Origin of the sequence: Corallococcus sp. EGB (assembly GCF_019968905.1) — a bacterium.
Classification (GTDB): Bacteria; Myxococcota; Myxococcia; order Myxococcales; family Myxococcaceae; genus Corallococcus.
Genome location: NZ_CP079946.1, coordinates 7,838,634 through 7,953,271, shown reverse-complemented (window position 1 = coordinate 7,953,271; position 114,638 = coordinate 7,838,634). Strand labels below are relative to the sequence as shown.

Below are 114,638 nucleotides of genomic sequence, written 5' to 3'. Positions count from 1 at the left end.
GCTTCTACGTGGACCCCAACTCCAACCCGGCGGTGTGGGCGCGCAACAACAGCGGTGACGGCCGGGCGTCGCGCGTCAACGCGTCCATCGCGTCGAAGCCGATGGCGCGCTGGTTCGGCAACTGGAACGGCGACATCGCCCAGGCGGTGTCCAGCTTCGTGGCCGCGGCGGACGCGGCGGACAAGCTGCCCGTGCTGGTGGCCTACAACATCCCCGGCCGCGACTGCGGCAGCCACTCCGGCGGTGGCGCGGGCAGCGCGGAGGCCTACCGAGCATGGATTGCCGCCTTCGCTGCGGCCATCGGCAACCGGCCGGCGGTGGTCATCGTGGAGCCGGACGCCGTCGCGCAGTTGGACTGCCTCCCCAGCGACGCGGAGCGCACCACGCGCCTGGGGCTGATCCGCTACGCCTCCGAGCAGCTGCGCGACCGTGCCCCCAACACCTGGACGTACCTGGACGGTGGCAACGCGCGTTGGATTGGCGCGGACACCATGGCGCAGCGCCTGGAGTCCGCGGGCGTGCGCAACGTGCGCGGCTTCGCCCTCAACGTCTCCAACTTCTACCCCACGGCAGAAACGAACACATACGGCAACGCGGTGAACGCCGCGCTGAGCAGCCGTTACGGTTACACGCGGCAGTTCGTCGTGGACACCAGCCGCAACGGCAACGGCTCCAACGGCGAGTGGTGCAACCCCGCTGGCCGCAAGCTGGGCGTCCCGTCGCAGACGGGAGGCGGCGCGGAGATGCTCCTGTGGGTGAAGACGCCGGGGGACTCGGATGGCCAATGCGGCATCGCCCCGAGCACGCCCGCCGGACAGTTCAGCCCGGACCTGGCGAACCGCCTCATCGACGGCATCTGAGCCTGGCGTCCCCACGAAAGGGCCGACGACATGACTTGGAATGCCCGGCGGTCGCGGCCGTGGTGCTGGGCGTGATGGTGGCGGGTGGCACGGCGGCCTACGGATCGGAGGACGCGGTGGCGCCGGTGCTGCTGGCCCGGGCGGAGTCGGAGGCCACCGCGGGCGGAGGCATCTTCATCACGGCCGCTGAACTCGCCCGCGTGCGGATGTGGTCCACCGCCACGACGGAGCCCTGCGCGGAGAACGCGCGCATCCTGATGGGCCGCGCGGACTCGGCGCTGACGGCGATGCACAGGCCGTTCCGGATGACGAATGTCTCCACCGTCACCTACCACGGGTGCTCGCCGGACACCGATGGCGTGGACCACTCGCTGGCGGGCACGACGAGCAGGTTCATGGACGACGGGGACCGGATGCGCACGCTGGCGCTCCTGTACGCCATCAGCGGGGACACGGAGTACGCGATGCACGCAGTGCTGTTCCTGACGACGTGGGCGTCGCGGCTCACGCCGGTCAACCTGCATGACCTGCCCGTGGACTACGCGGCGGCGACACTGGATGGCCAGACGTAGGGCTATTGCTCCGACCGCCCGTGGAACTTCGCGCTGGACGGCGTGCTCCATGCATACGGCCGCATCAACGCCAGCGAGGCGTACGTGCTGCTCAAGCGCAACGGCTACGCGCTGCCGGGCGCGGACGATGCCGCCGTGCGCGAATGGCTCCGCAAGTCGGCGGAGGCGGTCAACTCCAATTTCCAGGCCTGGACGCGCTGGGCGGACGCGCACCCCACCTCCAGCGCATTCGCTCGCTACTTGTTCCGACAACCACCTCACCTGGGGCCTGGCGGGCCTCATGGCCGCGCCCGTGGCTGCCTGACAGCGCGCTCGCGGGCTACGTGCTGAACGGTCCGTCGTGGACGGACCGGCGCAACGACGCCTACGCGAACCCGTCCTTCATCAAGGACGTCATCCACCGCGCCATCGAGTCCGGCATGGGCACCGCCAACGAGGGCTGGGGCTACGCGGAGAAGGTCCATTGCGTCCCGCCCATCGGCAACTCGCTGTTCCATCTGTGGGCCATGTCGCTCGTCGCGCGCAACGCGGGGTGAACGACGCGCGTCCGGGCTTCTGGGGCTCCGCGGGCGCGGGAGGCGGCAGCATCCACAAGGCATACGCGCTCTCCGTGGCCTTCATCCTGGGCGAGCGCGCCTCACCCCATGCCTCCGAGGGCCCGCCCAAGGACTGCCGCTGGCTGTACGAGCTGGGCTTCACGCAGTGGCCAGAGGCGCGGCTGAAAAGCGTCCTCCAGTGGGCACGCGCAACCAAGACATCGTCCAGAGCATCGGTCCCGCCACGCTGGTGGTGGGCGAGCCTCGCCAGGCAGAAATCCAGGTGCTCATCGGCACATCCTGCGCGGAAGAACAGGGCGCATGCTCTTCAGGACGAGTACCCGCGGAGCTTCGTGGGCGAGCCGGGCACGACTGCTTGTCGCCGCTCACGCAGCAGGAAGTCCCAGTCGATGGGCCAAGAGGCGCCAAAGGCGCACGGCCCACTGGACTGGCAGGGCATGAGGTGGACCGCCCTCTGGATTCACTGTCATGCGGTTTTGTCCGCGAGGGCTGGTTGAGGGAGGCACAGGCGGGAAGGCCTCCTTCGGAGGTGGAGGGCCCGAACCCGTTGGACGGTCGAGCAGGTCTCCCAGGGCCGGACCCTGCTCGTCCATATCCGCGCGCTCACAGCCAGGCTTGTTGGGAGCGACCCCGCCGACTGAAGACAACCGCGCCCCGCTGTCTGGACTCACGCGAAAGGCCTCTGAATGGAGGAGGGGGGCAACCCCGAGCGCCTCGGTGTTCTCGGCAGCTGGCACCGGGCAGCCGAGTCCCGGTCCCTCAGCCAGAGGGCATGCCGTCGGGGCATCGGCTTGCGCAAGGCATCCGAAACCTGGCTCCTCCACACGGGGGCATGGGGTCAGCGTATCGTTCCGCACGATGACTGGTGCGCTGGTGTTCAGGAAGGGAGCCTGGCCGCAACTGGCATCAGGCGATGAAGGCGCCTGGGGCGCGGGAGCGAATGCATTCAGCAAGCGCTCATCGCAAGCCCTCATCAACGCCGGCAACTCGTGCTGGAGCGCCCGCGTGTCACGCTCCCTCAGGGCATCCGTCGCGCAAATGACCCACTGGCGCAGTGCTTCCCCTTCCAGGAAGGGCAGCAGTCGGGCCACGCCCCCCAGGAAGGCCCGATGCAGGGATTGAACGAGGAGCACATACCCGGGACGCCCCGCCACCCGGGCCGCCAGCCGCAGCAACTCGAATTCCACCTGGGCGCAGCGTTCTCCCGATTCCCACTTCGCCGCGTCCCAGAGCCTGAAGCAGAGCCTCCCCAGCGCGTCCAGGTCGCGCTCGGGGGCCTTCGCACAGCAGTCGACCAGCAGTTCCACCATCACCTGTCGCCGGAGGCTGAAGTAGCCCTCCAGGAGCCACCGGGCCTCCGGCGAGCGCGCGTCATGCAGCGCCAGCCCCAGGTTCTCCAGTGTCAGCGACTCATCCAGTGCCACCGCGCGCGTCTTGCGGCCGGAGCGCTGCACCACCAGGCCCCGCGCCGCCAGCCGCCGCAGCGCCTCGCGCATGGTTCCCCGACACACCTTCATGCGACGCGCCAGCTCCGCTTCCGAGGGGAACTGCCCGCAGGGCGGCAATCGTCCCAGAGCGATATCGCGCTCCAACTCCGCCTCCACATACGCCACGAGCCCGCCCCATCCCATCCCCGTCTCCCTTCCTCGTCCCAGCATTGCCATCCAACCACAGGGGTCTGACATGGATGGATGCGCAGGTCCGCCGTCCGCGTCGCTCATGTGGCTGGCGCGGCCCCGGGCCCCGGGTTGTGAAAACCTGTCCGACTGTCGGACTTGTTCGTGGGTTCGGGCCGCATGCACCGAAAACCTGTCCGACTGTCGGACTTGTTCGTGGGGCTTGGCCTGGCGTGGCGAAAACCTGTCCGACTGTCGGACTCGGTCGCGGACCTGACCTCAGGTTGCGAAAGGCTGTCCGACAGTCGGACTCGTTCGCGGCATCGAGCCTCATGGAGAAAACCTGTCCGACAGTCGGACAGGTTTTCGGAAAACGTGCCCGGCGGGTGGCCCCTTCCTGGGGTTCCCCCTTCGGGCGTCCGCGCAAGCTCGTTGGCCTGGCCCACTGCTGCTCCTGGCGTGACACGTGTCTTCATTGGGGACTTCGGGTCGTGGGGACCGCCGCCGAACTTCGGGTGGCTTGTTTGGCTGTTGGAAATGCGAACGCCTTCCCCTGCCACATGGCTGGGGAAGGCGTTGATGTGACGGCGGGGCTTTGTGTGGGGGCCTAGCTGGACTCGCCCACGCTGAGGCGCCGGCTGGCGCCTCCGTTGCCGTTGCCCAGGGGCTGGGTGCGCTCCAGGTTGGCTTGGGCCAGGGCCTCGCGCTGCTCGTCCGTCTTCGCGGTGCCGTCCTTCTGGACCGTCATCACGCCGCCGCTGCCGTGCTGTTCCTGGGCCTGGGCGATGCTCTTCTTCAGGTCGCTGGCCTTCACCCAGTAGGCGCCGTTGACAGGGTCACGCACGCGGTAGAGGTCGTCGTCCGTGCTCTCGCTCTTGCCGGGGTTCACGCCGTCAATGGTGAGCCAGTGCAGTTCGCCGCTGTCCGGGCCCTGCTCGCTCTCCGCCAGCGTCGTGTTGAGCAGGGCGTTGGAGTCCACCAGCGCCAGGGCCATCTGCCCGTGCTTCAGCGCGCCGCTCAGCGCGTCCGTGTTGCACTCGTTGAAGCCGTTGGTGACCTTGATGCCCATGGAGCCCAGCATCGCGCCCATCTCGTCCGGGGTCGCGCCGTCATCCAGGTTCACGTCCACGCGCTCCCTCACGGACGTGCTCATCGTGTCCGCCTTGTTGCGCACCTTCTCGCGGGCCTCCTGCTGCGACAGCGGGGCCGCCTCTTCGGCGCTGGATTGCTCCAGGTAGGTGAGAGCGGCTTCCGCGCAGCCCTTCTTGCTCGTCTGCGCGACGGTGGTCTGCGGCGCGTTCCAGCCCTGCTCCTTCTGGGCCTGCGTCGCCTCGTTGGTGGGGATGGCGCTGGCGGCCGGGGCCGTGCCCGGGGGCGGAGGGGCGGCCAGGGACGGCATGCCCATCTTCTGGGCGCGCTCCTCCTCGAAGGAGTCCAGGTAGCGGCCTTCCGCGGCGTTGAGCGGCTTGGCGTCCGGCGCGTCCGGCAGGGGCTCCTTCACGGACTGGGCGGCCGCCGCCCTCTCCGCGCGGGCCTGCTCCGCGGCTTGGCGGATGCGGGCCATGACCGAATCAAGCTTGGAGCCAATACCGAGGGCCATGAGGCGTCTCCTGTCGCGTCTGGGTCTTTTTCCTCCCCATTATCCGCACAGGACTTTGGAGGTTGCGTCTGGATCACCGCTTTTGACGGGAGCGCTTGATTTCCAACGCAACCAGGCAGACGTCCAGGCCGAAGAACCATGGAATCCTGGATTGAGGGGTACACTGGACCCATGGCGAACCGGCATGACAGGGATGACGGGCCTTCCGCGCCCGGCTCCGCGCCGCGCGTTTCGACGTCGCGGGAATCCTACGGTACGGGCAGAGGTAGCGCGCCCGCGACGGGCCGGGGTGGGGCGGAGGCGTCGGCGCCGTCGAGAGGGGCAGGGGGCGAGCCGCAGCGGCTCTCCTCTCGGCAGGTGGGCCGGTTTGTTCCGCTGAAGGTGTTGGGGCAGGGGGGGATGGGGGTGGTGTACGCCGCCTATGATCCGGACCTGGACCGCAAGGTGGCGCTGAAGCTCCTGCGGGTGAAGGGCGGCCACGAGGACCTGGAGCAGGGGCGGGCGCGGCTGCTGCGCGAGGCGCAGGCCATGGCGCGCATCTCCCACCCCAACGTCATCCCCGTCTTCGAGGTGGGGCAGTGGGATTCGCAGATCTACGTGGCGATGGCGCTCGTGGACGGCGGCACGCTGCGCGACTGGACGAAGGCGAAGCCCCGGACGTGGCAGGAGTTGTTGGACAAGTACCTGGCGGCGGGCCGGGGCCTCGAGGCGGCGCACGCGGCGGGGCTGGTGCACCGGGACTTCAAGCCGGCCAACGTGCTGGTGGGCAAGGACGGGCGCGTCTACGTCACGGACTTCGGGCTGGCGCGCCCCATGGGCGAGGTGGAGGACGACGAGGATGGCGAGCGCACGCGGCCGGTGGGGGAGGACTCGCCGCTGAACTCGCAGCTCACGCAGGCGGGCCTGGTGATGGGCACGCCCGCGTACATGTCGCCGGAGCAGTTCCGGGGGGAGCTGCTGGACTCGCGGTCGGACCAGTTCAGCTTCTGCGCGGCGCTGTACCGCGCGCTGTACGGCATCCGCCCGTTCGATCCGGACGAGCTGTCGCGGGTGGCGTCGCAGCTGCGGCCCCGCAGCGTGGAGGATGATGGCCCTGGCGTGACGGAGGCCGCGGCGGTGCAGGTGCTGCCTCCGTCGCCCATCCTGGAGCCGCCGCGCGACTCGAAGGTGCCGGCGTGGGTGCGCCGCGCGCTGATGAAGGGGCTGTCGCTGGAGCCTCGCGACCGTTTCCGCTCCATGGCGGAGCTGTTGACGGTGCTGGGGCAGCGGGAGCGGCGGGCCTTGCTCCAGCGCCGCGCGGGCGCCGCGGTTGCGGCCACGGTGGTGCTGGGCGCGGCGGGTGGAGTGGCGTGGTCCCGCTCGCACGTGTGCGACGGGGCGGCGGACCTGGTGGCGGAGCGCTGGGGCGCGGACGCGCGCGAGAAGGTGACGCAGGCGTTCCTCGCGACGAAGAGCCCGGTGGCGCAGGACATGGCGCGCCGGGTGGGCGAGGTGCTGGACGGCTACGGCGCGGAGTGGGCGAAGCAGCACACGGCGGCGTGCGAGGACACGCGCGTGCGCGAGGTGCAGACGGAGACGCTGTTGTCCCAGCGCTTCGTGTGCCTGGAGCGGCGGCGCAAGGACCTGGGCGCGCTGGTGGCCACGCTCCAGACGGCGGACGCGGCGCTGGTGGACAAGTCGCTCGACGCGGCCTGGGCGCTGCCCTCGCCGGGGGACTGCGCGGACGTGGAGTCGCTGACGGAGCTGCAGCCCCGGCCCGCGGACCCCGCGAAGCGCGCGGAGCTGGACGAACTGGAGACGACGCTGGCGGAGGTGAAGGCGCACGTGGACCTGAGCCGGATGCCCAAGGCGCTGGAGCTGGCGAAGGGGGCGGAGGCTCGCGTCATGGCCACGGGCTACCTGCCGTTGATGGCGGAGCTGCGCTTCCACCTGGGCTGGGCGCAGGCGGTGCTGGGCGACAAGGCCGCGGGTGGCGCGGTGCTGGAGCAGGCCGTCTACGACGCGGAGGCCGGCCGGGCGGACCGGCTCGCGGTGGCGGTGATGAACAAGCTGCTCTTCGTGGACGGGGAGCAGGAGCAGTTCGCGCTCGCGCAGCGCTGGGGCCGCCTGGGCGAGGCGACGCTGAAGCGCGTGGGCGGCGACGCGGTGCTGGAGAGCGACCTGAAGGTGAACGGGGCCAACCTCGCGCTGATGCAGGAGCATCCGGACGAGGCGCTGAGGCTGCTGGAGCAGGCGTCGGAGCTGCTGGCGAAGACGCTGCCGGAGGGGCACCCGAAACGAGCGCGGGTCGCATTCACGCTGGGGCGCACGCTGCTGGAGACGGGCAAGAGCGCGCAGGCGGTGACGGTGCTGAAGGACTCACTCGCCCAGACGGAGAAGGCGATGGGGCCCGTGCACCTGGACACGGCGCGCCGGCACCAGGCGCTGTCCATGGCGCTGCGAGAACAGCGGGACTTCACCGCGGCGCTGGAGCATGCGCGGGTGTCGGTGACGCTGCACCGCACGCTCCTGGGGAACCAGAGCGTGAAGCTTGCGGAGGCGCTGGACGAGGAGGGCATGTGCCTGCTCGCGCTCAAGCGCTACCCGGACGCGCTGCGGGACTACGAGGAAGCGCTGAAGGTGAAGCAGGAGAAGCTGGGGCCAGACGACGAGCTGGTCTACTACTCGCTGGACGGCGTGGGGCAGGCGCTGCTGGGCCTGGGCCGCACGCGAGACGCCATCGGTCCGCTGAAGCAGGCGCTGTCGTTCAAGGACGCGCAGGAGGACTCGTTGGGCGAGTCCGGCTTCGCGCTGGCCCAGGCGCTGTGGAAGGAGGGCGAGGTGGGGGAGGCTCGCGACGCGGCTTCGCAGGCGCTCGCGCGCTTCAGGTCTTCCGGCCGTACCGCGCAGTCGAAGGAGGTGGAGGCGTGGCTCTCCGCCCGTCCCGCGCCTGCGGTGAAGGTGGTGCCCGTGTCCGCCGGGCGCGGTGGCAATCGCCGGCGGTAGGCCTCAGCACTCCGGCAGGCCGACGCTGAGGTTCGCGACCTCCAGGACGTTGACCGCGAGGCCGCCGCGCGCGGTCTCCTTGTACTTGTCCTTCATGTCGCGGCCGGTGTCGCGCATCGTCTTGATGACCTTGTCCAGGCTCACGAAGTGCTTCCCGTCGCCGGACAGCGCCATGCGCACGGCGTTGATGGCCTTCACGGACGCCATCGCGTTGCGCTCGATGCAGGGCACCTGCACCAGGCCGCCAATCGGGTCGCAGGTAAGCCCCAGGTTGTGCTCCATGGCGATCTCCGCCGCGTTCTCCACCTGCAGCGGCGTGCCGCCCAGCACCTCCGCCAGAGCCCCCGCCGCCATCGAGCACGCGCTGCCCACCTCGCCCTGGCAGCCCACCTCCGCGCCGCTGATGGACGCGTTCTCCTTGTAGAGCGCGCCAATGGCCCCCGCCGTGAGGAGGAAGCGCACCACGCCGTCCGCGTTCGCCCCAGGCACGAAGCGCCAGTAGTAGTGCAGCACCGCCGGGATGATGCCCGCCGCGCCGTTGGTGGGCGCGGTGACGACGCGCCCGCCCGCCGCGTTCTCCTCGTTCACCGCGAGCGCATACAGGTTCACCCAGTCCAGCACCGTCAACGGATTGGTGAGCCCCGCCTCCGGCCGGCTGACGAGCCGCTGGTACATCGCCGCCGCGCGCCGCTCCACCTTCAGGCCGCCGGGCAGGATGCCCGACGTGGTGCACCCGCGCGTCACGCACGCCTGCATCACCGCCCAGATGCGCAGGAGCCCCGCGCGGATGTCCTCCTCGCTCCGCCACGTCAACTCGTTGCGCAGCATCACCGAGCTGATGGACAGCCGCTCCCGCTCGCAGTGCTCCAGCAGCTCCGCCGCGGACTTGAAGGGCAGGGGCACCGGGGCGACTTCCGCGCGCAGCGGATCCGCACCCGCCACTGCGTGCTCGTCCACCACGAAGCCGCCGCCCACCGAGTAGTAGATGCGGCAGGCCAGCGCCTCCCCGCCCTCGCCGAACGCGGTGAAGCGCATGCCGTTGGGGTGGTAGGGCAGCACCTTGCGCTTGTGCATCACCAGGTGCTCGCCGTCCCGGAAGGGGAGCACCAGCCGCTGGAGCAGCGACACGCGCCCCTCCGCGCGCCAGTGCGCGACGATGGACGGCACCAGCTCCACGTCCACGTCCTCGGGCGTGTCGCCGCGCAGGCCCAGCAGCACCGCCTTGTCGCTGCCGTGCCCCTTGCCTGTCGCGCCCAGCGAGCCGAACAGCTCCACCTTGAGCCGCGTCACGCGCTCCAGGAGCCCCGCGTCCGACAGCCCCACCACGAACGTGCGGGCCGCGCGCATGGGGCCCACCGTGTGCGAGCTGGAGGGTCCAATCCCAATCTTGAAGAGGTCGAAGACGCTGACAGGCATGGCGATTCCCACCATGCCACGTTCAACGCGCGACGCCTGTGACACCCTGCTCACGACGCGCTGCATGCATCCACTTCAAGTCATGCCGCCTGAAAGACAGCACGTCGCGCGTGCGCCCGCTCCTCCGGGTGTGGAGGAAGTTGTCATGCCAAGCATGACGCGGACGGGCTAACCGGCGGCGGGCTGCGGGCCCGTGGCGGGCTGGGGCGGGGTGGCGGGCGTCTTCGGCCGGAAGGCGAGCAGGCGCAGGCCGTTGAAGACGACGAGCAGCGTGCTGCCTTCATGCAGCACCACGGCCTGGCTGATGCGCGTGAGGCCCAGCACGGCGGCCACGACGAGCACCGCGCTCACGCCCAGCGCGATGACCAGGTTCTGCTTCATCACGGCCATGGCGCGCCTGGACAGCTCCAGCGCGAAGGGCAGCTTCGCCAGGTCGTCGCTCATCAGCACCACGTCCGCTGTCTCCAGCGCCGCGTCGCTGCCGGCGCCGCCCATGGCCACGCCCACCGCGGCGGCGGCGAGCGCGGGCGCGTCGTTGACGCCGTCGCCCACCATGGCCACCGCGTGGGTGCGGCCCAGCTCCTTCACCGCCGTCACCTTGTCCACGGGCATCAGCGGCGCCCTCGCTTCATCCAGGCCCACCTGCCGCGCGATGGAGCGGGCCACGAGCGCGTTGTCGCCGGACAGCATCACCGTGCGCTCGATGCCGCCCGCCTTCAGCGCCTGCACCACCTGGCGGGCGCCGCCGCGCAGCGTGTCCGCCACGCCCAGCACGCCCAGGTAGCGGCCCGCGCGGCGCACCACCATCGTCGTCTGGCCCGCCTCCTCCAGCCGCGCCACCTCGGCGGCGACTTCCGGGGGAAGGGCCTCTCCCGCGAAGAGGGCCGTGCTGCCCACCTCCACCGCGTCGTCGCCCACCTTCGCGCGGATGCCCTGGCCGTGGATGGCCTCCAGGTCACGGCCCTCGGGTACGGCGATGCGCGCCTCGGCGGCGCCGTCCACCACCGCCCTGGCCAGCGGGTGCGCGGACAGCGCCTCCACGCCCGCGGCGGTGCCCAGCAGTTCCTCGCGCGTCGCGCCCGGAGCGGCCCACGTGGTGAGCAGCCGGGGCCGGCCCACGGTGAGCGTGCCCGTCTTGTCGAAGGCGACGGCGCGGATGCCGCTCAAGAGCTCCAGGTAGATGCCGCCCTTGATGAGCACACCGCCTCGCGCGGCGGACGCCACCGCGGACAGCACGGCGGACGGCGTGGAGATGGCGAGCGCGCACGGCGACGCGGCCACCAGCAGCCCCACCGCGCGCAGCACCGCCTCCTTCACGGGCGTGCCCATCATCAGCAGCACCACCGGGAACACCACCGCCGCCGCCATCACGAGCGGCGCCACGGTGCGCTCCAGCCGCTGGGCGAAGCGCTGCCGGCGGCCCTTCTGCGCCTCCGCCTGCGCCACCATGTCCACCACGCGCGCCAGCACGGACTCCGACGACAGGCGCGTCACCTGCACCTCCAGCGCCGCCTCGCAGTTGATGGTGCCGGAGAACACCTCGTCGCCCGGCTTGCGCGCCACCGGCATGGACTCGCCGGTGATGGCCGCCTGGTCCAGGGAGCTCTTGCCCTCGAGGATGACGCCGTCCAGCGGGACGCGGTCGCCCGGGCGCACGACGATGCGCTCGCCGCGCGTCACGCCCGCCACCGGCACCTCCACCACCTCCGCGCCCCGGCGCACGCGCGCCACCTCCGGGCGCAGCTGGCCCAGCGCCTCGATGGAGCGGCGCGCCTTGTCCATGGCCCGGTGCTCCAGCGCGTGGCCCGCGCTGAAGAGGAAGAGCAGGAACGCGCCCTCGAACCACGCGCCGAGCACCGCCGCGCCCAGCGCCGCCACCACCATCATCGTCTCGATGTCGATCCTCAGCTGCGCGATGGACCGCACCGAGCCCCGGATGGCGAAGAAGCCGCCGCTCGCCATGGACAGCGCCCAGAGCACCGTGGCCACCAGGGGCGGCGCCAGCGCGAAGTGCTCCACCGCGAAGCCCGCCGCCAGCAGCACGCCGGAGGCGACCACCAGGGGCAGCTCCAGGAGCGGCGCCAGACCGCCGCCGTGCGCGTGGTGCGAACAGGCGTGGCCCGCCATGGGCACCTCCAGCCCGTACCCGAGCGCCTTCACCCGGGCCTCCACGTCCGACAGCCTCAGCTCCTGCTTGTCGTACTCGAGGACCAGGCGCTCGCTGGCGTACGCGACGCTGGCGGTGAGCACGCCCTTCATCTTGGAGACCGCGTGCTCGATGACCTGGGCCGCGTCCGCGGAGTCCATGCCGCGCACGAACCAGGTGTGCTGCAGGTAGCGCGCGGCCACCTGCGCCCCCGTCTTCTGCGCGAGCGTCACCAGCTTCGAGACGCTCACCAGCGACGGCTGGTAGTGGATGCACACCTCCGCGTGGCCCGCGTCGCGGCGCAGGTGCACGTCGGTGATGCCGTGCTGCGCCTCCAGGGCCGCCTCCAGCCGCTCGAAGCGGCCCTGGTCGTCCGTCTCTCCCGGCAGCGTGCCCTCCAAATCCAACTGGAGCGCCGCGCCGCCTCCTTCCGCCGGACGGTGGGCCGGCGGACGGATGACGCGCTGGGAGTGGGCATGCCCGTGGTGGTCATGCCCGTGGTCGTGGCCATGGGAGCAGGAGGGGCCGTGCGCGTGGGGCTCGCCGTGCGCATGCGCGCGCCCGTGGTGGTCATGGCCCTGATGGTCATGACCGTGGTCGTGGTCGCAGCCCGGGCCGTGGACGTGGCGCTGCACGGCGTTGCCGCCGGCCTGCGCCTCCTTGAGGCCCTTGATGTTCAACGTGCCGAACCGCGCCCCGCTCTTCTTCTGCTCCGACATGGCTTGGGTCTTCCTTCCGCCCTAGTGGCGGTGTCCGCGGCGAGTGGGCGGGGGCGTGGCGGCCTGGGGCTCTTCGTCCTCGTCCCCGTCGTGGTGGTCGCCGTCCTCGTGCTCCTCGGGGACGGGCTGGTCGAAGCGCTGACCCGCGACCTCCAGCGTGAAGCGCTTGCACGCGGGCGGGATGTCGAACTCCAGCACCGCGGGCAGGCGGCCCTCGTAGACCTTCAGGACCTTGCCCTGCTCGTCGTAGACGGTGCCGCCGGCGGCGACCGTCATGGTCTCGTCCACCAGCACGGCGACCAGCTCCGCCATCTCCTCCATGCGGTCCGCGATGCGGTGGCACCACAGGTGGCCCACGCCCGGATAGGTGGTGTGGGAGATCTCCTCCATCTGCTCCTCATCCACCTGCTCGCCCACGCCCATGAAGACGAAGTTGATGCGCGGCAGGCGGCCGGAGGCGATCTCCTTGGCCACCTGCGTGGCGTAGGCCGTCACGTCATGGGCGTCGTTGATCTGCGAGTCCGTGATGATGACCGCCAGGCCCCGCCTGGCGCCTTCGCCCACCTGCTGCTTGATGTGCGCCACGAAGTCGCGCAGCACCGGCAGCATCACCGTGGCCTTGCCGTAGGACTTCGGCCCGGGGAAGCGGTAGCCCTTGGCCTGCGGGCCCGTGAGGTCGCCCACCATCTCCAGCTGGGTGCCGTCGCCGCAGGCCCAGTAGGTGACGCGCACCTTGCCGTCCCGGTCCTTGTTGGCCAGGTACTCCAGCATCCACTGCATCTGCGGCTCGACCTGGTTCTTCACCGGGGCGAGCTTCGCCAGGATGCCGCGCGGCCCGTACGCGTTCTCCATGCTCGCGGAGCCGTCCATGTAGAGGGCCACGTCCAGGCCCTCCACGGTGGGGTCGTGCAACAGCGTCGCGACGACCTTGTTGCCCATCCGGTGGACGTCGGAGAAGGGGCGGTTGATGACTTCGTGGCCGGCCATCAGCGGTGGTCCTCGTCTTCATCGTGGTGCTCTTCGTCCGGCAGCGGCTGGGTGTAGCGCTGACCGTTCACCTCCAGCGTGAAGCTCCGGGCCTCCTCCGGCACGTCGAACTCCAGCACCGCGGGCAGGCGGCCCTCGTACGTCTTCAGCACCTTGCCCTTGTCGTCGTAGATGGTGCCGCCGGCGGCGACCGTCATCGTCTCGTCCACCAGCACGGCGACCAGCTCCGCGACCTGGGTGATCTCCTTCGCGATGCGGTGGCACCACAGGTGGCCCACGCCCGGGTACTCCGCGTGGGCGATGTGCTCCAGCTGCTCCTCGTCGATGTCGTCCCCCACGCCCACCAGCACGAAGTTGATGCGCGGCAGGCGGCCGGCGGCGATGCGCTTCGCGATCTCCTCGGAGTACCTCTCCACCGCCTCGGCGTCGTGGAGACGGCCATCGGTGACGATGATGGCGCAGCCCCGCTTCGCGCCCACCTTCACCTGCTCCTCCAGGTACTTCACGTAGTCGCGCAGCGCGGGCTCCAGGTACGTGTAGCCGCCCAGCTGCTTCGCGCCGGGGAACCGGTACTGCTTCACGTCGGTGCCCTTGAGCTCGCCCACGGGCTCCACCTGGCGGCCGTTGCTGCCACAGGCCCAGTAGGCCACGCGCAGGAGTCCGTTGCGGTCCTTGGTGGCCAGGTACTCCAGCATCCACCGCACCTGCGGCTCCACCTGGTTGGAGGACTCCTTCATGGGGGCGCCGCGCAGCCACTCCAGGAAGGAGCGCTGCGGCGTCGTGTAGGCGTACTCCTCCCGCATGCTGCCGGAAGCGTCCATGTAGATGGCCATGTCCAGGCCCTCCACCGTGGGGTCGTGCAGCAGCACCGCGCGCACGTGGTCCCCTTCGCGGTGCAGGTCCGAAAACGGCTCGATCGGCTTCTCGTGTCCCATGGTCTGCCTTTCTGGGGGTGAAAACGCTATCGCCCGGTACGCGAGCACCGCAAACGGGCGGGGTCAGTCCTCGAAGTCGCTCATCCAGTCCGGCTTCTTGCCATGCGGGGCGGGCGCCTTCTCCTGCTGCCTGGGGGCCGGACGGGCGGGCGCGGCCGGGGCGAAGTCCGACTGCCACGAGGCCGCGGAGGAAGGCGCCGCGGGAGGCGGCCGTGGCGCGGGCTTCGCTTGCAGGTGCGTGAGGCGCGGCTTCGCGCCGCCCGGCTTGCCGTGCGAGTCGATGAAGTCCTGCATCCAATCGCTGGAGCGCACCGGCGGCGTGGGCAGGCGCGGCGGAAGGGACGCGGGAGGCGTGGGCGCGCGGGGCACCCCCACGCGCGGGCCCGGCGACAGCGTGCCCGCGAGCACGTGCGTGCGCAGCGCGCGCTCCGTCTGCGTGGGCCAGCCGGGCAGGAGCGGCAGCACGCGGCGCGCGAGCTCCAGGAACTCCGGCGTCGGCGCCTCGCGGGGCACGCGCACGGTCCCGTCCTGGAGCCAGCCGGCGAGCTTCCCCACCAGGCCCCCCTTCGTGGGGCGCGGCGTGGCGAGGTCGCCCTTCACCTCGTAGCCACGCAGCTCCAGGTCCGCGATGGCCATCGCGCGGCTGGGAACGGGCAGCTCCAGCGTGGCCAGCTCGCGCGGGCCCTGGTGCGCGCGCGCGTCGTCCTGGAGCTGGCCGAGCACCGCGTGCAGCACGCTGGCGACCTGCGCGCCATTGGCCGAGTGGTGGGCCTGCAACTCCGCGGGCACCGCCGGATAGGCGAGGACGAGCCCGCGCCCCTGCGCGAGCTGATCCGCGCGGTCGCCCGGCAGCAGCGCGTGGTACGCGCGGGGCGCATCGCGGCTCTCCGCGTCCTTCACGTAGTGGAAGGCGTCCTGCGCGCCGTGCGCGAAGCCCGCGAGCACATCCCCCCGGGTGACGGTGAGCTGCCCGTTCACGCGCATGACGGCGTTGCCCGGCCACGGGCCCGTGAGCGTGCCGTAGAGATAGACGGGGTCGTTGAAGCCGTCCACGTCGCTGGGGTGCTCCACCACCTCCGGCGCGAAGAAGAACAGCTCCGTCGCGGCCAGGCGGCGCGGGGGACGGCCGGAGGCGACCTCGTGGTGCGCGAGCTGCGCCTGCACGGAGGCGGGGAGCCGCGCGCGCTCGCTGCCCGGGATGAGCTGGAGCTGGCCCACGACGTCGGTGCAGACGAACCACTCGGACTCGCCCAGGTACGCGGGCTCCAGCCGGAACGCGTCCAGGGCGTGGACGACCTCCGAGGCATCGCACGGCGCGGGCTCGACCGGGCTGGTGGCGTGGGGAACGAAGTAGCGGGGCAGGCTCACGGAGGCCGCGACAGGCTGGCGCAAGCCGCTGGGGCAATCAAGTGTCGGGGCGGCGTCCCCGGGGCCGCGCGGCGGCGTGGATTCCATCGTTCGCTCCACCCCCCTTAAAGGGCGCGGGCGTGGAGCGAAAATGGGGGCCGTGCGTCAGGCGGGCTCGATGAAGTTGAGCCGGTAGCCGTCCGGATCCGTGACGACGATTTCGCGGGTGTACCAGGGCTGGAGGGTGGGGCCCTCCAGGTGCGCGCCCAGCGCCGCCGCCTTCGCGGCCACCGCGTCCACGCCGTCCGAGCCCGCGCGGAAGCCCACCAGCACGCCCATGCCCTTTCGTCCCTCCAGCTTCAGCCCTGGAGGAGGGCTCACGAGGTACACATCCGACTCGCCGCCCCACTGGAGGCGGAGGATGGGCGGCTCCGCCGCGATGCGTTCGAAGCCGAGGCCTTCATAGAAGCGCACGGAGGCCTCCGCATCCGTCACCAGCAGCTTCACGAACGACCGCATCGTCTGGGGCTTGTCCATGGGCGCGGCAGTCTGCCCGGAGCGATGCACGGGCGCCATGCACACGAGGGCCATTCTCGGGTCCGGAGCGCATCCTCCTCCCCGGTTGGAAGGGACGGGGCGGCCCTTCTGGCGGCGGTGGCGCCAACTCCTCCGGGTAGCGCTCGGCCGTCTGCCTGCTGCGCGGTGCCCTGTCGCCTGCCCGGAATGCACGGACTCCCTACCTTGGGGGCATGAAGGCTGCGCGCAAGGGGGTTCCCGTCTACGTGCCGCCCCGGACGGTGTGGTCGGTCGGGGCCCAGGTGGTGCTGCTCGTGCTGCTGGGCGCGGCCCTTCGAAGGCTGGGGCCCGTGCTCACGCTGCTGGCGGCGGCGCTGCTGGTGGGGCTGGCGGTGGAGCCCGTCGTGCGCCGGCTGCAGGCCTGGGGGCTGCGCCGGGGCCTGGGCGTGGCGCTCGTCGCGCTGGCGCTGCTGGGCATCATCGGCCTGCTCATCCTCACCGTGGTTCCGATGCTCGTGGATCAGCTCCAGCACCTGGTGGAGGCGGCGCCGGGCTTCCTGGATGAGCTGACGCAGGCCCCCTGGGTGCGCAGGCTGGACGCCCGCTTCGGCGTGCTGGCGCATCCGCAGAACGCGTTCACCGTGGAGCCGGGGGGGCTGGCGAAGCCGCTCATCAGCGTGCTGTCGTCCACGGTGGAGCTGTTGGGCGCGGGCGTCACGGGGCTGGCGCTGGCCGCGTTTGGCCTGCTCTTCGGACAGGACCTCTACGCGAGCATCCTGGGCTGGGTGCGCCCCCGCAACCGCCCCCGCGTGCGCCGCATCGTGAGCCGGATGCGCGAGGCGGTGGGGAACTACCTCGTCGGCACGCTGCTCATCGTCACCGTGGGCGGCGCCTGCACGGCCGGCTTGTCGCTGGCGCTGGGCGTGCCGTACTTCCTGCCGCTCGGCCTGATGGCGATGGTGCTGGGGCTCATCCCGTACATCGGCAGCGTCGTCACCGTGGTGCTGGTGACCGCCACCACGCTGGCGTCGGTGGGGTCCAAGCGCGCCATCCTCGCGCTGGTGCTGCTCGTGCTCTATCAGCAACTCGAGGCCCACCTGCTCGGGCCCCTGGTGCAGCGGCGCGCCATCCGGATGAACCCGCTGCTCATCTCGATGGTGGCGCTCGCGGGCGGCGCCGTCGCGGGGCTCCTGGGCGTCATCCTCGCGGTGCCGACAGCGGCGGCGGCGCAGGTGCTGCTCACGGAGGTGCAGCGCGAGCGACGCAAGGCCTGGAGGCGTGAGAAGCACCTGACGGTTCCACCCGCCAGAGCGGGGAACGCGGACGAGGCACTGTTGGCGGGTCCACGGGAGCCGCCGGGACCTGAAGCACGGCGTGCGCCCGCGGCCGACTCCGGGCATCCTGGGTCACCGCACTGAAGCCGTCCCTTCCCAGAGCCCGCCATGACTTCCGACGAAAGTGTTTCCGCTACCTTCAAGCGCGCGGCGGCGGAGCGCGCGGTGGACTTCATCCAGCCGGGCATGGTGGTGGGGCTGGGCACGGGCAGCACGGCCGCGTACGCGGTGCGGCGGCTGGGCGCGCTGCTCGCCGCGGGGACGTTGAAGGACGTGGTGGGCATCCCCACGTCCCGCGCCACCGAGGCCCTGGCCGCGTCCCTGGGCGTGCCGCTCACCACGCTGGACGTGCACCCGGTGGTGGACCTCACCATCGACGGCGCGGACGAGGTGGCGCCGGACCTGTCGCTCATCAAGGGCGGCGGCGGGGCGCTCTTGCGCGAGAAGGTGGTGGCGCAGGCCAGCCGCCGCGAAATCATCGTGGTGGACGCGCCCAAGCTGTCACCCCGGCTGGGCACGAAGTGGCCGGTGCCGGTGGAGGTGCTGCCCTTCGGCTGGCGCTCGCAGGCCCTGTTCCTGGAGTCGCTGGGCGCGCGCGTGGTGGCGCGGCTCGCGCTGGATGGGACGCCGTACCACACGGATCAGGGCAACGTGGTGCTGGACTGTGACTTCGGTCCCATCAGCGACCCCGCGGGGCTGGCCGCGAAGCTGGAGGCCCGGGCCGGGGTGATGGCGCACGGCCTGTTCCTGAACCTGACCACCGACCTGGTGGTGGCCGGGCCCGACGGCATCACCCACCGTGTCCGGAGCCCGTGAGGCGCAGGGTGTCCTCGACGGTGTCCACGTCCTCCTCGCCGCCGGGCAGCGCAACCTCCACGACGCGCGAAGGGTCGCGAGCGATGAGCCCGCGCGCGCCGCCCGTGGGAGGCAGGGACTCCAACTCGGGGAAGAGGGCGCGGGCGAAGAGGGCGGGGACGCCCCGGGTGTCCGCGTAGGCGGATGCGACGATGGGCGCGCGCGTGCGCTCGAAGGTGGCGATGAGCGAGCGCAGGTGGGCCGCGTCCACGCGGACCTGGTCGCAGAGCATCAGGAGGGCGCCGTCCACGTCCGGAGGAAGTGCCCGCAGGCCCGCGCGCAGCGACGAGCCCTGGCCCAGCGCCCAGTCCGGGTTGTCCACGCGCCGCACGGGCAGCCCGTCCAGCTCCGAGGCGACTTCCTCGCGCCGCGCACCGAGCACGACGGTCACCGCCGGGCTCGCGGCCAGGGCCCGCTCCGCCGCGCGCCGCACCAGCGACGCGCCCTCATGCCGGAGCAGTTGCTTGGGCTGGCCCAGCCGCGTTGAGCCTCCCGCGGCGAGCAGGATGACGGCGATGGTCATCACGCCGACCTGCGCTCCGGCGGGGCCGCGTCCGCGTGGATGGGCGCCTGCCGCTCCCGCAGCCGTCCCCCGCCGCGGCCGGCGAGCACCGACTGCACCTCCGCGATGATGGACAGCGCAATCTCCTCCGCGCCCTCCGCGCCCAGGTCCAACCCCATGGGCGCGTGCAGCTTCTCCAGCTGCGAGGCGGTGGGCGGCTGCGCCAGCTCCCGCAGGATGCGCTCCGTCCGGGAGCGGGGCCCGAGCACGCCCAGGTATCGCACCGGCAGCGGCACCAGCCGCTCCAGCAGCTCCCGGTCTTGCGGCAGGCTGTGCGTCATCACCAGCACCAGGCTGCGCGCGGACAGCGGCACCTTCTGCGACACCTCGCTGGCCCGCGACGCGACATGCGCGTGGGCCAGCGGGAACCTGCGGCGCAAGAGCTCCACGGGCCGGTCCGCCACCACCGTCAGGTGCCAGCCCAGTCCCTGCGCGCGAGCCACCACGGGCGCGACGTCGAAGCCGCTGCCGAACACCACCACCGGCGGCGCCGGCTCCACCACCTCCACCAGCACCTCCGCGCCACCGCACGCGCCGCTCCAAGACACGCCGCGCACCAGCGCCTCCGTCGCCGCCTCGCGCACCGGCTCCCGCAGCGCGCCCGTGAGGTTCCCCGCGGACACGCCGTCCTCGCGCAGCATCAGCCGAGTTCCCACCGCGTCCTCGGGGCCCCGGTACACCGTGGCCACCACCGCGCGCAGCGACTGCTTGCGCGCCTCCGCCGCGAAGCCCAGCGCGTCACCCGGCCCCGGCTCCCAGCGCTCCAGCAGGATGTCCACCACGCCGTTGCACCCGAGCGCGAAGGACAGCCCGCCCTCGTCCTCCGCGGCGTCACCGGTGGTGTCGTAGCGCAGCACGCGCGGCCCTCCCGACGTCCAGAAGAACGCCTTGCGCACGAGGTCGCCCTCGAGGCACCCGCCGCTCACCCCGCCCGCGAGCCATCCGTCCGGGCCCATCACCATGCGGGCGCCCGGGCGCCGATACGACGAGCCGGACACGGCCACCACCGTCGCCAGCACCACCGGGCCGGAGGCGCGCCCGCATGCCCGCAGCAGGTCTTCGAGTTCCTTCATCGCCTTCCCATCTAACCATCCGCGCTCCTCACCCGGGCTGATTCCGCGCCGGGCGGGTGTGCACCGTCCGACGCCCGGCGCACGCAGGGCAGCCATCCGGCCGTGCGCCCGCCATCCGCATGACGCTGGCGGACAAGGCCCTCCGCCACGAACTTGAGCGGAGGACTTCTGATGGAGGCTCGGTGGAATTCACAGCGCGACGGCATGACGCCCGGCATCGCTTCCCCTTCGCTCGCGGCACCTCGAGGGCCTGGCGCCCCAGCAAGGGGAGGGCGGCGTCATGAAGATGCCCGAAGTGCTGGAGCACCTGCCCGCCGTCGGAGCCCTGCTCGGACGCAAACCGGGCGGGCAGGAGGACGTCTTGCCGAAGCGTGACCCCACTCTCACCCTGCCGGACTTCCATGCCGTGCCGCTACCCAACAGCGAGCGCCGGCTGGGAGACGGCCGCACGCTCATCGTGCACCACCCCGCGCCGCGCGCGCCCCGGGGACCGGGCCTCACGGTGATGAGCTACAACATCCTCATGGGCGGCGAGCGTCAGGAGGCGCTGCTGGAGTACTTCACCCAGTTGGAGGCCCAGGACCGCATGCCGGACGTCATCGGCATGCAGGAGGCGGGCGTGCCCATGTCGGTGCTGCTCGCGTCCCGCTTCGGCTTCCACCTAGTCTACCAGGGCAGCGACGGCGACAACGGCACCCGGCTGGTGAACGGCAAGGCCTGGCTGAGCCGCCACCCCATCGCGGACGCCGCGCACTTCACCTACGTCCTCACCGACGCCGAGCGCAACGACGCCATCGCGCGCCAGGGCTACGCGGGCGAGCTGGTGGAGGACCGGGGCGTGCTGTGGGTGAAGCTCCTGGTCGAGGGCCGCCCCATCTACCTCTACAACCTGCACCACGCGCTGGGGGACTCGGGCATCAACGCCCTCAACCTGCGCCAGCTCAACGCGCTGCTGCGCCGCCGCGAGGGCGTGCCCGCCGTCGTGCTGGGCGACTTCAACGCCAACACCGCCATCAAGCGCGGCGGCTCCTGGCTGGTGGCGCACCTGCTGCACCCGAAGCAGGACAACGACACGGACACCATCGAGGAGTTCCGCCAGCGCTACGGCGACGACATGCACAACGTCACCGTGGGCGACCGCGGCGTGGGCAACATCGCGGACCCGCGCCTGCGCCACGAGCTGCACGTGCTGGAGCAGGAGCTGCCGGAGACGGTGTGCCACGCGACGGCGGTGCGCGTGCGGCTGGCGGACCAGTCCCTGACGACGCCCCAGCACGCCCGGCAGGAGCTGGGCTCCGGCCAGATTCCCAAGGGCAGCCCCGCGTGGTGGCGCCTGCAGGACATCGCGGACTGCGCCACGCTCACCTCGCACCCGGACAGCCACGGCGTGGTGCACGCCACGGGCAAGCGCTTCGACAACTTCTACGCGACGCGCTCGCTGGCCCCGGTCCTCTTCGAGGTGGACCGCTCCACGGAGTCCTCGGACCACCAGCCGGTGGTGGCGCACTACCGCTTCGGCGAAGGCCACGCCCCGGTCCCGCCGTCCCACTGAGGCCCTCCACCGCTCACGCGGCGAGGGCCGCGCAGCGGTGGCGCGCGAACAGGTCCTTCACGTAGCGGCCCAGGAGCGCCGCGTCGAAGTCCAGGCACTGGAGGTCGGTGCCCGCCAGCGCGGCGCGCGTGTGGTCCGTGCGCAGGCGCGGCGTGCGGTGGTGCAGCTCCAGCACCGTGCGGGTGCCGTGATAGACCTTCTCCCGCAGGAACGCGACCAGCGGGAAGAGGGCGTTGTCCGGCCCCACCCGTCCCAGCTCCCGCAGCCACACCGCCGGCGCCACCCGGCGCACCGGGTGCCCGTGCGCGCCCAGCATGTCGAAGAGGGCGTTGTGGGAGGGCTCCTGCTCGCGCTCCGGCGCCAGGTTGTACGTGCCGCCCGGCGCCTGGGTGAGCACCAGGTGCGCGGTGGCGCTGGCCACGTAGTCCACCGGCACCGGCAGCCAGTACTTGTCCGGCAGGTCCGGCGACAGGCCCAGCTGCGCGCAGCCCACCAGCAGCCGGCACAGCATGTCGTCCGCGTTGCCAATGCCCGTGCGGCTGTGGCCCTGGATGAAGCCCGGCCGGTAGATGCTGACGGGCAGGCCGCTGTCGCGCGCGTCCCGGGCGATGCGCTCCGCCACCCACTTGGCCCGCGTGTAGCCGTTCTCGTAGGCCATCAGGTCCAGCGAGCGCTCCAGCGCGAAGTCCTCGTCCACCTCCTCCACGCCCAGGAGCGTGCCCACCGCGCCGTGCACGCTGAGCGAGGACACGTGGTGCAGCGGCTTCACGCGGCCGTGCGCGCTGAAGGCCAGCACCTGCTGCGTCCCGACGACGTTGGGCCGCCCCGCGTCCGCGTACGGAAGGATGTAGCTGATGCTCGCGGCCGAGTGCACCACCGCGTCGCACTGGAGCGCCAGCGCGTCGTGCACGGACGCCTCCAGCCCCAGCCGCGTCCGGGTGATGTCGCCCGCCACCGCCTGGATGCGCCCGTCGCGCCAGGGCAGGTGCACGCCGTACTTGCGAGCGGTGGCGCGAAGCCGGGCGCCGGCCTCCGCGTCATCGCGGGCCCGCACCAGGCAGTGGATGCGCTCCACGCGGGGCGCCAGCGCGGCCAGCAGGTGGACGCCCAGGAAGCCCGTGGCCCCCGTGAGCAGCAGCGTGCGCGGCGGCTGCGCGGCGGGCGCGGGGCCCGTCAGCCGGGGCAGCGCCACGGACCGGGCGTCCGTCAGCAGCGTGGCGCGCACGGCCTGGGGGCCCGCCTCCGCCGGAGCCGCGCCGGCCTCGCAGAAGGGCAGGAGCAGCAGCGGCGTGGGGTGTGAATACACGCGGCGCGACGGCAGCGACACGCCGAAGTCCTCCTCCACCTGCGCCAGCACGTGCGCCACGCCCAGCGAGTCACCGCCCGCCTGGAAGAAGTGCGTGGTGGCCGTGACGGTGCCCGGCGCGGCGCGCAGGCCCCGCTCGAAGGCGCGGCACAGCTTTTCGATGGGCGTCGCGGGAGCGGCGGGCGTGGAGGCCGCCTGGGCGCGGGGGGCGGACGCGGTGGCGCCCGCCCAGTCCGCGGGGGGCGGCAGGGCCTGGCGGTCCACCTTGCCCAGGTGGGGCATGAGCGGCAGGCGCGGCAGCGCCACGAAGCGGTGCGGCACCATGTAGTCCGGCAGCACGACGCCCAGGTGCCCGCGCAGCGCGTCCAGCGACACCGTGTGGCCCTCCTGCACGCTGTGGTAGGCCACCAGCAGGCCCGTCGTCTGGCCCTGCGCGTCCGTGTGCTCGAAGACCGTCACCGCCGCCTGCGCGACGCCGGGGTATGCGTAGAGCGCCTGCTCGATGGCCTCCAGCTCGATGCGGAAGCCGCGCAGCTTCACCTGTTGGTCCATCCGGCCCAGGAACGTGAGCGCCCCATCCGCGCGGCGCACGGCCTCGTCGCCGGTGCGGTACCACCGGTCTCCCCGCGCGTCCGTGGGGAAGCGCTCGCGCGTGCGCTCGGGCTGGTTGCGGTAGCCCTCCGCCACGCCCTCGCCGCCAATCCACACCTCACCCGTCACACCGTCCGCCACGTCCTGGCCCTCCGGCCCCACCACGCGCAGGCGCACGCCCGGCAGCGCCTGCCCGATGGGCACGGGCGACTCGCCGCCCTGCACCCGGTACGCCGTCGCGCACACGGTCCCCTCCGTGGGGCCGTAGGCGTTGAAGACGCGGCGGCCGGACGCATGCCACCGCTCCGCCAGCGGCGCCGGGCAGCGCTCGCCCGCCATCACCACGCACGCCACGTCCGGCAGCGTGTCCACGTGCGGCCCCAACTGCCCCAATACGGACGGCGGCAGGCACAGGTGCGTCACGCGCTGCTTGCGCAGGTACTCCGCCATGCGCCGGCCGGGCAGCAGGTCCTCGCGCGTGCCCTGCACCACCGCGCCACCCGCGAACAGCGTGGGGAACACCTCCCACACCGACGCGTCGAAGTTGATGCTCGCGAACTGCAGGTGCCGCGTGTCCGGCCCCAGCCCCAACAGCGGCGCCACGCCGTGCACCAGGTTCACCAGGCCCCGGAACGTGCACACCACGCCCTTGGGCTCGCCGGTGCTGCCGGAGGTGTAGATGAGGTACGCGGGCCGGTCCGCCGGCGCGTCGATGACGTCCGGGACCTCGCCGTCCTCCACGCCGTCCGCCCCCGCCGCCGCATCCGCCTCCAGGAAGGGCAGGGGCGCGCCGAGCCACGTCTCCAGGAGCCCCACGGAGACGCGGTGCATGCGCTGGGTGACGACGCCGCGCAGGCCCGCGTCGCGCAGGATGCGCAGGAGCCGCTCGTCGGGGAGGAACGGATCCAATGGCACGTAGGCCGCGCCCGCCATCCAGATGCCCAGGATGGCCGGGATGACCTCCGGCCCGGGCACCACCATCAAGCCCACGCGGTCTCCCGGCCCCACGTCCCACTCGGCGCGCAGCCGCCGAGCCACCCGGGCCGCCCGGCGCAGCAGCTCCGGCTGTTTCAGCACCGTGGCTCCGAAGGCGATTTCCGCGGTCGGGGGAAGACGCAGCGTGGACGGGAGGGCCATGGTGCATTCCTTGGATGTGGTGACTCGCGCGGGGGATGTTTCGCGTCTGAAGAGTCTAAAGACTGTCAGCGTCCGCGCAATAAGTAGGAACCGCGTGTTGATACACGCGCAGTCTTGGTTGTGACACACAGGCTCGGGTCATCCGCGCCCCCGTCTCCCTCGGGGGATGTCCGCACGGGGTGTATGTCTTTTTCGTCTGGATACATCTTTAAAACAATGCGGCATGCGAGGATGGGGATGTCTGTCTTTTTCCCGTGGAGGTGCGCAGCCGCCGCGCGCGCAGGGGTGGCAGGTGGGTGCAACCTGATTCGTCGGGGTGTGTTCACACCCCCTGTCACGCTGGATGATTCAGGCGGGCTGGGGTGTAGTGGGGAACTGGATGCCCTCGCTGCGACACGCCTTCCTGCTCAACGCCGTGCGCGAGCTTGGCCGCTCGGTGCCGGACATCGTCCAATCCCGCGCCTCCTGGGATGTGTGCCTGGAGCGCATCCGCGAGGCGTGCGCCTCCACGCTGGGCATGGAGTACGACACGCTCGCGCGCTTCGACGCGCGCTCCGTCGTCGGGCTCTTCTCCCATCCGGAGCAGGCGCGCATCCTCGCCCGGCTGGTGGACGAGCGGGCGCGCCTGTGCGAGGCCCACGGCCGCTACGCGGACGCGCTGGCGGACAGCCACTACGCGGGCCAGCTGCTCACGTGCTCGCGCGTCCGCTTCGGCCTGCCCCGGGACGCCCGCGCCGCGGACGTCCTGGAGCGCGAGGCGGGCGCGCCCACGCCTCTATTATTGATGGAGGAGTGAGCCTCCGGCGCCTCCTCAAGGTCCGCCGGCCTTCACCCTCAGGACCACCTTGCCCACGGCCTGACGCGACTCCAGCTCGCGCAGCGCCCGGGCGCCGTCCTCGAAGGGGAAGACGCGGCCCACCAGCGGCTGGATGACGCCCTTCGCCGCGAGCGCCTCCAGATCCTTCGCGATGGTGTCCGTCACTTCCGGCGCCTGCATCAGGAAGGCGCCCCACGCCACGCCCACCACGGAGACGTTGCGCAAGAGCAGGCGGTTCACCGCCACGGACGGAATCTGGCCGCTGGCGAAGCCCACCACCAGGAGCCGCCCCTCCGGCGCCAGCGCCTTGAGGCTCTTGTCGAAGACGTCGCCGCCCACCGGGTCCACCACCACGTCCACGCCCCGGCCGTCCGTGGCCTCGCGCACGCCGGCCTGGAAGTCCTTCAGGAGGAAGACGGCGTCCGCGCCCGCGCGCTTCGCCACCTCCGCCTTGCGCTCGTCGCCCGCCACCGCCAGCACGCGCGCCCCGGCGCCCTTCGCCACCTGCACCGCCGCGGTGCCCACGCCTCCCGCCGCGCCGTGCACCAGCACCGTCTCCCCCGCGCGCAGCTGCCCGCGCCGGTGCAGCGCGAAGTGCGCCGTGTGGTAGTTCATCACCACGCCCGCCGCCTGCTCGAAGCTCCACCCCGCGGGAATGGGGAAGGCCAGCTCGGGCGCCACCACGCAGGCCTCCGCGAAGCCGCCCAGCGTGAAGGAGAAGCCCATCACCCGGTCGCCGGCCTTCACCCGCGCCCCCGCGGGCGCGGCGCGCACCACGCCCGCCACCTCCACGCCCGGCACGAAGGGCACCTCCGGCTTCATCTGGTACTGGCCATGGGTGAGCAGCAGATCCGGAAAGCTCACCCCGGCCGCCACCACGTCGATGAGCACCCCGTCTCCGGCCTCCGGCTCCGGCACCTCCACCATCGCCAGGCCCTCCGGCCCCGTCAGACGCTGAAGCTGTAATGCGCGCATGCGTGTCGCCTCCCGGGCCACACGCTAGCCCGCTCGCCCCGCCCCCGGGGCTGATGTCAGCGGTGACACAGGACCCACCCGGGTCTGGAATAAATGAGACGGCAATTTCTCCCCGCCGTTCAGTCTTTGCACGCATCCGTCGAAAGATGCTTCAAACCGGAAGTAGCAGCCTTGCCGGTTTGAGGCGCCCACCCCGTTCCCGCCGGGCTGCGTGAGTCCCTCCGTCATTTCAAGCAGTTGCGAGATAGTCTCGAGGTCTGAGAATCGATGTAAAGATAGAAATCTCGCCTGTACTTGAAATACGCGCCTCTCCTGTGACACAGTGGTTTCTAATCTTTCCCTTTAGGAGGATTGCATGTACGAGAAGCGAGTACGCGGCGCCCTGGGTGCCGCGGCCCTGTCCCTGCTGGTTGGCGCCTGCACCGAGAACGCTCCTGCCTCGAACACGGAGGACACGAACATCCAGAAGGCTTCCGCCAATCTGACGGCGGGCCAGACGGTCATCGCGGCGGACTCCGACGCGGTCCCCACCTTCGTCACCGGTTCCTTCGGCACGGTCCCCGCGCCGTCGGCCATCCAGGGCATCGCGGCCCAGCAGCAGCTGGCGCCGGTGCTCGCGGGCGTGGCGCCGATGTTCCGCCTCAACCCGAACGACCTGTTCCTGAAGAAGGCCTATGTCGGCTTCGACGGTGACACGCACTACCGCTACGGCGTGACCCAGAACGGCATCCTGGTTCAGGACGCCGAGGTCCGCCTGCACGCGCGCAACGGCTCCGTGTTCGCGGTGAACACCAACGCCCGCGGCGACCTGAAGGGCGAGCTGAAGGCCACCATCGCGTCCGACGCGGCCATCGCGGCGGCCGTCGGTGATCGCGGCTCCCCGGAGCGCGCGGCCGCCAACGGCGAGCCCCAGCTGGTCTACCGCCGCTCGGGCAACGAGCTCATCCTGGCCTACGAGGTTCGCGTCCAGGGCGAGCTGAAGGACACCACCCCGGTGGATGACTCCGTGTACGTGAACGCCAAGACGGGCGACGTCTTCGAGCGCGTTCCGCACATCCACTCGGCGAAGAACCGCCAGGTCAACGACATGCAGCACAAGACGAACGTCCCCACGGGCGGCGTCCGTGCTCGCTGGGAGGGCGACCCGGCCCACGCCGACGCGGTGGTGAACAACAACTACAACCACCTGGGCACGGTCTACGACTGCTACCAGCAGCTGTTCGGCCGCGACTCCATCAACAACGCGGGCGCGACGCTGAAGAGCTTCGTCCACTACAGCAACAACTACGTCAACGCCTACTGGGACGGCAGCCAGATGGTGTACGGCGATGGCGACGGCGTGACCGCCTCCAACCTGGCGAACTCGCTGGACGTGACGGCGCACGAGCTGACGCACGCGGTGACGGAGAACGAGTCCAACCTCACCTACTCCGGTGAGTCCGGCGGCCTGAACGAGTCCCTCTCGGACATCTTCGGCGCGGTCTGCGAGTGGTACAGCAAGGGCAAGGTCGTCGACGCCAACACCTGGATCGTCGGTGACGACGTCTGGACCCCGAACATCCCGGGCGACGGCCTGCGCTACATGGACAACCCCACGAAGGACGGGGACTCGCTCGACTACTACCCGGACTACGGCCCGGGCGTGGACGTGCACTACAGCTCGGGTATCTCCAACTACGCGTTCTACCTGATGTCCGAGGGTGGCACGCACGTGCGCGGCAAGACGACCCAGGTCGTCACCGGCATCGGGTTCGAGAAGGCCGCCCGGGTCTTCTACAAGATCAACGCCGACATCCTGACCGCGTCCTCCAACTTCGAGGCGGCGAAGACGGCCTCCGAGCAGGCCGCGGCGCAGCTGGGCTTCAGCGCGGCGGAGATCGCCTCGGTGGGCAACGCCTGGAAGGCCGTGGGCGTGGGCGTGCCCGTGCCTCCCCCGGTCACCATTCCGATCACGAAGGGCCAGGTCGTCACCGGCATCTCCGGCACCTCCGGCAGCAAGGTCTACTACTCCGTGACCATCCCCGAGGGCGCCACGGACGTGACCTTCACGCTGGCCGGCGGCACGGGTGACGCGGACCTCTACGTCCGCAAGAACAACGCCCCGACGGACTCCCTGTACGACTGCCGTCCGTACAAGTCCGGCAACAACGAGGTCTGCACGTTCGCCAGCTCCGGCCCGAAGGGCATCTGGTACGTGATGCTCAAGGGCTTCACGTCCTACGCCAACACCTCCCTGACGGTGACCTGGAAGGGCGGCTTCACGGACATCGAGAACGAGACCCGCATCGAGGGCCTTTCCGGCGTGCCGGGTGACGAGAAGGTCTACATCATCGACCTGCCCCAGTGCGACGAGGGCAAGGGCACCGCGAGCTTCCGCCTGTCGGCGGTCCTCGGCGAGGGCACGGGCAACGCGGACCTGTACCTCCAGGCCAACTCCGCCCCGACCTTCACCTCGTACATCGGCCGCAGCGTGAAGGAGACGGCGACGGAGAGCATCGTCAAGACGAACCTCCCCGCCGGCAAGTACTACTTCAAGATCGTCGGCGTGCCGGACCTGTCGAGCCAGCCTGAGAACGGCTACGTGAACACGGTGTTCGCGGCCTCGTACACCCGCGTCTGCAAGAAGTAGTTCCTGACGCAGGACGGGGCGTGGCGCGGTCGCCGCGCCCCGCCCTGATGAAGCCCCGGGCTCCCGCCTCCTCGCGGGACCCGGGGTTTCTTCTTTGGGGCGCTCAGCCCACCGCGGGCGCCACGGCGGGGGCCGGGCGCATGGGCTGGACGCGGCCGTAGGTGAGCGAGCGCCACAGCCACTCCACCGGGCCGAAGCGGAAGCGCTTGAGCCACCAGTGGCTGAAGGCCACCTGGCCCGCGAAGGCCACGAGGCTCATCAGCACCGAGAGCGACGGGGGCGTGCGGCCCACGAGCCCCAGGCCCCAGCCGTCATAGAGGCACAGGCTCACCACGGACTGCATGAGGTAGAGCGTCAGCGCCATGCGGCCCGCGGGGGTGAAGACGCCCAGCACCTTGCGCCAGCGCTCCTGCTGGAAGAGCAGCGCGAAGGACGCCGCGTAGCCCACGCCCAAAAAGAGGACGCCCACGTCCTTGGGGATGCGCATCCACACCAGCCAGCCCGGCAGGTTCGTCATGCTCCGGTACTGGATGTTGAGCCCCATGATGAACAGCCCGATGACGCCGCCCACCCCCAGCCCCCAGGCCGCCAGCTTCCGCAGGAGCGGGCGGTGGCGCTCCACCTGCTGCAGGAGCCCCCGGCGCCCGGCCCACAGGCCCAGGAGGAAGCGGCCCAGGATGATGGACAGCAGGATGGGCCGGTTGGGGTTGGAGATGCTCTCCCAGCCGTAGCGCGCGTTGGCCTGCTGGCTGGCCACCACCGAGTCGCTGGACAGGCCCGCGATGAACGCCGCGCGGCGCTCCGCGTCCAGCTCCTTCGCGGCCTTCTGGGCGCTCTCCGTCTCCGCCGCGCCGTCCAGCACCATGGGGAGCACCCGCTGCCCCACGGAGAAGACGGTGGGCACCACGAACAGGAACAGCGCCGCGCAGACGAGCACCGCCTTGTCGGAGCGCTGGCGGAACAGCAGCAGCACGAAGCCCACCAGCGCGTAGGTGGTGAGGATGTCGCCCAGCCAGAGGGCGAACATGTGGACCAGCCCGATGCCCAGCAGCACCCCCAGCCGGCGCCGGTACACCGGCACGATGGAGGTGCCCCGCCCCTCCGCGCGCGTCATCTGCAGCGCGAAGCCCAGCCCGAAGAGGAAGGTGAAGAGGGTGACGAACTTCTGCTCGATGAGCAGCCCGAAGAGCGCGTTGACCGCGACCTCCAGCGGGGGCGCGGCGAGCGCCAGGGCCTGCTCACGCGGGAGGAAGACCCGGCCGTTGAACCAGTTCAGGCTGTTGGAGACGAAGACGCCCAACAGCGCGAAGCCGCGCAGGGCGTCGAGCGCGTGGACACGCTCGGAATTGTCAATGGGACCTGGGGTGGGTATTTCTGACATGTCGGGGACTACACGCTGCCGCACTTGGCAGCGTCAATCCGGTGCCCGGGGCGGCTCAGTGCGCCGGGCGCGCCTGGCGGGCGGGCGCAAGGCGCATGGGCTGGGCGCGGCCGTAGGTGAGCGAGCGCCACAGCCACTCCACCGGGCCGAAGTGGAAGCGCTTGAGCCACCAGTGGCTGAAGGCCACCTGCGCCGCGAAGACGCCCAGGCACAGGAGCACCGTGCGTGACGGGGGCGTGTGGCCCACGAGCCCCAGCCCCCAGCCGTCATACAGCCCGATGCTGAGCAGCGACTGCATGAGGTAGAGCGTCAGGGCCATGCGGCCCACGGGCGTGAGCACGCCCAGGGCCTTCCTCCAGCGCTCCTTCTGGAAGAGCAGCGCGAAGGCCGCCGCGTAGCCGCAGCCCATGAAGAGGTAACCCACCTCCCGCAGGGTGCGCATCCCCACCATCCACGCCGGAGGGCTGGCCTGCGCCCCGGGGCCTCCGGGGACGCCCTGCTTCTTCAGGTAGAGCACCAGGGACAGGGTCGCGATGGCGCCGCCCACGCCCAGCCCCCAGGCCACCACCCGGACGAACAGCTTGCGGTGGCGCTCCACGTCCTCCATCAGTCGCTGACGTCCGGCCCACAGGCCCAGGAGGAAGCGGCCCAGGATGATGCACAGCCAGATGGGGCGGCCCGGGTTGGGCAGACTCTGCCACGCGAAGAGGGCGTTGGCCTTCTGCGACGTCAGCACGGAGTCGCTGGACAGGCCGGTGAAGAACGCCGTGCGGTGCGCGGCCTCCACCTCGCGCGTGGCCCGGGCGGCCTGCTCCGCCGCCTCCTTGCCGTGCAAGAGCTCCGGCCCGTAGCGCTGCGCGATGGACAGCGTGAGCGGCAGGACGACGAAGAGCACCGCCACCCAGGTGAGCACCGTCCTGTCGGAGCGCTGGCGGAACAGCAGCAGCGCGAAGCCCACCAGCGCGTAGGTGCTGAGGATGTCGCCCACCCAGACGGCGAACATGTGGACGAGGCCCAGCCCCAGCAGCACCCCCAGCCGGCGCCGGTACACCGGCACGATGGAGGCGCCCCGCCCCTCCGCGCGCGTCATCTGCAGCGCGAAGCCCAGCCCGAAGAGGAGCGAGAAGAGGGTGATGAACTTCTGGTCCACGAAGAAGGCGTAGAGCTGGCCGACCCACTTCTCCAGCGGGGCTGCCACCAGCGCCTGCGCCTGTTCGTGCGGCAGGAGCGACCGGCCGCTGAACCAGCTCAGGCTGTTGGACAGGAAGACGCCCAGCAGCGCGAAGCCACGCAGGGCGTCCAGCAGGTGCACCCGCTCGGAGACTTCGACGGGACCAACGGAGGAGGGCTCGGGCATGGCGCGGAACTACACGCCTGCGTGCACCACACCGTCAAACGCATGCGGTGTGACGCGGCCCGCGCGCGCATGTGGCTCACGACGTCACGGAAGGGGGGCGGATTTCTGCGGACCGGGCAGAACCTCGCGCAGGCCGCGGTCCAGGCCCCCGCCGCGGTGGCGCCACTGGTTGGGGTAGCCCAGGGACACCTCCTCGAAGCGCACGCCGTCGCGCCACAGGGTGGCGGGCATGTGCAGGTGCCCTGTCACCACCACCTCCGCGCGGTAGCGCGTGTGCCAGTCCTCGGTGAGCCGCGTACCGCACCAGATGGAGAAGCGCGGGATGCGCGGCAGCCGCACGTGCTCGTAGCGCAGCGGGTAGTGGTTGATGAGGATGGTGGAGCACCCCTCGGGCAGCCGCTCCAGCCGCGCGCGGGTGCGCTCCACGCGCGCGTGGCACCAGGCCTGACGGGTGGGGTAGGGCTCCGGATGCAGCAGCACCTCGTCCGTGCACATCAGGTCGTCCTCCCAGGCCCACTCCAGCGCCTTCTCCGCGGGCACGGAGTCCGGGCGGAAGGTGTAGTCGTAGCCCAGGAACATGGGGACGACGACGCGGTGCGGGCCCTCCCCGGGCCAGCGCGGATACGGGTCCTCCGGCGTGAGCGCGCCGTAGCGGTGGCACAGGTCCACCATGCGCAGGTAGCGCGCCTCGCCCTTCAGCGGGGGCTGTTCGGAGGGCAGGGTCCACAGCTCGTGGTTGCCCGGCACCCAGACGACCTGGCGGAAGCGCGCGGTGAGGGTGCGCAGCATCAGCTCCATGTCCGCGAGCGTTTCGCCCACGTCGCCGGCGACGATGAGCCAGTCGTCCGGACGTGGCGTGAGCGCCGCCAGCGCTTCGTGGTTCTCCTTGTGCCGCAGGTGCAGGTCGCTGATGGCGTAGAGCTTCATGGCGTGCGTGGGAGCGCCCTACCTTAACGCGCACCGCCGCGCGCGCCACGGGAACGCCCGGCCGTCAGCTCAACGAGGCCAGGAGCGCCAGCACCTGCTGCGGCGGCGCGGCGCGGTCCATCCAGGTGATGCCCTGCTCCCGCAGCCCGCGCGAGGGCGGGTGCGTGGTGTGCAGCGCGCACGCGGCGCGCGGATGCCGGGCGCGCACGCACGACAGCAGGCACAGCCCGTCCCCATCCGGCAGGCCGTAGCCGCACACCACCACGGACGGCATGGCCTCCCCCATCAGCCGCTCCGCTTCGCGCACGCCCAGGGCATAGCGCTTGTCGCCGGGCAGGTGCCGGACGAGCCGCCGCAGCGCCGCGAGCGCGCGCGGATCCGCGTCCACGAAGAGGAAGCTGGGCGGGGCGTGGGAGGGCTCTCGCATGAAGGCGGTGGGTGGTGCGGAGAGGCTAGACGCAAGAGGTTGTGTCGCGAAAAGCCTACCCCGGAAGTTCTTGGAAGCCAACCTCTCAAGTCATATCGACATGGGCGAACCCGGTAGGTTAACGACCCCATGGAAAAGACCCTCGCATCCCGGCTCGGAGGCGCGGCCCGCGTCGCCCGCACCCGCCTGAACCTGACCCAGGCGGACGTGGCGGAGCGCATCGGTATCGCGAGTGAGGTCTATGGGCGGCTGGAGCGCGGCCACATGCTGCCCAGCATCCAGACCTTCCGCCGGTTGTGCGTGGTGCTGTCCATCTCCGCGGATGAGGCGCTGGGGTTGAAGCCGTCGCAGGACGTGAAGTGGGCCGCGGAGCCTCCGTCCGACTACGGCGAATCCGCCGAGCTGCGCCGGCTCTTGCGCCGCGCGAAGCAGCTGGACCGGGGCTCCATCCGCATCCTCAGCGTGCTGGCCTCGCAGTTCAAACCCCGGAGCTGAAGGCCGCTGCGGTGCTCACCCGGCGTCGTCCCAGCGCGAGAGCCGCTCCCGCAGCTTCCGGACGGAGGGAAAGCCGTTGAAGAGCACCACCTGCGGGTGATCCTCCAGCGCCTGCCGCTCCGCCGCCTCCTTCGCCAGCGCCCGGTCCACGCCCAGGAGCAGCCCCGCGTCGGGGCGCGCGCGCATCTCCGACAGCCGGCGTGACAGCGGCGCCGCGTGCCATGGGTGGAACAGCTCCAGCGCGACCTGCCGGCCCGTCTTCCGGTGGCGGAAGGTGAGGTCGGGCACGCACAGGCCGGCGGCGCCGGTGTGGCGGGGCAGGGGCGTCAAATCCAGCTCCCAGTCCGCGTCCTCGAACCCCTCCGCCAGCGCGGCCACCTCCGGCGGCACGTGCCCCAACGCGGCGGGCAGCGGGGACACCAGCGGATCCTCGTGGGAGAGCTGGAGGGTGGAGCGCTTGCGCGCGTCCTCCAGCACCGCGGACAGCTCCCAGCGCTCCAGGATGGGGACCACGGAGAGGAAGCTCGCGAGCTGCAGGCCGTACTTCTTCTGCAGGGACAGCATGGCGCCGGGGCCCTCCACCTCCAGGGACCAGTCCTCGCCGTCGCGCCGCACCTCCGCCACCAGCCGGCAGAACTTCAGCCACCGCAACAGCTTGCGCACGCGCAGCAGCTCCGGCGACCGCGCGCGAAGGGTGAGGCGCCGGGCGTTGAGCAGCGGCCCCTGCGCGAGCGCCAGGTTGTAGCGGTCCAGCAGCCCCTGGGGCGTGAGCGCCTCGCCGTCCCACCCGAGCAGCTTCCGGTGGCCGGGCAGGTCCGAGTAGAGCGCCTCGCGCGTGTCCCCGAGCGGCGCGTCCAGGGCCTCCGCGAGGCGCGCTTCGTAGGCCTCCAGGGTCGTGTCCGGAGGCAGGGCCCTGAGCACCTTCGCGCCCACGAGCAGCGTGCGCCAGCGGGCCTCCTGGGCGCCCTCACCGGCCTCGTCGAAGAGGAGCCGGTCGAGCAGCAGCTTCACCAGCCCGCGCGCGACCTTGGGGCGGCTGAACGCGCCGGCCTTGAGGCCGAAGGCCTCCTCCACGTCGTCGCGGCGCTGGCCCCGGAAGGACTCGGCGTCCGCGAGCAGCTCCTTCGCGAGCGCCTGGAGGGACGGGTCGTGCGTCTTCACGAAGGAAGGGCGCAGGATGCCTTCGCGCACGCGCGAGGCGAGCAGCTCACGCGTCAGCACTCGGGAAGACCCTCCGGCTCCTGGCCCTGGTAGGCGCTGTGCTGCCTGCGCCTCTCGCTGATGCCGCTCTCCGCCGTCTGCGCGGAGCACACCTCGTAGAGCAGGGCGCGCTTGCCGGGGCGCTTTCGCAGGATGCGGCCCAGGCGCTGCACGTGTTCGCGCACGCTGCCGCTGCCGCTGAGCACCACGCCCACGCGCGCGTCGGGCACGTCCACGCCCTCGTTGAGCACCCGCGAGGTGAGCAGCACCGGCAGCTCCGCGTTGGCGAACGCGGCCAGCAGCGCCTTGCGCTCCGGCAGCGGCGTGTGGTGCGTGAGCGCGGGCAGCAGCAGCTTGCGCGCGAGCGTGTAGACCGTCTCGTTGTCGTCCGTGAAGACGATGACGCGGTCCTCGCGGTGCTCCAGCAATATCTTCCAGAGCGCGTCCAGCTTGCCGCTGGAGGTGAGCGCGATGCGGCGCTGCTCCCGGTAGCCCCGGTACGCCGCGCGCCCCTCGTCGCTGCGCTGGCTCTGCGCGAGGAAGCGCGCCCAGCCGTCCGGCGACGCGAGCGGAACGCCCAGCCTCCGCACGAACGTGAGGTACCTGCCCCGCGCCTCGTCATAGCGCGCCTTCTCGTCGGGCGTGAGCGGCACCTCGATGCGGCGGACTTCATAGGGCGCCAGGTACTGGCCCTGGAGCTCCTGGATGCCGGTGCGGTGCACCAGCGGCCCCAGGAGCTCCTCGCACACGCGCTCGCCGCCGTCCGCGCGCTCCAGCGTCGCGGTGAGACCCAGCCGGTAGGGCGCGAGCGTCCCCTCCGCGATGAACCGATAGCTGGGCGCGGGCAGGTGGTGGCACTCGTCGCAGATGAGCAGGCCGAAGCGGTTGCCCGTGAACTCCATCTGCATCGCCGCGGAGTCGTACGTCGTCACCGTCAGCGTCTGTCGGTCGTTGACGCCGCCGCCCACCATGCCCACCGGGGTGGCGAAGTGCTTCGCGAGCACGCCCTGCCACTGCGCCATCAAGTCCAACGTGGGCACCACCACCAGCGTGGGCCGCTTCACCCACGCGATGGCCAGCACCGCCAGCAGCGTCTTGCCCGCGCCGGTGGGCAGCTCCACCAGGCCCTTGCCTCCCGCGCGCGTCCAGGCATCCAGCGCCGCGCGCTGATGCGGGAACGGCTCGATGGGCACCGCGAGGGGCAGCTCCACCGGCTCGAAGCGCTTCGCGCGGTCCTCGTAGGGGAGCCCGCATTCGCGCAGGCGGAGGACGACGTCGCGGTAGTGCAGCGCCGGCGCGCGGAAGACGCCCGTGCGCCCGTCCTTCTGGAAGAGCGCGTGCAGGCGCGCGTCGTCGGGCAGCGTCGGAGCCACCAGCGTGCCGCTGTCGTAGTGCAGCTCGATGAGGGGGGAGGGCAGGGGCTCGATGACGGACGCTCGGGGCGCTTGGGGAACCGACGTGGGGGGAGGCTCGCGGGGATGGGAAGTAGCGGGTTGGGCGGCGCTCCGCCACTCTGGCCCGCGCGGCGGGAAGAAGCCACGGGCACGGACGTCCGGTTGCCTGGAGGCACAGCGTGCCTCCTGGACGCGAGGACGGTTGCCGTGAGGGGGGCGAGGACGTTACGTGGACCTTCCATGTCCTGGATCCGCCCTGCTGTAGACCGCCGCATGCCGCCCGCCAGCTGGAGGCCTGTGTTCTTCCAGGCGTCGGCGCGCTGATGCGGGTCCTCATCGTCAGCCCGCATGCGGCGTCCCGGGCGCTGCTCAGCCGCTTCCTGCACGCGGAGCCGGACGTGGAGGTGTCCGCCACGGGCGAGCCCGATGATGCCTTCGCCTCCATCGCGGAGAACAAGCCCGCGCTGGTGGTGGTGGACCTGCGCCGTCCGGACGAGGACCACCCGCTGTTCCTGGGGCTCTTGCGCAAGCGGCACCCGTCGTTGCCGGTCATCTCGCTGGTGCCCGGCCGGCTGCGCATCTTCGACGGTCGCGGCGAGCGCGTGCGCGAAGCCCACGGTGACACCGCGGAGGCGCTGCACCACCTGATGGGGTCGGTGCTCCAGGCCACGCGGGACCTGCTGGCCCAGCACCTGTTGCGGACGTTGCGCCCGCCGGTGGGACGGGCCTGAGCCACCCGGGGACTACAGGCGCAGCCGGTAGCCCACGGCCGCGAGCACCGCGCCCGCGTTCACGTCGCCCGTGGTGAGGAAGTCCACCGGAGCGAACTGGTACTTCGCCTCCAGGAAGACGCCGCCCGGACCCAGCGGCAGCTCCGCGCCCGCGAGCGCCTGGAAGCCCAGCCCGCCACCGCTCTCCGACGTGGTGCTGTCGAACGACTCCACCGTCGTGCGGTGCAGGTACAGGCCGGGGCCCGCGCCCACGTAGGGCGTGAGCGGCCCGAACGCGCGCGGGAAGCGGAACACGGCGGACAACTGGATGGCCACCTGCCGCTCGGCGAGCGTGTACGGGGACTCGATGGGCTGGCCCAGGTTGTCCAGCTGGGGCCCACGCAGCGTCCCCGACATGGAGGGCCGCTGGTAGTTCACCTCCAGCACCAGCGCGAGCCGCCGCTGGAGCCAGGGCGTGATGTAGCCCACCTCGCCGCCCAGGTAGAGGTCGCCGCCGAGCGACGTGGTGGGCTTGATGAAGCCCACCTTGGGCGCGATGAAGAAGGGGCCTTCACGGTCCTTCTTGGGCGAGGGAGCGGCGGCCAGCGCCGCGGCCGCGAGCAGGGCGAGCGCGTTCATGGGGAGACCGTGAAGCCAGAGGACGCGGGGATGACTCCGTAGGCACCGTTGGGGTCCGCGACGATGAGCCCATACGTGCCAGGCACGACACCGCCAGGGCACGACGGATCCGTGACGGGCCGCGCGTCGAAGCCGGAGCAGGTGGGCACCGTGGCGCGGAGCCGCGTCGGGGACACGTAGGTCACGTCATACAGCGGGATGTTCACCGGCTGGCCGGGGTCCGTCTTCACGGGCGCGACGAGGTACACGTCGTGGGCGCCGGGCGTGAAGGACGCCGGGCCGGTGGAAGCGGAGTTGGTGAGGGTGATGACCGTGTCGCGGGTGGCGGGGCCGCTCGAAGGCGCCACGGAGAGGGTGCCCAGGCGCGGATAGGCGACGGTGAGCGCCTGGGGACGCGTGACGGAGCATCCCTCCGGGTTGGTGAGGGTGAGGGCGTAGGTGCCCTCCGGCGTCGCGGGCGGCACCTCGGTTTCGATGCGCGTGTCGGAGACGACGGTGAGCGTGAAGAGGGGGTGGTCCTCGTCGCCGTCGCGCTGGAGGACGATGAGCGGCAGCGCGTCTGAACGGAAGCCACTGCCTTCGATGATGAGGGGGCTGGCGGCGTTGTAGCGGAAGCCCTCGGGCACGGTGAGGTTCGTGACGGCCGGCGGTGGCACGACGTGCAGGGCGTCCTCGAGCTCCGAGGTGCCGCCCAGCGGGTTCGTCACGGAGACGGAGTAGGTGCCCGGCGGGAGCGTGGTCGACGGCGTGCTGTCGCGGGTGGGCAGGTCCATCCGCATGAGCTCGGTGCGCGCGAAGAAGACATGGTCGGCGGGGAGCGTGTAGTCGCTCGGGCCGCGCAGTGAGACCTGGGGCAGCTCCACGGAGGGCGTGTCGGTGAGCGCGTCGCGTGGCACGGGCGTGAAGCGGCTGCCGATGAGCTCCAATCGCCATCCCGTGGGGCCGCCACCGGCGTTGCAGACGCGCGCGGGGGTGACGAGCCGCTGCCGCGGATTGATGAGGCCCTCGAGCTTCGGAGTGGTGCCTTCGGTCGATTCGGAGCAGGCGACCAGGCTGAGCAGTGCGGCGGCGACAGGAAGGCGCACGGGTTCCTCCATCATCCCGTCAACAGAGCTGTCACACGTTAGGCCGGGGCCCCGAAGGGTCAGGAGTTTTTTCCGGCTCCGAACCCACAGCCCATGTCGCCCTGCGGGGCTGAATGTCTCAACTTATTGATATTCCAGGGGAATAATCCACGAGGGGGCGTCGGCACGGCGAATGCTAAGGCACCCCGGCAGCAGGGACGGGCAGCACGGCGGGGGGACGGAGTCGGTGGGGGGGAAGCCGCGCTGCTTCAGGGGGAACAGGGCAGGACGGGGCAGGACGCAGGACGGGGCAGGGCGGGACGGGGTTGGGGGCGGCAAAGGCAGGACGGGCAGGACTGGGGCAGCTCGCAGCACGGGGCCGGGCGGGACGGGGCAGCAAGGGCGGGAACGGGGGTTGGGGCGGTAAAGGCAGGACGGGCGGGTCGGGGCAGCAAGGCAGGACGGGGTAGGGCGGGACGGGGCAGCACGCAGGACGGGGTAGGGCGGGACGGGGCAGCACGCAGGACGGGGTAGGGCGGGTAGGTCGGGGCAGCACGCAGCACGGGGTCGGACGGGCGGGACGGGGCAGCACGCAGGACGGGGTAGGGCGGGTCGGGGCAGCACGCGGCACGGGGCAGGACGGGCGGGACGGGGCAGCACGCAGCACGGGGTCGGGCGGGCAGGTCGGGGCAGCACGCGGCACGGGGCAGGACGGGCGGGACTGGGGCAGCAACGCAGGACGGGGCAGCAGCAGCACGAGCGGGACGGGGGAGGGGGACGCATCGAGCAGCACGGATCCGCGGGGCAGCACGGTGGATCAGCCCGGCACCGCGGAGCAGTGGATCAGCGCAACACGCAACACCGCGCGGCTCGCGGCACGAGTGGCAGTTGGCGGCGCGGTCGAGCAAGGCAGCAGGCGGGACGTTTGATGGGGCTGGGCGGCGGGATGGTGCAGTGCGCAGCTTGGGGGGAGTCCGGCAAAGGCAGACGGAATCGCCGGACGGGAGACGTGAGGGGCCGTGAATCAAGACATGGCGGTGCGGGCGCTTCGCGAACCAGCCGGCAACGGCATCCAGGTGTCGCGGCAGTCAGCACCGGACGTGTGGCGGCGGGAGTGGAGTGGCGGGTCGGGGGGAGCAACACGCAGCCGGGTCTCGGAGCGCAGGTGCTCCCGGGATCCGGCGTACCTCGCAAAGCTCATCGCGCGTGGCCGCGATTTCCGGAACGGGGGAGAGGCCTCATGGGAGCGGTGTCCATCGTCACCGCGGCGGTAGCGGTCCTGGCGGCTCACTCGGCCATGGCCGAGACAGAACCCCAGATGCAATTACCGCAGGTCCAGGCACAGCAAGGAGAAGGCCGGCGACGCATGAATGATCCGGAGCGGCTGGCGCCCTTCGGTCTGATGCTCGACGCGGGCATGCCCGAGGGCGCGGGGCTCTCAGGCGTCCTCCGACCTTCGCCGTACTTGCGGCTGCACATCGGGGGGGCGCACAACGGGCTGCGAGGCGCCTTGCGCGCGGGGCTCACGCTGCTCCCGTTGAAGAGCAAGGTCTCGCCCTCGTTCTCGTGGGAGTTCGGGCACGCGCAGGCCGCGAGCACGAAGACGCTCAACCGTCGGCTCGCGGACCGCACGCAGCTGCCCGCCTCCTCCATGGAGCGCGTGGGCTATACGTACATCAGCACGCACGTGGGCCTGGAGTTCAACGCCACCCGGCGCCTCAGCTTCTTCGTGCGCGGCGGCGTGAGCTTCATGGAGATGGACGTCCCCAGCCTGAAGAAGCTGGATGAGCCCTTCCGCGACTCCCTTTCTCCCGTGGAGAAACAGTCGTGGATGATGCGCAAGGTGCAGCCGTCCGGAAAGCTCGGCCTCACCTTCTTCTTCGGCTGATCAGCGGGCGAGCACCCGCTCGAAGAACGTGAGCGCCTGGGTCTCCGCCCAGAAATACGGACGGAGCGCGTGGCCCGCGACGAAGCCCACGTGGCCGCCCTGTTCGGTCAGCACCACGCTGAGGAACGGGTTGTCCCGCGCCGAGGGCGGAATCACCGGCGCCTCCAGCATCGGATCATCCGCGGAGCTCAGGAGCAGCGTGGGCCGGCGGATGTCCGCGAGCCGGGGCCCCGCCGACGCCTCCCGGTAGTAGTGCTCCGCGCCCCGGAAGCCATGCAGGGGCGCGGTGACCACGTCGTCATAGCCCCGGATGGTGCGCGCCGCCTCCATGCGCGTCCCGTCGAACGCGCCCGGAAACCGCCGCAGCTTCGCGCGGGCCTTGCTCTTGAGCGTGCGCAGGAACCGCTCGCGGTAGAGCCAGTGGAAGCCACCGCCGCCATCCAGCTTGCGGCAGCATGCATCCAGGTCGTACGGCGCGCTGATGGACGCGGCGGCCGCCACCGGCGCCCGGTCTCCCGTCTCCTCCAGGAGCCGGCACAGCACGTTGGCGCCCAGAGAGAAACCCACCGCGAGCATGGGCCCGGTGATGCGCGAGCGCACGTCCGCCATCAAGAGCAGCGTGTCCGCCGTGTCCCCGGAGTGGTACGCCCGCGCCAGCCGGTTCGGCTCCCCGCTGCACGAGCGGAAGTTGATCGCCGTCGCGCCCCAGCCGCGCTTCGCCGCGCCCCGCAGCACCTCCGTGACGTAGCCCGCCCGCGACGAGCCCTCCAGGCCGTGCAGCACCACCACGTGCGGCGCGCCCGTCGGCCCGTCGAAGGTGTCCAGGTCGACGAAGTCCCCGTCCGGCAGGTCACGCCGCTCCCGGCGCAGGGGCGGCACGCGGGTGGGGCGCACGAGCGACGCGTAGATGGTCTGCGCATGCGGGCCGCGAAGGCCCGCCGCGGGGACGAACGGCTCGGAGGGTTGGAACGTCACTTCCGCTCCCTGATGGCGCGCGCCATCCGCATGGAGGCGCAGCCGGACTTGCGCACGGCCTCCGCCTCCGCGGTGAGCTGGAACAGCGCCAGGTAGTTGTTCACGCGCTCCTCCAGCGTGGGGGCCTCGATGCGGCGGCACACCTCGTCCGCCGCGTAGTCCCGGCACACCTGGGGGCGCCGCTCGTACACGGTGCACAGGTTGTCCGCGCCCAGGTGCGGGCACCGCAGCCCCAGCGGCTTGTCCAGCGCGGCGATGTCCGGCGCCACGCAGCAGGCGCCACAGCAGGTGCACTCCATGCGGCTCCTCGGGCGGTGCCGCGCTCAGCGGCGGACGGCCTGCTCCACCTTGCCCAGGTTCGTCACGGTGAGCGTGACGCCCTGGCCCTTCTTCCACGCGACGAACTCCTCCTCGCGCGTGGGCTTCACCTCGTGCTGCTTCACGCCGCCATCGTCGTAGCGCACGAGCACGGTGTAGTCCTCTTCACGCCGCACCCGCTCGTTCGTCCCGGCGGTGAGCTCCGGCCAGCGCGGCGGCCCCTCCGTGCCCTTGAGCTCGCGCGTGTCCACCGGCTTCCACACGTACGTGTCATAGGAGCACTGCTGCGCGTAGACGGGCTCGTTGCGGTAGCGCGTCTCCGTGTTGCAGTCCTCGTAGGACTCGTTGCAGTACTTCGTCACGTCGTGGCAGACCTCTTCCGCGAAGCCGTTGCCCTTGTCGCGGCGGGTGCACTTCTCCTCGGTGCCGCAGGCCACCTTGCGCGTCTTCGTCCGGCACACGCGCTCGGTGCCGTCCGCCACCCGGCGGGTGCCGCGCTGCCGGGACACGCAGTCTCGGATGTTCGTCACGCCCGCCACCTCACCCGCGCCGTTCACCGGCATGCGCGGCGAGGTGGCGCTCAATTCGTCCCGCCAGCCCGTGCGCGTCTCCGGCACGAAGCGCTCCTGCACCAGCGCGCGGCGCCAGGTGGTGGCCACCACCTCGCCCTTGAGCTCATGTTTCATGTTGCCCCAGATGCCCACCGCGCAGGTGCCCAGGCAGCACGAGCTCAGGATGCCCACCACGATGAGCGCCACCTTCCCGAAGCGGCGGGGCTTGGGCGCGGGCGGGGGAGGCGCCTTGGGGGACAGGTCCGCGAGCGGCGCGGCCTTCGCGTCCGAACCCCGCTCGGCCGAGCACTGCCGGCAGCGCTTGCCGTCGCCCCGGTTGGCCGCGCCGCAGTAGGCGCAGAACCAGTCCGCGCCGGCGCCAGCCAGGTCCAGGGCCTGCTCGTCGGTGACGCCCTCGCGGGTGGACCTGCCGGAGGCCGCGTCCACGTCACCGAAGTCGAACTCGGACTCCTTGCCGGTGAGCTCCCGGGGGTTGTTGCAGGAGGGGCAGTTCTTGTGACGGGCGGGGATGTTCCTGGCGCCGCAGGACGTGCAGTTCCAGGTGCCCTCGATGATGCGCCTTCGCTCGGCCATGGGGCGCATCCTAGGGGACCTGTCGCCGCCTGACACATCCGGGTTGGGGGCGCCGCCCCTGCTCCCACCGGGCCGGAGGTGGGAAGCCAGACCGCTCACCAGGGGGCTGTTCCAGGGGCTCGCAGCCCTGACCGCATGGGGCCATGACGGCCGCCAGGCTCAAACCCACAGGGCGCGAGGGAAGGGGACCTCCGGTGCGGGAGGAAGCCCCGGGCGCAGGGGGCGCAGCATGGGCAGCGAGCCATCCCGCTGCACGCGCACCGCGCCGGGCACCCCGGTGATCAGCGAGGCCGTCGCGGTCTCCTCCCACCACACCACGCGCTTGAGCCCCGCCTGATGCGCCACGCGGCGAGCCTCGGAGAGCAGCGCCTCCGCCGCGGAGGCATCCCGCGCGTCCAGCATCAACACCACCAACTCGCCATAGCGCGCGTTCATCACCCACAGCGCGGTGGACTCGCCCACCACGGCGCCGCACGAGCGCGGCCGGGGCCGCGCGAGCAGGTCCGCGTAGATGCGCTCCCGCTCCAGGTGCCAGTCCACCTGCGTGGCGCTGGGCCACAGGAAGAACGGCACGTCCGGCCGGCGCATCCGCGCGAGCGCCCCGGCCACGTCCGTCTCCTGGAGCCCGCCGTCCACGGGCCGTCCTCCCGGCGCCTCCGCCGCGTCCAGGTGCCAGTCCCACGCGGGCACCTCCACGTAGCCCGACCGGCGATACAGCGGCGCTCCGACGTCGGAGAAGAGCACCACCGAGTGCGGCCGCGGCGCCATCCGCTCCAGCGCCTCGGCGACGGCGTCCATCATCCGCGTGGCGTGTCCCCGGCCGCGCAGGTGCTCCTCGGTGTAGACGCTGGCGATGCCGTAGCTGTCCCCCTGCGTGAGCTGCCCGTCCGCGCCCCGGAGGAAGCTGTCCGTGTGGAAGGTCTCGCACGACGCCAGCACCCGGCCGTCGTCCGCCAGCCACAGCCACGTGTTCATGCCCTCGCGGCTCCACGGGTGCGCGCGCAGCCGGGCTTCGCGCTCCTGATACTGCGGCACGCTCAGGGGCGAACCCCACGCGGCATGGGTGACGGCGTCGCGCTGCGCCTTCTGCGCGTCGGTGGCGAGGACGAGGGTCATGGTGCCGGGCACTTAGGCACACGACCCGCCCGTGTGCGAGCGCTACAACGTCGTGGTGTACGGGAAGCGGAAGTGCAGCTGCAGGTACGCCTGCCCCACGTGGAAGATGCCGTCGCCCGGTGAGTCCGGCAGCCCCAGCCCGCCCAGCTCCTGCGGCACGTAGAAGGTGGACTCCCAGCCCACGCTGACGAGGAAGCTCTTCGCGAGCTGGAACTCCAGGTCCGCGCCCAGGCTCGCACCGGGCCGCAGGAGGTGCGTGTCCGGGAGCGAGTCGGAGAAGATGTACGCGTACGTCAACACCAGCCCCACGCCCAGCTTGAAGCGCACCGGACTGGAGGACAGCGGCACCCCCAGTCCCAGCGGCTTGAAGGTCACGCCGTACATCCCCGTGTCGCGGTACCTGGGTGAGATGATGAACGAGTCCGGGATGAAGATGGACGGCGAGATGCGCACCTCGTCCATCTGCTGCGCCTGCTTCCGGTAGCGCGCGGGAATGGCGCGCGGGTTCTTGCGCAGCCACTCCCTGTCCAGCACCGCGTCCACCGACAGCTTCAGCCCCGTGTGCAGGAGCTGGTCGTCCGCGATGGGGCCGGAGAACACGAACACCGCCGGCCCCACGCCCACATCCACCGGAACGGTGACCTTCTGAGCCGCGAGGGCGACCGCGGGCCACGACGACAGCGCGAACAGCAGCGGAAGCAGGGCGGGCCTCAAGAGCGGGTCCTCAGGTACCGGGCCCGGGAAGGACCCGCACTCCGAGCCTAGAAGGTCACGACGCTTCGTGTCCCGCATGCGTTAAGAAGTGCACGCCGGAAAGGGAGCCGGCCCTTTCACGCTCCCTTGCAGGTCCGCTGCCGCACCTGCCTCACCTCGAGGAACTCCGATGGTCCCCGTCGCACTGCTGCTCGCCTCGTCACTGCAAGCCCAGACGCCCGCGCCCGCCGCGCCGCATCCGGCCGCGCCGCCGCCGGCTCCGGCCACCGCTCGCGCTCCGGCGCCGGCGCCGCCCCCGCCCGCCGCCCTCCCCACGGATGCCCCCGCCGCCGAGCGCGCCGCCGCCGCCGCGGAGCGTGCCGCCCTCGCCGCCGAGCGCGCCGCCGAGGCCAGCGCCCGGCTCGCGGAGGCCATCGAGAAGCTGGCGGAGGTCACCGCGCGCGGGCCCATCGCCCCGCCGCCCGCGCCGCCCGCCCCCGAGGTCGCCGCCGCGGCAGCTCCCGCGAAGCCCAGCCCCTGGGACGTCAGCGTGGGCCTGAGCCTCATCTCCCTCACCGGCAACGCCTCCACGCTGACCGTGAGCGGCCTGGCCAGCGCGCTGCGCAAGACGGACAAGTGGATCTACTCCGTGAAGGCCTACGGCGCGTACGGCCGCAGCCGCCCGCCCGAGGTGCAAGGGGAGGTGGAGTCCCTGTCCCAGGTGGTGGCCCTCAACGCGGGCATCGAGCTGCGCGGGGACCGCCGCTTCACGGAGCAGATTTCCGGCTACCTGCTGACCGGCGTGGACACGGACCACATCAAGAGCATCGAGGCGCGGCCCTACGGTGAAGCCGGTGCCGGCATCCTCTGGTTCGACACCAAGAAGGACGAGAAGTCCGGCACGCGCGAGGCCATCCTGCGCACCGACTTCGCCTTCCGCTACGCGCGCGAACTGCGCTTCCAGTACTACCCGGTGCGCACGGACCTGGCGGACGTGGACCTGGGCGGCCCCCGCTTCGGCGCCATGTTCCGCTACGGCCTCTCCAAGGACATCACCTTCCAGGAGGACGCGGAGATCCTGGTCAGCGTCATCTCCGACTCGCGCGTCCTCTTCAGCAGCCAGTCCCAGGTGATGGCCAACCTCACCGACGCGCTGGCCCTGGGCGTGGGCTTCCTCGTGAAGTCGGACAGCGCGCCGCCCCCGGGCAAGGTGTCCACCGATACGGCGCTCTCCTTCAACCTGACCGTCGCCCTGTAGTCCGCGGTCCGGCAGCCCGCCAAAAGCGACGCGGCGCCAGGGAGGAATCCCGGGCGCCGCGTTCGTGCTTCAAGGACTGACGGAAGTGGCAACTACTCGTGCGTCTCGTGTTCCTGCTTCTTGAGCTGCTCGTGCCCACCGGTGCGGCCTTCCACCGGGTTCGCGCCGATGTCCACCGCCTGCAGGTCGCTGTACTGCGACCCCGGGGGGTTGGCCAGGCGGAAGCGGGTGCCCAGGTCCATCAGCGAGAAGCCGATGAGCAGCACCACGAACAGGATGGACACACCGAACACCAGGCGGTTGGCGCCCTGGTGCTCGGACAGGTGCATGAAGTACAGCGCCACCAGCGTGCCCTTCACGCTGGCGATGACGAGCGCCAGCAGGAGGCCGTAGCTGGGCAGGTGCATGCGGCCGGTGAAGACCGTGACGAGCGTGAGCACCAGCAGGGCAATCCAGATGACCACGTAGCGCCCGGCGCCGTGGTGCTCCTGCATGTTGTGCTCTTCCTGACGCGATTCGTTGGCGATGGCCATGTCGTAACCCTCAGACCAGGTACAGCATCGGGAAGAGGAAGATCCACACCAGGTCGACGAGGTGCCAGTACATGGAGCCCAGCTCGACCTGCGTGTAGTTGTTCGCGCTGAAGTCCCCGACGCGGTACGCGCGCACCGTGGCGAAGCCCAGCACCGTCATGCCGATGATGACGTGCAGGGCGTGCAGCGCCGTGGAGGCGAAGTACACCGTGAAGTACAGCGGCGCGCCCGGCATCTGGATGCCTTCGTAGAAGTAGTAGCGGCCGGGCAGCGTCCCGATGTGGAACTTGTGCTTGTACTCGAAGAACTTGATGACGAGGAACGCCACCGCCATCAGGAGGGTGAGCACGTTCATGTGCCCCACCATCGCGTTCTTGCCCTCCTTCGCGTAGTGCACCGCCATGGCGGCGGTGAACGAGGAGGTGATGAGCACCACCGTGTTGATGGTGCCCATCGTCAGGTCCAGGCTGCGGCTGGAGGCCGCCCACGCTTCCGGGAACAGGAAGCGGTAGGCCGCGTAGCACGCGAACAGACCCGCGAAGAGCAGGATTTCCGTGGCGAGGAACAGCCACATGCCCAACCGCGCCGCGTGCTTCTGGACATCCAGCGACGCGAAGTGGGCAGCCAGCTTGGGACCGGGCACCGAGCCCGGCGTCACGTGAGCGCTAGACATCCGACACCTCGCCCTCGGCCTTCTTCGGATCCACGTAGAAGTGCGGCTCCTCGGGATACGTCGGCTGGGGCCCGATGAAGTTGTGCGTGGGCGGAGGGGACATGGTCAGCCACTCGTAGCCCTTGCTGTTCCACGGGTTGTCCACGCGCTTGCCGTAGATGAGCGCGTAGGTCAGGTAGATGGCGATGATGACGAAGCCGAAGGCGAGCAGCGACGCGCCCGCCGTGGACGCCACGTTCAGCGCCTGGAAGCGCTCCGGGTACTCGTAGTAGCGGCGCGGCATGCCCGCGTTGCCCAGCAGGAACTGCGGGATGAACGTCGCGTTGAAGCCCAGGATGATGAGCGCCGCGGAAACCAGGCCCCACCCCTCGTGGTACATCTTCCCGAACATCTTCGGGAACCAGTAGTGCAGCGCGGCCAGGAAGGCCATGATCGTCGCGCCCACCATGATGAAGTGGAAGTGCGCCACGACGAAGTAGGTGTCGTGCCACGGGACGTCCAGCGACACCGTCGCCACCGCGATGCCCGTCATGCCACCGAACACGGTGAAGAACAGGAAGCCGCAGAAGTAGGCGAACGGCGTCGTGAACTCCACCGCGCCCTTGTAGACCGTGCCCACCCAGTTGAAGACCTTGATGGCCGTGAACACGCCCACCAGCATCGACAGCACGCCGAACACGCCGGCGTTGAAGGTCGACTGGCCGGACACGAACATGTGGTGGCCCCAGGCGAAGAAGCCCACGAACGCGATGCCCACGCTGGAGTACGCCACCGCGCGGTAGCCGAAGATGTTCTTGCGGCTGAAGGCGGAGACGATCTCGCTCATCACGCCGAACGCCGGCAGCACCATGATGTACACGGCCGGGTGGCTGTAGAACCAGAACAGGTGCTGGAAGAGCACCGGGTCACCGCCGCGGGCCACGTCGAACATGCCCAGGCTGAACAGGTTCTCCGCCGTCACCAGGAGCAGCAGCAGGCCAATCACCGGCGTCGCCAGCACCTGGATGCAGCTGGTGGCGTAGAGCGCCCACACCATCAGCGGCATCTTGAACCAGGTGATGCCCGGCGCACGCATGGTGTGCGTGGTGACGATGAAGTTCATGCCCGTGAGGATGGAGCTGAACCCGATGATGAACGCGCCGAAGAGCACCGGCGCCACCGTGGTCGTCGTGTGCGCGCTGTACGGCGTGTAGAACGTCCAGCCGGTGTCCAGGCCGCCGTTGAGCATGCCCCAGATCGCGAAGGCCGCGCCCGCCAGGTACACGTAGAGCGACAGCAGGTTCAGCCGCGGGAACGCCACGTCCTTGGCGCCCAGCATCAGCGGCAGCATGAAGTTGCCGAAGATGCCCGGGATGGCGGGGATCATGAACAGGAAGATCATGACCACGCCGTGCAGCGTGAAGACGCGGTTGTACGTCATCGCGTCCATGATGGTCGGGCCGGGCGTGAGCAGCTCGATCCGGATGAGCAGCGCGAAGATGCCGCCCACCAGGAAGAAGAGCAGGATCCACGCCATGTACATGATGCCGATGCGCTTGTGGTCCACCGTCAGCAGCCACGACTTCACCGTGGTGCCGTCCGTCAGGTAGCTCGGGTGGTGGCCGTGGTCGTCGTGCGCCTCATGGCCGGGGACGGCCCCCGGCGCGGCGATGCTACTGGATGGGGTCATAGGCGGGGCCCTCGGAAGCGGTCTCGCGCACGTTCGCGGTGCGCAGCGTCTTGATGTACTCGACGATGGCGGCCGACTCGGGGCCCTGCAGCTTGCCCTGGTAGGTCGGCATCACGTTCTGGTAGCCGGCGACGATGTGCGCGCCCGGGTCCATCATCGACTGGGTGATGTAGGCTTCATCCACGCGGATGGTCTGGCCGTCGTCGAGCTTCTCCTCGCGCTCGAAGAGGCCCAGGAAGGTGGGGCCGATGTGCCGCGAGCCGTCCACCGAGTGGCACTTGAGGCAGCCCTGCGTGCCCACCAGCTTCTGGCCCTGCTCCGCCATGCGGGCGACGGACGGCACGAGCGACGTGTCCGCCAGCGCGTCCTGCCGGTCCTGCAGGCGGCCCCGCTGCTGCTCCTTCAGCCAGCTCTCGTAGTCCTCGGGCGAGAGCACGACGACCTCGGCCAGCATCTTCGAGTGCGACAGGCCGCAGTACTCGGTGCAGAGCACCTGGTACGTGCCGGGCTTCGTCGCCTCGAACCAGGCCTGCGTGTAGCGGCCCGGCAGCGCGTCCATCTTGATGCGGAAGGACGGGACGAAGAAGGAGTGGATGACGTCGCGGGACGTGATGAGCAGGCGCACCGGGCGGTTGGCCGGCACGTGCAGCACGTTCACGCCGTTGGGGCCCTCCGGGTAGGAGAACTTCCACATCCACTGCTTGCCCATGACGTAGACATCCATCGAGTCCTTGGGCGGAGTGGTGAACCAGGTGAAGTCCCGGAACCCGATGGCGAACCACGCCAGGAAGAACACCAGCGGGACGGACACGAAGAGGAACTCCGTCTTCAGGTCCGGCACCACGTATTCCGTGTGCTGGTGGGCCTCCCGCCGGCGGTAGCGGAAGAACATGAAGAGCGCCGCGAGGCCGACGCCCGCGGACATCACCATCGTCGTGCCGACGACGAAGTAGTGCAGGAAGTCGACCCGTTCCGCGAACGTGGACGCGCGCTCCGGGAGGAACAGGAATTGGTTGGCCAGGTCGCTCATGTAGTCGCGCCTTTCTTCAGCTCGCGCCTCCAGAAATAGATCAGCATCATGGCCAGGGCGCCGAAGACAGCGAGGGAGCCCAGGCGGATGAACCCGAAGATGTAGAAACCGTACCGCCGCGTGGCGGTGTCATACTTGAAACAGGACATGACGATGCGATCGACGCTCGTCCCGACCCGACCGCCTGCTGCTTCCAGCAGCGAAAGCTTCACGTCCTTGCGGTCGAACGACGTGCCGTAGAGGTAGCGCGAGATGCTCCCCTCCGGGGTGAGCACGGTGACCACCGCGGGGTGGGCGTACTGCTTCGTGCTCGGCTCATACGTGTACTTGAAGCCCACGGCATCGGCGAGCTTGTGGATGTTCTCGTCGGTGCCGGTGAGGAAATGCCAGGGGGCCGTCTCCGGCTTGCCCATGGACTGCAGGTACTTGCGCCTGCGCTCGGCGCTCTGCGCCGGGGTGTCCTTGGGGTCGATGCTGACGGTGACGGCCTCGTAGTCCTTGCCCAGCTCCAGGCCCAGCTCGCGCATCACGCGGACCTGCTCGTTGATGACGAGGTTACAGAGCATGGGGCACTCGTAATAGACGAGCGTGAGCAGGGTGGGGCGCGTCTTCGACAGCAGCGTGCCCAGCCGGACCTCCTCCCCGTTGGAATCCAGGAAGCGGGTCTCCAGGGGGAGCGGCTCCCCCAGGTGCTCCTCGACGTCCACCCCCGTCACCGGCGGGGGCAGGTCGGAGTCCGCCTCGATGATGGCACGAGGCGTCTTGCCCCCGCCCGGCAGGGCGTACGCGGGCGCGGCGCTGGCAAGCACCAGCGCGAGCGCCACGAGGAGCCCGGCGGCGCGGGCGGAGGAGGGCGGAAGAAGGGACGGCATGGCGAAGGACGGCTCTGGGTAGGAGGAGCGGGTGGGAACCTACTTCTTCGGAGCCGGGGCCGGGGGCGCCGTGTGCGGCGCGGGGGCCGGGGCCTGCTGGGGAGCCGGGGCGGGCTCGCGGGCCTTCTGGGCTTCCGTCGCGATGACGTGCTCCATGGCCTGGTCCAACGACTTGTGGGCGGTGACACCCGGCTGGTCACCCCAGCCGTTGCGCAGCGCCTGGTGCTGGCCGCCCAGCTTCTCCGCCGCGCGCCAGTCCTGCTCGAACAGGCGCTGGTTCACGATGCCCACCTCGTACTGACCCACCGCGGCCGGGCGGGGCGGAGGGCCGTTCGGCTGGGCCTCCTCCATGGTGACCACCTGGATGCGCCAGGCCCACACCGCGCCCACGAAGAAGAGGACCATGGCGCCCACACCGACGCCGATGATCTTCCCCATGACGAGGTGGTCTTCCTCGGCGGCCACGCCATGCGCGCCGACGATGACCCGCGATTCGACTTCGGACTGGGTCTTCTTCATGGCTGCACGTACCTCACGGACTCCGCGATGTAGGGGTCCTTCACCGGGAAGGTGTACCGACCGCGCGCCCGGAAGAGGGCGTAGCCCACGGAGACACCGCCCACGCCCACGAAGGCCGTGAGGAGCGTCCAGTGGAAGGTCGGCCCGGCCTCACCGGAGAACGCCGGCCAGATGAGCCAATACAGGTCCACGACGTGCATGAGAAGCATGTAGACGGCGGCCACGGCCAGGGTCGTGGGCTTCTCCTTCAGCTTGCGTGACAGCAGCGTGAAGAACGGCAGCACGAAGTGGCCGAAGAAGATGACGATGGAGACGCCGCGCCACGCGCCGTACATGCGCAGGCCGTACCAGGGGGCCTCTTCCGGGATGTTGGCGATCCACACCAGCAGGAACTGGGAGAAGCCGATGTAGGCCCAGAACGCCGTGAAGGCGAAGATGAGCTTGCCCAGGTTGTGGTAGTGCGCCGTCGTCACCAGGGTGCCGTACAGGTCCTTGCCCTGGGCCCGCACCGTGGCCAGCGCGAGGACGCAGAAGGCGGCCAGGAAGCTGCCGGCGAAGTAGTAGGCGCCGAAGATGGTGGACTGCCACAGCGGGGTGAGGCTCATCAGCCAGTCGAAGGCGGCGAAGGTGATGGTCAGCGCCAGGAAGGGCAGGGAGCCCGGGGAGAAGCGGCGCTGCTTGACGGTGAGCTCCAGCGCGCCGGACTCGTCCTGCTGGGTGCTCCAGCCGTACAGCCGGTGCGAGACGAAGATCCACACCGCGAAGTAGATGACCTGGCGGGCGGCGAAGAAGCCCAGGTTCAGGTAGTGGGCCTTCTTGTGGGCCAGGTGCTCCACCTCCACGCCGTGGATGTGCTCGGCCAGCGGGGAGCCGTCCACCCAGGGGTAGAGGTGCTTCATCATCGGGATGAGGGCGAGGATGAGCACCGCGAAGACGGGCACCGCGATGGCCATCGTCTCCATGGCGCGGCGCAGGACGATGGGCCACTTCGCCTTGGCCGTGTGGAAGATGGCCAGCATGATGAGGGCGGCCACGCTGATGCCGACCCAGTAGGTGAAGCCCAAGAGGTAGCTGAAGCTGGTCGCCTCGGGGTTCATGAAGAAGCCCACGGCGGTGAGCACGAGGCCCACCACGCCCAGGCCGAACGCGGGCACCATCAGCTTGGGCGTGCCGGTGTAGCGCTCCATGGCAATCATCGGTTCTCCTGCGGGACGGCCTGCGTCCCGGCGGTGCTCCGGGCGGCCTGCAGCGCGCGCACGTAGGCGACGACGGCCCAGCGCTCACGCGTGTTGAGCTCACCCGAGAAGGACGGCATGACGCCGTAGCCCTCGTTGATGGCGGTGTAGAAGTGGCCGGCCGGCTTGTCCGCGAGCTCCAGCAGGGACGGCGGCAGGCGCAGCGCCATGTTCTCCGCGACGACGCTGTTGCCGTCGCCGAGCACGCCGTGGCACTGCGAGCAGACGATGTTGTACTTCTTCTGGCCCAGCTCCAGCAGGTGCTTGTCCACCGGCAGGGGGATGGCGTTCACGGCCACGCCATTGGCGCGGCCCGTGGAGATGCCCGGGTTGCCCACCGGCCGCTCGCGCGGGATGGTGCCGGCGGGGGGCACGCGCATGGCGCGGCCGTCCGGCCAGAACTCGGACGTCTCGTAGTACTCGTACTTGGCCTGGGACTCCATGCGCTGGAGGAACTCCGAGCTGACGTTGCAGCCCGTGAGCGCGGCGAGCCCGGCGGCGGGGATGAGCCACCTCATTCTTTCTCTCCCGAGACGACGGTCACGTGGGTCGCGCCCAGGGCCGTCAGCTGGTTCTTGACGTCCGCGGCATCCGCCCCCGTGGGGTGCGGGATGCTCAGCCAGTAGCCGTGCGTGGACGCGCTGCGGAACTCTTCCGACTCGAAGGCCGGGTGGTAGGGCTGCGGCAGTTTGCTCAGGCCGAGCAGGCCGAAGAAGATGCCGAACGCGGCGAACAGCACGCTCAACTCGAACGTGATGGGCACCCAGGCCGGGAGGCTCAGGAGCGGACGACCGCCGACGTTGAGCGGATAGTCGATGGTGTTCATCCACGTCTGCATCGTGAGGGCGGTCACCATGCCGGTGAGGCCGCCCCCCAGGGCGATGAAGGGCATGCGGGAGGGCGGCAGACCCAGCGCCTCCGACCCGCCGTGCAGCGGGTAGGGGGAGTAGGTGTCCATGCCCTGGAAGCCCTTCTCCCGCATCTGGCGGGTGGCATCCACGAGGGCTTCCGGCGTGGCGAACTCGGCCAACACCCAGGAATCAAGGACCTTGGCTTCCATGATGCTAGTGCGCTCCGGAGGTGAGGGTGCCCGCGCCGCCCGTATCCGCGCCGTGGGCCTTCGAGTGGGCGGCGTGCTTGAGCTCCAACTGGAGCTCCTTCACCTCGCTCACGGCGACGGCGGGAACGAACTTGAGGAACAGGAGGAAGAGGGTGCCGAACAGGCCCAGCGTGCCCACGTAGATGCACCAGTCCACCCAGGTCGGGGTGTAGATGTCCCACGAGGAGGGCAGGAAGTCCTGGGAGAGCGACGTCACGATGATGATGAAGCGCTCGCACCACATGCCGATGTTCACCGCGATGGACGCCACCCACATGATGGGGATGCTGGTGCGGGCCTTCTTGAACCAGAAGATGTTCGGGGTGATGACGTTGCAGGCGATCATCATCCAGTAGATGCCGGCGTAGGGGCCCGTGGCGCGGTTCACGTAGAAGGTCCAGAACTCGTACTGGTTCATGGAGTACCAGGCGATGAAGTGCTCCATCAGGTAGCCGTAGGACACGAGCAGGCCCGTCGCCAGGATGACCTTGTTCATGTTCTCCAGGTGGCGGTCGGTGATGACGTCCCGGAGGCCCAGGTACTTGCGGGCGGGCACGATGAGGGTGATCACCATCGCGAAGCCGCTGAACACGGCGCCGGCCACGAAGTAGGGCGGGAAGATGGTCGCGTGCCAGCCCGGAATCTGGGAGACGGCGAAGTCGAACGACACGATGGTGTGCACGGACACCACGAGCGGCGTCGAGAGGCCGGCCAGGAGCAGGTAGCCAATCTTGTAGTTGTGCCAGTGGCGGCCGGAGCCGCGCCAGCCGAGCGCGAACAGGCCGTAGATGGTGCGCTGCAGGCGCGTCTTGGACGAGTCACGCAGGGCGGCCAGGTCCGGGATGAGGCCCACGAACCAGAAGAGCGCGGACACCGTGAGGTACGTGGAGATGGCGAACACGTCCCACACGAGCGGCGAGCGGAACTGCGCCCAGGCGCCCAGGGTGCTGGGGTAGGGGAACAGCCAGAACGCGAACCAGGGACGGCCCGTGTGGAGCAGCGGGAAGAGGCCCGCGCACATGACCGCGAACAGCGTCATGGCCTCCGCGAAGCGGTTGATGCTCGTGCGCCACTTCTGCTGGAAGAGCAGGAGGATGGCGGAGATGAGCGTACCGGCGTGGCCGATACCGACCCACCAGACGAAGTTGATGATGTCGAACGCCCAGCCCACCGGCTGGTTGTTGCCCCACACGCCGATGCCGCGCGCGAGGGTGTACGTGACGCCGATGACCAGCAGGCCCAGCGCCGCGGACGTGATGCCCAGCAGCATGAACCAGCCCTTGCCCGGCTTGCGCCAGACATGGTCGAGCAGGGTTTCATTGAGGGACTTGTCGTCGTGGTGCGGCGCGACGAGGTCCCGGGGCTCGAGGGGGTCGAGCGGGAGTGCGTGAGCGGTCTCGGCCATGACGGTCAGTGACCTCCTTCGTGCGCCGGCGCTTCAGCAGGGGCAGCGGCCACGAGGGCGGGGTTGGGGTTGCGCAGGCGGATGAGGTGGGCGGTGCGGGGGCGGGTGCCCAGCTCGTTCAGCAGCCGGTAGGCACGCTCGTCCTCGTGGAGCTGGGTGACGCGCTGAGCGGGATCCGCGAGCGAGCCGAAGGCGATGGCCTGCGTGGGGCAGGTCTGCTGGCACGCCGTCTGGAGCTCCTTCTCCTGGATGAGGCGCTTCTCGACGCGGGCGTTGATGCGGACGCGCTCGATGCGCTGCACGCAGTAGGTGCACTTCTCCATGACACCGCGGTTGCGCACCGTGACGTCCGGGTTCATCAGCATCTTCTCGGTCGGCGTCTTGCCCTGCGTGTAGTGCAGGTAGTTGAAGCGGCGGACCTTGTACGGGCAGTTGTTGGAGCAGTACCGCGTGCCGATGCAGCGGTTGTACACCATGTCGTTGAGGCCCTCGTCCGAGTGCACGGTGGCGTTCACCGGGCACACGTACTCGCAGGGGGCCTTCTCGCAGTGCACGCACGCGACAGGCTGCATGACCATGGTGGGGTCGTTCTCGTTGCCCTGGAAGTAGCGGTCGATGCGCAGCCAGTGCATCTCACGGCCGCGGCCGACCTGCTCCTTGCCCACGACGGGGATGTTGTTCTCCGCCTGGCAGGCCACGACGCACGCGTTGCAGCCGGTGCAGCGCGACAGGTCGATGGACATGCCCCACTTGTAGCCCTGCTCCGGGTTCTCCGCGTACTGGAAGTCCGGCAGGTTGTTGCTCTTGCCCAGCTTGTACTTGGCCTGGACCGTCTCCAGGACGAACTCGGTCTCGCGCGACGGGCGCTTGAGCTCCTGGACGGACATGTCGAGCGCCAGCGGGCGGCCCTCCATGCGCCAGTGGTACTGGGTGCGGGCGAACTTGTGGCTGCCGCGGACCCGGGTCAGCTTCGCGCCGCCGTCGAACCAGGGGGCCTTCACGCTGCGCAGCAGGTTGGCGTTGAAGCCCGCGCCCTTGGCGACGACCTCGTGCAGGCCGGTGCGGCCGTAGCCCAGGGCCACGGTGACGGTGTCATCCGCGTGGCCGGGGAGGACGGTGACGGGGACCTGCAGCTTGCGCCCGCCGTACTCCAGCTCCGCGACCTGGTTGTTCTCCAGGTTCAGCCGCTTGGCGGTGGCCGGGCTGAGGATGGCGGCGTTCTCCCAGACGATCTTCGTGATGGGGTCCGGCAGCTCCTGGAGCCACGCGTTGTTGGCGAACCGGCCGTCCAGGACCTTGTAGTCGTGGACGAAGTTGATCTCCAGCTCACCGGCGGCCGGCGGCTGGTAGGCGGCCACCAGCTGGGACGCGGCGCCCACGTCCGGCGAGGCCGTCAGCGCGGACGCGATGCTGCCGGGGATGACACCCTCGGAGACCCAGGTCTCCCAGCGGGTCTCGAAGTCGGCGCGGCCGGCCTCGCCACCCTGCGCGGTCCAGTAGTCGCGCAGCATCTGGTAGGCGGGGCGGAAGGGCTCGTCGAGGAACAGCGCGAACAGCTCCATCTCCGGCACGCCGTTGAAGAGCGGCTGGATGAGGGGCTGCGCGATGCTGACGGTGCCGTCCACCGCGCGGCCGTCGCTCCAGGTCTCCAGCTGGTGCGCCAGGGGCACGAACCAGTCGGCGAACCTGGAGGTCTCGTCCTCGTAGTGGCCCGCGTACAGGACGGAGAGCGCCTTGCGGTTCTCGTTCTGCTTGGGGTCCAGCACCTCCGCCAGGCCCGCGTCCACCGGCAGCGCGTAGACGGGGTTGGCGGCGGTGATGACCAGCGTGTCCACCTTGCCGGCCTTGATGTCCGCGACCAGCGCGCTGATCTCCGACAGGCCGGAGGTCTCCGGAGCGGCGGCCGGGACGACCTTCACGGTGGTGCCCACGTTGCCCAGCGCGGCGTTGATGGCCTGGGCCAGCGCGTGCACGGCGGCGGGCTGACGCTCACCGGCGAGCACCACGGAGCGGCCGGCCTTGGACTTGAGGTCCTGGGCCACGGCCTCCACCCACGAGGAGACCTCCGGGCGCACCGTGCCGGCCTTGCCGGAGGCGGCGGAGCCGAGGCTGGCGGCGGGGCCACCCACGGCCTGGGCCAGCGCGGCGGCGATGCCCATGATTTCAGAGGACTTCACGCGCAGGCGGTGGTCCGCCATGCCGCCCGTGATCGACAGGCGGGCCTCCGCCACGTAGAGGCGGTTGAGCTCGCCGTTCTTCGGGTCGCGGCGGTCCGCGAACTGGCGGTTGAGGGCCAGGTTCTCCGGGCGGCTCTCCAGGAAGTCCGCGTCCAGGGAGACGATGACGTCCGCGCGGGTCAGGTCATAGAGGGCCTGGACCGGCTGGCCGAACAGGGCGCGGTTGGCCTCCGCGGCGGCGGAGTCGGTGAGGGACGCGAACGTGTGGAAGCGCGCGTTGGGCAGCTTCTTCTGGATGCGCGCGGTCACGTCGCGCAGCGTCGGGGAGTTGATGGGCTCCGTGAGGAAGCGCAGGCGGCTGCCGCCGTCCGCCGCGGCCCGCTGGCTGACGAGCGTGGAGATGTCCTCGGCCAGCACGCGCGGCGAGCGGGGGTTGTTCCCCTGGCGCAGCACGCGGGCGCGCTGCGGGTCATAGAGGGAGAGCAGGAACGCCTGCTCGAAGACGCCCGCGGAACCCTGGTTGATGGGGTGCTGGGGGTTGCCCTCGATCTTCACCGGGCGGCCTTCGCGGGCGGTGATGAGCAGACCGGAGGTGTGGCCGGCCAGCGTCATGCCGGACGCGTAGTGCAGCGGGTTGCCCGGGACGACCTCCGGCGGCGTCTTCGTGTACGCCACCATCCGCTCATCCTGCGGACGGGTGCTGCACGCGGTGGCGCCGGCCAGGGCGAGCGACGCGCCCAGCAGCTGCATGAACTCGCGGCGGGCGAAGCCGGTGGGGGGAAGGTCCGCGCCCACGGGGAACTCCGGGCGGGTCTCCTCCAGGAACTCCGGCGTGGCGAGCTTCTCCTCCAGGCCGAGCCAGTACGTCTTGCCGTACGCGCCCTCCGCCGGGACGGCGCGGGTGGAGGCGTGCTCGAGCGCTTCCGTCACGACGTCGCCGTGGGCGTGCGCGTGGGGGGCGGACTCGTCGCGGCCCGAGACGACCGGGAGCGCGAAGGACGAGGGGGTTTCCTGCGCGGGCGCGCTGTCAGGCTTGGTGTTCATCGGTGGCATGTGGAGCAGCTCGTGCGCGAGTGAACGTCGTATTCCTTGGTGAGCTTCTCGGCGAGGGCCGAGGCTTCCGCCTTCTCCGTCGGGGGCGCCCAGGTCATGCTGGTGATGAACTCCGGGGGCCGGAGGTTGGGGCCTGGGTTGCGGTGGCAGTCCAGGCACCAGCTCATCGTCAGCGGGGCCGCCTGCTCGATGGCGCCCATCTGGTCCACGCGGCCGTGGCAGGTGGCGCAGCCGACGCCCTTGCCCACGTGGATGGAGTGGTTGAAGTAGACGAAGTCCGGCAGGTTGTGGACGCGGACCCAGGGGATGGGCTGGTCGGCGAAGAACGCCTTGCGGACCTCGGTGAGGTACGGGCTCTTGTTCCACACCTGCGCGTGGCAGGACATGCACACGGTGGTGGAGGGGATGCCCGCCGACGGGGATTTCTCCACCGTCCAGTGGCAGTAGCGACAGTCGATCTGCTCGTCACCGGCGTGGTGCCGGTGGTCGAACTCGATGGGCTGTTCCACCGGATGCGCCTGATTGGTCACGTGCGGGGAGCGCACGTAGGCCAGCAGGCCGCCGATGGCGATGGCGGGCACGGCGAGGAGCATCGCGGCCGACAGGCGCGACACCGTATTCGTCCAGCGTGGGAAGAGAGGGCCGCTCATACCAGGACCAGGGGCAAGAGGACTGAAGGCGACATGAAGGCAGGAGTGGACGCGGGGAAACCGACCGGCGCGGAAGTCAGCGGGGCCATCCCGGCCCCGGTGGACCGGGCGGGCAGTGGCTCCTGGCGCTCAGACGGCAAGGCAGTCACGTCCAACGAACCTCTAGGATGGTGCCGTGGGCGCGGGTCCCTCATGCATTTCCCGACCCAATGCGGCGCGGGACCATCAACCATCAACACGGCAGTGTCAACCATTCTGTGGGGAGTGGGAATAAGGAGCGCTTAGCACCTTCCGAGGCGGTTGCGACAAGTTGCCCGCGCGGGGGGATGAATCCCGCTTCTGGAGATCGGAAGGGTGCATTGCGCGAGGGGGCTCTTCCCTCTGGGGATCAACGCGACTCAGGAGCGCGCTACAGGGTGCGACGAGCCGCGCCGCGTCTGAAGCAGGGCTACTGCGCGTCTGGGTCGCCGGGGTCGCGCCAGCGGTCGCGGCGCTTCTGGAGCAGCCGGTCCACCAGCTCGCGCACGCGGGCGTCGCGGTGGAAGTGGGCGTCGTGGCGGCTGCCCTTGCCCTGATTGCAGCGGGCGCAGGCGAGGCCCAGGTTCTCCAGCGCGTCGGTGCCGCCCGCGGTCCGGGGCACGATGTGCTCGATGGTGGCGCGGCTGATCGGCTCGCCATCCAGGGCGACGGTGAGGTGGGCGTTGCAGTGCAGGCACTTGCCCTGCCAGACCTCGGCGCCCCGGTGCGCGACGCGCTCGAAGGTGGAGTCCGTGGCGATGATCCCCAGGACGCGCCGGCGCTTGGCGTGACCCATGGTGCTAGACCTCCACCACCGCGGTGCCCGCGACCGCGTAGACGCGGTCCTTGCGCCCCCGCCGCACGTCCACCCCGCCGGTGAAGGCGCTGAACGCGGGCAGGACGCCCACCCCGGGACCCAGGTGGAAGCAGGGCAGCCGCAGCCGGTCCGCTCCGCCGGTCAGCCGCACCATGGGGTGGAGGTGCCCGGCCCAGACGTAGCGCCCGGCGGCGGGCTCCGGATGGTGGGCGAAGCGGAACGGGCCTTCGTCCAACGCCTCCGCGCGGTCCTCCATGCGCCACGTGGGGGGAAGGCTCCGGACGTGGCGGTCGTGGTTGCCGCGTATCAGCATGACTTCTAGTGAAGCATGTGTTTCGCGCCAGGTATTCACGCGGCTGATGACGTCCGCGGTGAGCCCCTGCCGCGAGTGCACCAGGTCCCCCACCAGGAGCAGACGCCGGGCCCCGGTGGCGGTGAGGGCCGCGGAGAGGCGGGCCAGGTCATCCTCCAGGACCCCCAGGGGGAGGGGGATGCCGTGCTGCTGGAAGGACTCCGTCTTGCCCCAGTGCAGGTCGGCCACGGCGAGCACGCCGGCCTCGGGCCAGTGCAAGGCCCGTTCCGGGAGCAGCTCGACCTCCGCGTCGGCTACGCGGGTCTGGCATCGGCCTGGGACCATCGCTCCTTGAGGCGTTGCACGCGGTCCAGCAGGGACTCGTTGGAGACGCTCGCGCTGATGCGCTCGACGACCAGGGGGAAGCCCAGCGGCGAGGGCCGGTTCACGTGGACGACCTCCACGGGGTGGGCCTCCAGGCGCTCCAGGGTGCGGGTGAGCCGGCCCTGTTCGAACTGGTGTTCCAGGACCTCGCGGCGCGCCTGGCGCAGGAGGAGGTTGTCCGGGTCGTACTTGACGAAGACGTCATGGAGGAGCGCGGCGCTGGCCTGCACCTGGCGGGTGGACTTGCGCGCCCCGGGCAGGCCCGGCATCACCAGCCCGGCCACGCGAGCGATGTCCCGGAACTGGCGGCGCGCGAGCTCGCTCAGGTTCACGCTCTCCAGGATGTCCTCCTCCAGGTGCTCGCGGGTGAAGAGGGCGGGGCGCAGCGCCTCCTCGAAGGGGAAGGGCGTGGGGGTGAGCAGCTCCAGGCCGTAGTCGTTCACGGACAGGCTGAAGGTGGCTTTCTGGAGGCGCGTGAGGCGCAGGGCGAGGAGCGCCGCCAGGCCTTCGTGCACCAGCCTTCCTTCGAAGGGATAGAGGAAGAGGTGGTGGCCGTCCCGCGTGCGGCAGACCTCCGCCAGGCAGCGGCCGTCGCCGGGGATGCGCGACAGGCGGGCCTGTGCGTCGAGGATGGGCCACGCGGCGGCGACCTCGTCGCGGGTGACGTCGCCCTGGCGCGCGGACTCCAGCGTGCGGCGCATCGCGGCCGCGAGCGACGTGGACAGGGGCAGGCGGCTGCCGCCCCAGCGGGGTGTTTGCGTGGCCCTGGCCTTCGCGGGCCTCACGTAGGCCGTCATGTCCTTGAAGCGGCTGAACTCCAGACGGCGCCCCGCGAAGAGGAAGGTGTCCCCGGGCTTCAGGCGGCTGACGTAGGACTCCTCCACCGTGCCCAGGGTGCCGCCGCTCCAGTAGCGCAGCTGGACGGAGGCGTCCGAGGTGATGGTGCCGATGTGGAGCCGGTGCAGCCGGGCGAGGCGCGCGTCGGGCACGCGGAAGCGGCCGTCCACCTCCACGACGCGGCGGAACTCCGGGTAGGCGCGCAGCGTGGGGCCGCCTTCGCGCACGAGGGTGAGCGCCCAGTCGAACTCCTCGTCGGTGAGCGATGCGTAGCTCGTGGCGGTGCGGACCTCTTCGCGCAGGGCCTCGCGGGTGAAGCCGCCTCCCAGCGCGCACGTCACCAGGTGCTGGGCCAACACATCGAGCGGCTTGGACAGCGGCGTGCGTGGCTCCACCTCGCGGCGCGCGAGGGCGTCCCTCGCGGCGGCCATCTCCACGAGCTCCAGCGCGTGCGTGGGGACGAAGAGGATGCGGCAGGTGGCGCCGGGCCGGTGCGCGCTGCGGCCTGCCCGCTGGAGCGTGCGACCGATGCCCTTGGGACTTCCTATCTGGACGACGCGCTCCACCGGGCCGAAGTCCACGCCCAGGTCCAATGAGGACGTGCACACGACGAGGCGCAGGCTCCCGTCCTTGAGGCCTCCCTCCACGCGCTCGCGCTCCTCGCGGTCGATGGAGCCGTGGTGCAGCGCGAGCAGGTGTTCCCACTCCGGGCGCAGATGGCGCAGGCCTTCGAACCAGCGCTCCGCCTGGGAGCGGGTGTTGGTGAAGAGGAGCGTGGACTGCGTCGGATCCAGCCAGTCCGCCACGCGCGGCAACATGGAGAAGCCCAGGTGTCCGGCCCAGGGGAAGGTGTCCACCTCCGCTGGCAGCAGCGTCTCCACGTCCACCGGGCGCTGGAGGTCCGCGCACACCCGCGTGGGCTCGCGGTCCGTGCCCACGGCCGTGCGCGCGGCCTCGTCCAGGTTGGCGAGTGTGGCGGACAGCGCCCAGATGCGCAGGCCCGGCGCGAAGTGGCGCAGGCGGGCCAGGGCCAGCTCCACCTGGGTTCCTCGCTTGGAGGCGAGCAGTTCGTGCCACTCATCCACGATGACCGCGCGCAGCGAGGCGAAGTTCTCCGCCGCCTGCTCCTGCGTCAGCAGCAGTGACAGGGACTCTGGCGTGGTGATGAGGACTTGAGGCAGGCGCTCGCGCTGTCTTTGTCTGACGGAGGAGGACGTGTCACCCGTGCGGCTCTCCACCTCCAGGTCCGCGTCCAGGGCCATCAGCGGTTCGCGCAGGGCCTGTTCCACATCGCGCGACACGGCTCGCAGCGGCGTGAGGTAGAGGATCTGGAGGCCCTTGGCGTTGCGCTCCGCCACGTCCGCGAGCGGGCCGAGATAGGCGGCGTAGGTCTTTCCCGCGCCGGTGGGCACGTGGATGAGGCCGCTGTCTCCTCGCGCGTAGGCCGCCCACGCCTCCTCCTGGAAGGGGTAGGGCGTCCAGCCCCTGGCGGCGAACCACTGGCGGAGTTGCTCCAGCGGCGTGCCTTTGTAGGGCGAAGGGCTTCGGGGCGCGGGTTGTTTCGCGCGGGGGCGCCTGGGCGTCTCGGCCTGCTTCTCTGGCGCGTGCTTGCCGCGCATGCGATTGCGGCGGGTCCTAGTGGGCTGCATGGAGCAGCCCCTTCAGTGAATCGAGCGTGTCCGCGTCCCTGGCGGTCTTGTCCGCTCGCCAGCGCGCGATGCGGGGGAAGCGCAGGGCGATGCCTGACTTGTGTCGTGGAGAGGGGGCGATGGCTTCGAAGTGCAGCTCGAACACCTGCTCCGGATCCACCGAGCGCACCGGGCCGAACTTCTCCCGCGTGTGGGCCCGGATCCACCGGTCCAGCCGGCCAATCTCTTCATCGGTGAGGCCGGAGTAGGCCTTCGTCACCGGGAGCAGGTCCTCGCCGTTCCACACCGCGAAGGTGTAGTCCGTGTAGAGCGACGAGCGCCGGCCGTGGCCCGGGTGCGCGTAGAGCAGCACCGCGTCCACCGTGTATGGGTCGATCTTCCACTTCCACCAGTCGCCGCGCTTGCGCCCCGTCTGGTACACGGAGTCGAGGCGCTTGATCATCAGGCCCTCGACGTTGCGCGTCCGCGACTCCTGGCGGAGCTCCGCCAGGGCCTCCCACGACGGCGCCGTCACCGCTGGCGAGATGGGAAAGCGCGGATGCTCCTTGAGCAGGGACTCCAGCCTGGCGCGGCGCTCGCGCAGGGGAAGCTCGCGCACGTCCTTCCCGTCCTGCTCCAGCAGGTCGTAGACGACGAACGCGGCGGGGGCCTCCGCCAGCACCCTGGGCGTGAGCTTCTGTCTGCCAATGCGGCGCTGGAGCCGGGCGAAGGGCAGGGGGACGCCGTCCTCGTAGGCCATCACCTCGCCGTCGAGCACCGTGCCCTCGGGTAGGACCCGGGCGGCCTCGGTGATCTCAGGGAAACGTTCGGTGATCAGCTCCTCGCCGCGGCTCCAGAGGAACACGTCACCCTGGCGGCGGATCAGCTGGCCCCGGATGCCGTCCCACTTCCACTCGACGAGCCAGGCCTTCAATTCGCCCAGCGACTCCGCGGGCTGCTCCAGCGGGGAGGCGAGGTAGTACGGATAGGGGCGCGACACGTGCCCGTCCGCCACGTCCGGTGCCACGAGCCGTTCGAAGAACGCCTTCGTCGGTGTCCACGTGCCCATCAGCCGGTGCGCCACGCTGGGCGCCGGCAGGCCCGTGACCTGCGCGATGGCGCGCACCACCAGCGTGTTGGACACGCCCACTCGCAACTCGCCGGTGAGCATCTTGTTGAGCAGGAAGAGCTCTCGGCGGGGCATGGACCTCCACCAGCCCACCACGCGCTCGCGCTGCGCTGTTGCGTCCAGACCCCGCAGGGGCAACAGGCGCTCTTCCAGCCAGCGTGAGAGGGGAATCTCCTCGGCGTGCTCGGGCGGGAGGTTCGCTCCGTCGAGCAGCAGGGCGATCACCTCCGCCAGGTCTCCCACCGACGCGTAGACCTCGGCGAAGAGCCAGTCCGGGATGCCCGTCAGCTCCTGCGTCCAGCCCACCAGCAGCTTCGACGTGAGCAGCCGCTTGAGCTTCTGGCCCGTGAGGAAGAACAGGCCCCAGGCGGCGTCCTCCGGCGGCGTCGTGCGGAAGTAGCGCGCCATCGCCTCCACCTTCGCGTTGGTGGAGGTCGTCTGGTCGAGCGTGTCGTAGAGGTCGGCCAGTGCTCGCACGGATCAGTCCTCCGCTTCGCCCTCGAAGGGCGTGGCGAGCGGCGAGGCATCCACGCCCCGCTCCCGCAGGTAGCGCGACAAGGGGTCGGTGTAGCCGTGCGTGACGAGCACCTTCTCCGCGCGTGTGTCCGCCACCGTGCGCAGGAGGTCCGGCCAGTCCGCGTGGTCGGAGAGCACGAAGCCCCGGTCGTGGCCGCGGCGGCGCCGGTTGCCTCGCACGCGCATCCACCCCGACGCGAAGCCCGTCTCCGCTTCACCGAAGCGGCGCATCCACGTGGAGCCGGCCGCGCTCGGCGGCGCCAGCACCAGCGCGCCCGCGAAGGACATGCCCTTCTCCGTCTCCGACACCAGCTGCGTGGGCAGCATCGCGATGCCCGCTTCCCGGTACGCCGTGACGAGCCCGTTCACCGCGCCGTGCACGTAGGCCGGCCGGTCCGTCAGCCTTCCCAGCTCCGCCAGCAGCCGCTGCGCCTTGCCCAGCGCGTAGCAGAACAGCACCGCGGAGCGCCCCGCTTCGCGGTTCGCGTCCCACCAGCGCAGGATGTCCTGCGCCACGAGGCGCGGATCATCCCAGCGGTAGATGGGCAGGCCGAACGTCGCCTCGGTGATGAAGGTGTGGCAGCGCACCACTTCGAAGGGCGCGCACGTGGGGTCCGGCGTGCGCTTGTAGTCGCCGGAGATGACCCAGACCTCGCCCCGGTGCTCGACGCGGATCTGCGCGCTGCCCAGCACGTGGCCCGCCGGGTGGAAGCTCACGGTGGTGTCGCCCACCCTCAGCGCCTCGCCGTACTCCAGCGTGTCGATGACCGCGTCCGCGCCCAACCGGCGCTGCAACAGGCCTCGGCCAGGCGCGGCTCCCAGGTAGCGCTGGCTGCCGCTGCGGGCGTGGTCACCATGCGCGTGCGTGACGAGCGCCCGCTCCACCGGGCGCCAGGGGTCGATGTGGAAGTTCCCCGCCTCGCAATACAGCCCCCGCGGCGTCACGGAAACCAGCGGCGTTCGTTCCTGGTGGGTCGCGGTGGCCACGGTCCTCTAGAGGTAACGAGGCCTTGCGACCGGAGCCACTCACGGCCGGAGCGACGGGCGCGCTCCGCTGACAAGGGGGCGGGCGTCCGTCCTGGCCCTGCTTGCGGTCCAAACGACGGCGCCAGCGACCGGAGGGCCCCTTGGATGGTGGCCGTGGACAGGGGATAAACCCGTCAACCCCTCCACCTCGGACCCTTCCGCGATGATGACGTCCGCGCTCCTTGTGTCCCTCACCCTGGCACAGTCCGCTCCGGCTTCGGACGCCGTGCTCGAATACAGCGCGCCCATGGCGGAGGAGGGCGCGCCGGATCCGGCGTCCTTCGAGTTCACCGCCTTCACGGCGGGGCAGACGGTCTACATGGGCGTGGACGAAGCCAACCTGCGCGCGAGCGCGGCGGCGGACGGGTCCGTGGTGCGGACGCTGATGCTGGGCACTCCCGTGAAGGTGCTGAAGGCGGGGGCGCGCGCGAAGGTCGGCGACTACGTCAACACCTGGTACCAGGTGTCCGCCGTGGACGCGAAGGGCGCGGCCCCGGTCACCGGTTGGGTCTTCGGCAACACGCTCACGCCGTTCCGCTTCGAGGCCGACCTGGACGGCGATGGCGAGCTGGAAGTGGCCACGGTGGTGATGAGCAACGAGTTCAAGGCGCGCGTGCGCGTGCTGGAACCGAACGTGAAGCCGCCCCGCCGCGTGAGCAGCGTGGACGTGGCGGTGGCGTCCACGGTGTATGGCGGCGGCCAGGGAGGGCCGGTGACGGTGAAGCTGGTGCCCGCGAAGGAGGCGGGCGTGACGCTGCTGCGGCTGGACTCCGCGCCGGAGCGCTGTGGCGACTTCGTCACGTCCTACGTGAGCTACACCGGGGCGAACGGGAAGCCGGGCGTGCTGGGCAGGGCGAAGCTGGCGCTGGAGCTGGGCGGGCTGATGGATCCTCCGAACGAGAGCACGTTCAAGGTCTCCTTCCAGGCGGCCGCGAAGCGCGCGCTGGTGGTGCGCACGAACGTCGAGGAAGAGGAAGAAGGCAAGCCCCAGACGGTTACGGAGCGCGAGGTCTATCAGTGGAAGGACGGCGTGTTCGCCCAGGCGAAGAACGTCGCGAAGCCGTAGGTGCAGGGCCCGGAAGGCCGGGCACCCGGGCGCCCCTCCGGGTGATGGAAGAGGGGCTCAGGGCAATCGACCATGGATGCGCAGGAGCGGAAGGCAGCCTACCGGCAGCGCGCGGAAGCGGGTCAGGCGGTGCCGGTGTCGGTGGAGTTGCCGGCGGACCTGGACACGCCGCTGTCGGCATACCTGAAGCTGGGCGGTGGGAGCCGCGGCTTCATCCTCGAGTCGTGCTACGGCGGCGAGCGCTTCGGGCGCTACAGCCACGTGGGCGTGAACCCGGCGGGCCGCGTGCGGCTGGACCGGGACGGGCTCACGTTGTGGCGCGGCTCGCACGAGGAGCGCCGCGAGGGCCGGCCGCTGGACGTGCTGCGCACGTTGTGGCGTGAGCTGTCCGTGGCGACGCTGCCGGGCGAGGCGCCCTTCCTGGGCGGGCTCGTGGGCTACCTGGGCTACAACGCCACGTCGTGGTTCGAGCCGAGCGTGCCGGACCGCCACCCGCGCGACACGGGCTTCCCGGACTCCGAGTGGCTCGTGGCCGAGGACTTCGTCACCCACGACACGCGCACCCAGACGCTCAAGGCCATCGCCATCGCGCGGCCCGCGCTGCACGGCAGCGTCGCGGCGGCGCTGAAGGACGCGGAGGGGCGAGCGGAGGCGTTGGCGGACAAGCTGCGACGTCCGCTGCCGCCGGAGGCCTACGCGGCCGCGCCCGCGCAGAAGAACGCGCCGGCCCCCGTCGCGTGCTGGGATCGCGAGGGCTATGCCCGGGCGGTGGACAAGGTGAAGGAGTACGTGCGCGCGGGTGACTGCTTCCAGGCGGTGCTCGCGCGCAGGTTCGAGGCGAAGGGCGCCATCCCCCCGCTGTCGCTCTACCGCGCGCTCCGGCGCGTCAACCCGTCGCCGTACCTCTTCCTGGTGGACCTGGGCGAGGCGAGAGCGCTGGTGGGCGCATCACCGGAGCTGCTGGTGCAGGTGCGCGACGGGGACGTGGTGGTGCGGCCCATCGCGGGCACGCGCCGCCGGGGCGGCTCCGAGGCCGAGGACCTGCGGCTGGAGAAGGAGCTGCTCGCGGACGAGAAGGAGCGCGCCGAGCACATCATGCTGGTGGACCTGGGGCGCAACGACGTGGGCCGCGTGGCCGCGCCGGGCACGGTGCGCATCGAGGACCTGATGATCATCGAGCGCTACAGCCACGTGATGCACATCGTGTCCCAGGTGCGCGGCAAGCTGGACACCACGCGCTTCGACGCGCTGGACGCCCTGGCGAGCACCTTCCCCGCGGGCACCGTGTCCGGGGCCCCCAAGATCCGCGCGATGCAGATCATCGACGAGCTGGAGCCCATGCGGCGCGGGCCCTATGCCGGCGCGGTGGGCTACCTGTCCTTCTGCGGCACGCTGGACGTGGCCATCGCGCTGCGCACCTTCTTCGTGGACGGCGACCGCACGATGTGGACCGCCGGCGCGGGGCTGGTGGCGGACTCGGACCCCATGAAGGAAGCGGACGAGACGGAGGCCAAGGCGGGCGCCATGGCCGCCGCGCTGCGCCTGGCTCGCGAAGGAGGTGGGCGGTGATCCTCGTCATCGACAACTACGACTCGTTCACCTTCAACCTGGTGCAGCTGCTCTACACGCTGGGCGCGGAGGTGAAGGTGGTGCGCAACGACGCGCTGGATGTCGCGGGCATCGCGGCGTCGGGCGCGTCGCACCTGGTGGTATCCCCGGGGCCGTGCACGCCGCACGAGGCCGGGGTGAGCGTGGCGGCCATCTCCCAGTCTCGCGTGCCGGTGCTGGGCGTGTGCCTGGGGCACCAGTCCATTGGCGCGGCGTTCGGCGGGCGGGTGGTGCGCGCGCCGGAGCCGGTGCATGGCAAGGCCGCCCACATCCGCCACGGCGGCACCGGCGTCTTTACGGGCGTGAAGCAGGGCTTCCAGGCGGCGCGCTACCACTCGCTGGTGGTGGCCGCGGACTCCATGCCCTCGGAGCTGGAGGCCACGGCGTGGAGCCAGGATGGCCTGGTGATGGCGCTGCGCCACCGGTCGCGTCCGGTGGTGGGCCTGCAGTTCCATCCGGAGAGCGTGCTCACGCCGGAGGGCCCGTCGCTGGTGCGCAACTTCCTGGAGGGGAAGCTGTAGCGGACGTCAGTCCGTCAGGTGCGTGGTGTCGTTCCAGCTCACGAGGACCGGCTGGCTGCCGCCGGCCTCGGAGCCCAGCACGCTGATGGACGCCGTGCCCAGGTGGAAGAGCCTGCCTCCGTCCGGGGGCAGGCCCAGCCAGCGCGAGGCGAGGATGCGCAGCATGTGCCCGTGGGAGAAGAGGAGCACGTCGTCCTGGAGGGCTCGCGCCTCCGCGATGATGCGGTCCGCGCGGGCGCCCACCTCCTCCATGGTCTCGCCGTTGGGGACGCCGTCCTTCCACAGCGTCCAGCCCGGGCGCGTGGTGCGGATGTCCGCGCCGGTGCGCCCCTCGTAGTCGCCGTAGTCGAACTCCCTCAGGTCGTCCTTCTTCCGGGCCACGTCGCCGTAGCCCGCGAGCACGCACGTCTCCAGTGCGCGCGTCAGCGGGCTGGTCCACACGGCGGCGAAGCGCCACTTGCTCAGCGGCGCGCGGAGCCGCTCCGCCATCCGGCGGCCTTCTTCCAGCAGCGGCAGGTCCGTGCGGCCGGTGTGCTGACTGCTGCGGCTCCACTCCGTCTCACCGTGACGGACGAGGACCACCTGGGGCGCGCGTGTGTTCATGGCGCCAATCTGCGTCAGCCCCTGCTGGGACGGGAGGGAAAAGTGCTGGCGCTACCGCCTGCGTGTTCGCCACTCCTCACGGCTCTGCCCCCAGATCTCCATGTCGTGGTCGTTGTAGGGCGGAGGCAGCATGCCCACGCGCAGGAAGCGCGAACCCAGCCGGCGGGCCACCTGCTTCGAGGGCTCATTGGGCGGGGAGATGGAGTGGATGACCTCCGTCCACCCCAGGTGCTCGAAGGCCCAGTCGATGGCGGCGGCGGCGCCCTCCGTCGCGTAGCCCTTGCCCCACGCGTCGCGCGACAGACCCCAGCCCACCTCCGGGCCCGGCCAGTCCGCGGGCTGCCACGGGCCGAGCCGGCCCACCCATTGGCCGGTGGCCTTCTCGAAGACGGAGAACATCGCGAACCCCTGGAGCGCCCAGGAGCCGGCCATGGCGCAGACGGCGCGCCACACGTTGGAGCGGGGCTGGACACCGCCGATGTACCGCGCGCTCTCCTCGTCCGCCATCATCGCCACGAAGCCATCCAGGTCCTGGAGGGTGGGCGGGCGCAGGATGAGGCGCGGTGTTTCGAGGGTGGGCCCCAGGATGGGCGGAGTGTGCATGTCCGGTCTCCAGGCGCCGGCGACGTGCCGGCGCGTGGAGCGGACCTTAGCGCTTCAGGCCGCGCTTGATGTCCATGCAGAGCTGCTTCGCCGCGCCCGGACCGTCCGCGTGGGCGGCCTTCACCAGCGCGCTGCCCACCACGACGCCGTCCGCGTGGGCCACCAGCGGCCGGGCCGTGTCCGCGTTGGAGATGCCGAAGCCCGCCACCACCGGCACGGACGCGGCGCGCTTCACCAGCTCCAACCGCTGCGACAGGTCCGGCGGCAGCTCCGAGCGCATGCCCGTGACGCCCGCCACGGACACGCAATACACGAAGCCCCGCGCGTCCTTCGCGATGGCCTGCGCGCGCGCGGGCGGCGTCGTGGGCGCGCACAGGGGCACCAGGTCCACGCCCTCCTTGTCGAACGCGGCGCGGATGCCGGCGCTCTCCTCGGGGGGCAGGTCCGGGAGGATGGTGCCGGCGATGCCCCGCTCGCGCGCGAGGTTCGCGTAGCGCTCCTCGCCCATGGCCATCACCACGTTGACGTAGGTCATGATGACCAGCGGCGTCTCCGGGCAGCGGCGGCGCACCTCCGGCACCACTTCGTCCAGCACGCGGCGCAGGGTGGCGCCGGCCTTCAGCGCCCGCTCGGACGCGGCCTGGATGACGGGGCCGTCCGCGATGGGGTCGCTGAACGCCACGCCAATCTCCAGCACGTCCGCGCCGCCCTCCACCATGGCGGCGAACACGTCCACCGAACGGGGCAGGTCCGGGTCGCCCGCCATCGCGTACGCCACCAGCGCGCCCTCGCCGCGGGCCTTCGCCTTCGCGAACGCCTTGCCCAGCTCCGTGCTCATGACTTCACCCCCGTGGCCGGCGGCACGCCGCGCGCCGAGATGGTCGCCACGTCCTTGTCGCCGCGGCCCGAGCAGTTGATGACCAGGTGCTTGCCCTTGCCCAGGTCGCGGGCCAGCGAGCGCGCCGCCGCGAACGCGTGCGACGTCTCCAGCGCGGGGAGGATGCCCTCCAGGCGCGCGACCTCGTAGAAGGCGGCGAGCGCCTCGTCGTCCGTGGCGGTGCGCACCTCCATGCGCCCCGTCTTCGCCAGGTGCGCCAGCTCCGGCCCCACGCCCGGGTAGTCCAGGCCGGCGGAGATGCTGTGCGCCTCCTGAATCTGGCCGTGCTCGTCCTGGAGCACCAGCGAGCGCGAGCCGTGCAGCACGCCCTCGGTGCCCAGCGTCAGCGACGCGCCGTGCTGGCCGGAGTCCAGGCCGTGGCCCCCGGCCTCCACGCCCACGAGCCGCACCTCCGCGTCCGGGATGAAGGGGTGCAGCGCGCCGATGGCGTTCGAGCCGCCGCCCACGCACGCGATGATGGCGTCCGGCAGACGGCCCATGGCGGCCACCGTCTGCGCGCGGAGCTCGCGGCCGATGACGGATTGGAAGTCGCGCACGAGGGTGGGGTAGGGGTGCGGACCCGCCGCGCTGCCGATGACGTAGTAGGTGTCCTGCACCTGCGACACCCAGACGCGCATGGCCTCATTCATCGCGTCCTTGAGCGTGCGCGAGCCGGACTCCACCGGCCGCACCACCGCCCCCAGCGCGCGCATGCGGAAGACGTTGAGCGCCTGGCGCTCCACGTCCAGCGCGCCCATGAACACCTCGCAGGGCAGGCCGAAGAGGGCGCACGCGGTGGCGGTGGCCACGCCGTGCTGGCCGGCGCCCGTCTCCGCGATGATGCGCTTCTTGCCCATGCGCCGGGCGAGCAGCACCTGGCCCACGGTGTTGTTGATCTTGTGCGCGCCCGTGTGCGCCAGGTCCTCGCGCTTGAGCCACACCTGCGCGCCGCCCCAGGCCTCCGTGAGGCGGTGCGCGGGCGTCAGCGTGGTGGGGCGGCCCACGTACTCGCGCAGCACGCGGGTGACCTCGTCACCGAAGGACGCGTCCGCCCGCGCCTTCGCGTAGGCCTCTTCCAGTTCGAGCAGCGCCGGGACCAGCGTCTCCGGCACATAGCGTCCGCCGTAACGGCCGAAGCGGCCCACGGCAGTGTCCGTCGTCATGGCACGACTCCTCAGAGGTTGAGGGACCGGACCGTGCGCACGAAGGCGCGCACCGCGTCCAGGTCCTTGATGCCAGGGGAGGACTCCACCCCGCTGGCCACGTCCACACCGTAGGGCCGGGTGGCCTTCACGGCCTCGGCCACGTTGGAAGGCTTGAGGCCGCCCGCCACCAGCACGGGCAGGCCGCAGTCCGAAAGCTGCCTCACCAGCGACCAGTCGAAGGTGACGCCGCCGCCGCCGTAGCCCGGGGCCGCGCCGTCCAGCAGCAGCCCCGCCACGTCGCCCACGCCCACGTAGGTCCGGGCGAGCGCGACGTCGTCCGGTCCGCGCACGCGCAGCGCCTTGATGACGGGCACGCCGTAGCCGGAGCAGGCCTCGGGCGGCTCGTCGCCGTGGAGCTGCACGGCGGTGAGGCCGCACTCGCGCACGCGCGCGCGGATGTCCTCCGGCTTCGCGTTGACGAACACGCCCACCACGGCGGCCAGAGGAGGCCGCGTGCGCGCGAGCGCCGTCGCCGTGGCCAGGTCCACGAAGCGGGGCGAGGGCGGATGGAAGTTGAGCCCCATCGCGTCCGCGCCCGCGGCCCAAACGCCCTTCGCGTCCTCGACGCGCGTGACGCCGCAGACCTTCACGAGGACGTTCATGTCCCGCTGCCTTCCAGCCCGAGCAGCCGGCGCAGGGCGCGGCCTGGATCCGCGTCACGCAGGAGGGACTCCCCGACGAGCACGGCGTTGGCGCCCGCGTCGCGCGCGGCGGTGAGGTCCGCGAGGCTCTTGAGGCCGCTCTCCGCCACCAGCGCGGTGGACCGGGAGCGCAGCGCGGGCATCACCCGGAGCGCCGTGCCGGTGTCCGTCTTCAGCGTGGCGAGGTCGCGGTTGTTGAGGCCGATGATGGTCGCGCCCGCGGCGAGCGCGCGTTCGGCGTGCGCCTCCGTGTGGGCCTCCACGAGCGCGGCCACGCGCACCTGCTTCGCGGCGGCGAGCATCTCGCGGAGCTCCGCATCCCCGAGCGCGTCCGCGATGAGCAGCACCGCGTCCGCGCCCCAGGCCGCGCTCTCCTCCACGTCGCTGGCGGCGACGAGGAAGTCCTTGCGCAGCACGGGGATGGAGACGGCGGCCCGGACCGCGACCAGGTCCTCCAGGCTGCCGCCGAAGTCCGGCCCGTCGGTGAGCACGCTGATGGCGCACGCGCCGGCGGCCTCATAGGAACGGGCCACCGCGACCACGTCCCCGTGGGGGAAGGCGCCACCCGAAGGGCTCTTGCGCTTCACCTCCGCGATGACGTTGACCGGATGTCCCACGCGCCGCACCAGCGCCTGGGCGAAGTCCCGCGTCGGGGGCTGCGCGCCGTGCGTGGGAGGAGGGCGCGTGCCCTGCTCCCGGCGCTTGCGCGCCATGATGACGTCCAGCGTGCCCGGTGCTTCCACGGGCTTCGCTGGCGAGGATGGGGTCGTCATGACGGCATGCCTCGCGTACGCGGAGCCGCCGCCGGTTTCACGTCCGGGGGGCGCGCCGTCATGCCGCGACCCTCCGGATGAGCGCCGTGAGCTTGCGTTCGGCGGCCCCGGAGTCGATGGCGTGCTCGGCCCGCTTCACGCCCTCCTTCAAGTCGTTCGCCAGCCCCACGATGAGCAGCGCGGCGGCCGCGTTGAGCAGCACCGCCGTGCGCACGCCGTCGCGCTCTCCCGCGAGCAGCGCGCGCAGGCGCTTCGCGTTCTCCTCCGCGTCGCCCCCGGCGATGGACTCACGCGTCACCGTGGAGAGGCCCGCGTCCTCCGGCGTCACCGTGAAGCGGCGCACGGTGCCGTCCTCGCACAGCTCCGCGACCTCCGTGGGCGCGCACGGTGAAATCTCATCCAGCCCGTCGTGCCCGTGCACCACCCAGGCGCGCCGGCTGCCCAGCCGCCCCAGCACCCGCGCGGTCTGCTCCACGCGCTGCCGGTCGAACGTGCCCAGGAGCTGGTAGCGAGCCCCCGCGGGGTTCGTCAGCGGCCCCAGCAGGTTGAACACGCTGTGGAACCCCAGGTCCTTGCGCGCCTGCGCCACGTGCTTCAAGGCACTGTGGTGCGAGGGCGCGAAGAGGAAGCCCACCCCGTGCTCGTCGATGTCTCGCGCCACCTGCGCGTGCGCCCGGTCCATGGACACGCCCAGCGCCGCCAGCACGTCCGCGCTGCCGCAGCGGCTGGAGACCGCGCGGTTGCCGTGCTTGGCCACCGTCGCTCCCGCCCCGGCGACCACGAAGGCCACCGCGGTGGAGATGTTGAAGGTGTGCGCCCCATCACCCCCCGTACCGCAGGTGTCGAGCACCACCTCCGCCTGGGGCGCAATCTTCGCCGCGCAGGCCCGCATGGCCTCCGCCGCGCCGAGGATCTCGTCCTCGGTCTCCCCCTTCATGCGCAACGCGGCCGCCAGCGCACCGACCTGCGCGGCGGAGGCCTCGCCCGCGAGCATCTGGCCCATGACAGAGGCCATCTCCTCGCGGGAGAGGTCGCGCCGGCCCACCACCTTGCCCAGCGCTTCCTTGAGCGTCATGGGCTATCCCAACCTGACCGTTTCGCGTCCCATCGCGGCGGCGATGGCGCGCACCTCGCCCATGGCCTTCTCGAACTCGGAGAAGTCCAGCGACTGGAAGCCGTCCGACTTCGCGCGCGGCGGATCCGGATGCACCTCCACGATGAGGCCGTCCGCGCCCGCGGCGACCGCGGCCCGCATCATCGCGGGCACGGCCTTGCGCACGCCGATGCCGTGCGACGGATCCACGAACACCGGCAGGTGCGTGAGCGCCTTGAGCATGGGCACCGCGTTCAGGTCCAGCGTGTTGCGCGTCATCGTCTCGAACGTGCGGATGCCGCGCTCGCAGAGGATGACCTGCGTGTTGCCGCGCGCGACGATGTACTCGGCCGCCATCAAGAGTTCCTTGAGGGTCGCGCTGATGCCGCGCTTGAGCAGCACGGGCTTGCGCGTCTCGCCCACCGCCTCCAGCAGGCTGAAGTTCTGCATGTTACGCGCGCCGACCTGGAGGATGTCGGTGTGCTCCACGACGGAGGCCAGCGTCGCCGTGTCCTTCACCTCCGTCGTCACCAGCAGGCCCGTCTCCTTGCGCGCCTCCGCGAGGAGCGCCAGGCCGTCGCCCTTGAGGCCCTGGAACTCGTAGGGGCTGGTGCGGGGCTTGAACGCGCCGCCGCGCAGCATGGTGGCGCCCGCCTTCTTCACCGCCTGGGCGGTGGAGATGATCTGCTCGCGCGACTCCACGGAGCAGGGGCCCGCGATGACGTGGATGGCGGCGCCACCGAGCGTGAGGTCGCCCACGCGCACCTGGCTGTCCTCCTGCTTCACCTCACGGCTGACGAGCTTGAACGGCTGGGAGATGGGGACCGCGTCCGCGACGCCGGGCAGCACGAGGAAGGGCTCCGGTTCCACCGCGCCCGGGTTGCCGGTGATGCCGATGGCGGTGCGGGAGCCTCCTGGGATCGCGTGCGGATGCCAGCCGCGGCGGCGGATCTCATCGTTCACTCGCTCGATGTCCTGGGCCGTCGCGTCGGGGCGCATCACGATCAACATGGGGAAACTCCTGCTCTTTCTCTCCAAAGGGCACGCGGGCGGATGCCTGCGTGGGGATGCCTGGAGCACCGTGCACGGCAAAACCTTTGCCGGAACTGTCGGATGCCCGCAACCGAACTGGAGTCTCGCTTGCACGTCCTGGCGTTATCAAGCCAGGGTCCGCACGCTCGCTGGACGGGAGGCGGACCATGGCGAAGCGGCCCGGGGTCATCGTGGTGGGAGGTGGGCTCGCGGGCCTGGCGTGCGCGACGGCGCTGCTCGACGCGCGCGTGGACGCGCACGTGCTGGAAGCAGGGGACGCACCGGGCGGCAGAGTGCGCACCGACTCGCACGAAGGGTTCCTGCTGGACCGAGGCTTCCAGGTGTACCTCACGGCCTACCCGGAAGGTCGGCGGGTGCTGGACCTCAAGGCCCTGGCGCTCCAACGCTTCATGCCGGGCGCCAAGGTGTGGCGGGGTGGGCGGCTGCACACGCTGGCGGACCCGCTGCGGCGGCCCGTCATCGCGATGTCACATCTGTTCGACGCGCCGGGGGGCCTGACGGACAAGCTGCGCGTGTTGGAGCTGCGGCAGCACGCCACGTCCGGCGAGCTGAGCGACTTGTGGCAGCGGCCCCAGCAGGAGTCGCGGCGCTTGCTGGGCGACCTGGGCTTCTCCGAGGAGATGCTCGAGGCGTTCTTCACGCCCTTCTTCGGCGGCATCTTCCTGGAGCGTGGGCTGACGACGTCCAGCCGGATGCTGGAGTTCGTGTTCCGGATGTTCGCGACGGGCCACGCGGCCGTCCCCGCGGAGGGCATGGGCGCCATCCCCGACCAGCTGGCGGCGAGGCTGCCGTCCGCCGCGCTGCGGATGCGCGTGCGCGTGGAGGAGGTGTGGGGGCACCGCGTGCGGCTGCCGGGCGGGGAGCTGGTGCACGCGGACGCGGTCGTGGTGGCGACGGATCCAACCACCGCGGCGTCGCTGCTCGTGGGCATGCCCGCGCCCCGGATGAACCGCGTGACGTGCCTGTACTTCGCCGCGCCGGAGCCGCCGGTGGAGGGGCCGTGGCTCGTGCTCGACGGCGAGGGGCGCGGGCCGGTGAACAACGTGGCGGTGATGAGCGAGGTGTCCGCTACGTACGCGCCCAAGGGGCAGGCGCTGGTGTCCGTGTCGGTGGTGGGTGACGCGGGCGGCGCGGAGTCACTGGAGGCTCGCGTGCGCGCGCAGCTCACGGAGTGGTTCGGCGCGGCGGTGTCCGCGTGGCGGCATCTGCGCAGCTATGTCATTCCGGACGCACTGCCCGCGCAGCCGCCGTCCGCGCTGGTGGAGCCGCACCGGCCCGTGCGGCTGGCCGCGGGGCTCTACGTGTGCGGAGACCATCGCGAGAACGCGTCGATTGACGGCGCGCTCGCGTCGGGGCGCCGCGCCGCGGAGGCGGTGTTGCTGGACCTGGGCCGTTGAGTCGTCAGCGCTCCGCGAAAGACTGCCATTCATGAAGAGCAGCCAGCCAGGCGTCGGGCGGCTGGACGCATTGCCCGCAGCGGACCTAGGGTCGGACGCGCACCTCGTACTTCCAAGGACTTCGTTCATGCTCCGCCGCCTTGCCCTCCTGGGATTGCTCGGCCTCGTGGCCTGTCCCGGCAGCAACAGCACCGACGATGATGACGACACCAACACCAACGCGTCGAAGGGTGCCGTCTCGGGAACCCTGCAGCCGTTCCAGGCCGGCTCCTCCTCCGCGAACGGCGGGTCGTCGCTGGATGCGTTCTTCTCCCTGCCGGGCGCGAAGAACCTGTCCCAGAAGGTCTCCAATGCCCTGGCGGCGCGGGGCGTGTGGCGCACGGGCATCCCGTCCAAGCCGCTGACGCACCAGGCGTCGCTGCTGCCGGGGGAGCTCATCGTCCACTTCGACACGCCCAACCTGTCCGCCGAGGAGGCCGTCGCGCGGGCGCGCGTCGCGGGCTACCACGTGGTGCACCAGGCCTTCCTGAGCGAGACGCAGCACCTGCTCCGCTATGAGGTGAGCCAGCCCCAGGCGATGTCCGGCGCCGCGCCCACCGTGCGCGCCCTCACCGAGGCCGAGCACGTGCGCGTGCTCCAGCAGGTGCAGGCCGCGCAGGGCGTGCAGAACGCGGAGAGCAACCTGCGCGTGCGGGCGCTGGCCGTGCCGAATGATCCGCTCTATTCGCGGCAGTGGCACTACAAGAACATGAACCTGCCGGCGGCCTGGGACCTGGGCACGGGCAGCGAGTCCATTGTCGTGGCGGTGGTGGACACCGGCATCACGAAGCACCCGGACCTGGACTCGCGCGTGCTGCCCGGCATCGACCTCATCTCCAGCGCCGCCAACGCGGGCGACGGCGACGGCGTGGACAACGACCCGACGGACAACGGCAAGGACCTGCCCAACGGCGGCTCATCGTTCCACGGCACGCACGTGGCGGGGACCATCGGCGCGTCGTCCAACAACGGCGTGGGCGTGGCGGGTGTCACCTGGTCCGGACGGACCATCCTGCCGGTGCGCGTGCTGGGCACGCAGGGCGGCTCGCTGGCGGACATCATCGCGGGCATCACCTGGGCCAGCGGCGGCTCTGTCCCCGGCGTGCGGGCGAACACCACGCCCGCGCGGGTCATCAACATGAGCCTGGGTGGCACCGGTTCCGCGTCTTCGGAGATGCAGGCCGCCATCAACGCGGCCATCGCTCGCAAGGCCATCCTGGTGGTGGCCGCGGGCAACGAGAACTCGAATACCTCCAACAGCTTCCCCTGCAACCAGCAGAACGTCATCTGCGTGGGGGCGGTGCGCTTCAACGGCAAGCGCGCCAACTACTCCAACTTCGGCACGCAGGTGGACGTGATGGCCACCGGTGGCCAGACGAGCGAGGACCGCAACGGCGACGGCTTCCCGGACGGCGTGCTGTCCACGCTGCCCAACAGCAGCAACCAGCCCTCGTATGAGTGGTACCAGGGCACCAGCATGGCCACCCCGCACGTGGCGGGCATCGTCGCGCTGATGCTGGCGCAGGACCCCACCCTCACGGCGGCGGAGGTGGAGAGCATCCTGAAGGAGACCGCGGACACGTCCAGCCAGTGCTCCGAGGGCTGTGGCGCGGGCCTGGTGGACGCGTACGCCGCCGTGCTGCGCGCCAAGGGCGGCGGGGACCCGGCGAAGCCGCCGAAGCTGTCCATCACCACCACGCAGCTGTCCTTCACCGGCACGTCCTCGCAGGCGCTGACGGTGCGCAACAACGGCGGCGGCACGCTGCAGGTGGGCGTGGGCGTCTCCGGCGCCAACGCCTCCTCGGTGTCCGTCTCCAGCACGTCGCTGTCCATCCCCGCGTACAAGTCCGCGTCGCTGAACGTGAGCGTCAATCCGGGCTCGCTGCCGGCGGGCAACTACGTGGCGCAGGTGGACCTCACTGGCGCGTCGGGCGCGGGCAACGCGCAGGTGCTGGTGAAGTTCCGCGTGGGGGCCACGAATGACAAGGACGCGGTCGTCGGGTTCGCGTACCTGGACGCCGCGGGCGAGGTGCAGGTCGACGACGACGGCATCGCCCTGGTGCCCGCGGCCGGTGGGTACAACTACAACGTGAAGCTGACCCCGCACGACTACCTGGTGCTGGCGTCCATCGACGACAATGACGATGGGAACTACTTCGGCGACGGCGACCGCGTGGGCTTCTGGCGTGACGTCACCCAGGTGGAGACGGTGACGGTCTCCAAGGGCCGGACGGCCAGCGGCATCAGCTTCACCCTGGTGCCGTACCAGTCGGACGACGACCACTCCACTCCGTCGAAGATTGGAGCGCCCTGCACCAGCAGCAGCGAGTGCGGCACCAACGGCATGTGCGCCACGGGCACGTTTTTCCCGGGCGGCTACTGCACCCAGGACTGTCTGTCGTCGAGCTGCCCGGCGGGCTCCGCCTGCTACAGCAACTCGTCCGGCTCCAGCGCCTACTGCTTCGCGTCGTGTACGCCGGGGGCTTCCGGAGTGTGCCGCTCCGGCTACGTGTGCAGCGACGATGGCGCGGGCAACGGCGTGTGCCTCACCCCGTGACGTGAAGCGTCCACTGGCGGCACGCGGATGAACGCGTCCGCCGGTGGGCCTCGCGCCGGGCTACGCTGCCGCGCGCGATGACTGCTTCTTCCGTTGGACCGCCGGCAGCTGGCGGGGCGGCCCTGCCGGTCTGGCGGGCCGCGGCCGCTGGCGGCGTGCTGGCCTGGACGGCGCTGGTGCACGTGCACCCGCCGCGCTTCTTCGCCGTCGCCTCCGTCTTCTGCGCCGCGTGGCTCGCGGTGACGTGGCGGGCGATGGGCCCCTGGCGGAGGCCGCCTCCCTCCCTGTCGCCGTCGGACGCCGCGTGGGGCACCGCCCAGGCGGTGGTGCTGTACGCGGGCGCGAGGGCCTTCCTGTGGGCCTCCTGCGGCGGCCTCACGGACGCGCTCTGCGGACCGCTGCAAGCCATCTACTCGACGTTCGGCACGGGGTCGTTGGGGATGGCGCTGGCCCTGGTGCTGCTGCTCGTTCCCGCGGAGGAGCTGTTCTGGCGTGGATGGGTGCAGGGCGCGCTGCGGCCCCGGCTGGGGCGGTGGGGCGCCGTCGTTGGGGCTGCGGTGCTGTCGAGCCTGGTGCTGCTGGGCTTCGGTGAGCCGCTGCTGGCCCTGGCCGCGCTGCCCACGTCGCTTGCCTGGGGCGCGCTGGCCGAGTGGCGCCGGACGCCCCTCGCGTCATGGGTGAGCCATGCCCTGTGGGACGTGCTCATCGTCGTGGTGTGGCCCGCGACGTGACACGATGCGCGCCATGGCTTCGGCTCCTGTAATCGTCGTCTTCGGCGCGGGCAGCATCGGTTGTTACGTGGGCGGGCGGCTCGCCGCGACGGGCGCGACGGTGCGCTTCATCGGCCGCGAGCGCATCGTCGGGGAGGTGCGCGCGCACGGCCTGCACCTGACGGACTGGCAGGGCGCGGACCTGAAGGTGCCCGCGGCGGACGTGCGCATCGGCACGGAGCCGGACGCGCTGGCCTCGGCGGACCTGGTGCTCGTCACGGTGAAGTCCGCGGCGACGGAGGACGCGGCACGGACGCTCGCCTCGAGGCTCAAGCCCGGGACCCTCGTCATCAGCTTCCAGAACGGGCTGCACAACGCGGAGGTGCTGCGCGGGCTGCTGCGCGGCCGCCCGGTGCTCACGGGGATGGTGCCCTTCAACGTCGCGGCGCAGGGACAGGGCCACTTCCATGCGGGCTCGGAAGGGACGCTGGAGGTGGAGCGGCACGCGGCGCTCGCGCCGTTCGTGGAGGCCTTCGCGCGCGCGGGGCTGCCGTTGAAGCAGCACGCGGACATTGTCGCGGTGCAGTGGGCGAAGCTGCTCTTCAACCTCAACAACGCGCTCAACGCGTTGGCTGACCTGCCGCTGAAGGAGGAGCTGTCCCAGCGCGCGTGGCGGCGGTGCCTGGCGCTCGCTCAAGGCGAGGCGTTCGCGGTGCTGGCGCGTGCCGGGGTGAAGCCCGCGCGGCTGACGCCGTTGCCGCCGGGGTGGATCCCCCTGCTGCTGCTCTCACCGGACGCGGTGTTCGCGACGCTGGCGAAGAAGATGCTGGCCATCGACCCGAAGGCGCGCTCGTCCATGTGGGACGACCTGCATGCGGGGCGCAAGACGGAGGTGGACTATCTCAATGGCGAGGTGGTCCGGCTGGCCTCGAAGCACGGCCTGCGCGCCCCCGTGAACGCCCGGCTCGTGGCGCTCATCCACGAAGCGGAAGCGGGGAACCACCGCGCATGGACCGGCGAGGCGCTGCTCGCGGACCTGGAGAGCGCGAAGCGGTAGGCAGCACGCACGGCGTGGCGGGTCCGAAGCTCCCGCCACGCCCTGGGGCGTGGCTCAGCCCTGCCGCGGCTGCGCCGCCGTCGTCGCGGCGGGCGGCGGCACCTGGGCGGCGGCCGGGACGCCGTTGCCCGGGGCCGTCTCCGTGCTCGAAGCCACCTGGGTGAGCAGCGCCGTCATGCGCCGGGCGAAGCGGTTCGGGTCGCTCAGCGGGCTGCCCTCGGTGAGCAGCGCCTGGTCGTGGAGCAGCTCAATCCACTCGCCCACCTGCGGCGCGGCCGGGTCGCGCGCGATGAGCCCGCGCAGGTGCTCGATGACCGGGTGCTTGGGGTTGACCTCCAGGATGCGCTTGATGCGCGGCATCCCCTTGCCGCGCTCCTTGAGCAGGCGCTCCAGGTAGGCCGGCGTGCCGCCCTCCGACACCACCAGGCACACCGGCGAGTCCGTGAGCCGGTCCGACACGCGCACCTCGCGCACGTCCTCCTTCAGCACGTCCTTCATCTTGTCCGTCAGCCCCTTGAGCCCCTCGGACACCTGCTCCTTGGCCTTCTTCTCCTCGTCCGTGGACTGGAGCTTCAGGTCCGCGTTGAGCGCGGAGACCAGCGGCTTGCCCTGGAACTCGCGCAGGCCCTGCGCGGCCCACTCGTCCACCGGGTCCGTCATGAAGAGCACCTCGTAGCCGCGCTGCTTCAGCGCCTCCAGGTGCGGGCTGTCCGCCACCGCCTTCCGGCTCTCGCCGTAGACGTAATAGATGGCCTCCTGGCCCTCCTTCATGCGGCCCACGTAGTCCGCGAGCGACGTGAGCCCCTCCTCGCGCGAGGACTCGTAGCGCACCAGCGCGCCCAGCTTCTCGCGGTACTCCGTCTCCAGCGTCAGGCCCTCCTTCAGCACCGTGCCGAAGGACTCCCAGAACGCGCGGTAGTCGTCCGGCTTGTCCTTGGCCAGCTTCTCCAGGAGGTCCAGCGACTTCTTCACCACGTGCTTGCGGATGGCGCGCACCACCGCCGAGTCCTGCAACATCTCACGCGACACGTTGAGCGGCAGGTCGTCCGAGTCGATGACGCCGCGCACGAAGCGCAGCCACTGCGGCACCAGGTCCTCGCAGCGGTCCATGATGAACACGCGCTTCACGAAGAGCCGCACGCCGCGCTGCTGCTGCGAGTTCAGGTCGAACGGCGGGTGCCTGGGCACGAAGAGCAGGCCGGTGAACTGCTGCGTGCCGTCCGCCTTGAAGTGCGTCCACGCCAGCGGCTTGTCGAAGTCGTGCGTCAGGTGCTTGTAGAACTCCTGGTACTGCTCGTCCGTGATTTCGCCCTTCGCGCGCTGCCAGAGGGCGCTGGCCTTGTTCACCACCTCCAGCGCGGACTCCGTGGCCTGCGTGTCCCCGCTGCCCACGTGCTTCGTCACCTGGAGCTTGATGGGGTGGCCCACGTAGTCCGAGTACTGGGTGATGAGCTCACGCAGCCGCCACTCACCCAGGAACTCCTTCTGGTCCGCCTTCAGGTGCAGCGTGATGGCGGTGCCGCGCGTGGCCTTCTGCGCGGGCTCCACCGTGAAGGTGCCGTGCGCCTCCGACGCCCACTTCCACGCGTCCGTCGCACCCGCGGCGCGGCTCACCACCTCCACCCGGTCCGCGACGAGGTACGCGCTGTAGAAGCCCACGCCGAACTGGCCGATGAGCTGCATGTCCTTCTGGCCCTTCTGCGCCAGCGCCTGGAGGAACTCGCGCGAGCCCGAGTGCGCGATGGTGCCCAGGTTCTTCACCAGCTCGTCATGCGTCATGCCGATGCCGGTGTCCTCGATGGTGAGGGTGCCCTTGTCGGCGTCGGGCAGGATGCGCAGCTCCAGGGCGGGCTCGTCCTTGAGCAGCTCCGGCTCCGTGATGGAGCGGAAGCGCAGCCGGTCCAGCGCGTCGGACGCGTTGGACACCAGCTCCCGGAGGAAGATCTCCTGGTGGCTGTAGAGAGAGTTGATGACCAGGCTCAGGAGCTGCTGGATCTCCGCCTGGAAGGAATGGGTTTCCCGCTGGGGATGGGTCTCTGCGGACATGAAGGCCTCCGGGCGCGGGCTGGAACGCGCCAATGCCCTTCCCCATAACCATGCCCGCCGGCTTGTCGAGAAGAGGCAATCCGCCGCCACCCGCCGCTGGGAGACCGGGGCGGGTTGGGGTAGGGAAGGGGTATGCCCAAGTCCAGAACCCTGCTGCCCCTGCTCGGCGCGATGCTCCTGTCGGGCGCCGCCCCTGCCCAGGAAGCCCCCGCCCGCCTGCCCGACGCCCCGACGCTGAAGCGGATGACGGCGCGCTTCGCCCCCGTGGACGTCAAGGTGGACGTGTCCAAGCTGCCGGACGCGGAGAAGCGCGCCCTGGCCAAGATACTCCAGGCCGCGAAGATCATGGACCCGCTCTTCCTGAGCCAGGCGTGGGCGGGCAACCCGACGCTGCTGTTGGACCTGGTGGAGGACACCACGCCCCTGGGCAAGGAGCGGCTGCACGCGTTCCTCCTCAACAAGGGCCCCTGGTCGCGCCTGGACGAAGCGAAGCCGTTCATCCCCGGCGTGCCGCCCAAGCCGGACGAGGGCAACTTCTATCCCGCCGGCGCCACCAAGGCGGAGGTGGAGGCGTGGGTGAAGAGCCTGCCAGAGGCGCAGCAGCACGCGGCCACGGGCTTCTTCACCACGGTGCGCAAGGGGCCTGACGGCAAGTTCCTCACCGTCCCCTACAGCGTGGAGTACCAGGGTGAGCTGGGCATGGCCGCGAAGCTCTTGCGCGAGGCCGCGGCGCTCACCCAGCAGCCGACGTTGAAGCGCTTCCTGGAGACGCGCGCGGAGGCGTTCCTGTCCAACGACTACTACGCGAGCGAGGTCGCGTGGATGGAGCTGGACGCGAGCGTGGAGCCCACCATCGGGCCCTACGAGGTCTACGAGGACGGCTGGTTCAACTACAAGGCCGCGTTCGAGGCCTTCATCGGCGTGCGCGACGAAGCGGAGACGCAGAAGCTGGCGAAGTTCAGCGCGGAGCTTCAGGAGCTGGAGAACAACCTCCCGATCGAGCCCGCCCTGCGCAACCCCAAGCTGGGGGCGCTGGCTCCCATCCGCGTCATCAACAGCCTCTATTCATCCGGCGACGGCAACCGGGGCGTGCAGACGGCGGCCTACAACCTGCCCAACGACGAGCGCGTGGCGGCGGAGAAGGGCACCAAGCGCGTGATGCTGAAGAACATCCAGGAGGCGAAGTTCCAGCGCGTGCTGGTGCCCATCGCGAAGGTGGCGCTGCCCGCGAAGGACCGCAAGGACGTGTCCTTCGACGCCTTCTTCACGCACATCCTCATGCACGAGCTGATGCACGGCCTGGGGCCCCACAACGTCACCGTGGCCGGGAAGCAGACGACGGTGCGTCAGGCGCTGCAGGCGTCCTCCAGCGCCATTGAAGAGGCCAAGGCGGACATCTCCGGCCTGTGGGCGCTCCAGCGGCTGGTGGACAAGGGCACGCTGGACAAGGAGCTGCAGCGGACCATGTACACGACGTTCCTCGCGTCCGCGTTCCGCTCCATCCGCTTCGGCATCGACGAGGCGCACGGCAAGGGCATCGCGCTGCAGCTCAACCACTTCCTGGACACCGGCGCGGTGAAGGTGAACGCGGACGGCACCTTCGAGGTGGTGCCGGACAAGATGCAGGCCTCCGTCACGTCGCTGACGAACCAGCTGATGTCGCTCCAGGCCAAGGGCGACCGCGCCGCCGCCGAGGAGCTGCTCGCGAAGCAGGGCGTGGTGCGCCCCTCCGTGCAGAAGGTGCTGGAGAAGCTGAAGAACGTGCCGGTGGACATCGAGCCGCGCTACGTCACCGCCGAGTCGCTGGTGAAGGACTTCGGCGCCCCGGCCACGAAGTCCGCGGCGAAGTAGCGGCCCGGCCAGGCCCCGTCCCGCCCGCACGCTCGTCGCGTGCGGATGGCGCGGGGCCCGTCCAGTAAGGGAGCCATGGTGTCCGAGTCCTCCACGCGTCCTCCGTCCCCCGACCCCTGGGGCGTCGCGCTCGCGCTCGCGGTGGTGGGCGCGTGGGGCGGGCACCTGGCGTGGATGCTGGCGGGCCCGGCGCGGCCGTGGGGCTCACCGCTCCCCTGGCTGCACGTCCTCGTGCAGATGTGGCTGTCCACCGGGCTCTTCATCACCGGGCATGACGCCATGCACGGCACCGTGTCCCTGAACCGCCGGGTGAACACGGGGGTGGGCTTTCTGGCCTGCTTCCTCTTCGCGGGGATGTCCTACCGCCGGCTGGTGGTGAACCACCGCGCGCACCACGCGGACCCCACGGGAGCGCACGACCCGGACTTCGCGGCCCGGGGGCTGTCATTCTGGCCGTGGTTCGGGGCCTTCATGGTGCGCTACACGACGTGGCCGCAGATCGCGGTCATGGCGCTGAAGTTCAACGCGCTGCTCTGGCTGGGCGTGCCCCAGGCGCGCATCCTGGCCTTCTGGGTGCTGCCGTCGGTGCTGGCCACCGTGCAGCTCTTCTACTTCGGCACCTACCTGCCCCACCGGCGTCCGGACGCGGAGGGCATGGCGCCGCACCATGCGCGCACCCTGCCGCGCAACCACCTGTGGGCCCTGCTGTCGTGCTTCTTCTTCGGCTACCACTGGGAACACCACCACTCCCCCGGTACGCCCTGGTGGCGGCTGTGGCGGGTGAAGGACGCCCGGCGGTAACCGGAAAAGGCGCTGGGGCGTTATAGAGGGAGCCATGCGCGACAAGCTTCCTCCCGAGCCCCCCGGCTCCGAAGTCACGCCCGAGAAGCTCTACCTGCGCCGCCGCGAGTTCATCAAGAACACGGCCCTGTTCGCGGGGACGGCCGCCGTGGTGGGCGGCGGGCTGTACCTGCTGGGGATGAAGCGCACGAGCCCCATGGACGGCTTCGTGCCGGACGCGGGCGCGGTGGACCAGCCGGTGGCGCCCGCCCAGGGCCTCTTCGACACGGGCGAGCCGCGCACGCCCTACGAGGACGTCACCACCTACAACAACTTCTACGAGTTCGGCCTCGACAAGAACGACCCGGCCCGCCGCGCGCACCTCTTGAAGACGCGGCCGTGGACCGTCGTCATCGACGGCGAGGTGCACAAGCCGTGGACGGTGGACGTGGATCAGCTCATCGCCGCCTTCCCGCTGGAGGAGCGCGTCTACCGGATGCGCTGCGTGGAGGCCTGGTCCATGGTGATTCCGTGGCTGGGCCTGCCCCTGGGCAAGCTGTTGGACCGCGTGCAGCCCACGTCCTTCGCGAAGTACGTGGCCTTCACCACGCTGGAGGATCCGGAGCAGATGCCCGGCCAGAAGAGCCCGGTGCTGGACTGGCCCTATGTGGAAGGGCTGCGCCTGGACGAGGCCCGGCACCCGCTGACGCTGCTGGCCACGGGCCTGTACGGCAAGCAGCTGCCCGCGCAGAACGGCGCCCCGCTGCGGCTGGTGGTGCCGTGGAAGTACGGCTTCAAGGGCATCAAGTCCATTGTCCGCATCACGCTCACGCGCGAGCAGCCGCCCACGACGTGGAACCTCGCCAACAAGCGGGAGTACGGCTTCTACGCCAACGTCAACCCGGCGGTGGACCACCCGCGCTGGAGCCAGGCCACGGAGCGCCGCATCGGTGAGACGGCGCGCCGGCCCACGCTGCCCTTCAACGGCTACGCGGACGCCGTGGCCGACCTCTACCGCGGCATGGACCTGAAGCGGGATTTCTGAACCATGGCCTCCTCCAAGCTCCCCTGGCTCAATCCCGCTGTCGCCGTCGGAGGCCTCGCCCCGTTGCTGCAGCTCGCGGTGCAGGGGGCGCAGGGGCAGCTGGGGGCCAACGGCATCGAGTTCGCCCTCAACCAGACGGGCCTCTTCGCGCTGGCGGTGCTGCTGGCGTCGCTGGCGTGCACGCCCGTGCGGCTGTTGACGGGCTGGACGTGGCCGGCGCGCATCCGCCGCACGCTGGGCCTGCTGGCCTTCACCTACGCGGCGGCGCACCTCTTCACCTACGCGGTGTTGGATCAGGGCCTGGACGTGCGCGCCATGGTGGAGGACGTCTTCACCCGGCCCTTCATCACCGTGGGCTTCACCGCCTTCGTGCTGCTGGTGCCGCTGGCCGTCACCTCCACCAACAGGTGGGTGCGCAGGCTGGGCTTCCCGGCATGGCAGCGCCTGCACCGGCTGGCCTACGTGGCCGCGGTGCTGGGCGTGGTGCACTTCATCTGGCGGGTGAAGAAGGACGTCACGGAGCCGGTGCTCTACGGGGCCGTCCTGGCATTGCTCCTGGCCGTGCGCGTGGCCGAGGCCCTGCGCAAGCGGCGGGCGCTCGCGCGGGAGCGCCCGGCCTGAGGCTGCGCGGCGGCGCTACTTCGCGGCGGCGCGGGGCAGCGGGAGGATGGTGTCCACCAGCGTCATCAGCTGCGCGCAGCTCACCGGCTTGCGCACGAAGGCGCTGATGCCGGCCTTCTGGCCCAGGGCGCGCACCTCCGCCACGTTCGGGTCGCCCGTCATCATCAGGATGGGGACCTTGGACAGCCTCACGTTGCTGCTGGCGCGGATCTGCCCGGCGAAGTCCGCGCCGTTCATCCCGTCCATGTGGAAGTCGGTGAGGATGAGGTCCACGGGCTCCGCCTCGGCGATCTTCAGGCCCTCCTCGGCGGACTCGGCCTCCAGGAACTCGAAGCTCCGGGCCATGAGGTAGATCTTCAGCAGCGTCCGGATGGAGCGGCTGTCGTCCACCAGCAGCACGCGCTGCGCACCTGTCCCTCCCGCCGGACGGACCGAGGGGGTGCTTCCCGTGGGACGGGAGGGCGCGGTTTCAGGGGCGGAGAGGGGGCCGACCTTCATCGGATTCAGAACCTCGGGGGAGCGGAATGCCTCCAGCGGCACCGCCCATGGTCGCGGAAGGGCCCTGCGAAGTCAAAGCAACCCAGGGCCCTCCACCCCGATTTCGGGAGGGCGAAAACGACCTCAGCGCACGTCCAGCACGAAGGACTGGGACGGCACGCCCGGCAGCCCTGCGGGCTCCGCGAGCGCCGGGTCCAGCTCGTTGGGCAGCCGCCAGGTCTGCCCCGTGGACTGCAGCAGGGTGATGCTGTAGCGGCCCGGGGGCACGGCCGCGAGCGGCGCGGGCGCGGCGGGGTCGCGCGCGTCCAGCGCCTGCGGGCGGATGGCCACCACCAGCTGCGGGACGAAGACGGGCTGCGGGCGGATGCGCCCCTGCTCATCCAGCAGGGCAGGGAGCAGGGGGTCGGCCACCAGGCCGGCCGCCAGCACCACCGCGTCCGGCTTGCCGTCCTTGCCGCCGCTCGCGCGCGCGTAGTCCACGCCCTCCGCGTCCACCACGCCGTCGCGGTTGAGGTCGTTCTCGTCCACGTAGCCCGTCACGCCCTCCGCCAGCTTGCGCACGATGACGCGGGGCCAGGCGATGTCCGGCACGCCGTCGCTGTTGGCGTCGTCCGGGAGGCCGTCCTTGTTGGCATCCGCGAGCTGCACCCAGAAGCCGGGAGGCCGCTGGTCCACCGCGCCGGTGAGCACCTGCGGCGTGAGCGTCAGCAGCTTCGTCGGCGTGCTGGCGGTGTTGAACTCGCGCGGATCCGCGGTCTGGAACGCGGGCCGGTCGAAGGGCACCGTGGCCGAGTCCGAGAAGGACACGGACACGCCGGTGAGCGGCTGGGGCCAGCCGTCCGCGTCCGTGGTGATCTCCAGGACGCGCGTGGCGCTGGTGATGGGGTCCACCGCGCCGCCGCCCACGTCGCCCGCGTTGGGCTCGGAGGTGACGCCGTACCAGGGGTTGAAGTCGGGCACGTGGCAGGGCTGGGGCATGCTCCGGCAGGTGTCCGCGTCGATGAAGCCGCGCAGGATGTAGCGGCCCGGGTCCACGAGGCTCAGCGCGAACGGCGCGGTGAACGGGCCCGGGGAGTTGTCCCCCAGCGACGCGCCGAACAGCTCCGCGGCGGTGACGACGGTGAAGGCCCGAGGCCGGCCGGAGCCCGCGGGCGGCGGCGGGTTGGCCGCGTCGTAGAGGAACACGATGGCGTTGCCGCGCGCGCGCGACTGCACCACCAGGTTGCCCTCGATGCGGGCGGAGCGCGTGTGCTGGCGGCCGTCCGCGGTGGGCACCACGTCCGGGACATCACAGCCGCCGGACAGCAGCGACGTCAGCGCGAAGGCGAGGAGGGGAAGGGCGCGCTTCATGGGGTCACCGTGAGGTTGGCGAACACGCGCCGCTCGATGCGGTTGCCGAAGGGGTGCTCCGCGTGGCTGCCACCGAGCTGGCTGCCCTGCAGCGCCACGGAGACGAAGTCCTTCACCACGGTGTAGCCCACGCGGGCGTTGACGACGGTGTACGCGGGGAGGTTGTTGGCGATGAGGGCCACGCGCGTCGGGTCGGACGCGGAGGGCTCGCGCTCCACCCAGGTGGTGGAGGAGGTGAACGCCGCTTCGATGCCGAACTCCAGGTCCGTGCGCGTGCGGTAGGTGATGCCGCCGAAGAGCCGGAAGGCCGGTGTCTGGCTGCACGTGCCGCACTGGCCGTCGTCCGGCAGGTCGGAGCTGATGTGCTGGTACGCGGCGCTCGCCTTCACGCCCAGGCCGTCGATGGGGGACACGTTGATGCCCGCCTCGACGCCGCGCGCGGTGTAGATGGCGGCCTCGTTGGTGAACATGGAGCGGCCCAGCAGGTAGCTCCCGGTGCCGCGGTCATAGGACTCGCCGGCGGGCAAAGGCTGCACGGGCGACAGCGCGATGAGGTCCTTCACCGTGTTCTGGTAGAGGGCCACGTCCCAGTCCAGGCCCAGGCGCGGGGACTCACCGCGCCAGCCCAGCTCCAGCGCGTTGAGGCGCTCGGGGCGCAGCGTCCGGTTGCCGGTGGTCAGCAGGCTCACGCCGTTGACGCCCGGCACGGGCACCGGCAGCCGGGTGTAGCTCTCCAGGAACGTGGGCTCGCGGAAGGCGGTGGCCACGGACGCGCGGAAGGCGTGCCCTTCAATGGGCTGGAACACCGCGGACAGGCGCGGGGACTGCGCGAGGCCCGGGTTGCCCTTGTCGAGCAGCGGGTGCCGGTCCACGCGGTAGCTGACGATGAGGCGCAGCGGCTGCACGATGTGCCAGTCGTCCTGGACGAAGGCCGCCGCGTGGAACTCCTCGCGCAGGTCGTCCAGGTAGGTGAAGGCCACGCGCTTCAAGCGGCCCTCCACGCCGATGTTCACCTGGTGCTCGCCCGCAAGCTCGAAGCCGCGCGCGTACAGCGCTTCACCGTTGAAGACGTTGGAGGCCACCTGGATGCCCAGCGAGCGCTGACCAATGGCCTCGTACTGGGGGCCCGCGTCGCCGGACAGGTGGTTCCAGAACGCCTTGAGCTTCACCGCGCCCAGCTCCACGTCGGCCTTGGCGTACGCGCCCAGGCCGTCGATGTAGTAGTTGCGCAGCAGGCCCAGCGGATAGATCTCCGTGAGGTAGCGGTGCACGCCGCCGGAGAGGCCAATCGAGCGGCCCTCCTGGAACGTGTAGACCGTGGACAGGTTGGCGCGGGCTCCGCGCACCCCCAGGTCCGGATCCGCGGGCCCCTCCACGGCGAAGTCCGGGCGGCCGCTCGCGTAGTCGCGGGTCCACTTGTCCTCCTGGCGGTACGCGGCGGACGCGCGGTAGCGCAGGTCGCCGCTCTGGCCGTGGCTGACGAAGGAGCCCTGCACGGTGTTGCCGCCACCGCCCATGACGCCGAAGCGCGCGCGCCGGCCGGTGCCGGGGGCCTGGGTGATGATGTTGATGACGCCCAGCATGGCGTTGGCGCCGTACAGCGCGCTGCCCGGGCCGCGGATGACCTCGATGCGGTCAATCTCCTCCAGGCCGATGGGCAGCCCCGCCCACAGCGTGAGGCCGAGGAAGTCCTGGTACTCGGTGCGGCCGTCCACCAGCACCAGCACCTTGTTGGCCAGGCGCTGGTTGAAGCCGCGCAGGCTGACGTTGGCGCTGCCCACGCCCATGGCCATCACGTCCGCGCCGGGCACGCGGCGCAGGAGCTCCGGCAGCGTGGTGGCGCCGGACAGGCGGATGTCCTCCGCGGTGATGACGGTGGTGGCGTTGGGCGCCTCCAGCGAGGACTGGGCGCGGCGGCTCGCCGTCACCACGCGCTCTTCGTACGGCACCAGGCCCTGGTCCCCGGAGGTGTCGCCGGAGCCGGCGCTGCCGCTGGAGGTGGCACCGGTGGCGGGCGCGGCCGCGGGCTGCGGGGCCTGGGGCTGGGCGGAGATGGACTCCGCGCGGGCCACGGCCTTCTCCAGCCGCTCCATGAGCGCGGCCAGCTGCTGCTGGGCCTGGATGCTCGTGGGGGGCGGCGGGGGCATGGGCAGGCCGGTGGCGCTGCCCGACGTGCCCGCCTGGGTGCCGGGAGCGGGCGCCTCCGCCTGCGCGGCCTGGCGCGTGGCCTCCAGGCGCGCGACCTGGGCCTGCACGCTGGCGGCGTCCGGCGGGTTGGAGGCGAGGTAGCGCTTGTAGGCATCCAGCGCTTCCTCCAGCCGGCCCGCGTCCTGGTACGCCCGGGCGATGTTGTAGAGGACGCTGGGGTGCGGCTTGATGTTGTAGGCCTCTTCCAACTCGGCGATGCCTTCATCGAACTGCTTCTGCTCGATGAGGTTCATGCCATTGCGGAAGTGGCGGCGCGCTTCGAGGCGCGCGTCCGCCAGGGCCTCGGTCGCGCAGAGACACAGCGCGAGGAGCGCTCCACGTCGGAAGGCTGTCGGGGGATTCACTGGTACGGATTGTCCTTGTACTTGGAAGAAGCGGGGGCCGGGGGGGCGGGCTTGGGAGCCTGCTTCTTGATGCGCGTCAGCTTGATGGAAACGGGCACGGTGCTCCCCGGCTCTCCCGAGTAGACCTTGCTGAGGGGCTGGTAGCCCTCCAGCTCGAACGACACCTCCACGTCCGCCAGGCCTGGTCCATCCGGAGTGTAGGTGACGACCACCGGGGTGGTGCCGCGCACCTTGCCGGCGACCTTCACCTCCGCGCCCTGGGGCTCGCTGTCCACGTCGAAGCGGATGGGCCGGAGGATGGCCGGGTGCGGCGCCACGGCGGGAGCCTCCGCGACGGCGGCGGGCTCGCGCGCGGGCGGCGGCGCGGCGGGCGTGCGCGCCACGGGCGCGGACGGCAGCTCCTCCGCTGGCGGCTTCTGGGGCCCGCGCAGCACGAAGAAGCCCGCCACGCCCAGGCCCACGAGCAGGGACGCGCCGAAGAGGGCGATGCCCAGGCCCTTGCCGGACTTCTTCTCCGCGAGGCCGCCGCCCTCGTCCACGGAGATGTCCAGCGCCATGGTGTTGGGCGCGGGCGTGGGGCCGGAGCCCAGGTGGTGGGGGCCGGTGTGGATGCCGCTGTGCGGACCGCTGTGGGGGCCGGAGCCCACCGCGTTGAGGCCGGTGCGCGTGGCGAAGACGCCGCTGACGCCGGACGCGGACGCCGCGGCGCGCATGCCCTGGAGCACGGCGTCCATGGACGCGTAGCGGTCCACGGGGCGCTTGGCCAGGCACTTCATCACCAGCGACTCCACCTCCGCGGGCACGTTGTGGTCCGGCCACACGGTGTGGAAGGGGGGCGGCGGGTCGTTGATGTGCTTGACGATGACGTCGATGCTCTGCGCCGCCTGGAAGGGCGGGCGGCCCATCAGCGTCTGGTAGAGCACCACGCCCAGGCTGTACACGTCGCTGCGCGGGTCCGCGATGTTGCGCGCCTGCTCCGGCGCCATGTACTGCGGCGAGCCCAGGATGACGCCCGCCTGCGTGAGGGTGGTGTCCTCCTTCATCGCGGCGTCGCCCGCGAAGGACTTCACCAGGCCGAAGTCCAGGACCTTGACCACGTCGTGGTCGGACTCCTGGTTGAGGATCATCACGTTGGCGGGCTTGAGGTCGCGGTGGATGAGGCCGACCTTGTGCGCCTCGCGCAGCGAGCGGGCCACCTGCTGGCCAATGGCGAGCGCGCGCTCCCACGGCAGCGGCCCTTCCTGGGTGAGCAGCTGCGACAGCGTCAGCCCCTCCAGGTACTCCATGGCGATGTAGTAGATGCCGTCTTCCGTCTTGCCGTAGTCGATGACGGTGACGGTGTTCGGATGGCGCAGCTTCGCGGTGACGCTGGCCTCCAGGAAGAAGCGCTTCTGGAAGCCGGGGTCCTTGCCCTCGCCGCTGTACTGGGGGTTGAGGACCTTGAGCGCCACCAGCCGGTCCAACGGCGCCTGCATGGCCTTGTAGACGCGGCCCATGCCTCCGGCGCCAAGCGTCTCCAGGATGCGGAAGCGCTCGTTGAGGATCCGCCCGAGCAGGGGATCCGGCACGTCGGCGGGCGCGCCCTGGCGGCGGGCGTCGCTTTCGATCATGTGTTCCCCCAAGGCGAAGAGAAGAACGGCATACGTCGTTTCGGACCCGGCGGATGCTAGCACCGCCTTTGAAAACCGCCCAAGAGACGTGCCGCTATCTTCGCGGCGCCCCGGCGCCGAGTTTCCGGCCCGCGCCGCACGCCCGTCCTCCCGCACCTCCCGTCCTGCCGCGTCCCCGGTGGCTTTGGGAAAACGCGGAAATCAGCGTCCGTTGCCGCACAGAGCGCGGTGGTCGGCGCGTTGCGTCATCCCCGGTGGAGGGGGCGCGGGCGGGTTAGGGTTTCCGGCATGAATGCCCAGCTGTCCGCGCTGTTGTCGTCGGCGCCGCGCCATCCGCGGCGGGTGGTGTGCATGACGGAGGAGACGACGGAGGTGCTCTACCGCATTGGCGCGGGGGACCTGGTCGTCGGCGTGTCGGGGTTCACGGTGCGGCCGCCGGAGGCGCGCAAGAAGCCGAAGGTCAGCTCGTTCCTGGACGCGAACTTCGAGCGCATCCTGGAGCTGAAGCCGGACCTGGTGCTGGGCTTCAGCGACCTGCAGGCGGACATCGGCCGGGAGCTGTGCAAGCGCGGGGTGCCCGTGTACCTGTTCAACCAGCGCTCCCTCGCCGAGATCCTCCAGGCCGTGCGGCTGACGGGCGCGCTGGTGGGGCGCGCGGAGCCCGCGGAGGCACTGGCGGAGGAGCTGGAGAAGAACCTGGAGCGTCACTCGGACGCGGCGCAGTCGCTGCCGAAGCGGCCGCGCATCTTCTTCGAGGAGTGGCACGAGCCGCTCATCTCCGGCATCCGCTGGTGCTCGGAGCTGGTGGAGGTGGTGGGTGGGGTGGACGTGTGCCAGGAGTCGCGCGCGTCGCAGGGCGCGAAGGGGCGCATCTTCGACCCGGCGGAGGTGGCGAAGCGCGACCCGGAGGGCGTCATCGCCAGCTGGTGCGGGCGCAAGGCGAAGCGCGAGAAGATCGTCGCCCGGCCGGGTTGGGAGGGCGTGCGCGCGGTGCTGGACGACCAGCTCTACGAGGTCAAGAGCACGTACATCCTCCAGCCAGGGCCGGCGGCGCTTTCGGACGGGGTGGATCAGCTGGCCCGCATCGTGGCGGCCATTGCCCGGGGGGAGAAGCTGCCCATGGCCCGGCCGGGAGACCTGCGCACGGCGCTGGAGTGAGTGGGGCTGGCGGCAGGCGCGGCGCGTGACAGGATGCGCGCGTGCCGCTCTCCCTGCCCGTCCTGCTGGTCACCGTGCTCGCCGCGACCGGCGCTCCGGCGGGACAGACCTCCCCTTCCGATACGCCGCTGCCGCCCGCGCCGGATGGCTCGGGCAAGCCCCAGGAGGTCGTGCCTCCGGACGCGCCCGTGCGCTCGCCGGATGATGAGCCCTCGGGCGTGTCGAACACGGAGGTCGCCGCGCCACCGCGCGCGGAGCAGGTCCCGGTGGGGCCGGAGGGCACGCAGGCGCCCGTGGCCACCACGGAAGCCGAGAGCACGAAGAACTACGAGGACGCGCTCATCGCCTGGGGCCTGGGCGAGGTCGAGCGCCAGGTGGAGCCCGCGCCCGAGGGCAAGGTGCTGGAGGAGGTGCTCGTCACCGCGGAGGAGGTGGTCGCGCCGACGGATCCGTATCCCTCGTTCCTCAACATCTTCCACGTCCGCACCCGCGACGAGGTTGTCCGCCGGGAGGTGCTGATCTCGCCGGGGCAGCCGTACTCGGAGGCGCTCGTCGCGGAGTCGGTGCGCAACCTGCGCAAGCTGGGCCTGTTCTCCGTCGTGCGCGCGGTGCCGGTGAAGGGCAGTGCGCCGGACAAGGTCGCGCTGCTGCTGGTGACCAAGGACCTGTGGTCGCTCCGGCTCAACAACGAGTTCTCCGCCGTGGGCTCGCTGTTGCTCTACCTGCGCCTTCAGGGCACGGAGCAGAACTTCCTGGGGCGCGGCAAGAAGGTGGCGCTGGACTTCATCATGCGCCTGGACACGTTCAGCTTCGGCCAGAGCTACACGGACAAGCGCGTGCTCGGCAGCCGCTGGTCGCTGACGGAGTCCGCCGCGGTGCTGATCAATCGCGACACGGGCCGCGCGGAGGGCTCTCGCGGGAGCCTCGTGGTCAGCCGGCCGCTGTACTCGCTGGCGACGCCGTGGAGCCTGAGCACGTCCGTGGCGTGGAACATGGAGACCGCGCGGCAGTTCCGGGGCGCGGACATCTGGCAGCTCCCGTTCCCGGACGGCGACCCCATCCCGTACGTCTACAACACGCGCGAGGTGGCCGCGGGCGCCACGTACACGCGCTCCTACGGGCAGCGCTACAAGTGGAACGTGGGCATGGGCGCGGGGGCCTACCACTACGCCTACGCCGCGCCGGTGGCGTCCCACCTCACCGACGCGCAGACGGACTGGTTCCGCCGCAACTACCTGCCGCGCGCGGAGGACGCGGGGTACGCGAACTTCTCCCTCAGCGCCTTCGAGGCCCGCTACGACGTCCTTCGCAACGTGGACTCGTACACGCTGTCGGAGGACTTCCAGTTGGGGCACTCGGTGGTGGCCACGCTGCGCTACGCGCCGCCGGTGTTCCCGTCCGCGGCGCACTTCGTGGAAAGCGGCCTGTCCGTGCGCTACCGCGTGCACTGGGGCGACGCGCTCACCACCGCGTCCGCGGCCGCGTCCATCCGCCAGCAGTTCAGCGCGAGCCAGCCCGGCGTGAAGGAGGGTTGGACGAACCGCCGCTGGGCCGCGGAGCTGGTGCAGGTGTCGCCGCGCGTCCTTGGCGGGCGCTTCGTGGCGCGCGGCCTGCTGGACGTGAACATCGACGACCTGTCCGAGCGCGTGAGCCTGCTGGGCGGCAGCAACGGCCTGCGCGGCGCGGCGGTGGATGCGTACTCCGGCAAGCGGCTGCTGCTGGTGAACCTGGAGTACCGCACCGCGCCCGTCGTGGTGCGCACGGTGCACCTGGGCGGCGTGCTCTTCGTCGACTCCGGCAGCGCGTTCAACAAGCGGCCGGAGATGGTGACCACGGTGGGCGTGGGCCTGCGGCTCTTGTTCCCGCAGTTCAACGTGTTCCCGTTCCGCATCGACTTCGGCTACGTGCTCAACGGCGACCGTCCCCCGGTGGGCAGCCGCCTGTCGCTCAGCAGCGGGCAGGTGACGGACTACCGGCCCACGTTCCTCGACTCGCCTTGACTTTTCTCAGGGCGGCTCGACGCGCAGCAGCTCGCGGAAGAGGACGTCCGCCACGTCGCGGAACAGCTCGCCGGACGCGAGCAGCCCGCCGCAGTGGTGCGGCTCGCGCGCGAGCGTCAGCGCCACCGCCTTGCCCAGCACCGCGTCCCAGAAGGGCTCCGAGTCGGGCGGCAGGAGGAACTCGCGGATGACGGACTTCGGCCACGGCAGCACGGTGGTGGGGTCCGCGTCGCTCAGGCTGGTGAAGCAGTCCAGGTCCAGGTCCAGCAGCACGGCGGACGCGGCCTCCAGGACGTCGCGCACCGCGTCCGTGGGGCCGGGGTGCAGGTACGCCTCCGCCGCGCGGTCCACCGTCGTCACCGTCACGATGCGGTGCGAGCGGCCGCGCGTGTCCACGTAGGTGTCCCCGGAGAAGGAGCCCCGGGGCCGGGTGCGCGCGATGAGCAGCGCGTCACCGACGAGGTTCGCCTCCATGGCCGCGAGGATGTGGTCGTAGTTGCGCACGTCCAGGCGCCACCGCGTGTGTTCATCCAAGGCGCGCAGGCCGGCGGAGCGGTCCGGCATGTCCGCGGGGCGCTCGGGCACCACGATGTCCAGGTGCCGGTCCAGCGTGACGAGCAGGGCAGGGGGCCCCTCATCGCCGAGCGCACAGGCCCATGCGGGCAGTGCGAGCCGATGCGGGTCGAACACATACGCATCCGTCGGGCCCCGGCCTCCGCCCAGCCCCAACCGCACCACGCCCGCGAGGCGCAGGTGGCGCAGGGCAACGTCATCATTTGGGTTCATGCGGGAGGAAATCCCCTCCAGACTCCGGCGTTCGAGACGTGTCCCATCTTGCCGCGAAAGGAGCCCCGTCCCGCGGGGTTCAATCACGCATGCGTCCATTCGTCACCGTCGCGCTGCTCCTCCTGGGGATGCCCGTCCTGGCCCAGGAGCATTCGTCCTTCCTTCGCCAGTACGCCGAGACAGGGCGGTTCATGAACGGGAGGCCCGTGGGTGCGCGCATCACCCCCGACGAGAAGTCCGTCCTCTTCCTGCGCACGTCCCCCACGTCCAACGTGCGGATGCTCTACGCGTTCGACGTGGCCAGCGGACAGACGCGAGAGCTGCTCACGCCCGAGGCCCTGCTCAAGGGCGCGGAGGAGACCCTGTCCCCCGAGGAGAAGGCCCGCCGCGAGCGCATGCGCGTCAGTGCCCGGGGCTTCACGTCCTACGACCTCTCCGAGGACGGAACGCGCCTGCTGGTGCCTCTGGCCGGACGGCTCTACGCGGTGGACCGCGCGACGGGGAAGTCCACGGAGCTCAAGACGGGCCCCGGCGTCATCGACCCGAGCCTGTCACCGGACGGCAAGCAGGTGGCCTACGTCCGTGACCACGACGTCTACCGGGTGGACCTGAACGCCAATCAGGAGAAGCGCGTCACGCAGGGCGGGACGGCGGACAAGACGCACGGCCTGGCGGAGTTCGTGGCGCAGGAGGAGATGAACCGCTTCTCCGGCTACTGGTGGAGCCCGGACTCGAAGTTCATCGCCTATGCGGAGTCCGACACGTCCGGCGTGGAGAAGCTCACCGTCGTGGACGTGATGCACCCGGAGCAGCCCGGGGCAACCTTCCCCTATCCACGCGCGGGCAAGGCCAACGCGAAGGTGCGCCTGGGCATCACGCCCGTCACGGGTGGCAAGACGGTGTGGGCGCAGTGGGACGCGGCGAAGTACCCCTACCTGGCCACGGTGAAGTGGGACAAGGGCGGGCCGCTGACGTTGCTCGTGCAGAACCGGCCCCAGACGGAAGAACAACTGCTCGCGGTAGATCCGGCGACGGGCAAGACGCGCGTGCTCCTCACGGAGAAGGACGCGGCGTGGATCGACCTGCACCAGGAGTTCCCGGTGTGGCTGGAGGATGGCTCCGGCTTCCTCTGGTACACCGACCGCAACGGCGCTTCGGAAGTGGAACTGCGCAAGGCCAACGGGGACCTGGACCGCTCCGTGGTGAAGCCGGGCGTCGGCTTCCGGAGCCTCTCCCGCTTCGTCCAGGCGGACCAGACGCTGTTCTTCAATGGCGACCCGAACCCCACCGAGAGCCACCTGTGGCGCGTGAAGCTCGGAGGGTCGCCGGAGCGGGTGGACACGGGCACCCGCGGTTCCGCGGAAGAGGGCGGCCTCGTCTCCAAGGACGGGGGGCTCATCGTCCTCAGCAGGCAGAGCCCCAAGACCATGCCTCGCATGCTGGTGCTCAAGGGCAATGGCTCGATGCTGGGCGAACTGCCTTCCGTCGCCCAGGAGCCCCCCTTCACGCCGGACTTCGAGGTGCGTCAGGTGGGCGCGAGGAGGTTCTGGACGTCGCTGGTGAAGCCGCGTGACTTCAAGCCCGGCAAGAAGCTGCCCGTCATCGTGGACATCTACGGCGGCCCCATCAAGACCATGGTGCATCAGTCCATGGCCGTGCACCTGCTCGACCAGTGGATGGCGGATCAGGGCTTCCTGGTGGTGCGGGTGGACGGGCGCGGCACGCCGCTTCGCACCGCCGAGTGGAACCGCGCGGTGAAGCACGACTACGCCACCCCCATCCTGGAGGACCAGATGGATGCGATGCGGGCCCTGGCGAAGGAGGTGCCAGAGATGGACCTGGGCCGCGTGGGCATCTTTGGCTGGAGCTTCGGTGGATACATGTCCGCCCTGGCGGTGATGAAGCACCCGGACTTCTTCAAGGCCGGCGTCGCGGGTGCTCCGGTGACGGACTGGCTCGACTACGACACGCACGCGACCGAGCGTTACCTGGGCCTCCCCGAGGAGAGCCCCCAGGCCTACGAAGTCAACAGCCTGCTGACCTACGCGAAGAAGGAGGGGCCCATCGGCGCGCTGCTGGTGGTTCACGGCACCGCGGACGACAACGTGTACTTCCTCCACGCGCTGAAGCTGTCGGATGCCCTCTTCCGCGCGGGCAAGCCGCACCAGTTCCTGCCCCTGTCCGGCCTCACGCACATGGTGGCGGACCCGCTCGTCATGGAGCGTCAGTACGAGCGCGTCATCGCCCACTTCCAGCAGAACCTGAAGTAGCGGGAAGGTCCAGGTGCCGCGGGCGCCGCCCGCTTCCCGTGGGAATCCTCACCAGGGCCGGACGTTGGGAGGGCCGCGCGGCGGCCGGAGTGTAGGCTTGCCCGCACCTTCTCGCGAAAGGAGCCCCGCCTCGCGCGGGGATTCAGCTACGCATGCGTCAGGTCCTCACCGCCGCCGCGCTCCTCCTCATGAGCAGCGCCCCCTCCATCGCCCAGGAGCGCAAACCCTCCGCCATGGCCCCTTCGCAAAAGCAGCCGGACACCTTCCTGCGCCAGTACGCCGAGACGCGCCGCTTCCAGAGCGGGCGCCCGGTGGGCACGCGCATCACCCCTGACGAGAAGTCCGTCCTCTTCCTGCGCACGTCCCCCACGTCCAACGTGCAGATGCTCTACGCGTTCGACGTGGCCGGCGGCCAGGCGCGTGAGCTGCTCACTCCGGAGGCCCTGCTCAAGGGCGCCGAGGAGACCCTGTCCCCCGAGGAGAAGGCCCGCCGCGAGCGCATGCGCGTGAGCGCCCGGGGCTTCACCTCCTACAGCCTCTCCGAGGACGGCACCCAGCTGCTGGTGCCCCTCTCCGGCCGCCTCTACGTGGTGGACCGCGCGACGGGGAAGTCCACGGAGCTCAAGACGGGCCCCGGCGTCATCGACCCGCGCCTGTCGCCGGACGGCAAGCAGGTGGCCTACGTCCGGGACCACGACGTCTACCGGGTGGAGCTCTCCAACAACCAGGAGAAGCGCGTCACGCAGGGCGGGACGGCGGACAAGACGCACGGCCTGGCGGAGTTCGTGGCGCAGGAGGAGATGAGCCGCTTCTCCGGCTACTGGTGGAGCCCGGACTCGAAGTCCATCGCGTACACGGAGTCCGACACGTCCGACGTGGAGAAGCTCACCATCGTGGACGTGATGCACCCGGAGAAGGGCGGGGACGTGTTCCCGTACCCGCGCCCCGGCAAGGCCAACGCGAAGGTGCGCCTGGGCATCACGCCCGCCGCCGGCGGCAAGACGGTGTGGGCGCAGTGGGACGCGGCGAAGTACCCCTACCTGGCCACGGTGAAGTGGGACAAGGGCGGGCCGCTGACCCTCGTGGTGCAGAACCGCCTCCAGACGGAGGAGCAGGTGCTCGCGGTGGACCCCGCCACGGGCAAGACGCGCGTGCTCCTCACGGAGAAGGACAACGCGTGGGTGGAGCTGGCCCAGGACTTCCCGCTGTGGCTGGAGGATGGCTCCGGCTTCCTCTGGTACACCGAGCGCAACGGCGGCGCGGAGGTGGAGCTGCGCAAGGCCAACGGTGAGCTGGACCGCTCCGTGGTGAAGCCGGACGCGGGCTTCCGCAACCTCGCCCGCTTCGTCCAGGCGGACAAGACGCTCTTCTTCACCGGCGGCCCCAACCCCACCGAAAGCCACCTGTGGCGCGTGAAGTCCGGCGGCGCTCCGGAGCAGGTGTCCACCGGCACCACCGGCCCGGCCGTGGAGAACGGCCTCGTCTCCAAGAACGGCGGCCTCATCGTCCTCAACACCCAGGGCCCCAAGAGCATGCCGCGCACGCTGGTGCTCAAGGCCGACGGCACGAAGCTGGGCGAGCTGCCCGAGGTGGCGCAGGAGCCGCCCTTCACGCCGAACTTCGAGGTGCGCCAGGTGGGCCCGAAGAAGTTCTGGACCTCGCTGGTGAAGCCGCGCGACTTCAAGCCCGGCCAGAAGCTGCCCGTCATCGTGGAGGTCTACGCGGGCCCCACCGTCACCGTCGTGCACCAGTCCATGGCCGCGCACCTGCTCAGCCAGTGGTTCGCGGACCACGGCTTCCTGGTGGTGAAGGTGGACGGGCGCGGCACGCCGCTGCGCACCTCCGACTGGAACCGCGCGGTGAAGCACGACTTCGCCACCGTCACCCTGGATGATCAGATTGAGGCGGTGCAGGCCCTGGCGAAGGAGGTGCCGGAGATGGACTTGAGCCGCGTGGGCATCACCGGCTGGAGCTTCGGCGGCTACATGGCCGCGCTGGCCGCGCTGAAGCGCCCGGACTTCTTCAAGTCCGCCGTGTCCGGCGCCCCGGTGGTGGACTGGCGCGACTACGACACGCACTACACCGAGCGCTACCTGGGCCTGCCCGAGGAGAGCCCCCAGGCCTACGAGGTCAGCAGCCTGCTGACGTACGCGAAGAAGGACAGCCCCATTGGGGCCCTGCTGCTCATCCACGGCACCGCGGATGACAACGTGTACTTCTTCCACACGCTGAAGCTGTCGGATGCCCTCTTCCGCGCGGGCAAGCCGCACCAGCTGCTGCCGCTGTCCGGCCTCACGCACATGGTGCCGGACCCCGTCGTCACCGAGCGCCAGTACGAGCGCGTCATCGCCCACTTCGAGCAGACCCTGAAGAAGTAGGCCGCGCGGCGCCACGCCTGGAAGAAGGAGAGGCCCGGAACCCCACCGCGGGTCCGGGCCTCTTTGACTTCAACCAGTCCGTGGGGAATGGCTGAGGACGCGAATCAGGCGGCGCGAACGTTCTGCGCCTGCAGGCCCTTCGGGCCCTTGGTGACTTCGAACTCCACCTTCTGGCCCTCGGCCAGGGTGCGGAAACCATCCATGTTGATGGCGGTGTGGTGGCAGAACACGTCCTCGCCGCCGCCGTCCTGGGTGATGAAGCCGAAGCCCTTCGCGTCGTTGAACCACTTCACGGTACCAGTTGCCATTGCGCTTCCTTGCGTTTGCAGGGCAGCCGTGGGGAAGGCCACCCGTTCTGCCCGACGACCGGGGAGACGGCTCTAGTTGTAGTGAAAGGGCCGACTGGAAGTCCAGCCGGCCCACGGGAATTGCCCGTCTTGCGTCCCCGCTCCAGGCGCGGAGTGTCCGTCAGATGTCGAGAAGCAGGCGCTCCGGGTCCTCGATGCACTCCTTCACGCGCACGAGGAACTGCACCGCCTCACGGCCGTCCACCAGGCGGTGGTCGTACGTCAGGGCGATGTACATGATGGGCCGGATGACCACCTGGCCGTCGCGGGCCACGGGGCGCTCCACGATGTTGTGCATGCCCAGGATGCCCGTCTGCGGCGGGTTCAGGATGGGCGTGGACAGCATGGAGCCGAAGATGCCGCCGTTGGTGATGGTGAACGTGCCACCCGTGAGGTCCGCCATCGTCAGCTTGTCGTTGCGCGCACGGCCGCCGTAGTCACCGACCGTCTTCTCCAGCTCCGCGAGCGACAGCTTGTCCGCGTCACGCACCACCGGCACCACCAGACCGCGGCTGCCGCTCACGGCCACGCCGATGTCGTAGTAGTGCTTGAAGATGACGTCCTCGCCGTCGATCTCCGCGTTGATCTGCGGGAACGCCTTGAGGGCCTCCACGGACGCGCGGATGAAGAAGCTCATGAACCCGAGCTTCACCCCGTGCTTCGCCTGGAACTTGTCGTTGTACTTCTTGCGGAGCGCCATCACCTCGCCCATGTCCACCTCGTTGAAGGTGGTGAGCATGGCGGCGGTGGACTGCGCCTGGATGAGGCGCTCGGCCACGCGCTTGCGCAGGGGCGTCATGCGCACGCGCTCCTCGCGCGCGGCGTTGGGGCGGGGGCCGGACGGCGCGGCCGGGGCCGGGGCGGCGGCCGGGCGGTTCAGCTGACCCTGCACGTCCTCCTTCATGATGCGGCCACCGGCGCCGGAGCCCTTCAGCTGGCCCACGTCCACCCGGTTCTCCTCCGCCATCTTCCTGGCGGTGGGGGTGATGCGCGTGTCGCTGGCCACCGGAGCGGCCGGCGCGGCCACCGGCGCCGCGGCCTGGGCGGGCGCGGGCGTGGCGGCGGCCACGGCGGGAGCGCCCGCGCCGGCACCGGCCTCGATGGTGCCCAGCACGTCACCCACGCGGACCTTGTCGCCCTCCTTGAAGGCGATGGACGCGATGCTGCCGGCGGCGGGGGCCGGCACGTCGATGGTGACCTTGTCGGTCTCCAGCACGACGAGCGGCTCGTCCGCGGCGACGGACTCACCCTGCTTCTTGTTCCACTTGCCGACGACGGCCTCGGTGATGGATTCGCCGAGCGGGGGGACTTTCAGTTCAACGGCCATTCTGGGGTCCTCGGAGGATGGCTTCTTCGATGATGAGCTGCTGCTCGTAGTCGTGCGTCTTCGTGAAACCGGTGGCGGGGCTGGCGGCCTCGGCGCGGCCGATGTAGCCCAGCTTCACCGTCTGCTGCTGCGAACGGCCGGAGAGCAGGTCGTGCAGGTGGGGGAACATGAAGTGCCAGCCGCCCGCGTTGCGCGGCTCCTCCTGCACCCAGTACAGCTCCTGGAGCGCCGGCAGCTTCGCCACCAGCTTCGCCAGCTCGTCCTGCGGGAACGGGTAGAGCTGCTCCACGCGCACGATGGCGATGGAGTCGTCCTTGCGCTCGTCCCGGGCCTTGGCCAGGTCGTAGTACACCTTGCCGCTGCACAAGAGCAGCCGCTTCACCTTCGCGGGGTCCGCCTTCGCGTCCGGGATGACTTCCTGGAACGCGCCCGTGGCCAGCTCGTCCATGCGGCTGGTCGCCTCCGGACGGCGCAGGAGGCTCTTGGGCGACATGATGATGAGCGGCTTGCGCACGGGGCGCAGCACCTGGCGGCGCAGCAGGTGGAAGATCTGCGCGGGCGTGGTGGGGTAGCAGACCTGGAGGTTGTCCTCGGCGCACAGGTCCAGGAAGCGCTCCAGGCGCGCGCTGGAGTGCTCCGGGCCCTGGCCTTCGTAGCCGTGCGGCAGCAGCAGCGTGATGCCGCTCAGCCGCCGCCACTTGCTCTCCGCCGCGGCGATGAACTGGTCGATGATGATCTGCGCGCCGTTGGCGAAGTCACCGAACTGCGCCTCCCACAGCGTGAGGCCGTCCGGCACGTCCAGGCTGTAGCCGTAGTCGAAGCCCAGCACGCCCATCTCCGACAGCGGGCTGTTGTAGACGTTGAAGGTCGCCTTGCCGGAAGCGAACTGGCGCAGGGGCACGTACTCCTCGCCCGTCTGCGTGTCGTGCAGCACCGCGTGGCGGTGGCTGAAGGTGCCGCGCTCGCTGTCCTGGCCGGACAGGCGGATGCCGTAGCCCTCCGACAGGAGCGTCGCGTACGCCAGCGACTCGCCCTCGCTCCACTGCAGCTCCTCGCTCTCCAGCATGCCCTGGCGCTTCTTGAGCACCGTGCGCTCCACGTCGCGGTGGACGTTGAAGCCCTCCGGCGCCGTGGCCAGCTTCTGGAGCGCGTCACGCAGGGTGGGCTTGGCCACCGCCGTGGACACCTGGGGCGCGTTCTTCAGCAGGCCGCCCTTGTAGGGCTTCCACAGGCCCTCCAGCGCGTTGGGCTCCTTGAACTGGCTCTCCTGGCGGGCGCGGGTGAGCGCCGCGTCGAAGTCCTGGAAGCAGCGCTGCTTGATGGCGTCCGAGTCCTCCGCGCTGATGCGGCCCGCTTCCGCCAGCGCCTTCGCGTAGAGCGCGCGCACCGGCGGGTGCTTGCGGATGAGGTCGTACATCGCCGGCTGGGTGAAGGACGGGTCGTCGCCCTCGTTGTGGCCGTAGCGGCGGTAGCAGATGAGGTCGATGACCACGTCGCTCTTGAACGTCTGGCGGTACTCGGCCGCCAGCCGCGCCGCGTGCACGCACGCCTCCGGGTCATCCCCGTTCACGTGGAACACCGGGATGTCCAGCATCTGCGCGATGGCGGTGGAGTAGATGCTGGTGCGCGAGTCCGACGGGTCGGTGGTGAAGCCCACCTGGTTGTTGATGACGATGTGGACCGTGCCGCCCGTGGTGTAGCCCTTGAGGCCGGAGAAGTTGAGCGTCTCCGACGTGATGCCCTGGCCGATGAAGGCCGCGTCGCCGTGGATGAGCAGCGGCATCACCTGCGTGCGCTCGGTGTCCCCGCCGCGGTCCTGCTTGGCGCGCACGCGGCCCTCCACCACGGGGCCCACGCACTCCAGGTGGCTGGGGTTGAACGCCAGCGACAGGTGCACGTTCTTGCCCGAGCGCGTGGCGTGGTCCGACGAGAAGCCCATGTGGTACTTCACGTCGCCGCGGCCCAGGTACGCCTTGGGGTCCTTGGGGCCGTCGAACTCGCTGAAGATCTGATCCGGCTTCTTGCCCAGGATGTTGGTCAGCACGTTGAGGCGGCCGCGGTGGGCCATGCCGATGACCAGCTCCTTCAGCCCCATGCTGCTGCCGACCTCCAGCATCGCGTCCAGCATGGGGATGAGGGCCTCGCCGCCATCCAGGCTGAAGCGCTTGGCGCCCACGTACTTCGTGTGCAGGAAGTTCTCGAAGCCCTCCGCGTAGGAGAGCTTGGTGAGGATGTGCCGCTGCTCCTCCACGGAGAACTGCGTGCGGTTCTCGCTGTGCTCCATGCGCTGCATGAGCCAGCGGCGACGCTCGCTGTCGAGCATCTGCATGAACTCCACGCCGATGTGGCTGGAGTACGTGCGGCGCAGGCGCGTGACGAGCTCCGACAGGCGCACGCGCTGCTGCGGGAAGACGTTGTTGCACTCGACCGCCTGCTCCATCTCCTTCGCGGAGAAGTGGTTCTCGTCCATCAGCGCCACGTCCGCCACGTGGCCCAGCTGCGGGCGGGGACGCTCCAGCGGATCCAGCGTCGCGCGCAGGTGGCCGCGCAGGCGGAAGGCGGTGATGGCCTGATCCACCTTCGACTGCAGCCCCATGTCCTGCGCCGGAGCGGCAGGGGCCTGGGGCGCCGCGGCGGCGGCCGGAGCGGCGGCGCCGTTCGCCTTGCCCTTGCCCTTGCCCTCCTTGCCTTCCGGTGCGGCGGGTGTCGGAGCCTCCAGCAACTTCGTGTTGAAGATGGGGCGGCCCGTGCCGTTGTTGCGCTCGAACACCTCGCGCCAGCTCGCGTCCACGCTGCCCGGATTCTCGAGGAAGCGCGCGTAGAGCCCCTCGATGAAGTCGATGTTTCCACCCGAGAGGAAACTGTCCTGGAAATTCGCCATGGCGAGGGTCTTTTACTGGATGGGCGCTGCGTTGGGGGGTTTTCGCCTCAGGTTTGTTGAACCGCGTCGTGCCCGGCTGGCAGGCTTCACTCAAGGGAGCAGATGGAGTCATGCCCCGCGTGAGCGCAGCTTCACTGAATTCCGGATTCCCTCGGGCTCGGCGGGGCTCAAAGAAGGCCCCGGGGCCCTGGTCATGCTGAACAGGCGTACATCCGGGGGCGAACGGGACGGGGGCCAGGGGCCCCCAACGACCGTTCAGGAGTGGTAAGCACACGCCCCCTCTTTCCCACCTCTTTCAGAAACGTACCGACATGCTCCTCCAGGGCAAGAACCTGCTCATCACCGGCGTGCTCACCCCGCAGTCGTTGGCCTTCGGCGTCGCGGAGCACGCGATCGCGCAGGGCGCGGAAGTCATCCTCACCGGGTTCGGCCGGGCGAAGTCCCTCACCGAGCGCAGCGCGAAGCGGCTCAAGCCCGGCACGGAGGTGCTGGAGCTGGACGTGACGAACCCGGCGCACTTTCCGGCGCTGACGGAGGCGCTGCGGCAGAAGTGGGGCCGCGTGGACGGCGTGCTGCACGCCATCGCGTTCGCGCCGGAGGACGCGCTGGGCGGCAACTTCCTCAACACGCCGTGGGAGAGCGCGCAGACCGCGTTCCGCATCTCCGCCTTCTCCGTGAAGGAGCTGGCGGTGGCGTGCGCGCCGCTGATGACCCAGGGCGGCTCCATCGTGGCGCTGGACTTCGACAACCGGCAGGCGTGGCCCATCTACGACTGGATGGGGGTGTGCAAGGCGGCCATGGAGGCCACCGTGCGCTACCTGGCGCGCGACCTGGGCCCCAAGGGCATCCGGGTGAACGCGCTCGCGGCCGGCCCCCTGGCCACCGTGGCGGCCAAGGGCATCCCGGGCTTCAAGGCGCTGGCCCAGTACTGGGGGAAGCAGGCGCCGCTGGGCTGGAGCGACAAGGACAGCCATGACCACGTGGCGAAGACGGCCTGTGCACTCCTGTCGGACTGGCTCTCCTCCACCACGGGCGAGATGATTCACGTGGACGGCGGCTACCACGCGGTGGGCGCACCCCCGGTGGACACCGTGGAACCGCCAGAAGGGGTCCCCGCGACCCCCGCGCCGAAGGAAGGCTGAGGCCATCCGACCTTTTTCGGAGAGTCCAGACATTCGCCTGCCAGGCTCCCCGGCGGACGGGGGCCCCCCGCTTCCGCCCGTCGGAGCGCTCACGGTAGGATTCCCCATGCAGCGCAGGCATCTCCCGCACGTCGCGGAGCCTGCGCGAGGAGCCGTGGCACAGTGAGCACCAACGTCTTGCTGGTGGACGACAGCCCGACCGTCCGCAACATCCTCAAGATCTACCTGATGAACCTCAGGGTCAGCATCGTCGAGGCGGAGGACGCGCAGCGCGCGTTGCAGCTGTTGCGGCTGGTGCCGGTGAGCGTGGTGATCGCCGACATCAACATGCCGAACATGGATGGCATCACCTTCGTGAAGGAGGTCCGCGCGAGCGCCCAGGCGCAGGTGCAGAAGGTGCCGGTCATCCTGCTGACGGCGGAGAAGGGCGAGGACCTGCGCCAGCGCGGCTCGGCGGCGGGGGCCAACGCCTTCATCCAGAAACCGGTGTCGCACGACGAGCTGACCAAGACGGTGCGTCAGTTCCTGAACGGGGCCTGAAGAACGTGAGCCTGCCGACCCTGCTGCTGGTGGATGACAGCGACGCCATCCTGGCACTGGAGCGGGCCATCCTCTCCGGCCACTACACCATCCACACGGCGAGCAACGGCCGGGAAGCGCTGGACAAGGTGGGGCGGCTGCATCCGGCGGCGGTGCTGCTGGACCTGTCCATGCCGGAGATGGACGGGGACGAAGTCCTCCAGCGGATGAAGGCGGACCCGGGCACGGCGGACATCCCGGTCATCATCATCTCCTCGGAGAAGCAGCGCGCGGAGGCGTGCCTGGGGCTGGGCGCGGAGGCGTTCCTGGCCAAGCCCTTCCGCGCGGACGAATTGCTGGCCCGCGTGGGCGAGGCGCTGGAGAACGCGCGCCGGCGCTCGCGGACCGGGGCCCTGCTGGTGCTGCGGCTGTCCGTGGGCGAGCGCGAGTTCGCCGTGCCGCTGGACTCCGTGAAGGAGGTCCTGCTCCAGCCCCTGACGCGGCCCCTGCCCACCGGACCGTCCTACCTGCGCGAGTACGTGGAGTTGCGCGGCCAGGCGGTGTGCGTGCTGGACGTGGCGCTGCGGCTGGGCGTCCAGCACAAGGTGGCCATCGCGGAGCGGATGCTGGTGGTCATCGAGGTGGAGGGCGTGTCGCTGGCGCTCACCGTGGACACGGTGAAGGACCCGGAGGAGTTCCAGGCGAGCGACATCGACCGGCGGGAGAAGGTGGGCGGCGCCGAGCACGGGCTGTTGCAGGAAGGGCTCGTGGGCATGCTGCGCACCGGCAGCCGCGTGCTGCCCATCCTGGATCCGAAGGTGTTCATCTCGCGGGGGCTCCTGCGTGACCTGCCCGCGCTGCTCGCGCCGGTGGAGGAAGAGCGGAGCGCATGAGTGCGGGGCTCGACCCGAGGCTTCTGGCCCGTGCCCGGGAGGTGGTGGCGGACACCACCGGCTTCCGCGACGACGCCATCGCCCACGAGGCGGTGGAGCGCGTGCTGCGCGCGGAGCTGGCCCGGGGGCGCGTGCCCACGGAGGTCCTGAGCGAGCTGCAGCAGCTGGGCTCGCCCCTGGCCTACACGCTGGTGCGCGCGGTCCTGGTGGGGGAGACGTACTTCTTCCGCCAGCCGGAGCACTTCCGCTACATCGCGCAGGAGGGCATCCCGGCCGCGCTGCGCCACGGCGCCACGCACCTGCGCGGCTGGAGCGCCGGGTGCGCCACCGGCGAGGAGGCCTATTCGCTGGCCGCGTGTCTGCTGGCGTGCTCGCCCCCGGGGATGCCGGTGGAGGTGTTGGGCTCGGACCTGCACGAGGCCAGCCTGGAGGCCGCGCGGCGCGGCACCTACGGCGCCTGGTCCCGGCGCGAGTCCGCGCCCGCGCTGCACCCCACCTACGAGCTCCTCAACGGGCGGCAGGTGTCCATCCTCCCGGAGGTCCGCAGGGTGGCGCGCTTCGCGCCGGCGAACCTGCTGGCGCCGCTGCCGGAGCGCTTCGGGCAGTTCGACTTCATCCTCTGCCGCAACGTGCTCACGTACTTCTCTCCGTCCGCGCGCGACGCGGCCATCGTCCACCTGGCGCGGGCCCTGTCGCCGGGGGGACTCCTGTTCCTGGGCACGGTGGAGGTGGACCGCGCGCCGCCGGGGCTCACGCGCGAGGGGCCCCCGGAGCTGCAGGCCTTCCGCAAGCCCCGCCCGGAGGAGCGCCCCTCCGCGCAGGTGCCCGTGGCGCCGCCCGTGCCCGCGCCCCGGATGTCGCCCGCGCCCCGGCGGCTGTCCTCGCCCGCGCCGGTTTCGCCCACGCCGCCGCCGGCCCCGCCGCCCTCTCCCGCGCGGCTGCACCTGCAGGCGCTGGAGCGGATTGAAGAGGGCAACGTGGCCGGGGCCACGGCGGTCCTGGAGCTGCTCGTGAAGCAGGCGCCGGACTACCTGCCGGGACTGCTGGAGTTGGCGCTCCTGCGCGAGCGCGCCGGGGCCCGGGACGCGGCCTTCCCGCTGATGCGCGCCCTGCGCACGCGGGCGGGGCAGCTGCCGCCGGACGCGTTGGTGGATGGACCGGAGGCGCTGCCCGCGCGCTTCTATCTGGCGTCCGCTGACGCCTACCTGAATCTGGGGGCGCTGGAATGAAGCCGCTGGTGGTGGACGAGGCCCTGGAGACGGAGACGCGGGAGCTGCTCGCGCGCCGGGCCGCGCGCCTGCGCGAGCAGGGCGAGTCGACGGTGGAGGAGGCGGTCCATTGGATCGCCGAGTTCCCGCTGGGCGAGGAGCGCTACGCGCTGCCCCTGGAGTCGCTGCGCGCCGCGCTGCCCCTGCGCATGGTGACGCCGGTGCCGCTGTCCGCGCCCGCCGTGATTGGCGTGCTGCGCTTCCAGGGCCAGGTGCTGTCCGCGCTGAGCCTGGCGTCGCTCCTGGGCGGCCACGGGTGGCGGCAGGACCCGGCGGTGCTGCTGGTGGTGGACCGGGGCGACGGCGAGCTGTGCGCGCTCGACTGCGAGGCGATTCCGCGCCCCACCACGCTGCCGCTCGCGTCCGTGGAGGCCGCGCGCGCCCGGGCGGAGGGGCCGGTGGTGGAGGTGTTCACCCACGACCGCCAGCTCATCCACCTCATCGACCCGAAGCGCCTGTTCGGCCGGACCGACGGGGGAGTGCGCCATGCCCGTTGATCCGATGCTGCAGCCGCTGGTGGCGGGCTTCGCCGTGGAGGCCCAGGAGGTCATCCAGAAGGTCACCATGGACCTGCTGGAGCTGGAGCGCGAGGGGCTGGAGAACGACGCCCTCGCCAGAATCTACACGCGGCTGGGCCGGCACCTGCACACGCTGAAGGGCAGCGCCTCGTCGCTGGGGCTCCAGGACCTGGGCGACATCGCCCACAAGCTGGAGGACGCGCTGGCGCCGCTCAAGGCGCACACGCAGAAGATGCCGCGCGCGGTGGTGGACGTGCTGCTGCACGGGCTGGACCTCTTCATGCTGCGCGCGCAGGCGCACGCGGACGGGCGCGGGGACCACCTGCCGGACCCCGCCGCCGCGCTGGCCCAGCTGGTCGCCGCCGCGCCGCCGCCGGAGGAGGCCGCCGCGCTGCCGGGGGGCGCCTTCGCGCAGGTGCCGCCCGCCGCGGCCACCCCGCCGCCCGCCGCCGCCGGTGCCCCGTCCGAAGCGCAGGCCCTGCCGGACCCTGCGGCGGAGTCCTCCGACGCCGGCTGGCGGGTGAGCGCCGCCCAGGTGACGTCGCTGATGCGCGAGGTGGAGCGCCTGCGCGAGGTTCGCCTGCGGGTGGAGGAGCGCAGCCGGGAGCTGGAGCGGGTGTCCGCGCTGCTCGCGAAGCAGGGCCTCCTGGCGGAGACGGCGGAGGCGCGCACGCTCTTGTCCGGCACGGGCCGCTCGCTGCGCACCGACGGCGAGGAGACGAGCGACATCGTGGACGCGCTGGAGGAGGGCCTCAAGGCCATCACCACGCGGCCCACGCGCACCATCCTGGACCCGCTGCAGCGCATGGTGCGCGACCTGTCGCGCCAGCTGGGCAAGGAGGCGCGGCTGTCCGTGGTGGGCGCGGAGGTGTCGCTGGACCGGCGCCTGCTGGAGAAGCTCCAGGGCGCGCTCGTGCACATCCTGCGCAACGCCGTGGACCACGGCCTGGAGATGCCCGCCGAGCGCGAGAAGGCCGGCAAGCACCACGAGGGCGCGCTCACGCTGCGCGTGGAGCAGCAGGGCAACCTGCTGTACCTGGAGGCGAGCGACGACGGGCGCGGCATCGACCTGCTCCAGGTGCGCAAGTCCGCGGAGAAGCGCGGGCTCATCACCGCGGAGGAGTCCGCGCGGCTCAACGACAACCAGGTGCGCGAGCTCATCTTCCGCGAGGGCTTCAGCACCCGCTCCGACGTGACGGACACCTCCGGGCGCGGCGTGGGCCTGGACGCGGTGCGCGCCACGGTGGAGTCCCTGCAGGGCCGCATCGAGGTGTCGAGCACGCGCGGGCAGGGCACGCGCTTCGTGCTGACGCTGCCGGTGGACCTGGGCAGCTCGCCGCTCTTGATGGTGCGCGCGCTGGAGCAGTTCGTGGGCCTGCCCATGCTGGCGGTGGAGTCCACGCAGCTGGCGCGCCCGGACATGCTGCGCGTGGGAAAGCGCCGCACGCACCTGGAATACCAGGGGCAGCTGTTGCCGGTGGTGGACCTGGGCGCGCGGCTGGGCCTGCGCGCGTCGTCTCCGCCCGCGGAGGGCCAGCCGCTGCTCATCGTGCAGAGCGGCGGCAAGCGCGTGGCGCTGGGCGTGGACGCGGTGGTGGGGGACCGGGACCTGGTCATCCGCCCGCTGCCGTCGGAGGTGCGCGACGTGGCGGCCTGGCAGGGCGCGGCGACGCTCAGCCGGGGAGAGCTGCTGCTCATCCTCCGGCCGGACTGGGTGGTGTCGGATTCGGAGAAGGTGACGGTGTCCGCGGCGAGCCGGCGGGCGCTGGTGGTGGATGACTCGCTCACCGCGCGCGCGCTGCACCGGGCGATGCTGGAGGCCGGCGGCTTCCAGGTGCACCTGGCGGCCAGCGGCGCGCGGGCGCTGGAGCGGCTGCAGGTGGACACCTACGACGTCGTCATCTGCGACCTGGACATGGAAGAGATGGACGGCATCGAGCTCATCGCCCGGCTGCGCGAGCGCAAGGACACGCGCACGCTGCCTGTCATCCTCGTCTCCGCGCACGACACGGCCGTGGCGCGCGAGCGGGGCCTCGCCTCCGGGGCGGACGGCTTCCTCAGCAAGCGCGAGTGCGCCGCGGGCCGCCTGCTCGCGGAGGTGCTGGACGTGATGAGCCGCCGGGGGAGCCGCGCGTGAGCACGAAGAGGTCCATCCGCGTGCTCGTGGTGGATGACTCGCCCACCATGGCCAACACCCTCACCGCGCTGCTCACGGAGGAGCCGCGCATCGAAGTCGTGGGCCGCGCGGGGGATGGCAACCGCGCCGTGCAGCTGGCGCGCCTGCTGCGCCCGGACGTCATCACCATGGACCTGCTCCTGCCCGGCCTGGACGGGCCGGCGGCCATCGCGCACATCATGTCCCAGGCGCCCGCGCGCATCCTGGTGGTGAGCGCGGTGGCGGAGCAGCGCGGCGTGGACCTGGGCTTCCAGGCGATGAGCGCCGGGGCGCTGGAGCTCATCGGCAAGCCCAACGTCACCAACGCGGAGGAGCTGCGCCGCTGGGGCCGGGAGCTGGCCCACTCCGTGTGCCTGATGGCGGAGGTGCCCGTCATCTCCCGCCGTCCGCGCGCCGTGGCGCCGCCGCCCGTGCCCAGCGGGGCGCGGGTGGACGTGTTCGGCCTCGTCGCCTCCACGGGCGGGCCTCCCGCGCTGGCGGAGGTGCTGTCCAAGCTGCCCCGCGACCTGCCGGTGCCCATGCTCGTCGCGCAGCACATCACCGTGGGCTTCACGCAGGGGATGGTGCGCTGGCTGTCCCAGGTGTGCGAGCTCCAGGTGGGCGTGGCGCGCGATGGCGAGCGGCTGGAGCCGGGCCGCGTGTACTTCCCGCTGGACGGCCACGACCTGCTGGTGGACAGCGTGGGCCTGGCGCGCCTGCAGCGCAGCCATGGCGGGCCGTGCCCCAACGGCGACGTGCTCTTGAGCTCGCTGGCCATGGCCTACGGCCGGCGCAGCGGCGGTGGCGTGCTCACCGGCATGGGCGAGGACGGCGCGCGGGGCCTGCTGGCCATCCGCCAGGCCGGGGGCGTCACCCTGGCGCAGGACGAGGCGTCCAGCGTCGTCTACGGCATGCCGCGCGCCGCCGTGGAGCTGAAGGCCACGGACGGGGGCACGCCGCTGGCGCTGGTGGCGGAGCTCATCCTGCAGAGCTGTCAGCGTCCGTCGTTCCGTCCTGCCCGCGGCCCGGAGGGAGGGGTCCGGTGAGCCGCGTTCCTCCAACAAACCGCGGATGTCCGCGCTGTCCCTGGCGCCGGGTGGCTGACGGTCCGCCACCCGAGGACGCCACCCCGGGAGTGTTCCCTTGAAGCCCTCCTCCGCGCTCCCCGTCTCCTTCCTGCGCGGGCTCGGGCTCGCACAGAAGT

The 114,638-nt window shown here is 71.0% G+C and carries 96 protein-coding genes (2 of these 96 cut by a window edge); 37 read left to right on the top strand and 59 right to left on the bottom strand.

Features of this window, described 5'->3' with window-relative positions; translation table 11 throughout:
• The 4 genes in view from KYK13_RS32275 to KYK13_RS32260 are tightly spaced (at most 42 nt apart) and all read left to right on the top strand, a layout consistent with a single transcriptional unit that may run on beyond the window.
• Positions 1-860, top strand: partial view of a glycoside hydrolase family 6 protein gene (locus KYK13_RS32275; RefSeq protein WP_223637632.1) — the 3' portion only. It extends 583 nt beyond the left edge of the window; only the last 860 of its 1,443 coding nucleotides appear in the window; the start codon falls outside the window, past its left edge; it ends in the stop codon at positions 858-860.
• A 35-nt stretch (positions 861-895) separates the two neighbouring features.
• Positions 896-1,432 carry an alginate lyase family protein gene (locus KYK13_RS32270; protein ID WP_223637630.1) on the top strand — a complete coding sequence of 179 codons (537 nt, stop codon included), beginning with the start codon at positions 896-898 and terminating at the stop codon, positions 1,430-1,432.
• A gap of 42 nt (positions 1,433-1,474) precedes the next feature.
• Positions 1,475-1,762, top strand: coding sequence for a hypothetical protein (locus tag KYK13_RS32265; protein WP_223637628.1), 288 nt, complete (start codon positions 1,475-1,477; stop codon positions 1,760-1,762).
• Positions 1,756-1,968, top strand: coding sequence for a hypothetical protein (locus KYK13_RS32260; protein WP_223637625.1), 213 nt, complete (start codon positions 1,756-1,758; stop codon positions 1,966-1,968). The genes KYK13_RS32265 and KYK13_RS32260 overlap by 7 nt, the downstream gene beginning before the upstream one ends.
• A 386-nt stretch (positions 1,969-2,354) precedes the next feature.
• Here KYK13_RS32260 and KYK13_RS32255 read toward each other — a convergent pair whose 3' ends face one another.
• Entirely contained in the window at positions 2,355-3,620 is a 1,266-nt protein-coding gene (locus KYK13_RS32255; protein WP_223646867.1) for a FadR/GntR family transcriptional regulator, read from the bottom strand.
• Between the two features lie 592 nt (positions 3,621-4,212).
• Positions 4,213-5,205: a hypothetical protein gene (locus KYK13_RS32250; RefSeq protein ID WP_223637622.1), complete on the bottom strand. Its 993-nt coding sequence runs from the start codon at positions 5,203-5,205 to the stop codon at positions 4,213-4,215.
• Positions 5,206-5,376: 171 nt separating this feature from the next.
• Between KYK13_RS32250 and KYK13_RS39145 the strand changes: the two genes are divergently transcribed.
• Positions 5,377-8,190, top strand: a complete 2,814-nt coding sequence (locus KYK13_RS39145) for a tetratricopeptide repeat protein (protein ID WP_304504068.1) — start codon at positions 5,377-5,379, stop codon at positions 8,188-8,190.
• Positions 8,191-8,193: 3 nt separating this feature from the next.
• Here KYK13_RS39145 and KYK13_RS32235 read toward each other — a convergent pair whose 3' ends face one another.
• The 6 genes from KYK13_RS32235 to KYK13_RS32210 form a co-directional block, all read right to left on the bottom strand.
• Positions 8,194-9,606 carry an L-serine ammonia-lyase gene (locus KYK13_RS32235; protein ID WP_223637619.1) on the bottom strand — a complete coding sequence of 471 codons (1,413 nt, stop codon included), beginning with the start codon at positions 9,604-9,606 and terminating at the stop codon, positions 8,194-8,196.
• A 168-nt stretch (positions 9,607-9,774) separates the two neighbouring features.
• Positions 9,775-12,471, bottom strand: coding sequence for a cation-translocating P-type ATPase (locus KYK13_RS32230; protein ID WP_223637617.1), 2,697 nt, complete (start codon positions 12,469-12,471; stop codon positions 9,775-9,777).
• 21 nt (positions 12,472-12,492) lie between these two features.
• Positions 12,493-13,458 carry a VWA domain-containing protein gene (locus KYK13_RS32225; RefSeq protein ID WP_223637615.1) on the bottom strand — a complete coding sequence of 322 codons (966 nt, stop codon included), beginning with the start codon at positions 13,456-13,458 and terminating at the stop codon, positions 12,493-12,495.
• Positions 13,458-14,393 carry a vWA domain-containing protein gene (locus KYK13_RS32220; protein WP_223637612.1) on the bottom strand — a complete coding sequence of 312 codons (936 nt, stop codon included), beginning with the start codon at positions 14,391-14,393 and terminating at the stop codon, positions 13,458-13,460. The genes KYK13_RS32225 and KYK13_RS32220 overlap by 1 nt, the downstream gene beginning before the upstream one ends.
• 63 nt (positions 14,394-14,456) lie before the next feature.
• Positions 14,457-15,785 (bottom strand): hypothetical protein, encoded by a 1,329-nt coding sequence (locus KYK13_RS32215; RefSeq protein ID WP_223637609.1) that lies wholly within the window; start codon positions 15,783-15,785, stop codon positions 14,457-14,459.
• A gap of 120 nt (positions 15,786-15,905) precedes the next feature.
• Positions 15,906-16,277, bottom strand: a complete 372-nt coding sequence (locus KYK13_RS32210; protein WP_223646863.1) for a VOC family protein — start codon at positions 16,275-16,277, stop codon at positions 15,906-15,908.
• Between the two features lie 212 nt (positions 16,278-16,489).
• Here KYK13_RS32210 and KYK13_RS32205 point away from each other — a divergent pair, with 212 nt between their 5' ends.
• Together KYK13_RS32205 and rpiA are read left to right on the top strand one after the other, a co-directional pair.
• Complete coding sequence (locus KYK13_RS32205; protein WP_223637607.1) at positions 16,490-17,674, top strand: AI-2E family transporter; 1,185 nt, start codon at positions 16,490-16,492, stop codon at positions 17,672-17,674.
• A 24-nt stretch (positions 17,675-17,698) separates the two neighbouring features.
• Positions 17,699-18,406, top strand: a complete 708-nt coding sequence (rpiA, locus tag KYK13_RS32200) for a ribose-5-phosphate isomerase RpiA (RefSeq protein WP_223637604.1) — start codon at positions 17,699-17,701, stop codon at positions 18,404-18,406.
• Here the strand turns inward: rpiA and KYK13_RS32195 are convergent.
• Positions 18,381-18,968 (bottom strand): NTP transferase domain-containing protein, encoded by a 588-nt coding sequence (locus KYK13_RS32195; RefSeq protein WP_223646861.1) that lies wholly within the window; start codon positions 18,966-18,968, stop codon positions 18,381-18,383. The two genes, rpiA and KYK13_RS32195, sit on opposite strands and share 26 nt — an antisense overlap.
• Positions 18,968-20,080 (bottom strand): XdhC family protein, encoded by a 1,113-nt coding sequence (locus KYK13_RS32190; protein ID WP_223637601.1) that lies wholly within the window; start codon positions 20,078-20,080, stop codon positions 18,968-18,970. The genes KYK13_RS32195 and KYK13_RS32190 overlap by 1 nt, the downstream gene beginning before the upstream one ends.
• 280 nt (positions 20,081-20,360) lie before the next feature.
• On the opposite strand from KYK13_RS32190, the gene KYK13_RS32185 reads away from it, so the two are divergent.
• Positions 20,361-21,632, top strand: coding sequence for an endonuclease/exonuclease/phosphatase family protein (locus KYK13_RS32185; RefSeq protein WP_223637598.1), 1,272 nt, complete (start codon positions 20,361-20,363; stop codon positions 21,630-21,632).
• 13 nt (positions 21,633-21,645) lie between these two features.
• Here KYK13_RS32185 and KYK13_RS32180 read toward each other — a convergent pair whose 3' ends face one another.
• On the bottom strand, positions 21,646-24,666 hold the full coding sequence (locus KYK13_RS32180; protein ID WP_223637596.1) for an amino acid adenylation domain-containing protein: 3,021 nt from the start codon (positions 24,664-24,666) through the stop codon (positions 21,646-21,648).
• 379 nt (positions 24,667-25,045) lie between these two features.
• On the opposite strand from KYK13_RS32180, the gene KYK13_RS32175 reads away from it, so the two are divergent.
• The gene (locus KYK13_RS32175) at positions 25,046-25,462 is read left to right on the top strand and encodes a hypothetical protein (RefSeq protein ID WP_223637594.1); all 417 of its coding nucleotides are present in this window, start codon (positions 25,046-25,048) and stop codon (positions 25,460-25,462) included.
• A 15-nt stretch (positions 25,463-25,477) separates the two neighbouring features.
• On the opposite strand, the gene KYK13_RS32170 is transcribed toward KYK13_RS32175, so the two are convergent.
• On the bottom strand, positions 25,478-26,458 hold the full coding sequence (locus KYK13_RS32170; protein ID WP_223637592.1) for an NADPH:quinone oxidoreductase family protein: 981 nt from the start codon (positions 26,456-26,458) through the stop codon (positions 25,478-25,480).
• A gap of 355 nt (positions 26,459-26,813) precedes the next feature.
• On the opposite strand from KYK13_RS32170, the gene KYK13_RS32165 reads away from it, so the two are divergent.
• Entirely contained in the window at positions 26,814-29,087 is a 2,274-nt protein-coding gene (locus KYK13_RS32165) for a M4 family metallopeptidase (RefSeq protein WP_223637589.1), read from the top strand.
• Positions 29,088-29,190: 103 nt separating this feature from the next.
• On the opposite strand, the gene KYK13_RS32160 is transcribed toward KYK13_RS32165, so the two are convergent.
• From KYK13_RS32160 to KYK13_RS32145, 4 genes are all read right to left on the bottom strand, one after another.
• Positions 29,191-30,468, bottom strand: a complete 1,278-nt coding sequence (locus KYK13_RS32160; RefSeq protein ID WP_223637588.1) for a DUF418 domain-containing protein — start codon at positions 30,466-30,468, stop codon at positions 29,191-29,193.
• A 55-nt stretch (positions 30,469-30,523) separates the two neighbouring features.
• The gene (locus KYK13_RS32155) at positions 30,524-31,825 is read right to left on the bottom strand and encodes a DUF418 domain-containing protein (protein WP_223637586.1); all 1,302 of its coding nucleotides are present in this window, start codon (positions 31,823-31,825) and stop codon (positions 30,524-30,526) included.
• A gap of 84 nt (positions 31,826-31,909) precedes the next feature.
• Positions 31,910-32,752, bottom strand: a complete 843-nt coding sequence (locus KYK13_RS32150) for a metallophosphoesterase (RefSeq protein WP_223637584.1) — start codon at positions 32,750-32,752, stop codon at positions 31,910-31,912.
• A 64-nt stretch (positions 32,753-32,816) separates the two neighbouring features.
• Positions 32,817-33,179 carry a response regulator gene (locus tag KYK13_RS32145; protein ID WP_223637582.1) on the bottom strand — a complete coding sequence of 121 codons (363 nt, stop codon included), beginning with the start codon at positions 33,177-33,179 and terminating at the stop codon, positions 32,817-32,819.
• A 129-nt stretch (positions 33,180-33,308) separates the two neighbouring features.
• On the opposite strand from KYK13_RS32145, the gene KYK13_RS32140 reads away from it, so the two are divergent.
• Complete coding sequence (locus KYK13_RS32140; RefSeq protein ID WP_120528580.1) at positions 33,309-33,674, top strand: helix-turn-helix transcriptional regulator; 366 nt, start codon at positions 33,309-33,311, stop codon at positions 33,672-33,674.
• 15 nt (positions 33,675-33,689) lie between these two features.
• On the opposite strand, the gene KYK13_RS32135 is transcribed toward KYK13_RS32140, so the two are convergent.
• Together KYK13_RS32135 and KYK13_RS32130 are read right to left on the bottom strand one after the other, a co-directional pair.
• The gene (locus KYK13_RS32135) at positions 33,690-34,895 is read right to left on the bottom strand and encodes a DUF790 family protein (RefSeq protein ID WP_223637580.1); all 1,206 of its coding nucleotides are present in this window, start codon (positions 34,893-34,895) and stop codon (positions 33,690-33,692) included.
• Positions 34,889-36,292, bottom strand: a complete 1,404-nt coding sequence (locus KYK13_RS32130; RefSeq protein WP_370645453.1) for a DEAD/DEAH box helicase family protein — start codon at positions 36,290-36,292, stop codon at positions 34,889-34,891. Before KYK13_RS32130 ends, KYK13_RS32135 begins: the two co-directional genes overlap by 7 nt.
• Positions 36,293-36,588: 296 nt before the next feature.
• Here KYK13_RS32130 and KYK13_RS32125 point away from each other — a divergent pair, with 296 nt between their 5' ends.
• Positions 36,589-36,999, top strand: a complete 411-nt coding sequence (locus KYK13_RS32125) for a response regulator (RefSeq protein ID WP_223646858.1) — start codon at positions 36,589-36,591, stop codon at positions 36,997-36,999.
• Positions 37,000-37,011: 12 nt separating this feature from the next.
• Here the strand turns inward: KYK13_RS32125 and KYK13_RS32120 are convergent, their stop codons facing one another.
• A complete protein-coding gene (locus KYK13_RS32120) occupies positions 37,012-37,617 on the bottom strand; it encodes an outer membrane beta-barrel protein (protein WP_223637578.1) in 606 nt (201 codons plus the stop codon).
• Positions 37,614-38,702: a hypothetical protein gene (locus KYK13_RS32115; RefSeq protein ID WP_223637575.1), complete on the bottom strand. Its 1,089-nt coding sequence runs from the start codon at positions 38,700-38,702 to the stop codon at positions 37,614-37,616. Before KYK13_RS32115 ends, KYK13_RS32120 begins: the two co-directional genes overlap by 4 nt.
• Positions 38,703-40,047: 1,345 nt before the next feature.
• Here KYK13_RS32115 and KYK13_RS32110 point away from each other — a divergent pair.
• Positions 40,048-40,569, top strand: a complete 522-nt coding sequence (locus KYK13_RS32110; RefSeq protein ID WP_223637572.1) for a hypothetical protein — start codon at positions 40,048-40,050, stop codon at positions 40,567-40,569.
• Here the strand turns inward: KYK13_RS32110 and KYK13_RS32105 are convergent, their stop codons facing one another.
• The 5 genes from KYK13_RS32105 to KYK13_RS32085 all read right to left on the bottom strand — a co-directional run bounded on the left by KYK13_RS32105 (position 40,570) and on the right by KYK13_RS32085 (position 44,837).
• Positions 40,570-41,544 carry a hydrolase gene (locus tag KYK13_RS32105; RefSeq protein WP_223637569.1) on the bottom strand — a complete coding sequence of 325 codons (975 nt, stop codon included), beginning with the start codon at positions 41,542-41,544 and terminating at the stop codon, positions 40,570-40,572. It abuts the gene before it with no gap.
• Positions 41,541-41,843 (bottom strand): YkgJ family cysteine cluster protein, encoded by a 303-nt coding sequence (locus tag KYK13_RS32100; protein ID WP_120593019.1) that lies wholly within the window; start codon positions 41,841-41,843, stop codon positions 41,541-41,543. Before KYK13_RS32100 ends, KYK13_RS32105 begins: the two co-directional genes overlap by 4 nt.
• Positions 41,844-41,867: 24 nt before the next feature.
• Positions 41,868-43,007, bottom strand: a complete 1,140-nt coding sequence (locus tag KYK13_RS32095; protein WP_223637566.1) for a hypothetical protein — start codon at positions 43,005-43,007, stop codon at positions 41,868-41,870.
• Positions 43,008-43,166: 159 nt separating this feature from the next.
• A complete protein-coding gene (locus tag KYK13_RS32090) occupies positions 43,167-44,123 on the bottom strand; it encodes a GNAT family N-acetyltransferase (RefSeq protein ID WP_223637563.1) in 957 nt (318 codons plus the stop codon).
• Between the two features lie 42 nt (positions 44,124-44,165).
• Positions 44,166-44,837, bottom strand: a complete 672-nt coding sequence (locus KYK13_RS32085) for a hypothetical protein (RefSeq protein ID WP_223637561.1) — start codon at positions 44,835-44,837, stop codon at positions 44,166-44,168.
• A gap of 169 nt (positions 44,838-45,006) precedes the next feature.
• On the opposite strand from KYK13_RS32085, the gene KYK13_RS32080 reads away from it, so the two are divergent.
• Complete coding sequence (locus tag KYK13_RS32080; protein ID WP_223637559.1) at positions 45,007-46,074, top strand: DUF481 domain-containing protein; 1,068 nt, start codon at positions 45,007-45,009, stop codon at positions 46,072-46,074.
• Between the two features lie 92 nt (positions 46,075-46,166).
• Here KYK13_RS32080 and KYK13_RS32075 read toward each other — a convergent pair whose 3' ends face one another.
• The 17 genes from KYK13_RS32075 to KYK13_RS31995 all read right to left on the bottom strand — a co-directional run bounded on the left by KYK13_RS32075 (position 46,167) and on the right by KYK13_RS31995 (position 65,597).
• Positions 46,167-46,607, bottom strand: coding sequence for a cytochrome C oxidase subunit IV family protein (locus KYK13_RS32075; RefSeq protein ID WP_223637557.1), 441 nt, complete (start codon positions 46,605-46,607; stop codon positions 46,167-46,169).
• Positions 46,608-46,617: 10 nt separating this feature from the next.
• On the bottom strand, positions 46,618-47,280 hold the full coding sequence (locus KYK13_RS32070) for a cytochrome c oxidase subunit 3 family protein (RefSeq protein ID WP_223637555.1): 663 nt from the start codon (positions 47,278-47,280) through the stop codon (positions 46,618-46,620).
• Complete coding sequence (locus tag KYK13_RS32065; protein ID WP_223637553.1) at positions 47,273-48,949, bottom strand: cytochrome c oxidase subunit I; 1,677 nt, start codon at positions 48,947-48,949, stop codon at positions 47,273-47,275. The genes KYK13_RS32070 and KYK13_RS32065 overlap by 8 nt, the downstream gene beginning before the upstream one ends.
• Positions 48,933-49,979 carry a cytochrome c oxidase subunit II gene (coxB, locus tag KYK13_RS32060; protein WP_223637551.1) on the bottom strand — a complete coding sequence of 349 codons (1,047 nt, stop codon included), beginning with the start codon at positions 49,977-49,979 and terminating at the stop codon, positions 48,933-48,935. Before coxB ends, KYK13_RS32065 begins: the two co-directional genes overlap by 17 nt.
• Positions 49,976-50,851: an SCO family protein gene (locus tag KYK13_RS32055; protein ID WP_223637550.1), complete on the bottom strand. Its 876-nt coding sequence runs from the start codon at positions 50,849-50,851 to the stop codon at positions 49,976-49,978. Before KYK13_RS32055 ends, coxB begins: the two co-directional genes overlap by 4 nt.
• Positions 50,852-50,890: 39 nt before the next feature.
• Positions 50,891-51,370 carry a hypothetical protein gene (locus KYK13_RS32050; RefSeq protein ID WP_223637549.1) on the bottom strand — a complete coding sequence of 160 codons (480 nt, stop codon included), beginning with the start codon at positions 51,368-51,370 and terminating at the stop codon, positions 50,891-50,893.
• Positions 51,367-52,566, bottom strand: a complete 1,200-nt coding sequence (locus KYK13_RS32045) for a hypothetical protein (protein WP_223637548.1) — start codon at positions 52,564-52,566, stop codon at positions 51,367-51,369. The genes KYK13_RS32050 and KYK13_RS32045 overlap by 4 nt, the downstream gene beginning before the upstream one ends.
• Positions 52,563-53,123 carry a cytochrome c gene (locus KYK13_RS32040; protein WP_223637547.1) on the bottom strand — a complete coding sequence of 187 codons (561 nt, stop codon included), beginning with the start codon at positions 53,121-53,123 and terminating at the stop codon, positions 52,563-52,565. The genes KYK13_RS32045 and KYK13_RS32040 overlap by 4 nt, the downstream gene beginning before the upstream one ends.
• A complete protein-coding gene (locus tag KYK13_RS32035) occupies positions 53,120-53,665 on the bottom strand; it encodes a DUF3341 domain-containing protein (RefSeq protein ID WP_223637546.1) in 546 nt (181 codons plus the stop codon). The genes KYK13_RS32040 and KYK13_RS32035 overlap by 4 nt, the downstream gene beginning before the upstream one ends.
• Positions 53,666-53,669: 4 nt before the next feature.
• Positions 53,670-55,109 carry an NrfD/PsrC family molybdoenzyme membrane anchor subunit gene (gene nrfD / locus KYK13_RS32030; protein WP_223637545.1) on the bottom strand — a complete coding sequence of 480 codons (1,440 nt, stop codon included), beginning with the start codon at positions 55,107-55,109 and terminating at the stop codon, positions 53,670-53,672.
• Positions 55,110-55,114: 5 nt separating this feature from the next.
• Complete coding sequence (locus KYK13_RS32025) at positions 55,115-58,330, bottom strand: TAT-variant-translocated molybdopterin oxidoreductase (protein ID WP_223646856.1); 3,216 nt, start codon at positions 58,328-58,330, stop codon at positions 55,115-55,117.
• A complete protein-coding gene (locus KYK13_RS32020) occupies positions 58,327-58,989 on the bottom strand; it encodes a cytochrome c3 family protein (RefSeq protein WP_223637544.1) in 663 nt (220 codons plus the stop codon). The genes KYK13_RS32025 and KYK13_RS32020 overlap by 4 nt, the downstream gene beginning before the upstream one ends.
• 448 nt (positions 58,990-59,437) lie before the next feature.
• Positions 59,438-59,803, bottom strand: coding sequence for an HNH endonuclease (locus KYK13_RS32015; protein ID WP_223637541.1), 366 nt, complete (start codon positions 59,801-59,803; stop codon positions 59,438-59,440).
• Between the two features lie 4 nt (positions 59,804-59,807).
• A complete protein-coding gene (gene pdeM / locus KYK13_RS32010) occupies positions 59,808-60,461 on the bottom strand; it encodes a ligase-associated DNA damage response endonuclease PdeM (protein ID WP_223637538.1) in 654 nt (217 codons plus the stop codon).
• Complete coding sequence (locus tag KYK13_RS32005; protein ID WP_223637535.1) at positions 60,431-62,956, bottom strand: ligase-associated DNA damage response DEXH box helicase; 2,526 nt, start codon at positions 62,954-62,956, stop codon at positions 60,431-60,433. Before KYK13_RS32005 ends, pdeM begins: the two co-directional genes overlap by 31 nt.
• Positions 62,957-62,972: 16 nt before the next feature.
• Complete coding sequence (locus tag KYK13_RS32000) at positions 62,973-64,571, bottom strand: ATP-dependent DNA ligase (protein ID WP_223637532.1); 1,599 nt, start codon at positions 64,569-64,571, stop codon at positions 62,973-62,975.
• A gap of 3 nt (positions 64,572-64,574) precedes the next feature.
• A complete protein-coding gene (locus tag KYK13_RS31995; protein ID WP_223637529.1) occupies positions 64,575-65,597 on the bottom strand; it encodes a ligase-associated DNA damage response exonuclease in 1,023 nt (340 codons plus the stop codon).
• A 202-nt stretch (positions 65,598-65,799) separates the two neighbouring features.
• Here KYK13_RS31995 and KYK13_RS31990 point away from each other — a divergent pair, with 202 nt between their 5' ends.
• From KYK13_RS31990 to KYK13_RS31980, 3 genes are all read left to right on the top strand, one after another.
• A complete protein-coding gene (locus tag KYK13_RS31990; RefSeq protein ID WP_223637526.1) occupies positions 65,800-66,702 on the top strand; it encodes an SH3 domain-containing protein in 903 nt (300 codons plus the stop codon).
• Positions 66,703-66,774: 72 nt separating this feature from the next.
• Positions 66,775-68,271: an anthranilate synthase component I family protein gene (locus KYK13_RS31985; RefSeq protein ID WP_223637524.1), complete on the top strand. Its 1,497-nt coding sequence runs from the start codon at positions 66,775-66,777 to the stop codon at positions 68,269-68,271.
• The gene (locus KYK13_RS31980; RefSeq protein WP_223637522.1) at positions 68,268-68,831 is read left to right on the top strand and encodes an aminodeoxychorismate/anthranilate synthase component II; all 564 of its coding nucleotides are present in this window, start codon (positions 68,268-68,270) and stop codon (positions 68,829-68,831) included. Before KYK13_RS31985 ends, KYK13_RS31980 begins: the two co-directional genes overlap by 4 nt.
• A 6-nt stretch (positions 68,832-68,837) precedes the next feature.
• Here the strand turns inward: KYK13_RS31980 and KYK13_RS31975 are convergent, their stop codons facing one another.
• Genes KYK13_RS31975 through aroF form a run of 8 tightly spaced genes read right to left on the bottom strand, consistent with a single transcriptional unit; the run spans position 68,838 to position 75,637 of the window.
• Positions 68,838-69,434 (bottom strand): histidine phosphatase family protein, encoded by a 597-nt coding sequence (locus tag KYK13_RS31975; RefSeq protein ID WP_223637520.1) that lies wholly within the window; start codon positions 69,432-69,434, stop codon positions 68,838-68,840.
• A 51-nt stretch (positions 69,435-69,485) separates the two neighbouring features.
• A complete protein-coding gene (locus tag KYK13_RS31970) occupies positions 69,486-70,037 on the bottom strand; it encodes a GNAT family N-acetyltransferase (protein WP_223637518.1) in 552 nt (183 codons plus the stop codon).
• A gap of 46 nt (positions 70,038-70,083) precedes the next feature.
• A complete protein-coding gene (trpA, locus tag KYK13_RS31965; protein WP_223637515.1) occupies positions 70,084-70,875 on the bottom strand; it encodes a tryptophan synthase subunit alpha in 792 nt (263 codons plus the stop codon).
• Positions 70,872-72,077 (bottom strand): tryptophan synthase subunit beta, encoded by a 1,206-nt coding sequence (gene trpB, locus KYK13_RS31960; protein ID WP_223637513.1) that lies wholly within the window; start codon positions 72,075-72,077, stop codon positions 70,872-70,874. Before trpB ends, trpA begins: the two co-directional genes overlap by 4 nt.
• An 11-nt stretch (positions 72,078-72,088) precedes the next feature.
• Entirely contained in the window at positions 72,089-72,721 is a 633-nt protein-coding gene (locus KYK13_RS31955; RefSeq protein ID WP_223637511.1) for a phosphoribosylanthranilate isomerase, read from the bottom strand.
• Positions 72,718-73,533 (bottom strand): indole-3-glycerol phosphate synthase TrpC, encoded by an 816-nt coding sequence (locus tag KYK13_RS31950; RefSeq protein ID WP_223637508.1) that lies wholly within the window; start codon positions 73,531-73,533, stop codon positions 72,718-72,720. The genes KYK13_RS31955 and KYK13_RS31950 overlap by 4 nt, the downstream gene beginning before the upstream one ends.
• Positions 73,534-73,591: 58 nt before the next feature.
• Positions 73,592-74,608: an anthranilate phosphoribosyltransferase gene (trpD, locus tag KYK13_RS31945; RefSeq protein WP_223637505.1), complete on the bottom strand. Its 1,017-nt coding sequence runs from the start codon at positions 74,606-74,608 to the stop codon at positions 73,592-73,594.
• A gap of 3 nt (positions 74,609-74,611) precedes the next feature.
• Positions 74,612-75,637 carry a 3-deoxy-7-phosphoheptulonate synthase gene (aroF, locus tag KYK13_RS31940; RefSeq protein WP_223637502.1) on the bottom strand — a complete coding sequence of 342 codons (1,026 nt, stop codon included), beginning with the start codon at positions 75,635-75,637 and terminating at the stop codon, positions 74,612-74,614.
• Positions 75,638-75,825: 188 nt separating this feature from the next.
• On the opposite strand from aroF, the gene KYK13_RS31935 reads away from it, so the two are divergent.
• The 4 genes from KYK13_RS31935 to KYK13_RS31920 all read left to right on the top strand — a co-directional run bounded on the left by KYK13_RS31935 (position 75,826) and on the right by KYK13_RS31920 (position 81,439).
• On the top strand, positions 75,826-77,076 hold the full coding sequence (locus KYK13_RS31935) for an NAD(P)/FAD-dependent oxidoreductase (RefSeq protein ID WP_223637498.1): 1,251 nt from the start codon (positions 75,826-75,828) through the stop codon (positions 77,074-77,076).
• A 127-nt stretch (positions 77,077-77,203) separates the two neighbouring features.
• A complete protein-coding gene (locus tag KYK13_RS31930) occupies positions 77,204-79,672 on the top strand; it encodes a S8 family peptidase (RefSeq protein WP_223637496.1) in 2,469 nt (822 codons plus the stop codon).
• Positions 79,673-79,827: 155 nt separating this feature from the next.
• Positions 79,828-80,403 carry a CPBP family intramembrane glutamic endopeptidase gene (locus tag KYK13_RS31925; RefSeq protein WP_223637494.1) on the top strand — a complete coding sequence of 192 codons (576 nt, stop codon included), beginning with the start codon at positions 79,828-79,830 and terminating at the stop codon, positions 80,401-80,403.
• 13 nt (positions 80,404-80,416) lie between these two features.
• The gene (locus KYK13_RS31920) at positions 80,417-81,439 is read left to right on the top strand and encodes a 2-dehydropantoate 2-reductase (RefSeq protein WP_223637493.1); all 1,023 of its coding nucleotides are present in this window, start codon (positions 80,417-80,419) and stop codon (positions 81,437-81,439) included.
• A gap of 54 nt (positions 81,440-81,493) precedes the next feature.
• Here KYK13_RS31920 and htpG read toward each other — a convergent pair whose 3' ends face one another.
• Entirely contained in the window at positions 81,494-83,485 is a 1,992-nt protein-coding gene (gene htpG / locus KYK13_RS31915) for a molecular chaperone HtpG (protein WP_223637492.1), read from the bottom strand.
• A gap of 132 nt (positions 83,486-83,617) precedes the next feature.
• Between htpG and KYK13_RS31910 the strand changes: the two genes are divergently transcribed.
• From KYK13_RS31910 to KYK13_RS31895, 4 genes are all read left to right on the top strand, one after another.
• On the top strand, positions 83,618-85,336 hold the full coding sequence (locus tag KYK13_RS31910) for a hypothetical protein (RefSeq protein ID WP_223637491.1): 1,719 nt from the start codon (positions 83,618-83,620) through the stop codon (positions 85,334-85,336).
• Between the two features lie 75 nt (positions 85,337-85,411).
• The gene (locus KYK13_RS31905) at positions 85,412-86,137 is read left to right on the top strand and encodes a fatty acid desaturase (protein WP_223637490.1); all 726 of its coding nucleotides are present in this window, start codon (positions 85,412-85,414) and stop codon (positions 86,135-86,137) included.
• Positions 86,138-86,171: 34 nt separating this feature from the next.
• Entirely contained in the window at positions 86,172-87,161 is a 990-nt protein-coding gene (gene msrP, locus KYK13_RS31900) for a protein-methionine-sulfoxide reductase catalytic subunit MsrP (RefSeq protein WP_223637489.1), read from the top strand.
• Positions 87,162-87,164: 3 nt separating this feature from the next.
• Positions 87,165-87,782: a sulfite oxidase heme-binding subunit YedZ gene (locus KYK13_RS31895; protein WP_223637487.1), complete on the top strand. Its 618-nt coding sequence runs from the start codon at positions 87,165-87,167 to the stop codon at positions 87,780-87,782.
• Positions 87,783-87,797: 15 nt separating this feature from the next.
• Here the strand turns inward: KYK13_RS31895 and KYK13_RS31890 are convergent, their stop codons facing one another.
• From KYK13_RS31890 to KYK13_RS31875, 4 genes are all read right to left on the bottom strand, one after another.
• On the bottom strand, positions 87,798-88,280 hold the full coding sequence (locus KYK13_RS31890) for a response regulator (protein ID WP_223637485.1): 483 nt from the start codon (positions 88,278-88,280) through the stop codon (positions 87,798-87,800).
• 123 nt (positions 88,281-88,403) lie between these two features.
• The gene (locus KYK13_RS31885) at positions 88,404-89,630 is read right to left on the bottom strand and encodes a hypothetical protein (protein WP_223637482.1); all 1,227 of its coding nucleotides are present in this window, start codon (positions 89,628-89,630) and stop codon (positions 88,404-88,406) included.
• A complete protein-coding gene (locus KYK13_RS31880; RefSeq protein WP_223637479.1) occupies positions 89,627-92,182 on the bottom strand; it encodes a TonB-dependent receptor domain-containing protein in 2,556 nt (851 codons plus the stop codon). The genes KYK13_RS31885 and KYK13_RS31880 overlap by 4 nt, the downstream gene beginning before the upstream one ends.
• Positions 92,179-93,792, bottom strand: coding sequence for a serine/threonine-protein kinase (locus KYK13_RS31875; RefSeq protein WP_223637476.1), 1,614 nt, complete (start codon positions 93,790-93,792; stop codon positions 92,179-92,181). The genes KYK13_RS31880 and KYK13_RS31875 overlap by 4 nt, the downstream gene beginning before the upstream one ends.
• Positions 93,793-94,080: 288 nt before the next feature.
• Here KYK13_RS31875 and KYK13_RS31870 point away from each other — a divergent pair, with 288 nt between their 5' ends.
• On the top strand, positions 94,081-94,950 hold the full coding sequence (locus KYK13_RS31870; protein ID WP_223637473.1) for an ABC transporter substrate-binding protein: 870 nt from the start codon (positions 94,081-94,083) through the stop codon (positions 94,948-94,950).
• Positions 94,951-94,991: 41 nt separating this feature from the next.
• Positions 94,992-96,950 carry a BamA/TamA family outer membrane protein gene (locus tag KYK13_RS31865; RefSeq protein WP_223637471.1) on the top strand — a complete coding sequence of 653 codons (1,959 nt, stop codon included), beginning with the start codon at positions 94,992-94,994 and terminating at the stop codon, positions 96,948-96,950.
• A gap of 6 nt (positions 96,951-96,956) precedes the next feature.
• On the opposite strand, the gene KYK13_RS31860 is transcribed toward KYK13_RS31865, so the two are convergent.
• Positions 96,957-97,736 carry a UPF0489 family protein gene (locus tag KYK13_RS31860; RefSeq protein WP_223637469.1) on the bottom strand — a complete coding sequence of 260 codons (780 nt, stop codon included), beginning with the start codon at positions 97,734-97,736 and terminating at the stop codon, positions 96,957-96,959.
• Positions 97,737-97,825: 89 nt separating this feature from the next.
• Between KYK13_RS31860 and KYK13_RS31855 the strand changes: the two genes are divergently transcribed.
• Both KYK13_RS31855 and KYK13_RS31850 read left to right on the top strand, forming a co-directional pair.
• The gene (locus KYK13_RS31855) at positions 97,826-100,006 is read left to right on the top strand and encodes a S9 family peptidase (protein ID WP_223637467.1); all 2,181 of its coding nucleotides are present in this window, start codon (positions 97,826-97,828) and stop codon (positions 100,004-100,006) included.
• 152 nt (positions 100,007-100,158) lie between these two features.
• Positions 100,159-102,384 carry a S9 family peptidase gene (locus KYK13_RS31850; RefSeq protein ID WP_223637465.1) on the top strand — a complete coding sequence of 742 codons (2,226 nt, stop codon included), beginning with the start codon at positions 100,159-100,161 and terminating at the stop codon, positions 102,382-102,384.
• A gap of 104 nt (positions 102,385-102,488) precedes the next feature.
• On the opposite strand, the gene KYK13_RS31845 is transcribed toward KYK13_RS31850, so the two are convergent.
• From KYK13_RS31845 to KYK13_RS31835, 3 genes are all read right to left on the bottom strand, one after another.
• A complete protein-coding gene (locus KYK13_RS31845) occupies positions 102,489-102,692 on the bottom strand; it encodes a cold-shock protein (protein ID WP_014397260.1) in 204 nt (67 codons plus the stop codon).
• Positions 102,693-102,852: 160 nt separating this feature from the next.
• Positions 102,853-104,058 carry a 2-oxoglutarate dehydrogenase complex dihydrolipoyllysine-residue succinyltransferase gene (gene odhB, locus KYK13_RS31840; protein ID WP_223637463.1) on the bottom strand — a complete coding sequence of 402 codons (1,206 nt, stop codon included), beginning with the start codon at positions 104,056-104,058 and terminating at the stop codon, positions 102,853-102,855.
• Entirely contained in the window at positions 104,048-106,939 is a 2,892-nt protein-coding gene (locus tag KYK13_RS31835; RefSeq protein ID WP_223637461.1) for a 2-oxoglutarate dehydrogenase E1 component, read from the bottom strand. The genes odhB and KYK13_RS31835 overlap by 11 nt, the downstream gene beginning before the upstream one ends.
• 311 nt (positions 106,940-107,250) lie before the next feature.
• Between KYK13_RS31835 and fabI the strand changes: the two genes are divergently transcribed.
• The 8 genes from fabI to KYK13_RS31795 all read left to right on the top strand — a co-directional run.
• Positions 107,251-108,081 carry an enoyl-ACP reductase FabI gene (gene fabI / locus KYK13_RS31830; RefSeq protein ID WP_223637459.1) on the top strand — a complete coding sequence of 277 codons (831 nt, stop codon included), beginning with the start codon at positions 107,251-107,253 and terminating at the stop codon, positions 108,079-108,081.
• Between the two features lie 162 nt (positions 108,082-108,243).
• Positions 108,244-108,621: a response regulator gene (locus KYK13_RS31825; protein ID WP_223637456.1), complete on the top strand. Its 378-nt coding sequence runs from the start codon at positions 108,244-108,246 to the stop codon at positions 108,619-108,621.
• Between the two features lie 5 nt (positions 108,622-108,626).
• A complete protein-coding gene (locus tag KYK13_RS31820; RefSeq protein WP_223637453.1) occupies positions 108,627-109,493 on the top strand; it encodes a response regulator in 867 nt (288 codons plus the stop codon).
• Positions 109,490-110,722 carry a protein-glutamate O-methyltransferase CheR gene (locus KYK13_RS31815; protein ID WP_223637450.1) on the top strand — a complete coding sequence of 411 codons (1,233 nt, stop codon included), beginning with the start codon at positions 109,490-109,492 and terminating at the stop codon, positions 110,720-110,722. Before KYK13_RS31820 ends, KYK13_RS31815 begins: the two co-directional genes overlap by 4 nt.
• The gene (locus KYK13_RS31810; protein ID WP_223637446.1) at positions 110,719-111,258 is read left to right on the top strand and encodes a chemotaxis protein CheW; all 540 of its coding nucleotides are present in this window, start codon (positions 110,719-110,721) and stop codon (positions 111,256-111,258) included. The genes KYK13_RS31815 and KYK13_RS31810 overlap by 4 nt, the downstream gene beginning before the upstream one ends.
• Complete coding sequence (locus KYK13_RS31805) at positions 111,248-113,416, top strand: response regulator (protein WP_223637443.1); 2,169 nt, start codon at positions 111,248-111,250, stop codon at positions 113,414-113,416. Before KYK13_RS31810 ends, KYK13_RS31805 begins: the two co-directional genes overlap by 11 nt.
• A complete protein-coding gene (locus KYK13_RS31800; RefSeq protein ID WP_223637441.1) occupies positions 113,413-114,480 on the top strand; it encodes a chemotaxis protein CheB in 1,068 nt (355 codons plus the stop codon). The genes KYK13_RS31805 and KYK13_RS31800 overlap by 4 nt, the downstream gene beginning before the upstream one ends.
• Before the next feature lie 97 nt (positions 114,481-114,577).
• A protein-coding gene (locus KYK13_RS31795) for a methyl-accepting chemotaxis protein (RefSeq protein ID WP_223637439.1) crosses the window boundary here: on the top strand, positions 114,578-114,638 show its 5' end (the start). The gene runs 1,556 nt beyond the window's last position; the window shows 61 of its 1,617 coding nt (coding positions 1-61); it begins with the start codon at positions 114,578-114,580; its stop codon lies beyond the right edge, outside the window.

Coding starts and splice junctions, on each gene's coding strand:
- KYK13_RS32255 (WP_223646867.1), bottom strand. CDS start 3,620: ATGGGATGGGGCGGGCTCGTGGCGTATGTGGAGGCGGAGTTGGAGCGC.
- KYK13_RS32250 (WP_223637622.1), bottom strand. CDS start 5,205: ATGGCCCTCGGTATTGGCTCCAAGCTTGATTCGGTCATGGCCCGCATC.
- KYK13_RS39145 (WP_304504068.1), top strand. CDS start 5,377: ATGGCGAACCGGCATGACAGGGATGACGGGCCTTCCGCGCCCGGCTCC.
- KYK13_RS32235 (WP_223637619.1), bottom strand. CDS start 9,606: ATGCCTGTCAGCGTCTTCGACCTCTTCAAGATTGGGATTGGACCCTCC.
- KYK13_RS32230 (WP_223637617.1), bottom strand. CDS start 12,471: ATGTCGGAGCAGAAGAAGAGCGGGGCGCGGTTCGGCACGTTGAACATC.
- KYK13_RS32225 (WP_223637615.1), bottom strand. CDS start 13,458: ATGGCCGGCCACGAAGTCATCAACCGCCCCTTCTCCGACGTCCACCGG.
- KYK13_RS32220 (WP_223637612.1), bottom strand. CDS start 14,393: ATGGGACACGAGAAGCCGATCGAGCCGTTTTCGGACCTGCACCGCGAA.
- KYK13_RS32210 (WP_223646863.1), bottom strand. CDS start 16,277: ATGGACAAGCCCCAGACGATGCGGTCGTTCGTGAAGCTGCTGGTGACG.
- KYK13_RS32205 (WP_223637607.1), top strand. CDS start 16,490: ATGAAGGCTGCGCGCAAGGGGGTTCCCGTCTACGTGCCGCCCCGGACG.
- rpiA (WP_223637604.1), top strand. CDS start 17,699: ATGACTTCCGACGAAAGTGTTTCCGCTACCTTCAAGCGCGCGGCGGCG.
- KYK13_RS32195 (WP_223646861.1), bottom strand. CDS start 18,968: ATGACCATCGCCGTCATCCTGCTCGCCGCGGGAGGCTCAACGCGGCTG.
- KYK13_RS32190 (WP_223637601.1), bottom strand. CDS start 20,080: ATGAAGGAACTCGAAGACCTGCTGCGGGCATGCGGGCGCGCCTCCGGC.
- KYK13_RS32185 (WP_223637598.1), top strand. CDS start 20,361: ATGAAGATGCCCGAAGTGCTGGAGCACCTGCCCGCCGTCGGAGCCCTG.
- KYK13_RS32180 (WP_223637596.1), bottom strand. CDS start 24,666: ATGGCCCTCCCGTCCACGCTGCGTCTTCCCCCGACCGCGGAAATCGCC.
- KYK13_RS32175 (WP_223637594.1), top strand. CDS start 25,046: ATGCCCTCGCTGCGACACGCCTTCCTGCTCAACGCCGTGCGCGAGCTT.
- KYK13_RS32170 (WP_223637592.1), bottom strand. CDS start 26,458: ATGCGCGCATTACAGCTTCAGCGTCTGACGGGGCCGGAGGGCCTGGCG.
- KYK13_RS32165 (WP_223637589.1), top strand. CDS start 26,814: ATGTACGAGAAGCGAGTACGCGGCGCCCTGGGTGCCGCGGCCCTGTCC.
- KYK13_RS32160 (WP_223637588.1), bottom strand. CDS start 30,468: ATGTCAGAAATACCCACCCCAGGTCCCATTGACAATTCCGAGCGTGTC.
- KYK13_RS32155 (WP_223637586.1), bottom strand. CDS start 31,825: ATGCCCGAGCCCTCCTCCGTTGGTCCCGTCGAAGTCTCCGAGCGGGTG.
- KYK13_RS32150 (WP_223637584.1), bottom strand. CDS start 32,752: ATGAAGCTCTACGCCATCAGCGACCTGCACCTGCGGCACAAGGAGAAC.
- KYK13_RS32145 (WP_223637582.1), bottom strand. CDS start 33,179: ATGCGAGAGCCCTCCCACGCCCCGCCCAGCTTCCTCTTCGTGGACGCG.
- KYK13_RS32140 (WP_120528580.1), top strand. CDS start 33,309: ATGGAAAAGACCCTCGCATCCCGGCTCGGAGGCGCGGCCCGCGTCGCC.
- KYK13_RS32120 (WP_223637578.1), bottom strand. CDS start 37,617: ATGAACGCGCTCGCCCTGCTCGCGGCCGCGGCGCTGGCCGCCGCTCCC.
- KYK13_RS32110 (WP_223637572.1), top strand. CDS start 40,048: ATGAATGATCCGGAGCGGCTGGCGCCCTTCGGTCTGATGCTCGACGCG.
- KYK13_RS32100 (WP_120593019.1), bottom strand. CDS start 41,843: ATGGAGTGCACCTGCTGTGGCGCCTGCTGCGTGGCGCCGGACATCGCC.
- KYK13_RS32095 (WP_223637566.1), bottom strand. CDS start 43,007: ATGGCCGAGCGAAGGCGCATCATCGAGGGCACCTGGAACTGCACGTCC.
- KYK13_RS32090 (WP_223637563.1), bottom strand. CDS start 44,123: ATGACCCTCGTCCTCGCCACCGACGCGCAGAAGGCGCAGCGCGACGCC.
- KYK13_RS32080 (WP_223637559.1), top strand. CDS start 45,007: ATGGTCCCCGTCGCACTGCTGCTCGCCTCGTCACTGCAAGCCCAGACG.
- KYK13_RS32075 (WP_223637557.1), bottom strand. CDS start 46,607: ATGGCCATCGCCAACGAATCGCGTCAGGAAGAGCACAACATGCAGGAG.
- KYK13_RS32070 (WP_223637555.1), bottom strand. CDS start 47,280: ATGTCTAGCGCTCACGTGACGCCGGGCTCGGTGCCCGGTCCCAAGCTG.
- KYK13_RS32065 (WP_223637553.1), bottom strand. CDS start 48,949: ATGACCCCATCCAGTAGCATCGCCGCGCCGGGGGCCGTCCCCGGCCAT.
- coxB (WP_223637551.1), bottom strand. CDS start 49,979: ATGAGCGACCTGGCCAACCAATTCCTGTTCCTCCCGGAGCGCGCGTCC.
- KYK13_RS32055 (WP_223637550.1), bottom strand. CDS start 50,851: ATGCCGTCCCTTCTTCCGCCCTCCTCCGCCCGCGCCGCCGGGCTCCTC.
- KYK13_RS32050 (WP_223637549.1), bottom strand. CDS start 51,370: ATGAAGAAGACCCAGTCCGAAGTCGAATCGCGGGTCATCGTCGGCGCG.
- KYK13_RS32045 (WP_223637548.1), bottom strand. CDS start 52,566: ATGATTGCCATGGAGCGCTACACCGGCACGCCCAAGCTGATGGTGCCC.
- KYK13_RS32040 (WP_223637547.1), bottom strand. CDS start 53,123: ATGAGGTGGCTCATCCCCGCCGCCGGGCTCGCCGCGCTCACGGGCTGC.
- KYK13_RS32035 (WP_223637546.1), bottom strand. CDS start 53,665: ATGGAAGCCAAGGTCCTTGATTCCTGGGTGTTGGCCGAGTTCGCCACG.
- nrfD (WP_223637545.1), bottom strand. CDS start 55,109: ATGGCCGAGACCGCTCACGCACTCCCGCTCGACCCCCTCGAGCCCCGG.
- KYK13_RS32025 (WP_223646856.1), bottom strand. CDS start 58,330: ATGAACACCAAGCCTGACAGCGCGCCCGCGCAGGAAACCCCCTCGTCC.
- KYK13_RS32020 (WP_223637544.1), bottom strand. CDS start 58,989: ATGAGCGGCCCTCTCTTCCCACGCTGGACGAATACGGTGTCGCGCCTG.
- KYK13_RS32015 (WP_223637541.1), bottom strand. CDS start 59,803: ATGGGTCACGCCAAGCGCCGGCGCGTCCTGGGGATCATCGCCACGGAC.
- pdeM (WP_223637538.1), bottom strand. CDS start 60,461: ATGGTCCCAGGCCGATGCCAGACCCGCGTAGCCGACGCGGAGGTCGAG.
- KYK13_RS32005 (WP_223637535.1), bottom strand. CDS start 62,956: ATGCGCGGCAAGCACGCGCCAGAGAAGCAGGCCGAGACGCCCAGGCGC.
- KYK13_RS31990 (WP_223637526.1), top strand. CDS start 65,800: ATGATGACGTCCGCGCTCCTTGTGTCCCTCACCCTGGCACAGTCCGCT.
- KYK13_RS31985 (WP_223637524.1), top strand. CDS start 66,775: ATGGATGCGCAGGAGCGGAAGGCAGCCTACCGGCAGCGCGCGGAAGCG.
- KYK13_RS31975 (WP_223637520.1), bottom strand. CDS start 69,434: ATGAACACACGCGCGCCCCAGGTGGTCCTCGTCCGTCACGGTGAGACG.
- KYK13_RS31970 (WP_223637518.1), bottom strand. CDS start 70,037: ATGCACACTCCGCCCATCCTGGGGCCCACCCTCGAAACACCGCGCCTC.
- trpA (WP_223637515.1), bottom strand. CDS start 70,875: ATGAGCACGGAGCTGGGCAAGGCGTTCGCGAAGGCGAAGGCCCGCGGC.
- trpB (WP_223637513.1), bottom strand. CDS start 72,077: ATGACGACGGACACTGCCGTGGGCCGCTTCGGCCGTTACGGCGGACGC.
- KYK13_RS31955 (WP_223637511.1), bottom strand. CDS start 72,721: ATGAACGTCCTCGTGAAGGTCTGCGGCGTCACGCGCGTCGAGGACGCG.
- KYK13_RS31950 (WP_223637508.1), bottom strand. CDS start 73,533: ATGACGACCCCATCCTCGCCAGCGAAGCCCGTGGAAGCACCGGGCACG.
- trpD (WP_223637505.1), bottom strand. CDS start 74,608: ATGACGCTCAAGGAAGCGCTGGGCAAGGTGGTGGGCCGGCGCGACCTC.
- aroF (WP_223637502.1), bottom strand. CDS start 75,637: ATGTTGATCGTGATGCGCCCCGACGCGACGGCCCAGGACATCGAGCGA.
- KYK13_RS31935 (WP_223637498.1), top strand. CDS start 75,826: ATGGCGAAGCGGCCCGGGGTCATCGTGGTGGGAGGTGGGCTCGCGGGC.
- KYK13_RS31930 (WP_223637496.1), top strand. CDS start 77,204: ATGCTCCGCCGCCTTGCCCTCCTGGGATTGCTCGGCCTCGTGGCCTGT.
- KYK13_RS31920 (WP_223637493.1), top strand. CDS start 80,417: ATGGCTTCGGCTCCTGTAATCGTCGTCTTCGGCGCGGGCAGCATCGGT.
- htpG (WP_223637492.1), bottom strand. CDS start 83,485: ATGTCCGCAGAGACCCATCCCCAGCGGGAAACCCATTCCTTCCAGGCG.
- KYK13_RS31910 (WP_223637491.1), top strand. CDS start 83,618: ATGCCCAAGTCCAGAACCCTGCTGCCCCTGCTCGGCGCGATGCTCCTG.
- KYK13_RS31905 (WP_223637490.1), top strand. CDS start 85,412: ATGGTGTCCGAGTCCTCCACGCGTCCTCCGTCCCCCGACCCCTGGGGC.
- msrP (WP_223637489.1), top strand. CDS start 86,172: ATGCGCGACAAGCTTCCTCCCGAGCCCCCCGGCTCCGAAGTCACGCCC.
- KYK13_RS31895 (WP_223637487.1), top strand. CDS start 87,165: ATGGCCTCCTCCAAGCTCCCCTGGCTCAATCCCGCTGTCGCCGTCGGA.
- KYK13_RS31890 (WP_223637485.1), bottom strand. CDS start 88,280: ATGAAGGTCGGCCCCCTCTCCGCCCCTGAAACCGCGCCCTCCCGTCCC.
- KYK13_RS31885 (WP_223637482.1), bottom strand. CDS start 89,630: ATGAAGCGCGCCCTTCCCCTCCTCGCCTTCGCGCTGACGTCGCTGCTG.
- KYK13_RS31875 (WP_223637476.1), bottom strand. CDS start 93,792: ATGATCGAAAGCGACGCCCGCCGCCAGGGCGCGCCCGCCGACGTGCCG.
- KYK13_RS31870 (WP_223637473.1), top strand. CDS start 94,081: ATGAATGCCCAGCTGTCCGCGCTGTTGTCGTCGGCGCCGCGCCATCCG.
- KYK13_RS31860 (WP_223637469.1), bottom strand. CDS start 97,736: ATGAACCCAAATGATGACGTTGCCCTGCGCCACCTGCGCCTCGCGGGC.
- KYK13_RS31855 (WP_223637467.1), top strand. CDS start 97,826: ATGCGTCCATTCGTCACCGTCGCGCTGCTCCTCCTGGGGATGCCCGTC.
- KYK13_RS31850 (WP_223637465.1), top strand. CDS start 100,159: ATGCGTCAGGTCCTCACCGCCGCCGCGCTCCTCCTCATGAGCAGCGCC.
- KYK13_RS31845 (WP_014397260.1), bottom strand. CDS start 102,692: ATGGCAACTGGTACCGTGAAGTGGTTCAACGACGCGAAGGGCTTCGGC.
- odhB (WP_223637463.1), bottom strand. CDS start 104,058: ATGGCCGTTGAACTGAAAGTCCCCCCGCTCGGCGAATCCATCACCGAG.
- KYK13_RS31835 (WP_223637461.1), bottom strand. CDS start 106,939: ATGGCGAATTTCCAGGACAGTTTCCTCTCGGGTGGAAACATCGACTTC.
- fabI (WP_223637459.1), top strand. CDS start 107,251: ATGCTCCTCCAGGGCAAGAACCTGCTCATCACCGGCGTGCTCACCCCG.
- KYK13_RS31815 (WP_223637450.1), top strand. CDS start 109,490: ATGAGTGCGGGGCTCGACCCGAGGCTTCTGGCCCGTGCCCGGGAGGTG.
- KYK13_RS31810 (WP_223637446.1), top strand. CDS start 110,719: ATGAAGCCGCTGGTGGTGGACGAGGCCCTGGAGACGGAGACGCGGGAG.
- KYK13_RS31805 (WP_223637443.1), top strand. CDS start 111,248: ATGCCCGTTGATCCGATGCTGCAGCCGCTGGTGGCGGGCTTCGCCGTG.